The 108525-nt window shown below is 71.2% G+C and carries 116 protein-coding genes and 6 tRNA genes (2 of these 122 cut by a window edge); 68 read left to right on the top strand and 54 right to left on the bottom strand.

The window, feature by feature from the left end; genetic code table 11:
- The 22 genes from sat to HCU62_RS05510 form a co-directional block, all read left to right on the top strand.
- Positions 1 to 421: the final stretch of a sulfate adenylyltransferase gene (gene sat / locus HCU62_RS05615; protein WP_169755484.1), read on the top strand. Its footprint begins 845 nt before the window's first position; the window shows 421 of its 1266 coding nt (coding positions 846-1266); the start codon falls outside the window, past its left edge; the stop codon is at positions 419 to 421.
- Between the two features lie 186 nt (positions 422 to 607).
- Entirely contained in the window at positions 608 to 1054 is a 447-nt protein-coding gene (aprB, locus tag HCU62_RS05610) for an adenylyl-sulfate reductase subunit beta (protein WP_163299020.1), read from the top strand.
- Between the two features lie 45 nt (positions 1055 to 1099).
- A complete protein-coding gene (gene aprA, locus HCU62_RS05605) occupies positions 1100 to 3088 on the top strand; it encodes an adenylyl-sulfate reductase subunit alpha (protein ID WP_163299019.1) in 1989 nt (662 codons plus the stop codon).
- A gap of 241 nt (positions 3089 to 3329) precedes the next feature.
- Entirely contained in the window at positions 3330 to 4574 is a 1245-nt protein-coding gene (locus HCU62_RS05600) for a CoB--CoM heterodisulfide reductase iron-sulfur subunit A family protein (RefSeq protein WP_163299018.1), read from the top strand.
- Positions 4574 to 6868: an FAD-dependent oxidoreductase gene (locus HCU62_RS05595; protein ID WP_163299017.1), complete on the top strand. Its 2295-nt coding sequence runs from the start codon at positions 4574 to 4576 to the stop codon at positions 6866 to 6868. The genes HCU62_RS05600 and HCU62_RS05595 overlap by 1 nt, the downstream gene beginning before the upstream one ends.
- 12 nt (positions 6869 to 6880) lie before the next feature.
- Positions 6881 to 8080 (top strand): quinone-interacting membrane-bound oxidoreductase complex subunit QmoC, encoded by a 1200-nt coding sequence (gene qmoC / locus HCU62_RS05590; protein ID WP_163299016.1) that lies wholly within the window; start codon positions 6881 to 6883, stop codon positions 8078 to 8080.
- Positions 8081 to 8304: 224 nt separating this feature from the next.
- Positions 8305 to 8380 (top strand) — tRNA-Thr (locus HCU62_RS05585).
- 18 nt (positions 8381 to 8398) lie between these two features.
- Positions 8399 to 8483 (top strand) — tRNA-Tyr (locus HCU62_RS05580).
- 68 nt (positions 8484 to 8551) lie between these two features.
- Positions 8552 to 8628 (top strand) — tRNA-Gly (locus HCU62_RS05575).
- Between the two features lie 61 nt (positions 8629 to 8689).
- Positions 8690 to 8765, top strand: a tRNA-Thr gene (locus HCU62_RS05570).
- A 99-nt stretch (positions 8766 to 8864) separates the two neighbouring features.
- The gene (gene tuf, locus HCU62_RS05565) at positions 8865 to 10055 is read left to right on the top strand and encodes an elongation factor Tu (RefSeq protein WP_169755471.1); all 1191 of its coding nucleotides are present in this window, start codon (positions 8865 to 8867) and stop codon (positions 10053 to 10055) included.
- Between the two features lie 15 nt (positions 10056 to 10070).
- Positions 10071 to 10226: a 50S ribosomal protein L33 gene (rpmG, locus tag HCU62_RS05560; protein ID WP_163298477.1), complete on the top strand. Its 156-nt coding sequence runs from the start codon at positions 10071 to 10073 to the stop codon at positions 10224 to 10226.
- Positions 10227 to 10249: 23 nt separating this feature from the next.
- Positions 10250 to 10325 (top strand) — tRNA-Trp (locus HCU62_RS05555).
- Between the two features lie 44 nt (positions 10326 to 10369).
- Entirely contained in the window at positions 10370 to 10696 is a 327-nt protein-coding gene (gene secE / locus HCU62_RS05550; protein ID WP_163298476.1) for a preprotein translocase subunit SecE, read from the top strand.
- Between the two features lie 83 nt (positions 10697 to 10779).
- Positions 10780 to 11313, top strand: a complete 534-nt coding sequence (nusG, locus tag HCU62_RS05545; RefSeq protein WP_163298475.1) for a transcription termination/antitermination protein NusG — start codon at positions 10780 to 10782, stop codon at positions 11311 to 11313.
- A 60-nt stretch (positions 11314 to 11373) separates the two neighbouring features.
- Complete coding sequence (gene rplK, locus HCU62_RS05540; RefSeq protein ID WP_163298474.1) at positions 11374 to 11799, top strand: 50S ribosomal protein L11; 426 nt, start codon at positions 11374 to 11376, stop codon at positions 11797 to 11799.
- Between the two features lie 14 nt (positions 11800 to 11813).
- Complete coding sequence (rplA, locus tag HCU62_RS05535) at positions 11814 to 12518, top strand: 50S ribosomal protein L1 (protein WP_163298473.1); 705 nt, start codon at positions 11814 to 11816, stop codon at positions 12516 to 12518.
- Positions 12519 to 12889: 371 nt separating this feature from the next.
- The gene (gene rplJ, locus HCU62_RS05530) at positions 12890 to 13417 is read left to right on the top strand and encodes a 50S ribosomal protein L10 (protein ID WP_163298472.1); all 528 of its coding nucleotides are present in this window, start codon (positions 12890 to 12892) and stop codon (positions 13415 to 13417) included.
- 83 nt (positions 13418 to 13500) lie between these two features.
- On the top strand, positions 13501 to 13887 hold the full coding sequence (rplL, locus tag HCU62_RS05525) for a 50S ribosomal protein L7/L12 (RefSeq protein WP_163298471.1): 387 nt from the start codon (positions 13501 to 13503) through the stop codon (positions 13885 to 13887).
- 241 nt (positions 13888 to 14128) lie between these two features.
- Positions 14129 to 18217 (top strand): DNA-directed RNA polymerase subunit beta, encoded by a 4089-nt coding sequence (gene rpoB, locus HCU62_RS05520; RefSeq protein ID WP_163298470.1) that lies wholly within the window; start codon positions 14129 to 14131, stop codon positions 18215 to 18217.
- 62 nt (positions 18218 to 18279) lie between these two features.
- A complete protein-coding gene (gene rpoC / locus HCU62_RS05515) occupies positions 18280 to 22419 on the top strand; it encodes a DNA-directed RNA polymerase subunit beta' (protein ID WP_163298469.1) in 4140 nt (1379 codons plus the stop codon).
- 65 nt (positions 22420 to 22484) lie between these two features.
- Positions 22485 to 23180: a class I SAM-dependent methyltransferase gene (locus tag HCU62_RS05510; RefSeq protein ID WP_163298468.1), complete on the top strand. Its 696-nt coding sequence runs from the start codon at positions 22485 to 22487 to the stop codon at positions 23178 to 23180.
- Positions 23181 to 23271: 91 nt separating this feature from the next.
- On the opposite strand, the gene HCU62_RS05505 is transcribed toward HCU62_RS05510, so the two are convergent.
- Together HCU62_RS05505 and HCU62_RS05500 are read right to left on the bottom strand one after the other, a co-directional pair.
- Positions 23272 to 23526 (bottom strand): FmdB family zinc ribbon protein, encoded by a 255-nt coding sequence (locus HCU62_RS05505; protein ID WP_163298467.1) that lies wholly within the window; start codon positions 23524 to 23526, stop codon positions 23272 to 23274.
- Between the two features lie 246 nt (positions 23527 to 23772).
- Positions 23773 to 25302 (bottom strand): DUF3373 family protein, encoded by a 1530-nt coding sequence (locus HCU62_RS05500; protein ID WP_163298466.1) that lies wholly within the window; start codon positions 25300 to 25302, stop codon positions 23773 to 23775.
- A 203-nt stretch (positions 25303 to 25505) separates the two neighbouring features.
- Between HCU62_RS05500 and HCU62_RS05495 the strand changes: the two genes are divergently transcribed.
- Entirely contained in the window at positions 25506 to 25886 is a 381-nt protein-coding gene (locus HCU62_RS05495; RefSeq protein ID WP_169755483.1) for a molybdenum cofactor biosynthesis protein MoaE, read from the top strand.
- 15 nt (positions 25887 to 25901) lie between these two features.
- Here the strand turns inward: HCU62_RS05495 and HCU62_RS05490 are convergent, their stop codons facing one another.
- Positions 25902 to 26810, bottom strand: coding sequence for a S66 peptidase family protein (locus HCU62_RS05490; RefSeq protein WP_246325299.1), 909 nt, complete (start codon positions 26808 to 26810; stop codon positions 25902 to 25904).
- Positions 26811 to 26936: 126 nt separating this feature from the next.
- On the opposite strand from HCU62_RS05490, the gene HCU62_RS05485 reads away from it, so the two are divergent.
- Together HCU62_RS05485 and HCU62_RS12555 are read left to right on the top strand one after the other, a co-directional pair.
- Entirely contained in the window at positions 26937 to 27878 is a 942-nt protein-coding gene (locus HCU62_RS05485; RefSeq protein ID WP_163298591.1) for a DnaJ C-terminal domain-containing protein, read from the top strand.
- An 18-nt stretch (positions 27879 to 27896) separates the two neighbouring features.
- Entirely contained in the window at positions 27897 to 30341 is a 2445-nt protein-coding gene (locus HCU62_RS12555; protein WP_169755482.1) for a mechanosensitive ion channel family protein, read from the top strand.
- A gap of 652 nt (positions 30342 to 30993) precedes the next feature.
- Here the strand turns inward: HCU62_RS12555 and HCU62_RS05475 are convergent.
- Complete coding sequence (locus HCU62_RS05475; protein WP_163298589.1) at positions 30994 to 31488, bottom strand: hypothetical protein; 495 nt, start codon at positions 31486 to 31488, stop codon at positions 30994 to 30996.
- Positions 31485 to 31997 carry a signal peptidase I gene (gene lepB / locus HCU62_RS05470; RefSeq protein WP_163298588.1) on the bottom strand — a complete coding sequence of 171 codons (513 nt, stop codon included), beginning with the start codon at positions 31995 to 31997 and terminating at the stop codon, positions 31485 to 31487. The genes HCU62_RS05475 and lepB overlap by 4 nt, the downstream gene beginning before the upstream one ends.
- A gap of 66 nt (positions 31998 to 32063) precedes the next feature.
- Here lepB and HCU62_RS05465 point away from each other — a divergent pair, with 66 nt between their 5' ends.
- Positions 32064 to 32825, top strand: a complete 762-nt coding sequence (locus tag HCU62_RS05465) for a TatD family hydrolase (protein ID WP_163298587.1) — start codon at positions 32064 to 32066, stop codon at positions 32823 to 32825.
- Here HCU62_RS05465 and HCU62_RS05460 read toward each other — a convergent pair.
- The 3 genes from HCU62_RS05460 to HCU62_RS05450 form a co-directional block, all read right to left on the bottom strand.
- Positions 32804 to 33607: an MBL fold metallo-hydrolase gene (locus HCU62_RS05460; protein ID WP_374001938.1), complete on the bottom strand. Its 804-nt coding sequence runs from the start codon at positions 33605 to 33607 to the stop codon at positions 32804 to 32806. The two genes, HCU62_RS05465 and HCU62_RS05460, sit on opposite strands and share 22 nt — an antisense overlap.
- A 344-nt stretch (positions 33608 to 33951) precedes the next feature.
- A tRNA-Thr gene (locus HCU62_RS05455) sits at positions 33952 to 34026 on the bottom strand.
- Between the two features lie 55 nt (positions 34027 to 34081).
- On the bottom strand, positions 34082 to 34885 hold the full coding sequence (locus HCU62_RS05450; RefSeq protein ID WP_163298586.1) for a YkgJ family cysteine cluster protein: 804 nt from the start codon (positions 34883 to 34885) through the stop codon (positions 34082 to 34084).
- A 158-nt stretch (positions 34886 to 35043) separates the two neighbouring features.
- On the opposite strand from HCU62_RS05450, the gene HCU62_RS05445 reads away from it, so the two are divergent.
- Positions 35044 to 35907 (top strand): SDR family NAD(P)-dependent oxidoreductase, encoded by an 864-nt coding sequence (locus HCU62_RS05445; protein ID WP_309474792.1) that lies wholly within the window; start codon positions 35044 to 35046, stop codon positions 35905 to 35907.
- Here the strand turns inward: HCU62_RS05445 and HCU62_RS05440 are convergent.
- The 8 genes from HCU62_RS05440 to HCU62_RS05405 all read right to left on the bottom strand — a co-directional run bounded on the left by HCU62_RS05440 (position 35885) and on the right by HCU62_RS05405 (position 42707).
- Positions 35885 to 36994 carry a deoxyguanosinetriphosphate triphosphohydrolase gene (locus tag HCU62_RS05440; RefSeq protein WP_163298584.1) on the bottom strand — a complete coding sequence of 370 codons (1110 nt, stop codon included), beginning with the start codon at positions 36992 to 36994 and terminating at the stop codon, positions 35885 to 35887. The genes HCU62_RS05445 and HCU62_RS05440 overlap by 23 nt on opposite strands.
- Before the next feature lie 67 nt (positions 36995 to 37061).
- Positions 37062 to 38093, bottom strand: a complete 1032-nt coding sequence (locus HCU62_RS05435) for a CDP-alcohol phosphatidyltransferase family protein (protein ID WP_163298583.1) — start codon at positions 38091 to 38093, stop codon at positions 37062 to 37064.
- Positions 38090 to 38626: a hypothetical protein gene (locus HCU62_RS05430; protein WP_163298582.1), complete on the bottom strand. Its 537-nt coding sequence runs from the start codon at positions 38624 to 38626 to the stop codon at positions 38090 to 38092. The genes HCU62_RS05435 and HCU62_RS05430 overlap by 4 nt, the downstream gene beginning before the upstream one ends.
- The gene (locus HCU62_RS05425) at positions 38616 to 39035 is read right to left on the bottom strand and encodes a TraR/DksA family transcriptional regulator (protein ID WP_163298581.1); all 420 of its coding nucleotides are present in this window, start codon (positions 39033 to 39035) and stop codon (positions 38616 to 38618) included. Before HCU62_RS05425 ends, HCU62_RS05430 begins: the two co-directional genes overlap by 11 nt.
- A gap of 81 nt (positions 39036 to 39116) precedes the next feature.
- On the bottom strand, positions 39117 to 39917 hold the full coding sequence (locus tag HCU62_RS05420; protein ID WP_163298580.1) for a serine aminopeptidase domain-containing protein: 801 nt from the start codon (positions 39915 to 39917) through the stop codon (positions 39117 to 39119).
- Positions 39914 to 40345 (bottom strand): hypothetical protein, encoded by a 432-nt coding sequence (locus HCU62_RS05415; RefSeq protein ID WP_169755481.1) that lies wholly within the window; start codon positions 40343 to 40345, stop codon positions 39914 to 39916. The genes HCU62_RS05420 and HCU62_RS05415 overlap by 4 nt, the downstream gene beginning before the upstream one ends.
- A 6-nt stretch (positions 40346 to 40351) precedes the next feature.
- Entirely contained in the window at positions 40352 to 41644 is a 1293-nt protein-coding gene (locus HCU62_RS05410; protein WP_163299951.1) for an IMP cyclohydrolase, read from the bottom strand.
- A gap of 106 nt (positions 41645 to 41750) precedes the next feature.
- Entirely contained in the window at positions 41751 to 42707 is a 957-nt protein-coding gene (locus HCU62_RS05405) for a hypothetical protein (RefSeq protein WP_169755480.1), read from the bottom strand.
- A 142-nt stretch (positions 42708 to 42849) separates the two neighbouring features.
- On the opposite strand from HCU62_RS05405, the gene HCU62_RS05400 reads away from it, so the two are divergent.
- The 4 genes from HCU62_RS05400 to bamD all read left to right on the top strand — a co-directional run bounded on the left by HCU62_RS05400 (position 42850) and on the right by bamD (position 47130).
- Complete coding sequence (locus HCU62_RS05400) at positions 42850 to 44217, top strand: two-component system sensor histidine kinase NtrB (protein WP_163298618.1); 1368 nt, start codon at positions 42850 to 42852, stop codon at positions 44215 to 44217.
- Positions 44218 to 44231: 14 nt separating this feature from the next.
- Positions 44232 to 45608: a DNA repair protein RadA gene (gene radA / locus HCU62_RS05395; protein ID WP_163298617.1), complete on the top strand. Its 1377-nt coding sequence runs from the start codon at positions 44232 to 44234 to the stop codon at positions 45606 to 45608.
- A gap of 331 nt (positions 45609 to 45939) precedes the next feature.
- Positions 45940 to 46272, top strand: coding sequence for a thioredoxin (gene trxA, locus HCU62_RS05390; protein WP_163298616.1), 333 nt, complete (start codon positions 45940 to 45942; stop codon positions 46270 to 46272).
- Between the two features lie 126 nt (positions 46273 to 46398).
- Complete coding sequence (gene bamD / locus HCU62_RS05385) at positions 46399 to 47130, top strand: outer membrane protein assembly factor BamD (protein ID WP_163298615.1); 732 nt, start codon at positions 46399 to 46401, stop codon at positions 47128 to 47130.
- 158 nt (positions 47131 to 47288) lie between these two features.
- Here bamD and HCU62_RS05380 read toward each other — a convergent pair whose 3' ends face one another.
- The 15 genes from HCU62_RS05380 to HCU62_RS05310 all read right to left on the bottom strand — a co-directional run bounded on the left by HCU62_RS05380 (position 47289) and on the right by HCU62_RS05310 (position 62680).
- The gene (locus HCU62_RS05380; protein ID WP_169755479.1) at positions 47289 to 48245 is read right to left on the bottom strand and encodes an oligopeptide/dipeptide ABC transporter ATP-binding protein; all 957 of its coding nucleotides are present in this window, start codon (positions 48243 to 48245) and stop codon (positions 47289 to 47291) included.
- Between the two features lie 3 nt (positions 48246 to 48248).
- Positions 48249 to 48953 carry a P-loop NTPase family protein gene (locus HCU62_RS05375; RefSeq protein WP_163298611.1) on the bottom strand — a complete coding sequence of 235 codons (705 nt, stop codon included), beginning with the start codon at positions 48951 to 48953 and terminating at the stop codon, positions 48249 to 48251.
- A 110-nt stretch (positions 48954 to 49063) separates the two neighbouring features.
- Positions 49064 to 51148 (bottom strand): elongation factor G, encoded by a 2085-nt coding sequence (gene fusA / locus HCU62_RS05370; RefSeq protein WP_163298610.1) that lies wholly within the window; start codon positions 51146 to 51148, stop codon positions 49064 to 49066.
- 258 nt (positions 51149 to 51406) lie between these two features.
- Positions 51407 to 52315, bottom strand: coding sequence for a dihydroorotate dehydrogenase (locus HCU62_RS05365; protein WP_163298609.1), 909 nt, complete (start codon positions 52313 to 52315; stop codon positions 51407 to 51409).
- Positions 52312 to 53121, bottom strand: a complete 810-nt coding sequence (locus HCU62_RS05360) for a dihydroorotate dehydrogenase electron transfer subunit (RefSeq protein WP_309474795.1) — start codon at positions 53119 to 53121, stop codon at positions 52312 to 52314. The genes HCU62_RS05365 and HCU62_RS05360 overlap by 4 nt, the downstream gene beginning before the upstream one ends.
- Before the next feature lie 2 nt (positions 53122 to 53123).
- Positions 53124 to 54047 carry a UbiA-like polyprenyltransferase gene (locus HCU62_RS05355; RefSeq protein ID WP_169755478.1) on the bottom strand — a complete coding sequence of 308 codons (924 nt, stop codon included), beginning with the start codon at positions 54045 to 54047 and terminating at the stop codon, positions 53124 to 53126.
- A complete protein-coding gene (locus HCU62_RS05350) occupies positions 54044 to 54664 on the bottom strand; it encodes a UbiX family flavin prenyltransferase (RefSeq protein WP_163300042.1) in 621 nt (206 codons plus the stop codon). Before HCU62_RS05350 ends, HCU62_RS05355 begins: the two co-directional genes overlap by 4 nt.
- Before the next feature lie 18 nt (positions 54665 to 54682).
- The gene (locus HCU62_RS05345; RefSeq protein WP_169755477.1) at positions 54683 to 56044 is read right to left on the bottom strand and encodes a UbiD family decarboxylase; all 1362 of its coding nucleotides are present in this window, start codon (positions 56042 to 56044) and stop codon (positions 54683 to 54685) included.
- Positions 56045 to 56054: 10 nt separating this feature from the next.
- A complete protein-coding gene (gene rnhA / locus HCU62_RS05340) occupies positions 56055 to 56543 on the bottom strand; it encodes a ribonuclease HI (RefSeq protein ID WP_163299768.1) in 489 nt (162 codons plus the stop codon).
- Entirely contained in the window at positions 56540 to 57259 is a 720-nt protein-coding gene (locus HCU62_RS05335) for a ubiquinone/menaquinone biosynthesis methyltransferase (RefSeq protein WP_163299770.1), read from the bottom strand. Before HCU62_RS05335 ends, rnhA begins: the two co-directional genes overlap by 4 nt.
- Positions 57260 to 57262: 3 nt before the next feature.
- Positions 57263 to 58168, bottom strand: a complete 906-nt coding sequence (locus tag HCU62_RS05330) for an MqnA/MqnD/SBP family protein (RefSeq protein WP_169755476.1) — start codon at positions 58166 to 58168, stop codon at positions 57263 to 57265.
- Complete coding sequence (locus HCU62_RS05325) at positions 58165 to 59454, bottom strand: amidohydrolase family protein (protein ID WP_163299308.1); 1290 nt, start codon at positions 59452 to 59454, stop codon at positions 58165 to 58167. The genes HCU62_RS05330 and HCU62_RS05325 overlap by 4 nt, the downstream gene beginning before the upstream one ends.
- A 67-nt stretch (positions 59455 to 59521) precedes the next feature.
- Positions 59522 to 60580 carry a cyclic dehypoxanthinyl futalosine synthase gene (mqnC, locus tag HCU62_RS05320; RefSeq protein ID WP_163299313.1) on the bottom strand — a complete coding sequence of 353 codons (1059 nt, stop codon included), beginning with the start codon at positions 60578 to 60580 and terminating at the stop codon, positions 59522 to 59524.
- Positions 60580 to 61668 (bottom strand): aminofutalosine synthase MqnE, encoded by a 1089-nt coding sequence (gene mqnE / locus HCU62_RS05315; protein ID WP_163299309.1) that lies wholly within the window; start codon positions 61666 to 61668, stop codon positions 60580 to 60582. The genes mqnC and mqnE overlap by 1 nt, the downstream gene beginning before the upstream one ends.
- A gap of 103 nt (positions 61669 to 61771) precedes the next feature.
- The gene (locus HCU62_RS05310) at positions 61772 to 62680 is read right to left on the bottom strand and encodes a GGDEF domain-containing response regulator (protein WP_163299310.1); all 909 of its coding nucleotides are present in this window, start codon (positions 62678 to 62680) and stop codon (positions 61772 to 61774) included.
- 326 nt (positions 62681 to 63006) lie between these two features.
- Between HCU62_RS05310 and HCU62_RS05305 the strand changes: the two genes are divergently transcribed.
- A complete protein-coding gene (locus HCU62_RS05305; protein ID WP_163299311.1) occupies positions 63007 to 63228 on the top strand; it encodes an RND transporter in 222 nt (73 codons plus the stop codon).
- Between the two features lie 13 nt (positions 63229 to 63241).
- Here HCU62_RS05305 and HCU62_RS05300 read toward each other — a convergent pair whose 3' ends face one another.
- The 11 genes from HCU62_RS05300 to atpD all read right to left on the bottom strand — a co-directional run bounded on the left by HCU62_RS05300 (position 63242) and on the right by atpD (position 72205).
- Positions 63242 to 64159 (bottom strand): NAD-dependent epimerase/dehydratase family protein, encoded by a 918-nt coding sequence (locus HCU62_RS05300; RefSeq protein WP_163299312.1) that lies wholly within the window; start codon positions 64157 to 64159, stop codon positions 63242 to 63244.
- Positions 64156 to 65397, bottom strand: coding sequence for a mechanosensitive ion channel family protein (locus tag HCU62_RS05295; protein WP_169755475.1), 1242 nt, complete (start codon positions 65395 to 65397; stop codon positions 64156 to 64158). Before HCU62_RS05295 ends, HCU62_RS05300 begins: the two co-directional genes overlap by 4 nt.
- Positions 65398 to 65473: 76 nt before the next feature.
- Positions 65474 to 66376, bottom strand: a complete 903-nt coding sequence (locus HCU62_RS05290; protein ID WP_169755474.1) for a F0F1 ATP synthase subunit gamma — start codon at positions 66374 to 66376, stop codon at positions 65474 to 65476.
- Positions 66363 to 67937, bottom strand: coding sequence for an alternate F1F0 ATPase, F1 subunit alpha (locus HCU62_RS05285; RefSeq protein WP_425484840.1), 1575 nt, complete (start codon positions 67935 to 67937; stop codon positions 66363 to 66365). Before HCU62_RS05285 ends, HCU62_RS05290 begins: the two co-directional genes overlap by 14 nt.
- Positions 67934 to 68701: a F0F1 ATP synthase subunit B gene (gene atpF / locus HCU62_RS05280; RefSeq protein WP_163297765.1), complete on the bottom strand. Its 768-nt coding sequence runs from the start codon at positions 68699 to 68701 to the stop codon at positions 67934 to 67936. The genes HCU62_RS05285 and atpF overlap by 4 nt, the downstream gene beginning before the upstream one ends.
- A gap of 2 nt (positions 68702 to 68703) precedes the next feature.
- Positions 68704 to 68982 carry a F0F1 ATP synthase subunit C gene (locus HCU62_RS05275; protein ID WP_163297766.1) on the bottom strand — a complete coding sequence of 93 codons (279 nt, stop codon included), beginning with the start codon at positions 68980 to 68982 and terminating at the stop codon, positions 68704 to 68706.
- Between the two features lie 83 nt (positions 68983 to 69065).
- Positions 69066 to 69782 (bottom strand): F0F1 ATP synthase subunit A, encoded by a 717-nt coding sequence (locus tag HCU62_RS05270; protein ID WP_169755497.1) that lies wholly within the window; start codon positions 69780 to 69782, stop codon positions 69066 to 69068.
- Positions 69779 to 70078 (bottom strand): ATP synthase subunit I, encoded by a 300-nt coding sequence (locus tag HCU62_RS05265; RefSeq protein ID WP_163297768.1) that lies wholly within the window; start codon positions 70076 to 70078, stop codon positions 69779 to 69781. The genes HCU62_RS05270 and HCU62_RS05265 overlap by 4 nt, the downstream gene beginning before the upstream one ends.
- Entirely contained in the window at positions 70075 to 70386 is a 312-nt protein-coding gene (locus HCU62_RS05260; RefSeq protein WP_169755473.1) for an AtpZ/AtpI family protein, read from the bottom strand. The genes HCU62_RS05265 and HCU62_RS05260 overlap by 4 nt, the downstream gene beginning before the upstream one ends.
- Positions 70383 to 70790: a F0F1 ATP synthase subunit epsilon gene (locus HCU62_RS05255; protein ID WP_246325297.1), complete on the bottom strand. Its 408-nt coding sequence runs from the start codon at positions 70788 to 70790 to the stop codon at positions 70383 to 70385. Before HCU62_RS05255 ends, HCU62_RS05260 begins: the two co-directional genes overlap by 4 nt.
- Entirely contained in the window at positions 70787 to 72205 is a 1419-nt protein-coding gene (atpD, locus tag HCU62_RS05250; RefSeq protein WP_163297769.1) for a F0F1 ATP synthase subunit beta, read from the bottom strand. The genes HCU62_RS05255 and atpD overlap by 4 nt, the downstream gene beginning before the upstream one ends.
- A gap of 450 nt (positions 72206 to 72655) precedes the next feature.
- Here atpD and HCU62_RS05245 point away from each other — a divergent pair, with 450 nt between their 5' ends.
- Positions 72656 to 73813, top strand: a complete 1158-nt coding sequence (locus HCU62_RS05245; RefSeq protein WP_163297770.1) for an AAA family ATPase — start codon at positions 72656 to 72658, stop codon at positions 73811 to 73813.
- Between the two features lie 224 nt (positions 73814 to 74037).
- On the opposite strand, the gene HCU62_RS05240 is transcribed toward HCU62_RS05245, so the two are convergent.
- The 6 genes from HCU62_RS05240 to HCU62_RS05215 all read right to left on the bottom strand — a co-directional run bounded on the left by HCU62_RS05240 (position 74038) and on the right by HCU62_RS05215 (position 80535).
- Positions 74038 to 75198 (bottom strand): response regulator, encoded by a 1161-nt coding sequence (locus tag HCU62_RS05240; protein WP_163297771.1) that lies wholly within the window; start codon positions 75196 to 75198, stop codon positions 74038 to 74040.
- Positions 75195 to 76340 carry a sensor histidine kinase gene (locus tag HCU62_RS05235; protein ID WP_163297772.1) on the bottom strand — a complete coding sequence of 382 codons (1146 nt, stop codon included), beginning with the start codon at positions 76338 to 76340 and terminating at the stop codon, positions 75195 to 75197. Before HCU62_RS05235 ends, HCU62_RS05240 begins: the two co-directional genes overlap by 4 nt.
- Positions 76341 to 76510: 170 nt before the next feature.
- Positions 76511 to 77920 carry a glycosyltransferase family 2 protein gene (locus tag HCU62_RS05230; RefSeq protein ID WP_163297773.1) on the bottom strand — a complete coding sequence of 470 codons (1410 nt, stop codon included), beginning with the start codon at positions 77918 to 77920 and terminating at the stop codon, positions 76511 to 76513.
- Positions 77917 to 78969 (bottom strand): HEAT repeat domain-containing protein, encoded by a 1053-nt coding sequence (locus tag HCU62_RS05225; RefSeq protein ID WP_163297774.1) that lies wholly within the window; start codon positions 78967 to 78969, stop codon positions 77917 to 77919. The genes HCU62_RS05230 and HCU62_RS05225 overlap by 4 nt, the downstream gene beginning before the upstream one ends.
- Positions 78947 to 80137 (bottom strand): YaiO family outer membrane beta-barrel protein, encoded by a 1191-nt coding sequence (locus tag HCU62_RS05220; protein WP_163297775.1) that lies wholly within the window; start codon positions 80135 to 80137, stop codon positions 78947 to 78949. Before HCU62_RS05220 ends, HCU62_RS05225 begins: the two co-directional genes overlap by 23 nt.
- Positions 80134 to 80535, bottom strand: a complete 402-nt coding sequence (locus tag HCU62_RS05215; RefSeq protein WP_163297776.1) for a response regulator transcription factor — start codon at positions 80533 to 80535, stop codon at positions 80134 to 80136. Before HCU62_RS05215 ends, HCU62_RS05220 begins: the two co-directional genes overlap by 4 nt.
- Before the next feature lie 205 nt (positions 80536 to 80740).
- On the opposite strand from HCU62_RS05215, the gene HCU62_RS05210 reads away from it, so the two are divergent.
- Positions 80741 to 81106: a hypothetical protein gene (locus HCU62_RS05210; RefSeq protein ID WP_163297777.1), complete on the top strand. Its 366-nt coding sequence runs from the start codon at positions 80741 to 80743 to the stop codon at positions 81104 to 81106.
- A gap of 46 nt (positions 81107 to 81152) precedes the next feature.
- Positions 81153 to 81623, top strand: a complete 471-nt coding sequence (locus HCU62_RS05205; protein ID WP_163297778.1) for a hypothetical protein — start codon at positions 81153 to 81155, stop codon at positions 81621 to 81623.
- 6 nt (positions 81624 to 81629) lie between these two features.
- Here the strand turns inward: HCU62_RS05205 and glnE are convergent, their stop codons facing one another.
- From glnE to HCU62_RS05185, 4 genes are all read right to left on the bottom strand, one after another.
- Complete coding sequence (gene glnE / locus HCU62_RS05200) at positions 81630 to 84506, bottom strand: bifunctional [glutamate--ammonia ligase]-adenylyl-L-tyrosine phosphorylase/[glutamate--ammonia-ligase] adenylyltransferase (protein ID WP_163297779.1); 2877 nt, start codon at positions 84504 to 84506, stop codon at positions 81630 to 81632.
- 45 nt (positions 84507 to 84551) lie between these two features.
- On the bottom strand, positions 84552 to 84827 hold the full coding sequence (locus HCU62_RS05195; RefSeq protein ID WP_163297780.1) for a hypothetical protein: 276 nt from the start codon (positions 84825 to 84827) through the stop codon (positions 84552 to 84554).
- A gap of 74 nt (positions 84828 to 84901) precedes the next feature.
- Positions 84902 to 85474, bottom strand: a complete 573-nt coding sequence (locus HCU62_RS05190) for a nucleotidyl transferase family protein (RefSeq protein WP_163297781.1) — start codon at positions 85472 to 85474, stop codon at positions 84902 to 84904.
- Positions 85475 to 85478: 4 nt separating this feature from the next.
- Complete coding sequence (locus HCU62_RS05185) at positions 85479 to 86777, bottom strand: BPG-independent phosphoglycerate mutase family protein (RefSeq protein WP_163297782.1); 1299 nt, start codon at positions 86775 to 86777, stop codon at positions 85479 to 85481.
- Positions 86778 to 86883: 106 nt separating this feature from the next.
- Between HCU62_RS05185 and HCU62_RS05180 the strand changes: the two genes are divergently transcribed.
- Complete coding sequence (locus HCU62_RS05180) at positions 86884 to 87537, top strand: PHP-associated domain-containing protein (protein WP_163297783.1); 654 nt, start codon at positions 86884 to 86886, stop codon at positions 87535 to 87537.
- A gap of 4 nt (positions 87538 to 87541) precedes the next feature.
- On the opposite strand, the gene HCU62_RS05175 is transcribed toward HCU62_RS05180, so the two are convergent.
- Complete coding sequence (locus HCU62_RS05175; RefSeq protein ID WP_163297784.1) at positions 87542 to 87739, bottom strand: hypothetical protein; 198 nt, start codon at positions 87737 to 87739, stop codon at positions 87542 to 87544.
- A gap of 241 nt (positions 87740 to 87980) precedes the next feature.
- Here HCU62_RS05175 and waaF point away from each other — a divergent pair, with 241 nt between their 5' ends.
- The 12 genes from waaF to HCU62_RS05115 all read left to right on the top strand — a co-directional run bounded on the left by waaF (position 87981) and on the right by HCU62_RS05115 (position 98214).
- Positions 87981 to 89063, top strand: a complete 1083-nt coding sequence (waaF, locus tag HCU62_RS05170; RefSeq protein ID WP_163297785.1) for a lipopolysaccharide heptosyltransferase II — start codon at positions 87981 to 87983, stop codon at positions 89061 to 89063.
- Positions 89060 to 89641, top strand: coding sequence for a D-glycero-alpha-D-manno-heptose-1,7-bisphosphate 7-phosphatase (locus HCU62_RS05165; RefSeq protein WP_163297786.1), 582 nt, complete (start codon positions 89060 to 89062; stop codon positions 89639 to 89641). Before waaF ends, HCU62_RS05165 begins: the two co-directional genes overlap by 4 nt.
- A complete protein-coding gene (locus HCU62_RS05160) occupies positions 89617 to 90687 on the top strand; it encodes a glycosyltransferase family 9 protein (protein ID WP_163297787.1) in 1071 nt (356 codons plus the stop codon). The genes HCU62_RS05165 and HCU62_RS05160 overlap by 25 nt, the downstream gene beginning before the upstream one ends.
- Positions 90684 to 90884: a Trm112 family protein gene (locus HCU62_RS05155; protein ID WP_163297788.1), complete on the top strand. Its 201-nt coding sequence runs from the start codon at positions 90684 to 90686 to the stop codon at positions 90882 to 90884. The genes HCU62_RS05160 and HCU62_RS05155 overlap by 4 nt, the downstream gene beginning before the upstream one ends.
- On the top strand, positions 90874 to 91878 hold the full coding sequence (rfaE1, locus tag HCU62_RS05150) for a D-glycero-beta-D-manno-heptose-7-phosphate kinase (RefSeq protein ID WP_163297789.1): 1005 nt from the start codon (positions 90874 to 90876) through the stop codon (positions 91876 to 91878). Before HCU62_RS05155 ends, rfaE1 begins: the two co-directional genes overlap by 11 nt.
- Complete coding sequence (locus HCU62_RS11670; protein WP_163297790.1) at positions 91875 to 92411, top strand: DUF4416 family protein; 537 nt, start codon at positions 91875 to 91877, stop codon at positions 92409 to 92411. Before rfaE1 ends, HCU62_RS11670 begins: the two co-directional genes overlap by 4 nt.
- Positions 92412 to 92442: 31 nt before the next feature.
- Positions 92443 to 93312 (top strand): YicC/YloC family endoribonuclease, encoded by an 870-nt coding sequence (locus tag HCU62_RS05140; RefSeq protein ID WP_163297791.1) that lies wholly within the window; start codon positions 92443 to 92445, stop codon positions 93310 to 93312.
- A 136-nt stretch (positions 93313 to 93448) separates the two neighbouring features.
- Positions 93449 to 93730 carry a DUF370 domain-containing protein gene (locus HCU62_RS05135; RefSeq protein WP_163297792.1) on the top strand — a complete coding sequence of 94 codons (282 nt, stop codon included), beginning with the start codon at positions 93449 to 93451 and terminating at the stop codon, positions 93728 to 93730.
- Between the two features lie 28 nt (positions 93731 to 93758).
- On the top strand, positions 93759 to 94370 hold the full coding sequence (gene gmk / locus HCU62_RS05130; protein WP_163297793.1) for a guanylate kinase: 612 nt from the start codon (positions 93759 to 93761) through the stop codon (positions 94368 to 94370).
- A complete protein-coding gene (gene rlmB, locus HCU62_RS05125) occupies positions 94367 to 95161 on the top strand; it encodes a 23S rRNA (guanosine(2251)-2'-O)-methyltransferase RlmB (RefSeq protein ID WP_163297794.1) in 795 nt (264 codons plus the stop codon). The genes gmk and rlmB overlap by 4 nt, the downstream gene beginning before the upstream one ends.
- Positions 95158 to 96432, top strand: a complete 1275-nt coding sequence (locus tag HCU62_RS05120) for a glycosyltransferase N-terminal domain-containing protein (protein WP_169755472.1) — start codon at positions 95158 to 95160, stop codon at positions 96430 to 96432. The genes rlmB and HCU62_RS05120 overlap by 4 nt, the downstream gene beginning before the upstream one ends.
- 195 nt (positions 96433 to 96627) lie before the next feature.
- Entirely contained in the window at positions 96628 to 98214 is a 1587-nt protein-coding gene (locus HCU62_RS05115) for an ATP-binding response regulator (protein WP_163299579.1), read from the top strand.
- Here HCU62_RS05115 and HCU62_RS05110 read toward each other — a convergent pair.
- Complete coding sequence (locus tag HCU62_RS05110) at positions 98200 to 99030, bottom strand: type III pantothenate kinase (RefSeq protein ID WP_163299577.1); 831 nt, start codon at positions 99028 to 99030, stop codon at positions 98200 to 98202. The two genes, HCU62_RS05115 and HCU62_RS05110, sit on opposite strands and share 15 nt — an antisense overlap.
- A gap of 251 nt (positions 99031 to 99281) precedes the next feature.
- Between HCU62_RS05110 and rpsL the strand changes: the two genes are divergently transcribed.
- The 20 genes from rpsL to rplF all read left to right on the top strand — a co-directional run.
- The gene (gene rpsL / locus HCU62_RS05105; RefSeq protein WP_163299575.1) at positions 99282 to 99653 is read left to right on the top strand and encodes a 30S ribosomal protein S12; all 372 of its coding nucleotides are present in this window, start codon (positions 99282 to 99284) and stop codon (positions 99651 to 99653) included.
- 45 nt (positions 99654 to 99698) lie between these two features.
- Positions 99699 to 100169, top strand: coding sequence for a 30S ribosomal protein S7 (gene rpsG, locus HCU62_RS05100; RefSeq protein WP_163299573.1), 471 nt, complete (start codon positions 99699 to 99701; stop codon positions 100167 to 100169).
- Between the two features lie 123 nt (positions 100170 to 100292).
- Entirely contained in the window at positions 100293 to 101483 is a 1191-nt protein-coding gene (tuf, locus tag HCU62_RS05095; protein ID WP_169755471.1) for an elongation factor Tu, read from the top strand.
- Between the two features lie 54 nt (positions 101484 to 101537).
- Complete coding sequence (gene rpsJ, locus HCU62_RS05090; protein ID WP_163297520.1) at positions 101538 to 101846, top strand: 30S ribosomal protein S10; 309 nt, start codon at positions 101538 to 101540, stop codon at positions 101844 to 101846.
- Positions 101847 to 101864: 18 nt separating this feature from the next.
- A complete protein-coding gene (rplC, locus tag HCU62_RS05085; RefSeq protein ID WP_163297468.1) occupies positions 101865 to 102494 on the top strand; it encodes a 50S ribosomal protein L3 in 630 nt (209 codons plus the stop codon).
- Positions 102495 to 102511: 17 nt separating this feature from the next.
- Positions 102512 to 103135: a 50S ribosomal protein L4 gene (gene rplD / locus HCU62_RS05080; protein WP_163297469.1), complete on the top strand. Its 624-nt coding sequence runs from the start codon at positions 102512 to 102514 to the stop codon at positions 103133 to 103135.
- The gene (locus HCU62_RS05075; RefSeq protein ID WP_163297470.1) at positions 103132 to 103422 is read left to right on the top strand and encodes a 50S ribosomal protein L23; all 291 of its coding nucleotides are present in this window, start codon (positions 103132 to 103134) and stop codon (positions 103420 to 103422) included. The genes rplD and HCU62_RS05075 overlap by 4 nt, the downstream gene beginning before the upstream one ends.
- Before the next feature lie 11 nt (positions 103423 to 103433).
- A complete protein-coding gene (gene rplB / locus HCU62_RS05070) occupies positions 103434 to 104258 on the top strand; it encodes a 50S ribosomal protein L2 (protein ID WP_163297471.1) in 825 nt (274 codons plus the stop codon).
- Positions 104259 to 104273: 15 nt separating this feature from the next.
- A complete protein-coding gene (gene rpsS / locus HCU62_RS05065; protein WP_163297472.1) occupies positions 104274 to 104558 on the top strand; it encodes a 30S ribosomal protein S19 in 285 nt (94 codons plus the stop codon).
- A 9-nt stretch (positions 104559 to 104567) separates the two neighbouring features.
- On the top strand, positions 104568 to 104900 hold the full coding sequence (gene rplV, locus HCU62_RS05060) for a 50S ribosomal protein L22 (RefSeq protein WP_163297473.1): 333 nt from the start codon (positions 104568 to 104570) through the stop codon (positions 104898 to 104900).
- 17 nt (positions 104901 to 104917) lie between these two features.
- Positions 104918 to 105577: a 30S ribosomal protein S3 gene (gene rpsC / locus HCU62_RS05055; protein WP_163297474.1), complete on the top strand. Its 660-nt coding sequence runs from the start codon at positions 104918 to 104920 to the stop codon at positions 105575 to 105577.
- Positions 105578 to 105614: 37 nt separating this feature from the next.
- A complete protein-coding gene (gene rplP / locus HCU62_RS05050) occupies positions 105615 to 106031 on the top strand; it encodes a 50S ribosomal protein L16 (protein ID WP_163297475.1) in 417 nt (138 codons plus the stop codon).
- Positions 106028 to 106252 (top strand): 50S ribosomal protein L29, encoded by a 225-nt coding sequence (gene rpmC / locus HCU62_RS05045; protein ID WP_163297476.1) that lies wholly within the window; start codon positions 106028 to 106030, stop codon positions 106250 to 106252. Before rplP ends, rpmC begins: the two co-directional genes overlap by 4 nt.
- A complete protein-coding gene (gene rpsQ / locus HCU62_RS05040; RefSeq protein ID WP_163297477.1) occupies positions 106249 to 106509 on the top strand; it encodes a 30S ribosomal protein S17 in 261 nt (86 codons plus the stop codon). Before rpmC ends, rpsQ begins: the two co-directional genes overlap by 4 nt.
- Positions 106510 to 106537: 28 nt before the next feature.
- Positions 106538 to 106906 carry a 50S ribosomal protein L14 gene (rplN, locus tag HCU62_RS05035; RefSeq protein WP_163297478.1) on the top strand — a complete coding sequence of 123 codons (369 nt, stop codon included), beginning with the start codon at positions 106538 to 106540 and terminating at the stop codon, positions 106904 to 106906.
- Positions 106907 to 106918: 12 nt separating this feature from the next.
- Complete coding sequence (gene rplX / locus HCU62_RS05030; RefSeq protein WP_163297479.1) at positions 106919 to 107254, top strand: 50S ribosomal protein L24; 336 nt, start codon at positions 106919 to 106921, stop codon at positions 107252 to 107254.
- Between the two features lie 22 nt (positions 107255 to 107276).
- Positions 107277 to 107816 carry a 50S ribosomal protein L5 gene (rplE, locus tag HCU62_RS05025; RefSeq protein WP_163297480.1) on the top strand — a complete coding sequence of 180 codons (540 nt, stop codon included), beginning with the start codon at positions 107277 to 107279 and terminating at the stop codon, positions 107814 to 107816.
- Positions 107817 to 107834: 18 nt separating this feature from the next.
- A complete protein-coding gene (locus tag HCU62_RS05020; protein ID WP_163297481.1) occupies positions 107835 to 108020 on the top strand; it encodes a type Z 30S ribosomal protein S14 in 186 nt (61 codons plus the stop codon).
- Positions 108021 to 108042: 22 nt separating this feature from the next.
- Positions 108043 to 108438: a 30S ribosomal protein S8 gene (gene rpsH / locus HCU62_RS05015; RefSeq protein ID WP_163297482.1), complete on the top strand. Its 396-nt coding sequence runs from the start codon at positions 108043 to 108045 to the stop codon at positions 108436 to 108438.
- Positions 108439 to 108450: 12 nt separating this feature from the next.
- Positions 108451 to 108525, top strand: the start of a protein-coding gene (gene rplF / locus HCU62_RS05010; RefSeq protein ID WP_163297483.1) for a 50S ribosomal protein L6. 471 nt of this gene lie beyond the right edge of the window; only the first 75 of its 546 coding nucleotides appear in the window; it begins with the start codon at positions 108451 to 108453; its stop codon lies off the right edge, out of view.

The raw sequence follows: 108525 nt of genomic DNA, 5'->3' as shown, positions 1-108525 counted from the left end.
CGGCGGCCCGAAGGAGGCCTTGCTCCACGGCATCTTCCGCCAGAACTTCGGCTGCTCCCACCTCATCATCGGCCGTGACCACGCCGGCGTGGGCGACTTCTACGGCCTCTTCGAGGCTCAGGAGATCTACGACCGCCTGTGGCCGGGCGCCCTGGAGCTCCAGCCCTTGAAGATCGACTGGACCTTCTGGTGCTACAAGTGCGGCGGCATGGCCTCGCTCAAGACTTGCCCCCACGGCAAGGAAGACCGCTGCGTGGTGAGCGGCACCAAGTTCCGCCGCCTCATGAGCGAGGGCGGCGAGGTGCCCGCCGAATTCAGCCGCCCGGAGGTGCTGGAGATCCTGCGCGACTACTACGCCAACCTCACCGAGAAGGTGAAGATCAAGAAGGGGGCCTTCGAGGACATCCCGGCCGGCAAGTAGCACCCGACGTCGGGCGGCCGGCGCCATGCCGGCCGCCCGAAGGCCGTCCCCTCGGCTCCCTGGAAAGCATCCGGTTTCTGCGGCGGGGAAGGAGGTGGGACGGCAGGGCAACGATATTTAGGAAGAAGTAGAGGGCAACAAGAGCAGGGGAAACCCAACAACCCAAGCGACGTGAGGAGGTAACCAATGCCAAGCTTTGTCAACCCGGAAAAATGTGACGGTTGCAAAGGCGGGGAGAAGACAGCCTGCATGTACATCTGCCCCAACGACCTCATGGTGCTCAACCCCGACGCCATGAGGGCCTACAACCAGGAGCCGGACCAGTGCTGGGAGTGCTACTCCTGCGTGAAGATCTGCCCGCAGGGCGCCATCGAGGTCCGGCACTACGCCGACATCGCGCCCATGGGCGGCTACGTCCAGCCCATGCGGGGCACCGATTCCATCATGTGGACCGTGAAGTTCCGTAACGGCAACATGAAGCGGTTCAAGTTCCCCATCCGGACCACCCCCGAGGGCTCCATCAAGCCCTACGCCGGCAAGCCCTCTCCGGATGCGAGCGCCCTGGACAGCGAGCTGCTCTTCACCGAGGGTGACGGCGGCCGGGCCACCTGCAAGCCGTCCGACTTTGCGTAAACCGGGACACCGCGCCTGACTACGAGACAAGGAGGAATTCGAGATATGGCACTGCCCAACAAACCGAACTGGGAACTCCTGGCCGAGCCGGATCTGTCCAAGGTCCCCGTCGAGGAGCACGAGTACGACGCCATCATCGTGGGCGGCGGCATGGCCGCCTGCGGCGCCGCCTGGGAGATCGGCAAGTGGATGCCCGCCGGCTCCAAGGTGGCCCTCATCGACAAGGCCGCCCTCGAGCGCTCCGGCGCCGTGGCCCAGGGTCTTTCCGCCATCAACACCTACATCGGAGAGAACACCCCCGCCGACTACGTCCGCATGGTCCGCAACGACCTCATGGGCGTTGTCCGCGAGGACCTCATCTTCGACCTCGGCCGCCACGTGGACGACTCCGTGCACCACTTCGAGGAGTGGGGGCTGCCCATCTGGAAGCAGAAGGGCGACGAGGGCAAGAAGCTCACCGAGGGCGGCAAGCCCGTCCGCACCGGTAAGTGGCAGATCATGATCAACGGCGAGTCCTACAAGTGCATCGTCGCCGAGGCCGCCAAGGCCGCCCTCGAGGAGATGGGCTACGACCTCTTCGAGCGGGTCTTCATCGTGAAGCTGCTGCTCGACGCCAACAAGCCCAACACCATCGCCGGCGCGGTGGGCTTCAGCGTCCGCGAGAACAAGGTCCACGTCTTCAAGGCCAAGGCCATGATCGTCGCCTGCGGCGGCGCCGTGAACATCTTCCGGCCGCGGGCCACCGACGAGGGCAAGGGCCGGGCCTGGTACCCGGTCTGGAACGCCGGCTCCACCTACACCATGTGCATGCAGGTGGGCGCCGAGATGACCATGATGGAGAACCGCTTCACCCCGAGCCGGTTCAAGGACGGCTACGGGCCGGTGGGCGCCTGGTTCCTCCTCTTCAAGGCTACGGTGACCAACGGGCTCGGCGAGCACTACGTCAAGAGCGACAAGGCCAAGGCCGAGCTCGACAAGTACGCCCCCTACGGCCACGCCGCCGTGACCCCGACCTGTCTCCGCAACCACCTCATGCTCTTCGAGATGAAGGAAGGCCGCGGGCCCATCTACATGGACACCGCCGCCGCGCTCAACGCCTTCCTCGAGGAGAAGAAGGCCTCCGGCATGGACGAGAAGGCCCTCAAGCGCTACTGGAAGGAGCTCGAGAGCGAGGCCTGGGAGGACTTCCTTGACATGTCCGTGGGGCAGGCCGGTCTCTGGGCGGCCATGAACATCGAGCCCGAGAAGGTCGGCTCCGAGATCATGCCCACCGAGCCCTACATGCTCGGCTCCCACTCCGGCTGCTGCGGCATCTGGGTGAGCGGTCCCAATGAGGACTGGGTGCCCGACGACTACAAGTGGGGCTACAACCGGATGACCACGGTGAACGGGCTCTTCACCGCCGGTGACGGCGTCGGGGCCTCCGGGCACAAGTTCTCCTCCGGATCCCACGCCGAGGGCCGCATCGCCGCCAAGGCCATGGCCCGCTATATCCGTGACCACAAGGACTTCACCCCGACCCTCAAGGATTCCGCCGACGAGCTCAAGGCCGAGATCTACAAGCCGGTGGTCCACTACTACGCAAACTACCAGAAGACCACCGCCGAGATGGTCAACCCCAACTACATCAAGCCCCGCCACATGATGGAGCGGCTGATGAAGTACACCGACGAGTACGGCGGCGGCTGGTCCCCGTACTACATGACCAACGGCAAGCTGCTCGAGATCGCCATGCGGCATCTCCAGTGGCTGCGGGAAGACTCCGAGAAGATGGCCGCCGGCGGGCTCCACGAGCTGCTCCGGGCCTGGGAGAACCTCCACCGGATCTGGTGCGTGGAGGATCACCTCCGCCACATCCAGTTCCGCGAGGAGAGCCGCTACCCCGGCTTCTACTACCGCGGCGACCACAACACGGTCAGCGACGTGGACATGGACGAGGGTGGCTGGAAGTGCTTCGTGAACTCGAAGTACGATCCCAACACCGGCGAGTGGTCCACCTTCAAGAAGAAGCTGCACAAGATCATCCCGGACTAATCGCCGGGTAGATGGAGAGGTCGATCGGAAAGGCGACCCCTTTGTCGAAAAAATAAGATGTCCAGGCGCCGGATTCCCGGCGCCTGGACATTTTTGCAAATCCTGACGGGGACCGGCGCCTCCTCGGTGTTCGGCGGGCCTCCTGCCGGCGGCAGGCGGGCCGCGGACCACCGGCGGGCCGGCCGGCCCCCCGGAACACGGAACGTCGAACGTCATCTCGACGGAGGAAAAGGAGCGGCAGATGAGTGGAAGCGTACTGGTGATAGGTGGCGGGTTCAGCGGGCTCACGGCCGCGGTTGAGGCCGCCGAAATGGGACACGACGTCTACATCGTGGAGGGGCAGAGTTACCTCGGCGGGCGGGTCGCCCAGCTGAACAAGTACTTCCCCAAGCTGTGCCCCCCCACCTGTGGGCTCGAGATCAACTTCAAGCGGGTGAAGACCAGCCCGCGCATCACCTTCTACACCCTGGCCGAGGTGGAATCGGTCTCCGGGGGGCCCGGCAACTACGAGGTCCGGGTCCGGGTCAACCCCCGCTACACCACCCCGCAGTGCACGAGCTGCGAGGCGGGGGCCGCCGCGGCCACCACCGAGGTGCCCAACGAGTTCAACTTCGGCATGGACACCCGCAAGCCCATCTACATGCCGCACCCCATGGCCTTCCCCGCCCAGTGCGTGGTGGACCCGGCGGTGGCGGGCACCGAGGAGGGCGAGGCCATCAAGGCCGCCATGCCGGCCGGCCACGTGGACCTCGGCCAGCAGCCCGAGACGGTCACCCTGAACGTGGGGGCCATCGTCGTGGCCACCGGGTGGGCGCCCTACGACGCGGGCAAGATCGACAACCTCGGCTTCGGCCGCTGCACCAACGTGGTCACCAACATGATGGTGGAGCGGATGGCCTCTCCGGCGGGACCCACGGGCGGGAAGATCCTCCGCCCCTCCGACCAGGCGGAGCCCAAGTCGGTGGCCTTCGTCCAGTGCGCGGGCTCCCGGGACGAGAATCACCTCCCCTACTGTTCCTACATCTGTTGCATGGCCACCTTGAAGCAGGCCCTGTACCTCCGGGAGCAGTCCCCGGACACCGAGATCTACGTCTTCTACATCGATATCCGCGCCCCCGGCCGCAAGTACGAGAACTTCTACAAGCGGGTGAAGGAGGACGAGAAGATCCACTTCGTCAAGGGCAAGGTCGCGGAGGTCTCCGAGGACCCGGCCACCAAGGCGGTGAAGGTGGTGGCCGAAGACGCCGTCGGCGGCGGGAAGATCGAGCAGGAAGTGGACCTCGCCGTCCTGGCCACGGGCATGCAGCCCACGGGGGCCCTCAAGGCGATACCCGGGATCGAGTACGACCAGGACGGATTCGTGGTGCCCAAGGAGGGCATCATTCCCTGCGGATGCGCACTTCGGCCCATTGATGTCGTGAGCTCCGCGCAGAGCGCCACCGCTGCGGCCCTCAAGGCCGTTCAGACGTTGAGGAGGGCAGGCTGATGTCGAAGAAGATCGGACTCTACATATACACCGGCGACGGGATCGCCGACGCCGTGGACGTGGACAAGCTGGTGGAACTCGCCACCGGGGACCTCGGAGTCGCCGTGGCCAAGGCCCACCCCGACCTCTACGGGCCCGAGGGCGTGGCCATGGTCAAGCAGGACGTCGAGGGCGAGGGGGTCAACGCCGTGATCCTCGCGGGGGTTTCGCCCCGGATCGAGTTCAAGGAGTTCGACCTGCCCGGGGTGGCCCTCTGGCAGGTGGGGCTGCGCGAACTGGTGGCCTGGAGCCACAAGATCCCGGCCGACGCCGAAAACGCCGACGCCCTGAAGGAGCACGTCCAGGAACTGGCCGAGGACTACATTCGGATGGCCGTCAAGCGCATGGAGAAGGCCGAGATGCCCGAGCCCTACAAGCCGGAGACCCTGAGCGACCGGGTGCTGGTGATCGGCGGCGGTGTCACCGGTCTCACGGCGGCGCTCGAGGCCTCGGCGGCGGGCTACCCTGTCACCATCGTGGAGCGGGAGGGCCAGCTGGGCGGCTACGCGGCCAAGCTCCGCAAGCAGTTCCCCATGGGGCCGGATTATTCCGGCCTGGTGGACCCCGTGGTGGGGGATCTCATCGCCAGGGTGGAGGCCGACGACCGCATCGAGGTGAAGCTTTCGACCGAGGTCGCCCGCATCGCCAACGTCCCCGGCGACTACCGGGTGAGCTTCAAGGCGGCCGGCACCAAGAGCGAGTGGGACGCCCCGGTTCCCCTCACCGACGAGGAGAAGCTCGACGAGAACGGGAACGAGCTCTCCGCCGAGGACCAGAAGAAGGTCTACGATGCCAAGAACGAGGGGCGCAAGGACTACATGGAGGTGGATCCCAACGCCGAGCGCTTCGGCGCCGTGGTGGTGGCCTCCGGCTGGAAGCCCTACGTCCCCGGAGAGGGCGAGTACGCCCACCTCGCCTGGGGCAACGCCAAGGTGGTGACCAACCACCAGTTCGAGGAGATGGCCAAGGCCGGGCAGGTTCCCAAGTCCGTGGCCTTCATCCAGAGCCCGGGCGGTGCCGACGACGACGCCGACTTCCCCTACGCCTCCCACGTCACCAGCATGGTGGCCCTCAAGCAGGCCAAGTACGTCCGGGAGGATCACCCCGAGGACGGCAAGGCCTACGTCTTCTACCAGCACATGCGGACCCCGGGGAAGTACGAGTACTTCTATAAGGGGATCCAGGACGACCCGGGGATCTTCCTCACCAAGGGGGCGGTCACCCAGGTGGAGGACAACGGCTCCGGCCTCACCGTGAAGGTGGAAAAGACGCTGCTCGGCGAGGACATCGCCGTGGACGTGGACATGGTGGTGCTCTCCACGGGCATGGTGCCCACCACCCGTGACGAGGCGGTGGTGAACCTGGCCTACCGCCAGGGCCCGGCCTTCCGCGACCTCGACCTCTTCGGCGGCTACTGCGATTCGAACTTCATCTGCTTCCCCTACGAGACCCGCCGGACGGGCATCTACGCCGCGGGGGGGGTCCACCGTTCCATGACCATCGAGGAGGCCATGGAGGACGCGGCGGGGGCGGCGCTCAAGAGCGTCCAGTGCGTCAAGGCGGCGGAGGAGGGCCACGCGGTCCATCCCCGGACCTGGGACTTCGACTACCCCGACTTCTACTTCCAGCGCTGCACCCAGTGCAAGCGTTGCACCGAGGAGTGCCCCTTCGGCGCCCTGGACGACGACGAGAAGGGGACGCCGAAGCCCAATCCCACCCGGTGCCGCCGGTGCGGGACCTGCATGGGGGCCTGCCCGGAGCGCATCATCGGCTTCAAGGACTACAACATCGACCTCGTGGGCTCCATGATCAAGTCCATCGAGGTGCCGGACGACGACGAGGAGAAGCTGCGGTTCGTGGTCTTCGCCTGCGAGAACGACGCCTACCCGGCCATCGACATGGCGGCCCAGCGGGGGCACTCCTGGTCGCCGCTGGCCCGGGTCATCCCGGTCCGGTGCCTGGGCTCCGTGAACGTGTCCTGGATCAAGGACGCCATGTCCAGCGGCATGGACGGGGTCTTGCTGCTCGGCTGCAAGTTCGGCGACGATTACCAGTGTCACTTCGCCAAGGGCAGCGAGCTGGCCAACCGCCGGATGGAGAACGTGGCGGAGACCCTCAATTCCCTCGGAATGGAACCCGAGCGGGTGAAGTTGGCCCAGGTGGCCATCGACGAATACGACAAGGTGCCCGAGATCATCAACGAGTTCGTGGAAGAAGTGGTCGAGATGGGGCCGAACCCGTTCAAAGGCTGGTAGGAGGAACCGCAAATGGGAGAATACAAGAAAATCGAGCCGGACCTTTCCTTCGTCAAGGGGGTCATGGCCGCCGGCGGGGACACGGTCAACCGCTGTTACCAGTGCGCGACCTGTTCCGTGGTCTGCCCGCTCTCCACGGAGGAGAGCCCCTTCCCGCGCAAGGAGATGCTCTGGGCGCAGTGGGGGCTCGGGGACCGCATCGCCGGCGACCCGGACGTGTGGCTCTGCCACCAGTGCGCGGACTGCACGGCCTACTGCCCCCGCGGCGCCCGGCCGGGCGACGTCCTGGGCGCCATGCGTTCCAAGGCCATCCGGCACTATTCCACGCCGAAGTTCCTGGCCGATCTCCTCGGTAACCCCGGCGGAGTGGTGGCCGCGGTGGTGGCCGCCATGGTGGTGGTGCTGGTGGTGGCCGGGCTCTGGTCCCAGCACACCGGGCATGCCTTCCCCTTCCCCTTGAACGAGGAGGGGAAGGTGGAGTATTCGCAGTTCCTGAGCGTGCTGCCCATCGATGCCATGTTCCTCCCGCTGGTCTTCTTCGTCCTGGTGGTGAGCGCGAGGGGCGTTCTGAACTTCTGGTCGGATCTCAACGTGGGGGCCGGCATCCCCACCACCTACACCGGGACCTATCCCCGGCCGGGTTTCGGGGCGCTCATCGGCAGGTACCTCTGGCCCTCCATCGTGGAGATCTTCCGCCACGAGCGGTTCAAGAAGTGCGGGGTTACGGTGGACCGGGCCCGGGGCCATCTCTGGCTCCTGTGGTCCTTCCTGTTCCTCTTCATCGTGACCAACTACGACTTTGTCATGGAGGACTTCTTCCACGCGGCCCTGGGCTGGATCGGGCCGGTGACGCCGCTTCCGGTGCTTCACCCCGTGAAGCTCCTGGCCAACCTGGGGGCGGTGATGCTCATCGGCGGGGCCTGGATGGTGCTCCAGATGCGGAGCCGGCTGACCCGCGAAGGCGACCTCAAGAGCGCCAGCCAGGATTGGATCCTCATCTGGCTGATCCTCATGGTGGGGCTCACCGGCCTCGGCTCCGAGGTCCTTCGCTGGATGAACCTCGCGCCGGTGGCGTACCCGGTCTACGTCCTTCACCTCGGGTGCGTGGCGGTGCTCTTCCTCTCCTTGCCCTACACCAAGTTCGGGCATCTCCTCTACCGGACCACGGCCTACGTCCACCAGCGGTGGGCGGCCGACGTGAAGGGCGACTGAGCCGCAGCTGCCGGCACGGCACCGAAACGAACCACGGGGCGGCACTGGGCGACCGGTGCCGCCCCTTCTTGATGGCGTCGCAAAGAGCCGTGGGCTGCTGCGTTTCTTGCCGGCCGCCGCGGCGGCCGCCGGCGGGGTTGCCCCGGGCGCGGGTCCCGCGCCGGGAGCGGGCAGAAAGGGGTTGCTTTTTGGCCGGGCCAAGCTATTATATTCGGTCCAGCCGGGCTGGCGTAGCTCAACTGGTAGAGCAGCTGATTTGTAATCAGCAGGTTGCGGGTTCGAGTCCCATCGCCAGCTCCACGCGGGCACGACAAGAACGGAGAGGTTCCCGAGCGGCCAAAGGGGACAGACTGTAAATCTGTTGGCGACGCCTTCGGAGGTTCGAATCCTCCCCTCTCCACCACGAAAATGGACGGCAATGCGGCCGGAATCCTGGCAAGGCCAGGAGATGGCGGCATATGCATTTTTTGAGCGGGAATAGCTCAATTGGCCAGAGCATCAGCCTTCCAAGCTGAGGGTTGCGGGTTCGAGTCCCGTTTCCCGCTCCACCACGCCGCCGGCTCCCGGGGCGGGGGCGCGGGGCGTGGACGGCGAAGGTAACGAAGGGGCGCCCACGTAGCTCAGTCGGTAGAGCACTTCCTTGGTAAGGAAGAGGTCACCGGTTCAATCCCGGTCGTGGGCTCCATGTCATGGCAGGAACGGGTGAAGATCCACCCTGGACGCCCCGGCGGGCGGTGCGCCCGGCGCCGAGGGCCCAACACCATCGGAAAGGCGGGGTCAGACCATGAGCAAGAAGAAGTTCGAGCGTACGAAGCCGCACGTGAACGTGGGGACGATTGGTCACATTGACCATGGGAAGACGACGTTGACGTCGGCGATCACGGCGGTGCTGTCGAAGAAGGGGTGGGCGGATCACACGCCGTTTGAGGAGATTGACAAGGCGCCGGAGGAGCGGGAGCGCGGTATCACGATTGCGACGGCGCACGTGGAGTACGAGACGGAGAAGCGGCACTACGCGCACGTGGATTGTCCGGGTCACGCGGACTACATCAAGAACATGATCACGGGTGCGGCGCAGATGGACGGTGCGATTTTGGTGGTGGGCGCCGACGACGGTCCGATGCCGCAGACGCGGGAGCACATCTTGTTGGCGCGGCAGGTGGGAGTTCCTGCGATTGTGGTGTTTTTGAACAAGTGTGACATGGTGGACGATCCGGAGCTGATCGAGCTGGTGGAGTTGGAGCTTCGGGAGCTGTTGAGCAAGTATGAGTTTCCGGGCGACGACGTTCCGATCATCAAGGGGAGCGCGTTGGAGGCGCTGAACAATCCGGAGGACGAGGAGAAGACGAAGTGCATCTGGGAGTTGATGGATGCGCTGGACAATTTTATCCCGGAGCCCGAGCGTGACGTGGACAAGCCGTTTTTGATGCCCATTGAGGACGTTTTCAGCATCAGCGGTCGGGGGACGGTGGTGACGGGTCGAGTGGAGCGGGGTGTGATCCACGTGGGGGACGAGGTGGAGATAGTGGGTCTTCGTCCGACGCAGAAGACGACGTGCACGGGTCTCGAGATGTTTCGGAAGCTTTTGGACGAGGGTCGTGCGGGTGACAACATAGGTGTATTGCTTCGGGGTACGAAGCGTGACGAGGTGGAGCGTGGTCAGGTGGTGGCGAAGCCTGGGTCGATCACGCCGCACACGCGGTTCAAGGCGGAGGTTTACATTTTGAGCAAGGAGGAGGGTGGTCGTCACACGCCGTTTTTTGCGGGGTATCGTCCGCAGTTTTATTTTCGGACGACGGACGTGACGGGTGTGGTGACGCTTCCGGAGGGTGTGGAGATGGTGATGCCGGGGGACAACGTGGCGATGGAGGTTCAGCTGATTCAGCCGATCGCCATGGAGGAGGGTCTCCGATTTGCGATCCGCGAGGGCGGCCGCACGGTGGGCGCCGGCGTCGTCAGCGCCATCCTCGAGTAACAAGGAGGCAGGGACATGCGCGAGATCGTGAGCCTGGCGTGCACCGAGTGTAAGCGCCGGAACTACATGACCACGAAGAACCGGCGGACCACGCCGGACAAGCTGGAGCTCAAGAAGTACTGCCCCTTCGACCGGCGGCACACCCTGCACCGGGAGTCCAAGGGGAAGTAGCGGGGCGGACGAAGCAAAGGCGCAGGCCAGTAGCTCTAATGGTAGAGCACCGGACTCCAAATCCGGGTGTTGGGGGTTCGAGTCCCTCCTGGCCTGCCATCCTGCAGACCGGGACACCGTGACGGTGTCACCCGGAGGACGCCATGGGAACGAGGAAGAAGGGCGGAAAGGGCAAGCAGGGACGCGCCCGCAAGGGCCGGGCGGCCGTTTCGGACCGCCGGGGGGCGGCGCCCGCCGCGCCGGCCAAGGCCAAGACCGCGTCTCCCGCCAGGCCGGGTGTCGGCTGGGTGCAGGCCACTCTCACCTTTCTCCGGGAGGTCCGGGCGGAGTTCGAGAAGGTGACCTTCGCCACCCGGAAGGAGACGCTCGCCCTCACGGCGGCGGTCCTGGCCATCACCTTCTTCTTCACCGCCTACCTCGGGTTGACGGACCTGGTGCTCTCGTGGCTCATCACGAAGATACTCTACTGAGGCGGCCGCGGAATGCCTCCCGCCGCCGCGTGCCCGCCGGGGGCGTGGCGGCCCGTTCCGCGGGCTGGGGGTCCTAAGCAACCATGGCGCACAAGTGGTACATCGTCCATACCTACTCGGGGTTCGAGAACAAGGTCAAGGCGGCCCTCGAGGAGCGGATCAAGCAGCACGGCCTGGAGCAGCACTTCTCCCGGGTGGTGGTTCCCACCGAGAAGGTGGTGGAGATCGTCAAGGGGGAGCGGCGCACCTCGTCGCGGAAGGTCTTCCCGGGCTACATCCTGGTCAAGATGGAACTCAACAACGAGACGTGGCACCTGGTGCAGGACACGCCCAAGGTCACGGGGTTCATCGGGAGCCAGGAGAACCCGGTCTCCCTCCCGGACGAGGAGGCCGAGCGCATCATCCAGCAGATGGAGGAGCGGGCCCTCAAGCCCGTGCCCAAGTATGATTTCCAGAAGGGCGACCAGGTGACGGTGACGGAGGGCCCCTTCGCCAACTTTCACGGCGAGGTGGACGAGGTCAAGCCCGAGAAGGGGAAGGTCCGCGTCATGGTTTCCATCTTCGGCCGGGCCACGCCGGTGGAGCTGGAATTCGCCCACGTCCAGAAGGTGAGCTGACAACGGGCGGGACGTCGGGCGGCCGGCCGCCGGTGCGTCCCGCGCGCAAAGGAGAAAGAGATGGCCAAGAAGATCGCTGGATACATCAAGCTGCAGATCCCGGCGGGCCAGGCCAACCCGTCCCCCCCCGTGGGGCCCGCCCTGGGCCAGCACGGGGTGAACATCATGGAGTTCTGCAAGGCCTTCAACGCCAAGACCCAGGACCAGGCCGGCATGATCATCCCGGTCCTGATCACGGTCTACGCGGACCGGTCCTTCAGCTTCGTCCTGAAGACCCCGCCCGCCGCCATCCTTCTCAAGAAGGCCGCCAAGGTGGAGAAGGGCTCCGGCGTGCCCAATCGCGACAAGGTGGGCAAGGTGACCCGGGCCCAGGTGGAGGAGATCGCCCGGACCAAGATGCCGGACCTCACCGCCGCCGACATGGAGGCGGCCGTGAGGACCGTGGCCGGGACGGCCCGGAGCATGGGCATCGAGATCGTGGACTGAGAGGAGCTGTCGCCATGGCACGGCACGGAAAGAGGTATCGCAGCCTGAAGGAGAAGGTGGAGGCCGGGCGCCGCTACGGCCTCGACGAGGCCGTGGAGCTGGTCCTCGCCACCAAGAGCGCCAAGTTCGACGAGAGCGTGGATGCCGCCGTGGTCCTCGGGGTGGACCCGCGCAAGGCCGACCAGAACGTCCGCGGGGCGGTGGTCCTGCCCCATGGGACGGGCCGGCAGCAGCGGGTCCTGGTCTTCGCCAAGGGCGACAAGGCCCGGGAGGCCGAGGAGGCCGGCGCCGACTACGTGGGCGCCGAGGACCTGGTGGAGAAGATCCAGGGCGGCTGGCTCGACTTCGAGAAGGTGGTGGCCACTCCCGACATGATGGGCGTGGTGGGCCGGCTCGGGAAGATCCTCGGTCCCCGGGGCCTCATGCCCAACGCCAAGACCGGGACGGTGACCATGGACGTGGCCAAGGCCGTCCAGGACATCAAGGCCGGGAAGGTGGACTACCGGGTGGACAAGGCCGGGGTGGTGCACGCCCCGGTGGGGCGGGCCTCCTTCGACAAGGAGCGGATCCGGGCCAACCTCGTGGCCCTCATCGACGCCCTCCAGCGGGCGAAACCGTCCACCAGCAAGGGAACCTACATCAAGAGCGTCACCCTCTCCACCACCATGGGGCCGGGTGTGAAGGTCGATCCCACGGAGGTACGGAACCTCGCGGCCTGAGAAACGGGCCGGGGTGACCCGGCCGGCCCGGAAAGCGGCGGCGCCGCAACGGCCGCGGCGTCCCGGTCCTTTCGCCGGTGCGGCGTGGCCCATGCCCCGGCGTCCCCGCGCCGGGGGCCGGGTGATCGGCGGCCGTTTCTCCTTGGAGACGTCGTTCCGGGTGGACGAGCCCATCTTGAAGAAGGCGTATGACCCCCGGCCCGGAAGGGACGGGGCGGACATAGGGCGGGCGTGGGCCCGCCGGACATGTCAAAGACAGTAGGTACACCGGCGGTGTTTAATGAGGCCCGGGAGGGCCGACCTACCGAGACATGGTGTGACCTCTGCCTTTGGCGGTATCAACTGCCTATGGCGGAAGGGGGGAGATAGACTTGCCTGTATCCAGAGCGGAAAAGGAAAAGATCGTCGAGGAGTTGCACGAGCGTTTCTCGCGGGCGGCCGTCGTGGTGGCCACCCGGTTCACCGGCTTGAACGTGGCGGCCCTGACGGAGCTCAGGAAGAAGATCCGGGAGGCGGGCGCCGAGTACCGGGTGGTGAAGAACACCCTGCTCCGGCGGGCCGTCGAGGGGACGCCCGTGGCCGGGATGAGCGAGGAGTTCACCGGTCCCAACGCCGTGGCCATCGGCTACGACGACCCGGTGGCGGTGGCGAAGGTCCTGGCCGACTTCGCCAAGGACCACCCGGAACTCGAGGTGAAGGGCGGGATGCTCGCCGGCGCCCGCATCGACGCCGCCGGCGTCCAGGCCCTGGCGAAGCTGCCGAGCCGGGAGGTCCTCCTGGCCCAGCTGCTCTCCGTCATGGTGGCCGTTCCCACCGGCCTCGTCCAGGTGCTGGCCGCCGTGCCGCGGAAGCTGCTCTACGCGCTTCGGGCCCTGGAGGAACAGAAGAAGGCCGCCTGAGGCCCGTGCGGCCCGCGGCGCCACGATACGTTGAAACCTTTGCGCCCGGAGGGGTGCCCTAGAGATCAGGAGGACAGGAAACCATGGCCATCACCAAGGAAGACGTCATCGAATTCATTGCCAATATGTCGGTCCTCGAGCTCTCCGAGCTCGTCAAGGAGATGGAGGAGAAGTTCGGGGTGAGCGCCGCCGCGCCCGTGGCGGTGGCCGCCGCCGCTCCCGGCGCGGCGGCCGGCGGCGCCGAGCCCGCCGAGGAGAAGACGGAGTTCGACGCCATCCTGACCGAGGCGGGCGGGCAGAAGATCCAGGTCATCAAGGAGGTCCGCGCCCTGACCGGCCTCGGCCTGAAAGAGGCCAAGGAACTCGTCGAGAGTGCTCCCAAGCCCATCAAGGAAGGGGTCTCCAAGGAGGAGGCCGAGAAGATCAAGGAGCAGATCGAGAAGGTCGGCGGCAAGGTTGAGATCAAGTAAGACTCGGATCACCGGGTTTGAAGAACGGTTTTCGCCCTGCAGCCGTGGGTGGAAAGCGGGCGGGGGAGTTTGCCCTGGGGCGCTCCTCCGCCCGGCCTTTTCTCCCTCGGGGCGGCCGTAATCCCGGCATCGTCTCCCGGCCGGCGCCGGCCGGGGGCGGGCCCACATGCCGGCGGCCCCGCCAGCCCGGGGCCGCCTCCCACTGCAGCGTGTCCCGGCGGGACACCGAGGTGAACACTCGATGACGACAAAGACGCAGCGGATCAGGAAGAACTTCGGCCGGGTCAAGGGGACCGTCGGCGTCCCGAATCTGATCGATCTCCAGCGGGTCTCCTACGCCCAGTTCCTGCAGCGCGACGTGGCTCCCGAGGCCCGCGAAGACATCGGGATGCAGGCGGCCTTCAAGAGCGTGTTCCCCATCACCGACTTCACCGGGGCCTCTTCCCTGGAGTTCGTGGAGTACTCCATCGGGGAGCCCAAGTACACCGTGGAGGAATGCCTCTCCCGGGGCGCCACCTACGAGGCCCCGGTCAAGATCGTGGTCCGCCTGCTTTCCTACGACGTGGACAAGGAAAGCGGCGTCCAGAGCATCCGGGACATCAAGGAGCAGGAGATCTACTTCGGCACCGTGCCCCTCATGACCCGGACCGGCACCTTCATCATCAACGGCACCGAGCGGGTGGTGGTGAGCCAGCTCCAGCGCTCCCCCGGCGTCTTCTTCGCCCACGACAAGGGCAAGGTCCACGCCAGCGGCAAGCTCCTCTATTCGGCCCGCATCATCCCGGTCCGCGGTTCCTGGGTGGATCTCGAATTCGACCCCAAGGACATCCTCTACGTCCGGATCGACCGGCGCCGGAAGTTCCCGGTCACCACGCTGCTCAAGGCCCTGGGCTACGACGCCGAGGCCATCCTCCGCGAGTTCTACCACTGGGACGTCTTCCACCTGGACGGGAAGCTCCTCTACCGGAAGGTCCAGCCCGAGACCCTGCTCGGCCAGCGGACCTCCGTCGAGATCGCCCATCCCCGGACGGGCGACATCCTGCTGCGCAAGCATCGGAAGTTCACCAAGACCCTGCTGCGCCGGCTCGCCGAGGAGGGCATCGAGCGGGTGCCCGTGGTGGAGGAGGACGTCCTGGGCCGCATCGTGGCCCGCGACATCGTGGACACCGCCACCGGCGAGGTCCTCGTGGCGGCCAACACGGCGCTCACCCAGGAGGACCTGGAACTCCTCCGGGAGAAGGGCATCCGGGAGTTCGAGACCCTCTTCATCGACGGCGTCCGGGTCAGCGCCTCCATGCGGGAGACCCTCCTCCTGGACCGGGCGCAGAGCCAGGAGGAGGCCGTTCTCGAGATCTACCGGCGGCTCCGGCCGAGCAGCCCCATGACCCTCGAGGTGGCGGAGAAGTTCTTCCACTCCCTCTTCTTCAACCCCGACACCTACGACCTCTCCGAGGTGGGGCGCTACAAGATGAACGAGCGGCTGGGCCTCGACACCCCGCTCACCCAGCGGACGCTCCGGCCCGAGGACATCCTGGCGACCGTCAAGGAGTTGGTCCGGCTCAAGGACCAGCAGGGGCCCGTGGACGACATCGACCACCTCGGCAACCGCCGGGTCCGCTCGGTGGGGGAGCTCATCGAGAACCAGTACCGGATCGGCCTCGTGCGCATGGAGCGGGCCATCAAGGAGCGCATGACCCTCCAGGAGATCGAGACCCTGATGCCCAACGACCTGGTGAACCCGAAGCCGGTCAGCTCCGTGCTCAAGGAATTCTTCGGGGCCAGCCAGCTCTCCCAATTCATGGACCAGACGAACCCCATCTCGGAGGTCACCCACAAGCGGCGCTTGTCGGCCCTGGGGCCGGGCGGCCTTTCCCGCGAGCGGGCCGGCTTCGAGGTGCGGGACGTGCACCCCACCCACTACGGCCGCATCTGCCCCATCGAGACCCCGGAAGGGCCCAACATCGGGCTCATCGTCTCGCTGAGCACCTATGGCCGCATCAACCGCTACGGCTTCATCGAGACCCCATATCTCAAGGTGGTCGACCGGAAGGTCACCGGGGAGGTGGTCTACCTCACCGCCAGCGAGGAAGAGGGCCAGACCATCGCCCAGGCCACCACCGAGGTGGACAAGAAGGGGCGCATCGTGGCCGACCGGGTGGGGGCCCGCCGCCGTGGCGAGTTCGTCATCGTGCCCGCCGAGGAGATCACCTACATCGACGTCGCCCCCAACCAGATGGTGAGCGTCTCCGCCTCGCTCATCCCCTTCCTCGAGAACGACGACGCCAACCGCGCCCTCATGGGGTCCAACATGCAGCGGCAGGCGGTGCCGCTCCTGGTGAGCGAGGCCCCCCTGGTGGGCACCGGGATGGAGACCCACGTGGCCCGGGACTCCGGGGTGACGGTCATCGCCCGGCGCGACGGCTGGGTGGAGGACGTGGACGCCCGGCGCCTCGTGGTGGCCTACGACGAGGACGAGAAGCAGGGCCTCCCCGTGGAGGTGGACATCCACAAGCTGACCAAGTACCAGAAGTCCAACCAGACCACCACCCTCAACCAGCGGCCCCTGGTGAAGCCCGGCCAGCGGGTCCGGGCGGGCCAGGTCCTGGTGGACGGGCCGAGCACCGACCGGGGCGAGCTGGCCCTCGGCCGGAACGTGGTGGTGGCCTTCATGCCCTGGCGGGGCTACAACTTCGAGGACGCCATCGTGGTCAGCGAGCGGATCGCCCGCGACGACGTCTTCACCTCGGTCCACATCGAGGAGTTCGAGGTGGAGGCGCGGGACACCAAGCTCGGCAAGGAGGAGATCACCCGGGACATCCCCAACGTGGGGGAGGACGCCCTCAAGAACCTCGACGACAGCGGCATCGTCCGCATCGGGGCCGAGGTGAAGGCCGGCGACATCCTGGTGGGCAAGGTCACCCCGAAGGGTGAGACCCAGCTCTCCCCGGAGGAGAAGCTCCTCAGGGCCATCTTCGGCGAGAAGGCCGGCGACGTCCGGGACACCTCCCTCCGCGTCCCCCCGGGGATCGAGGGCGTGGTGGTGGACGCCAAGGTCTTCTCCCGCAAGGGGGTGGAGAAGGACACCCGCTCCAAGGCCATCGAGGACCTCGAGATCGCCCAGATCCTCAAGGACCAGGAGGACGAGATCACCGTCATCCGCCGCACCACCCTCAAGAAGCTCGAGTCCGTCCTGGTGGGGAAGAAGGCGGCGGTGGCCATCAAGGGGGCCAAGGGCCAGGTCCTCCTCGACAAGGGCACCAAGATCACCCGGGAGTTGCTCGAGAAGATCCCCGTCTACCGCCTCCGCGATCTCACCCTGGAAGGCAAGAAGAAGATCGAGCCCGCCGTCGGCGAGGCCCTGGCCTGGTACGAGGCCGAGGTGGCGCGCATCAAGAACTACTTCGAGGGCAAGATCGAGCGCCTCAAGAAGGGGGACGAGCTGCCGCCGGGGGTCATCAAGATGGTCAAGGTCTACGTGGCCATGAAGCGCAAGCTCTCGGTGGGCGACAAGATGGCCGGCCGCCACGGCAACAAGGGCGTCGTCTCGTGCATCGTGCCCATGGAGGACATGCCCTACTTCGCCGACGGAACCCCGGTGGACATCGTCTTGAACCCCCTGGGCGTGCCGTCCCGGATGAACGTGGGCCAGATCCTCGAGGTGCACCTCGGATGGGCCGCCAAGAACCTCGGCGCCCAGCTGGCCCAGCTGGCCCGGGAGCGCCGGGTGGCCGAGATCCGGGAAAAACTCTCCCGCATCTATTCCAAGGAGGAGGTCGAGGCCCTCATCGGGGGCAAGGACGACGATGGCGTCTGCGAGACGGCCCTGGAGCTGGAGGCCGGCATCCCGGTGGCCACCCCGGTCTTCGACGGGGCCCGGGAGGACGCCATCCGGCATCTCCTGGTGGAGGCGGGCCAGTCCGAGCTCGGCGAGGTCACCCTCTACGACGGCCAGACCGGGGAGCCCTTCGCCGAGCCCGTGACCGTGGGCGTCATGTACATGCTGAAGCTCCACCACCTGGTGGACGACAAGATCCACGCCCGGTCCACCGGGCCCTATTCCCTGGTGACCCAGCAGCCCCTGGGGGGCAAGGCCCAGTTCGGCGGCCAGCGGCTGGGCGAGATGGAGGTCTGGGCCATGGAGGCCTACGGGGCCGCCTACTCGCTGCAGGAGTTCCTCACCGTGAAGTCCGACGACGTGGTGGGCCGTTCCCGGATGTACGAGAAGATCGTCAAGGGGAACAACTTCCTCGAGGCCGGGCTGCCCGAGTCCTTCAACGTGCTGGTCAAGGAACTCCAGGGCCTGTGCCTGGACATCGAGCTGCTCGAGTAGGGCGGGGCCCGGGCCCGGCACCGCGCTCCTTTCCGTCAACCACGACAGGGGTGAAGACGACGATGGATGATCTGCTTTCCTTTTTCACGCGGCCCAAGGATCCCTTGAACTTCAAGGCGGTCCGGATCTCGCTGGTCTCCCCGGAGAAGATCCTCGAGCGGTCCCACGGCGAGGTGACCCAGCCCGAGACCATCAACTACCGCACCTTCAAGCCGGAGCGCGACGGCCTCTTCTGCGCCAAGATCTTCGGCCCCGTCAAGGACTACGAGTGCCTCTGCGGCAAGTACAAGCGCATGAAGCACCGCGGGGTCGTCTGCGAGAAGTGCGGCGTGGAGGTGGTCCAGTCCAAGGTGCGCCGGGAGCGGATGGGCCACATCAACCTGGCCGCCCCCGTGGCCCACATCTGGTTCCTGAAGAGCCTGCCGAGCCACATCGGGGCCCTCCTCGACCTGAGCCTCAAGGAACTCGAACGGATCCTCTACTTCGAGTCCCACGTGGTGCTCCGCTCCGAGGTGCCCGACGAGGTCCCCGTGGGCTCCCTCCTCACCGACGAGGAGTACTACGCCAAGCTCGAGGAGTTCGGCGGCCGGTTCGAGGCCGGGATGGGGGCCGAGGCCATCCGGGAGCTCCTCGCCAGCCTCGACCTCGACGCCCTGTCGAAGACGCTCCGGGCCGAGATGGCCAAGACCCGCTCCGAGGCCAAGCGGAAGAAGCTCGGCAAGCGCCTGCGCACCGTGGAGGCCTTCCGCGACTCCGGCAACCGGCCCGAGTGGATGATCCTGAACGTCATCCCGGTGCTGCCCCCGGATCTCAGGCCCCTGGTGCCCCTGGACGGCGGCCGGTTCGCCACCTCCGACTTGAACGACCTCTACCGGCGGGTCATCAACCGGAACAACCGCCTCAAGAAGCTCAAGGAGCTCGACGCCCCCGAGATCATCATCCGCAACGAGAAGCGGATGCTGCAGGAGGCGGTGGACGTCCTCTTCGACAACGGCCGCCGCGGGCGGGTGGTCACGGGGCCCAACAAGCGTCCCCTGAAGTCCCTCTCCGACATGCTCAAGGGCAAGCAGGGCCGCTTCCGGCAGAACCTCCTCGGCAAGCGCGTGGACTACTCCGGCCGCTCCGTCATCGTGGTGGGCCCGGAACTTCGGCTCCACCAGTGCGGGCTCCCGAAGCGCATGGCCATCGAGCTCTTCAAGCCCTTCATCTACAACCGGCTCGAGGCGGAAGGCCTGGTCAGCACCATCAAGAGCGCCAAGAAGCTCGTGGAGAAGGAGGTCCCCGAGGTCTGGGACGCCCTGGACCACGTGGTCCGCGAGTACCCGGTGATGCTGAACCGGGCCCCCACCCTGCACCGGCTCGGCATCCAGGCCTTCGAGCCGGTGCTCATCGAGGGCAAGGCCATCCAGCTCCACCCCCTGGTCTGCGCGGCCTACAACGCCGACTTCGACGGGGACCAGATGGCGGTCCACGTGCCGCTGTCGGTGGAGGCCCAGACCGAGGCCCGGGCCCTCATGATGTCCACCAACAACGTGCTTTCTCCCGCCCACGGCGAGCCCATCATCATGGCGAGCCAGGACATCGTGCTCGGGATCTACTACATGACCCGGGAGCGGCCCCTGGCCAAGGGCGAGGGGAAGGCCTTCCGGTCCGTGGAGGAGGTCATCCATGCCTGGGAGGCCGGCGCTGTCCACCTCCAGGCCCGGATCACCGCCCGGGTCCGGGGCGAGCGGGTGGAGACCACCGTGGGGCGGGTGCTCCTTTCCACCTTCCTGCCCGAGGAGGTCCCCTTCGCCGAGGTCAACAAGGTGATGCGGAAGAAGGACCTCGCCCGGCTCATCGACCGAAGCTACCGCCTGGCCGGGGCCAAGAAGACCGTCATCTTGGCCGACCGACTCAAGGACACCGGGTACCGATTCGCCACCCGGGCGGGGGTCTCCATCGGGATCAACCACATGGCCATCCCGGTGAACAAGGAGGAGATCCTCGAAAAGGCCCAGGCCGAGGTGGCGGAGGTCCAGCGCCAGTACGCCGAGGGGCTCATCACCGACGGCGAGCGTTACAACAAGATGGTGGACATCTGGACCCGGGCCACGGACCGGGTGGCCAAGGAGATGATGGACGAGATCTCCGTGGACTACTACCGGACCCCGGAGGGCGAGGTGAAGGCCACGCCGAGCTTCAACCCCATCTTCATCATGGCCGACTCCGGGGCCCGGGGCAGCAAGGACCAGATCCGCCAGCTGGCCGGCATGCGGGGCCTCATGGCCAAGCCTTCCGGCGAGATCATCGAGACCCCCATCCAGGCCAACTTCCGCGAAGGGCTGAGCGTGCTGGAGTACTTCATCTCCACCCACGGCGCCCGCAAGGGCCTGGCCGACACCGCCCTCAAGACGGCCAACTCGGGCTACCTCACCCGCCGCCTGGTGGACGTCTCCCAGGACTCCACCATCGTGGAGGAGGACTGCGGCACCATCGACGGCATCGAGATGGAACACCTCATGGAGGGCGGCGAGATCATCCAGCACGTGGGCGAGCGCATCCTCGGCCGCGTGGCCCTCATGGACATCGTGGACCCGGTGACCGGCGAGGTCCTGGTGCCGGCCAACGAGGAGATCGACGAGGCCGGCGTCCGCCGGATCGAGGAGGCTGGGATCTCCAAGGTCGAGATCCGCTCCGTCCTCACCTGTCGGACCCGGTACGGGGTCTGCGCTAAGTGCTACGGGCGCGACCTCTCCCGCGGCCGCCTGGTGGCCCGGGGCGAGGCCGTGGGCATCATCGCCGCCGAGTCCATCGGCGAGCCGGGGACCCAGCTCACCATGAGGACCTTCCACATCGGCGGCACCGCCAGCGGCAAGGTGGAGAAGGCCGAGATCCGGGCCCGCGGCAAGGGGACCATCCAGTTCGTGAACCTGAACGCCGTCCGGAACCCGGCGGGCCGCCTGGTGGTCCTCAACCGCAACGGCGAGGTCGTCATCGTGGCCGCCGACGGCCGGGAACGGGAGCGCTTCCCCGTGATCTACGGCGCGGAACTCCTGGTGGAGGAGGGCCAGGAGGTGGACACCGGCGAGCTCCTCGCCCACTGGGATCCCTTCACCATCCCCATCCTCACCGAGGTGGCGGGCGAGGTGAAGTTCGGCGACCTCATCGAGGGCGTCACCATGCAGGAGAAGGTGGACCCCGTCACCGGCAAGGCGAGCCGCGTGGTGGTCCAGCACCGCGGGACGGAGTACCGGCCGCGGATCTCCATCAAGGACGAGCGGGGCCGCACCGCCAAGCTCCCCTCCGGCAAGGGCGACGCCCGCTACCTCCTCCCCGTGGGGGCGATCCTTGCGGTCAACGAGGGCGACCGGGTGGAGGCGGGCCAGGCCCTGGCGCGGATCCCCCGCGAGACCACCAAGACCAAGGACATCACCGGCGGTCTCCCCCGGGTGGCGGAGCTCTTCGAGGTCCGCAAGCCCAAGGAGTACGCCATCATCACCGAGATCGACGGCGTGGTCTCCTTCGGCAAGGACTTGAAGGGCAAGCGCCGGGTCATCGTGACCCCGGAGATCGGCGAGCCCAAGGAGTACCTCGTCCCCCGGGGCAAGCACATCAACGTCCACGAGGGCGACTACGTGCGGGCCGGCGAGGCCCTCATGGACGGGGTCATCAACCCCCACGACCTCCTTCGGGTGAAGGGGATCAAGGCCCTGGCCCGCTACCTCGTCAACGAGATCCAGGAGGTCTACCGCCTCCAGGGCGTCAAGATCAACGACAAGCACATCGAGGTCATCGTGCGGCAGATGCTCCGCAAGGTCCGCATCACCGGCGTGGGCGACAGCACCTTCATGCTGGGCGAGCAGGTGGAGATCTTCCGGTTCGAGGAAGAGAACGAGCGGATCCTGGCCGAGGGCGGCCGGCCGGCCACGGCCGAGCCCATGCTCCTCGGCATCACCCGGGCCTCCCTCACCACCGACAGCTTCATCTCGGCGGCCTCCTTCCAGGAGACCACCAAGGTGCTCACCGACGCCGCCGTCGAGGGCAAGGTGGACCACCTCCGGGGCCTCAAGGAGAACGTCATCATGGGGCGGCTCATCCCCGCGGGTACCGGCCGGACGTACTACGACCTCCAGGAGCGGCGGCGGCAACAGGCGGCCGAGGCCCTCGAGGCCCCGCCGGCGCCCGCCGAGGAGTCCGCCCCCGCGGCGGCCGAGGCCTGAGGCGGAAAGAAGCGGCCGGGGGCGGTCCGCCGCCCCGCCCCCGGGCCAAGGAGACGAACGATCCCATGAAGCCCGTCACCGAGGTGCCCGAGGCGGTCCGCCCCGTCCACCGGCGCCTCGCCAAGAAGTACCGCCTCGGGTTCGAGACGGTGACCGTGGGCGGAAAGACCCTGGAGGTCCTCGGGGTGGCGGACCTGGAGCCCCTCATCGGGGGGCGGGACGTCTTCGCCAACCCCCGGGAGTTCCCCTTCTGGGTGAAGATCTGGGAGGCCTCGGTGGTGCTGGCCGACTTCCTGGCGGCGCTGCCGCCTGACCCGGGCCGGCGCCTCCTGGAACTCGGGGCGGGGCTCGGGGTCACGGGGCTGGCCGGGGCGGCCTTCGGCCACCGGGTGACCCTCACGGACTACCAGGAGGAGATCCTGGACTTCGGCCGGGTCTCCGCCGCGGTGAACGGGTGCGCGGACCGCGCGGCCTTCGAGGTGGTGGACTGGCTCGCCCCCCGGGACCTGGGCCGTTTCGACGTCCTCCTGGGCTCGGAGGTGCTCTTCAACGAGCAGTTCTTCGAGCCGCTCCTCGGGGTCTTCCGCCGCTACCTCGCCCCGGGCGGGGTCGTCTACCTGGCCCACGACGCGCGGCGGCGGAGCCTCGGCCAGTTCCTGCCCCTCTGCGAGCGCGACTACCGCATCGGCATGAAGCGCCGGAGGCTGCGCACCGAGGACGAGACCCTCGATGTGCTGTTGACCCGGCTGGAACCCAGGTAGGCTGCTCGTTCGTCCCCCCGGGGGGCACCTCTCCACGGTACGGCGCCCGCGCCGCCCGCCTTCACGACCCTTCCGCCGTACCGCGGCGCCGTTACTTCTTGTGGCCCGGGAGCTCCACGCTGGTACAGCTGCCGCCGCCGCAGCGCCGGTGCTGGACGGTGGGTCCGGGCCTTCCGGCCCCGGGCCGCCGCCCTTCCCCCACGGCGACGTTGGCCGCGCTCATGAGCTTTCCCACGTCGGGGCTCTGGCAGATGGGGCAGCGGGCCGCCTCCATCTCGTCGCGGTTCATGAGGAGCAGCTCGAACTCGTGGCCGCAGCTCCGGCAGGTGAATTCGTAGAGGGGCATGGTGTCTCTCTCCTTGTCTCAAGGCCCGATGGCGCCGCCGGAGGCCGCCTACCGGCGCGCCTCGTCCCCCGGCATTCCCGAGCCGTGCGCCCGGCACTTCGCCGGGCCGTCCAACGACCCGACCCCCGGCGGGGCCGCCAAGGTTCGGGCGGCGCCCCGCCTTCTAAAACAGAAAGGGGAGGAAGGGTCAAGCCCCTTCCTCCCCTCGGGATGTTCCGCCGTTTGCCGGCGAACCGGCAGGGTGGCCTAGAAGTTCACCTCGAAGGTGAAGTAGGCGTTGTCCATGCGGTCAACCGGCGCGAACATCTGGGCGTACAGCGGGTTCTGGAGGTTGGGGCTGTCCGTGTCCACGGGGAGACCCATCCAGCTGCCGCTGCCGGTGTACTTGATCCAGTAGTACTGGTAGCCGAGGCGGACGAAGGCCTTCCCGTACTTGGAGAGCGGGGTGTCCGGGATGTCCCAGATCCAGTAGACCTCGGCCACGTCGCCGCGGGTCGCCGTCTTGGAGAGGTAGAGGTCGTCGGCGGCCGGGGTGAAGTTGATCCAGTACTTGGAGCCGTGGTTGTACTCGAGGCCGAGCTTGCTGTTCAGGGCCTCCACGGGAATGCGCAGGCCCACGAACACGGCCCAGCCCCAGTGGTCCTGGTTGTTGCCGGGCACGGAGAGGAAGCCGGGCTGGGGCGCATGGCTCGGCAGGTGGTTGTCGGTGCGGCTGAGGCCGCCGCTCACGAAGTAGTCGATCCCCATGAGGTTGTGCATGAAGACGCCCGAGACGTGGTAGATGTTCCCCACCTGGTAGCCCATGCCGCTCGAGTCGAAGCTCGGGTTGGCATAGAGGATGTACCCGTTCGAGGGATCCACCACCGTGTAGGAGACGTAGCTCGGCAGGTCCTCGGCGCGGAAGGCCTGGATGTTCGCGAACATCTCGGCGTCCGGGTCGTTGATCACGTCCCAGCTCAGGCCGTAGAGGAGGGCGTCGTTGAAGTTGTTGGAGGCGCCGAAGGTATCGAGCCCGGTGAAGCCCGCCTCGGTGCCGCGGCCGTAGCAGAACCGGACCTTGCCGGGCCAGGGGGCGCTGTAGGCGTAGCCCAGGGTGGCGCCGTCGAAGGTCCAGTCGACGCCCAGAGCCACCGGGGTGGCGTAGCGCCGGTCATAGTTGTACTTGAGCTGCATGGGCGGGCCGTCCACGGTGGGCCGGCGGCCGACGGACACCCACATGGGGAGGCCGAAGATGTTGGTCCAGTTGGCGTAGGCCATCTCCACCCGCAACGTGTTGTCGTTGGGGCGGCGGGAGATGTTCGGGTCGTAGGTGAAGGCGTTCATCCCGAAGACCGGGCCGGCGGTGACGGCGGAGGATTCCTCGCCCCAGATCTTGTACATGGTGAACCGCGCCTTCAGGGTGATGTTCTCGGTGGCGTGGGCCTTGAGGTTGAGGCGCAGGCGGTTGGTGAAGAGGGAGTCGTTCCGGACCTTGCCGTAGTTCAGCGGGCCGGTGCCGGGGGTGGTGATGGGGGACATGGCACCGCCGAGAGAGCCATAGACGGTGCCGTCGAAGGGGTTGTACTGGTAGAAGCGGACCACGTGGGCCCGGGTGGAGTCGGCCCGGAAGCGGAAGTCGCCCGAGATGTCGAGGCGGCTCGCGCTATCCGTCGCCAGGCTTTCCACCTGCTCCTCCAGGTCGCTCAGCCGTTCCTCGAGCTGGGCGTTGGAGGCGGCGAAGGCCGTGGACGAAAGGACGAAGCCGAATGCCAGGAGTCCCAACCACAATTTCTTCATCGCACTCTCTCCTTTGAAAAAAGTTGATGATGAATTATGAATCCCCTAACCCTAGCCGAACTGGTTTTTCATAGTACGGTTCCGGCCTGGTGTCAATACGTCCGGGGGGGGCGCGGGCGCCTGGGAGGGCCGGTGCGGCGCGGATTTTCGGGAAGCGGGGCACCCGGATCCCCGGGATCGTCCGCGGTGAGGAGGGACTCGACATGAAAGGATCCGGATATTTTGACATTTCCGCCTTCTTGCGGCGTCTGAAGGACCGTCCGGACCTCCACCGGGCCGGGATGGTCCTGGTCCACAACGGGGTGGTCCGGGGGACGAGCCGGGACGGGACCCCGGTCTCGGCCGTGGAGATCCGGGTGGACCGGGCCCGGCTGGCGGAGATCCTGGCCGAGACCCGGGCGCTTCCGGGCATCGTGGCCGCCGAGGCCGAGATCCGGGAGGGGACGCTCCGGGTGGGGGAGGACGTCATGCTCCTCGGGGTGGCCGGCGACGTCCGGGAGCGCGTGATCGCGGCCCTGGCCCGGGCCCTCGATCGGATCAAGGCCGAGGTGACGCGGAAGCGGGAGATCCCGGCCGGGGAGTGATCGGCCGCCCGGCGGCTAGGCCGGTGCCAGCGTCCCGGCGGTGCCGTCCACCCGGTAGGGGGCGCCGAGGAGGAGCGGGGCGTTGGCCGGCCCGTGGCCGGCGGGAAGGTCCGTGACCACGGGGATCTCGAGGTCCGAGAGCCGGTCGGCCAGGAGCCGGCGGAGGAGGTCCGGCGGGGCCCCGGTCTCCGTGAGCCGCCCCACCGCCACCCCGGCCGCGGCGGCGAGGCACCCGGCCTGGCGCAGGTGGGTGAGCATCCGGTCGAGCCGGTAGGGAGGCTCCCCCCGGTCCTCGATGAAGAGGATCGCCCCCGTCCAGGGCGGCTCGAAGGGGGTGCCCACCAGGTGGCAGAGGCAGGCGAGGTTGCCGCCCACGAGGGGCCCCTCGGCCGTTCCGGGGGCGAGGGGCCGGCCGGAGAGGGCCGGGAGACGCCCCGCCCGGAGGAATTCGGCCAGGGCCGCCCGCGAGGGGGCGTCGGTCCGGTCGAGGGTGGCCACGAGCGGCGCGTGGAGGGCCGGCCGGCCGTTTCGGACCAGGGCCGCGTGGAGGAAGGTCACGTCGCTGAAGCCCGCCACCAGGGGCATCCGGCCGGGGAGCGCGGCCCAGTCCACCAGGGGGAGCCACCGGCCGCACCCGTAGCCGCCCCGGAGGCACCAGACGAGGTCCGCCTCCGGGTGCCGGCAGAGGGCCTCGAAGGTCCGGGCCCGGTCCGCGTCGGTGCCGGCGAGGTAGGGGAAGGGGGCGGGATCGCCCCCCCCGGGGCCGGGGTCGAGGACGCGGAGACCCATCTGCTCGAGGACGCGGAGGCCCGCCGCCGCCTTCGCCCGGTCCACCGGGCCCGAGGGGGCGAAGGGCGCCGCCGCGCGGAGCGGAAACCCGCGGGGCGCGGGATCTGGGCGGCTTGACTTTGGCGGGGGGCTCATTAATTTTGGAGACGAAGGCGCGGGGTTTCGGAGGGCGAGGCGCCCTTCGGGTGCCTTTCGCCTCCCGCCAGCATAGCCAACCGCCGCCACCGGCTCAAGGCCGGTTTTTTTCCGAGAGACCGCCCCATGGCCCAGAAGGACTACTACCAGATACTCGGGGTGTCGCGGACCGCCGGCCCGGAGGAGATCAAGAAGGCCTACCGGCGCCTCGCCCTCAAGTACCACCCCGACCGGAACAAGGGCGACAAGGCCGCCGAGGAGCGGTTCAAGGAGGTCAACGAGGCCTACGCCGTCCTGAGCGACCCGGAAAGGCGCCGGCAGTACGACAGCTTCGGTTCCGCCGAGTTCCACCGCCACTATACCCGCGACGACATCTTCCGCAACTTCGACTTCTCCGACGTCTTCCAGGACCTCGGCTTCGGCGGCGACGTCTTCGGGCGGGTCATGTACGGCGGCCGCCGTGCGGGCGGCGTCTCCTTCGACGAGATCTTCAGCCAGCTCTTCCGCACCGGTGCCGGGGGCGCGGCGGCCGGGGCGGGGGCGGCCCGATCCCCCAGGGGCCAGGACGTGGTGCTGGACCTCGTGCTCACCCCGGGCGAACTTCTCTCCGGGGGGGAGAAGGTGCTCTCCATCCAGGTGGGCGGCCGCCCGGAGCGGCTCTCGGTGCGCATCCCCCGGGGTACCGCCCCGGGCCGCAGGCTCCGCATCCCCGGCAAGGGCGCCCCCGGCCCCGGCGGCCGGGGCGACCTCTACCTCCGGATCGGGGTCGCGGGGGACGGCCGCTTCCGGGTGGACGGGGCCGACGTGGAGATCGACCAGGTGCTCCCCTTCAGCCGGGTCTGCACCGGGACGGACATCGAGGTCCCCACGGTGGACGGCGGGAAGGTCCGGCTCAGGGTCCCGGCGGGGACCCAGTGCGGGCAGCGGCTGCGCCTCCGGGGGAAAGGGCTTCCGCGGAGCGGCGGCGGCCGGGGCGACCAGTTCGTCCGCATCCTGGTGGAGGTCCCCAAGCATCTCACCCGGGCCCAGCGGGAGCTCCTGGATCGCCTGGCCGCCGAGGGTCTCTGATTGCGTCCCTTCCTCCCGATGCCGCTTCGGTCATGGCTCGGCCGGGTGTGCCTCCTCGGCGTGCTGCTCGCCGGGGCCGCCGCCCCCCCGGCCTTCGCCGCTGAACCGACCCGGGGTCCGGGGCCCGGGGTCCCGGCCTTCCCGGGGCTCGACCAGGTGGTCCCGGCGGCCACCGAGGCCCGGGCCGAGGCCGCGAAGGCGAAGGCCGAGATCCTCCGGCTCCACGATCTCCGCGACCTCGAACGGCAGCTCGACGAGCTGAAGGCCCGCTACGACCTCCTGGAGAAGGGCCTGGCGGAGCAGGGAGACCCGGCCGGCTGGAGCGTGGACCGCCTGCTCGACTTCCAGGGACGCCTCGAGGCCTTCACCCGCGACGCCCGCCGCGTCCTGGACCAGGTCTCCGACCGGCTGGCCGAGCTCGAGGCGATCCGGCGGGCGTGGAGCGACCGGGGCCGGTACTTCCGCGACTGGGAGGCCCACCTCCGCGGGTCGGGGCTTCGTCCGCCGCCCGGGGTCTTCCCGGGGGTGCGGCGGGCGGTGGCCGGCGTCTTGGCGGACGTCCGGCGCGCCGCCGTGCCCCTGGTGGATCTCCAGACCCGGGTGAGCACCGTGCTCGAGGCGGCCCGGGCCCGGGCCGGGCAGCTGGACGCGGTCATCACGGCCCTCCGGCGCCAGACCTTCCGCAAGAACGCCCCCTCCCTCTTCGGGGCCAAGTATTGGCGGCAGTTCACCCCGGAACTCCGGGAACGCGCCCTCCAGGGCCTCGTGGCGGCGGCCCGGGTGGATCTCCACTTCCTCGAGCGCCAGGGCTGGATGATCGGGGTCCAGGTGCTGGTCCTCCTGGCCCTGGGCCTCTTCATCCGCCGCCACCGGGACGCCGCCGGGGCCCCGGAGTGGGGCTTCGTGCTGGACCGGCCGTGGAGCACGGCGTTCTTCCTGACGCTTGCGGCCTTCTCCATCTTCTACCAGAATCCGCCGGCCTTCTGGCGGCTCGCCGTCTGGTTCGCCGGGGTGGCATCGGGCATCGGGCTCGTCTTCGGCCTGGTCCGTAACCCGTACAAGCGGGCGGGCCTCGTCTTCCTCGCCGGGGTGCTGCTCTTCTCGGTGGCCCTCCAGATCGTCTCGCTGCCGCTGCCCCTCTACCGGCTCTACCTGGTGGCGGTGAGCCTGGCCGGGGTGCCGTTCTTCCTGGTCCTTGCTCGGAACAACGACCGTTTCCACGGCGGCGGCCCCACGGGGTACGCCCGCTTGCTCCGGGCCGGGGCGCTGCTGCTCGGCTCGGCGCTGGCGGCCCAGTGCGCCGGGTGGAGCGTACTCGGCGCGCGGCTGGTGGAGGCCACGGCGAAGTCCGTCTTTCTCTGCGTCTTCACCGCCATGCTCATCCGGATCGGCAGGGGCGGAATCGGCTTCCTGACGGGGCGGATCCTGGCGGCCCGGCCCGGGGTCACCCACCGCATCCGCCAGGGCCTCGAGGCCCGCCTTCGCCAGGCCTTCACCGCCGTGGTCTCGGTGGTGGCCTTCCTCTACTTCCTCCAGGTCTGGGGCCTCTACGAATCGCCCGCCAAGGCCTGGGCAGCGGTCATGGGGCTCGGCGTCTCCTACGGGGGCTTTTCCCTCGACCTCCGGGCCGTGCTCGCGGCGGTGCTCGCCCTCTACCTCGCCTTCCTCGGTTCCTGGGGGGCCCAGGCCTTCCTCGAGGCGGAGGTCTTCCCCCGCCGTCGGCTCGACCGCGGCGTGCGGGATTCCATCAGGCGGCTCCTCCACTACGCCCTGGTGATCGTGGGCTTCGTGATGGCCCTCGGGTTCCTCGGCGTCGAGATGCAGCACTTCGTGGTGCTGGCCGGCGCCCTCGGCATCGGGATCGGCTTCGGGCTCCAGAACGTGGTGAACAACTTCGTCAGCGGGCTCATCCTGCTCTTCGAGCGGCCCATCAAGGTGGGGGACACCATCGTGCAGAACGGGGAATGGGCGGTGGTGAGACGGATCGGCATGCGCTCCACCGTGGTGGAGACCTACGACCAGTCGGAGATCATCATCCCCAACTCGCAGCTGGTCTCGGAGACGGTGGTCAACTGGACACTCTCCACCAGCCGGGCCCGGGTCACGCTCCCGGTGGGGGTGGCCTACGGGAGCGACACCGACGAGGTGATGCGCATCCTGCTCGAGGCGGCGGCGCAGCATCCCGCGGTGCTGCCGGAGCCCAAGCCGTACGTGGTCTTCCGGGGGTTCGGGGAGAGCTCTCTGGATTTCGAGCTCCGGTGCTGGATCGGGGACGCCAACCGGCGGGTGGAGACCCGGAGCGACCTCGGCCTGTTCGTGGACAGGCGGTTCCGGGAGGAGGGGGTGGTGGTGCCCTTCCCGCAGCGGGACCTCCACCTGGTCTCGGTGGCCCCGGAGGCGGGGTGGAGCCTTCGCGGGGAGCGGAACGACGAAACCGGCCCTCCGGTCCCGGTGAAACCATAAGCCTTTTTCCAAGGTGGGTGCCGCTCCGGTCGCTCAGGGAATCCCGACGGGGGGCTTCCTCACCGCTCCGGAATCTGGCGCCCTGGTCGAAAAGTGATTCTGGTTCTGCCGGGGCCGGAGTGCCGGTCTTTATTTTCTCATCGGCGCGGGGGGCGGAGGGCTTTAATCCGCGAGGGTATCGCGGCCGTCCCCCGTTCCGGGGGCGCGGGCCCGCCGTCGCCTGAAGCGGCGGGCGTTACTTTTTCTTTGCGTGCCCAAAGTAACCAAAAGAGAGGGCAGCCCACTGTGGCGCCCCGTCCGCCCGCCAAGGCGGGGCGGGGTCCCCTCGGCGTCTCGGCGGGGCCGGGCGCGACGAAAAACCCGCCCCGCTTCGCGGGGCTCGGACAATTCGTCGTGCTCTTTCCGGCCCCGCCATCGACGCCCTCGGCACCACAGAGGGCGGGGGCGGCGATGGCCCGGGGGCAATCCATTTCTCCGGGGGCTGGAGCGGTGAGTTTTCTGATTAAGACAAGGCGCAAGGATGGCCAAGCCAAAGAACCGAATGCAAGGCGCGGGGATGTCGAGGAACGAGGCGTACTTTCGGTGCGCCGCAACGACGAGCGCATCCGAAGCCCGCGCTTTTTTTGCGACGCCATCAATCTTTCGCCGCCCGTCACCGCTCCAGCACCTCCACCGCCCGGCATCGTTGGAAGCGCCACCCGTCGTCGGCCTCCACCAGGTCGCAGACGCCCTCCCGGGCGTCGTATTCCGGCCGCCCGCCGCCGGGGTCGAGGACGAGGACCGCGCTGAAGTCGGCCCGGGCCCGTCCCGGCTCCGGGAAGGCGACCCGGAGGTCCCGGAACCGCAGGGAGACCGTGCGCCAGCGGGCGCGTTCCCGCGCCGCCAGGGCGGCGAGCTCCCGGGGGGCGAACTCGGTGAAGGGGACGTCTTCTCCGGCTTCGAGGCGGAAGGGGTCGGTGAAGAGGTCGGCCAGGAGCCGGCACTTGTTCGCCCCGGCGAGGGCCGGTTCCCCGGCGTCCTTCTGGACGTAGCGGGCGAGGAGCTCAAATCGGTGGCGCACCCGGCGTTCGTCCGTCGGGTACCAGAGGGCGGCGGCCGCGGCGACGGCCGCAGCGGCGAGGCCGAGAACCAGGCGGCGCCGGCTCACCACAGGGGCCCCCCGACGATCCGCTCCGCGGGGGCCTGGCCGAAGACGTGGGCCTCCATGGGGCCGGATCGGTTGTCGCCCACCAGGTAGTAGTGGCCGGGCCGGACCCGGCGGGGCGGGAGATTCCAGCTTCCCCGGAAGCGGACGTAGGGTTCCGGGAGGGGGCGGCCGTTCACCAGGAGCCGGCCTTCGCGGAAGGCCACGGTCTCGCCCGGGAGGGCCACCACCCGCTTGAGCAGGAGGACGCGGCGGCCCGCCAGGCGTACCGCCACCACGTCGCCCCGCTGCGGGGGCGAGCGGCGGTAGCGGAGGAGGCAGACGAGGTTGAAGCCGCCGTCGCGGTAGGTGGGTTCCATGCTGCGGCCGTGGATCCGGACGGGCAGGAGGACGTGGCCGAAGACCAGCCAGGCGCCGCCGGCCACCAGGACCATGCGGAGGAGGGCCCGCCGCCGGAGCGGCGGGAAGAGCCATCGCTTGGCGAGATCGGCCGCGCGCATCGTCTCCAGCATAGGCCCGGGCCGGCGCCTTTTCCACCCCCGGCCCGGCGGGGGACGGTGTAAGATGGCGCAGGCGCCATGGAGATCGTCGACACCCATGCCCACCTGGCGGATGCCGCCTTCGACCCGGACCGGGCGGCCGTCCTGGACCGCGCCCGGGCCGCCGGGGTCCGGGCGGTGATCGCCGTGGGCGAGACCCTGGCCGACGCCGAGCGGAACCTCGCGCTGGCGGAGCGCCACCCCGTCCTTCGCCCGGCCGCCGGCCTCTACCCGGGCCGGGCCGATGCGGCCGCCGCCGAGGCCCTGGCGGCCTTCATCCGGCGCCGGCGGGACCGGCTCGTCGCCATCGGCGAGGTCGGCCTCGACTTCCGCCTGGCGGCGGACACGCCGGCCCGGGAGCTCCAGCGCCGGGTCTTCGCGGCCTTCATCGACCTCGCCCTGGAGCTCGACCTCCCGCTCAACGTCCATTCCCGGTCGGCGGGCCGCCATGCCGTGGCCATGCTGCTCGAGCGGGGGGCGCGGCGGGTCCAGCTCCATGCCTTCGACGGCAAGGCGGCCTCGGCCCTTCCCGCCGTGGAGGCCGGCTATTTCTTCTCCATCCCCCCGTCGGTGGTCCGATCCCGCCAGAAGCAGAAGCTCGTCCGGCGCCTGCCGCTGTCGGCCCTGCTGGTCGAGACGGACAGCCCCGTCCTGGGGCCCCGGCAGGGGGAGCGCAACGAGCCCGCCAACGCCGCGCTGGTGGTGGCGGCCGTGGCGGAGATCAAGGCAGTGGCCCCGGAGGCGGTGGCCGAGGCGGTCCTGGACAATACCCGGCGGCTCTATGGGCCGGGGGTGGCCTGAGCCGCCGGGGCGGGGAGGCGCAGGGTCTCCCCGTGGCGGAGGACCACGAAGGCCCCCGGCGGGAGCCCGGCGGCGGCCCGGGCCCGGGCGAGGCGTCGCGGGGGCTCGTCCAGGGGCTCGTCGGTCAGGATGAAGGTGCCCCAGTGGATGGCCACGGACCGGCGGGCGCCCACGTCGAGGTGGATGCGGAGGGCCTCCTCCGGGGTCACGTGGTAGGGGGCCATGAACCACCGGGGCTCGTAGGCCCCGATGGGGATGGCGGCGAGGTCGAAGGGCCCGAGGCGGCGGCCGATCTCGCGGAAGAGGGCGGGGTCGTAACCCGTGTCGCCGGCGAAGTAGAACCGCAGGCCCGGGGCCTCCACCACCCAGCCCGCCCAGAGGGTCCGGTTCCGGCCGAGGAGGGCCCGCTTGCTCCAGTGTTTGGCGGGGACGGCGGTGACGCGGAGGCCGTCCAGCGTGGCGGCCTCCCACCAGTCCAGCTCCACCACCCGGCGCGCCCCGAGGTCCCGGAGCCACGGGCCGAGGCCCAGGGGTACGAAGAAGACCGTGGCTCCGCCGCCGGGGCGCCGGAGGAGGGCCTGGATGGTGGGGCGGTCGAGGGAGTCGTAGTGGTCGTGGGAGATCAGGACCCCGTGGATGGGCGGCAGATCCGCCAACGGGACCCCCGGGGGGACCACCCGGCGGGGGCCGGCCCAGCCCACCGGAGAGGCCCGCCCGGAGAAGTGGGGATCGGTGAGGAGGTTCCGGCCCGCCACCTGGAGGAGCACCGTGGCGTGGCCGATCCATGTGACGGAGGGGGCGTCCCCCGGGGCCCGGAGCCGGGACGGGTCGGCGTGGACCCGGGGGAAACGGTAGGCCTCCGGGCCGGGGATGGACTTCCAGAGGCGCCCCCAGCGCCAGCGGAGGAAGTCGAGGACGCCCTTGCCGGCGTCTTCGCCGGGGTTGCGGAAGCGGCCTCCCTCCCGGATCGGCCGGCTCCAGTCCGCCGGGGGATCGGGCCCCGCGGCCGCCGCGGGGCCCGCCCACAGGGCGGCGGCCAGGAGCAGGAGGGACAGGGCGCGGCGGCCCGGGGCGGTCTCCCGGCGCGAAAAAGGGCCATGGCGGCGGCCATGGCCCGAGTCTCCACTGGAGCCGGCATTCGGATTTGAACCGAAGACCTGCTGATTACGAATCAGCTGCTCTACCACTGAGCTATGCCGGCCGGGCAGCCCGAAAATAGCAAAGGGGGCAGGGGGTGTCAATCGCGCCGCCCGGCCTCAGGCCTCCACCTCCCGGGCCTCGGCCACCTGGCCGCGGAGCCGGAGGAGCCCCTCGCCGAAGAGGGTGGTCTTCAGCCAGTCCATGGCGAGGTGGAGGGCGGCCACGTCGTCTTCCCGGACGGCCGCGAGCCGGTCGCCGGGGACGTCGTAGATCCGGAGGAAGGCGCTCTCCTCCACGAACCGCCGGAAGGCGTCGACGTTGTAGCTGCCGAGGAAGAACATCTGGAGCGTCTTGTCCGGGATGTTGGTGAAGGGGCCGAGGGACTTCCGGCGGAGGATGAGTTCCACCCAGCCGGTGTTGACCTCGTCGTAGGCGGCAAGGCCCTGGTCCTCCCGCCACTGGGCCACGGTCCATTCCTGGGCCTCGTCGTGGCCGAGGCAGTGGCCTTCCTTGACCAGGGCGAAGAAGCGCTCGTTGCCCGCGGCGTCGTGGTTGTGGAAGATGCCGGCCCCGATGGGGTAGTATCGGCAGGTGGAGGGCCGGTCGTCGTAGATCTTGCAGCCCTCGTCCCCCAGGAACGGGCAGGTCTTGTGCTCGTCGTCCAGCATCTTGAGCACCGGGATGGGCAGCTCCGTGTTCTCGATATGCCCCGGCACGGTGTAGATGGCCAGGAACTCGTCGGAGGGGAGCTCCAGCCGCCGCTTGAGCCGGATGACGTCGTAGGGGGTGAGCATGATGCCCGCGTCGCGGCAACACCGGGTGAAACAGGGCATGCCCTTGCGGCAGGCGAAGGTGAAGGTGCTGTCCAGGTCGAGCCGGACGGGTACGAGGACTTGCGGTCTGTCTTTCGGGGCGTACATGATGGGGTGACCTCACGATCCGGCGGCGCGGCGCCGGGCGGGGGATGAATGGATGCGGCGGCCGGGGCGGGGTGCCGCCGGCCCGACGCTGTCTGAAAACTAATATAATCCCGGAGCCCTCGCAAACCCGGAGGGCGGGTCGAAAGGAGGCGGAGACGGTGCTCGACGGCAAGGTGGCCCTGGTGGCCGGGGCGATTCGGGGCATCGGCAGGGCCGTGGCGGTGGAGCTGGCCCGGCACGGGGTCCGGTGTGTCCTCCCCTACTACGACTGGCTGGACGAACTCGACGACCTGCACCGCGCCATGCGGGCGGCGGGGCCCGACTACCTCGCCCTGCCCGCGGATCTCCGGGAAGAAGACGAGGCGGCCCGGGTGGTCGAGGCGGCGGTGGAGCGCTTCGGCCGGCTCGACATCCTGGTCAACAACGTCGAGCGGGGCGGCTGGCCCGTGGTGCACGGGCCCTACGTTCCCGAGCAGTGGGACCTCGAGATCCGGACCACGGTGACGGCCAAGTGGGCCCTCTTCCGGGCCTGTCTCCCCCATCTCAAGCGCCGGGAGGGCGCCGCCGTGGTGAACCTCTCGTCCATCGCCGGCCTCGTGGGCCGCGCCGGCCCCGCGGGGCTGGTCTTCAACGACGGCTACGCCCTGGCCAACCGGGCGATCCGCACCCTCACCGAGACCTGGGCCCGGGAAGGGGCGCCGGAGGTCCGGGTGAACGAGCTCATGCTGGGTTTCGTGGAGACCCGCCACGGTCCGGGGACCCGGGGCTGGGGGCTTCTGGCCGAGGCGGACCGCGAGGCCCTCCTGGCCCACACGCTGCTCGGCCGGACCGGCCGGGTGGAGGAGGTGGCCCGCATGGTCCGGTTCCTCGTGGCCGAGGCCACCTTTGTCACGGGGGCCGTGATCCGGATGGACGGGGGCTATCTCCTCGGGGGCGAGCCCGCCCGCCCCTGGCCCCGGGGGGTGGTGGCGCCCGGCGAGCCCACCTTCGGCGGCGGGGTCAGACCAGGGGGGAAGGAATGAAGATCTTCTCGTAGAGGTTCTGGGCGTAGCGGTCGGTCATCCCGGCCAGGAAGTCGCAGACCCGCCGCTCGTAGGGCTCCGATTCCGAAAGCTCGTCCATGTCGCCCTCGAAGAGCCGCCGGTTTTCGCGGCGGAAGGCCTCCGGGTGGTCCAGGAAGTACTCGAAGAGGTCCCGGAGGATCTTCCGGGCCTTCTCGAACTCGCCGTGGACCCGGGCCGCCCGGTAGACGTTGTCGTAGAGGAACTTCCGGAGTTCCAGCATGGCCTCGTACATCTCGGGGCTGACCCCGAGGTGCATCTCGCCGTCCTCGACCCGGGTGTTTTCGATGACGTCGCGGATCATGGTGGTGATCCGGGCGCTGTGGCCCTCTCCCAGGAGGTCCGTGAGGTGGCCGGGGACGTCGCCCGCCGAGATGACGCCGCTGCGGATGGCGTCGTCGAGGTCGTGACTGAGGTAGGCGATGACGTCGGCGAGGCGCATGACCCGGCCTTCCTGGGTGGCGGCCCATTCCTCCAGGTTTTGCGGGATGATCTCCCCGAACCCCTTGGAGTGTTTCAGGATGCCGTCCCGGACCTCGTAGGTGAGGTTGAGGCCCCGGCCCTCGTTCTCGAGGAGGTCCACCACCCGGAGGCTCTGCTGGCAGTGGGAAAACCCGCCGGGGACGATCTCGTTGAGCACGGTCTCCCCGGCGTGCCCGAAGGGGGTGTGGCCGAGGTCGTGTCCCATGGCGATGGCCTCGGTGAGGTCCTCGTTGAGCCGGAGGGCCCGGGCGATGGTGCGGGCGATCTCCGAGACCTCCAGGGTGTGGGTGAGCCGGGTCCGGTAGTGGTCCCCCATGGGGGAGAGGAAGACCTGGGTCTTGTGCTTGAGGCGGCGGAAGGCCTTGGAATAGACGATGCGGTCCCGGTCGCGCTGGAAGGCGGTCCGGATGGGGCACGGCGCCACCGGCCGGCGGCGGCCCCGGGTGGCGCTGCTGAGGCAGGCCTGGGGGCAGAGGACCTGGCGCTCGCGCGCCTCGATCTCTTCTCGGATGGTGGCGGGCGCCGGGGACGTTTCGGCCGGCGCCGGGGCGGCTCGACGCAACATGTCGAACCTTATAGTGAAGATCGGCACCCGCCGCAAGGGCCATGTGGCCCCGGGGCCGCCGCGGGGATCAGATCCCCCGGCGCAGCAGGCGCCGGTGGTGCCAGAAGTCGTAGAGGGCGTAGGAGAAGCTCCCCGCCCCGGCGAAGGCCAGGTAGAGGGTGGCCGCGTCCTCCACCGGCATCCAGGCGAGCCCCGCGGCCAGGGCCGCCAGGGCCGCCGGGGCCAGCAGCCGGATCTTGATCCACGACAGATCCCCGGCGCCTTGCTGGAGGGCCCAGATGTCCAGGGCCTGCGCGGCGAACTCCACGCACACGATGGACAGGACGAGGCCCGTGGCCCCCGGTGCCAGCGGCAGGAGCCCGAGGGCCACCAGGGGGAGCGACAGGGTGGCGAGGAGCGAAAGGAGCCCCGGGAGCCCGGCGCGCCGGAGCGGCGGGAGGGCCCGCCGGACGTAGCCGGCGGCCGAGACCAGGGTGATGGCGAGGATCACCCCACCGTAGATCACCACCGAGGTCCGGGCGTCCCAGGCCAGGCGGATGGCCAGGGCCAGGGCCACGAAGCCCATGCCGATCCAGGCCCGGCGGGGGAAGGCACCGGTCCGGACCCGCCGGGCGAGCCCGGCCGCGGCGGCCAGGACCAGGGCCGCCGCGAGGAGGGTGGCGGGGACGGCCCGCTCCGGGAAGGTGGCGGTGATGAGGATGACCCCGGCCCCGGTCATCTGGACCGTGGTCTTCACCTTGGCCAGTTCCGTGACGTTCAGGGGGGTCTCGGCGTTGGAGCCGAAGCGGCGGAGCTCCGTCACCAGGAACTCCCGAAGCAGGATGGGCCAGAGGATCCAGAGGGGCAGGATGCGAAGGTCCACCAGCGGGAGGAAGATCACGGCCACGAAGATCTTGTCGGCGATGGGGTCCAGGAGTTTCCCGAGGGAGGTGACGCCCTGCCGGCGCGCCATCACGCCGTCCACGTAGTCGGTCACCCCGAGGAGGGTGGCCGCCGCGAGGGCCGCCATCCGCTCCCATGTGCCCCCGTAGACCAGGAAGAAGGGGAGCGGGAGGAGCAGGATCCGGAGCAGGGTGAGGTGATTGGCGGTGAATCTCATGGGCTGGGGTCGGACGCCTTCCACGCCGCCTCGAAGGCGGCCAGCAGCTCCCGCCGGGCGGCCGCAAGGGACTCGAGGCGCCGCACGTGGAGACGGTACTCCGCCGGGGGGGCGATTTCAACGTGGAGGCGGAGCGGGTCGCAGAAGTACCAGGTACACCGGAAGGGCCGGGCGGCCCGGGGGAGCCGGCATCCCCGGGGGCCGAGGAAGTCGCACGGGTCCCGGGGGTCCCCCTCGAGGCGGTAGCCGGGGGGGGTGAGCCCCATGGCGGCGAAGGCGACCAGGTCGTCGCGCTCCGGGATCCCGTGGCGCCGATTGCAGCAGACGCTGCCGCAGTAGGGGCAGACCTCGGCGGTGAGGGCCTGGATGGGGCGGTCCACCGCCTCGAAGGCGGCCAGGAGGCGCCGGCCCAGCCGGCGCAGCCCGGCGGCCTCCCCGGCGGCGAAGAAGGCCTCGATGCGCCGCCGGGCGGCGAGGAAGGCGCCGGGGTCGGGGAGATCTGGGCCCGGCCATCCGGGCGGCTCAGCCGGCATCCTCACCCTCCCCTCCTTCGGCCTCGGCGGCCTTGGCCCGGCACCCGGCGCACCGGGGTTCCCACGGCCGGTCCCGGAGGTCGTCCGCCTCGATCCGCCGCCCGCAGTCGGTGCAGCGGCCGAAGGTGCCGGCCTCGATGCGGTGGAGCGCCGCGGTGATCTCCTCCAGGCGGGCCTTCCGAGCCTCGAAGATGCCGAGCAGGGATCCGCCCCCCGGGGCCACGTCGTGGATGTCGTCCAGGGTCGCGGCCGCCCGGATCCGGTCGTGGAACTCGGCCCGGGCGTTTTGGAGGAGGTCCGCCCGGATCTCCTCCCACAGGGCCTCCCTGCGGGCGACCAGGTCGCGGCGGAGCCTGTCGAGTTCGGCCTCGGGGATCTCGGCGGAAACGGGGGGGCGGTCACCGGGCATGGGTGCCTCCTTGCCACCTCCAGGGGACCCCTTCATTATCGGGGGTCGTTCCCCGGGTTGCAATGGAGAACTTCCGGGGCCTCAGCGGCGCCGGCGCCGCGGCCGGCGGCCGAGGAGGTGGTTCAGGAACTCGAGGATGAGGGCGTGGTAGGCCTCCCCCAGGCGCCGGGCGATGTCGAGGCGGCCCTGCCCGGGGATGATCTGGAACCGGGAGGACTTGGACCGGCTCTCCGACACCACCCACTCCAGCCCGCCGGGGGAGACCACCGGGTCGCGCTGGCTGTGGATGAAGAGCACGGGCTTGGTGAAGCCGCGCATGAGGGCGGGGTTGTCGAAGGGGTCCGAGCCGGGGGCGGGGGCCCACTCCGCCGGGAGCCCGAGGGCGGCGAAGAGGTCGGTGCTGTCCCGGAAGCCGCTCTCCATCACCAGGGCGAGGAGGTCGGCCTCGTGGCGGACCGCCGCGGCCAGCGCCGCCGATGCCCCCAGCGACTGGCCCATGGCCACCACCGGGCCGGGCCGGCCCCGGTCGGCCTTCCAGCCGAGGAGGGCTTGGAGGCCGGCCGAGGCGTCTTCGGGGAGGGTGTCCAGGGACGGCGTGCCGCCGCTGGCCCCGCTGCCGCGCCAGTCCATGGCCGCGAAGGTGAGGCCGAGGGGGGCGAAGCCCTCGGCCAGGGCCAGGAGGTCGCCCGCGGCGAGGCCTTCCCCGGGGTAGAAGAGGATGTGGGGCTCGGCCGGGTCCCCGGGCCAGACCCGGGCGGCCAGGGCCGTTCCGTCCGCCGCCGCGAACCGGAGCAGCTCCCCGCCCTCGGGCGCCTCCGGCGGAAGACCCGACACGCCGGGCCGCAGGCGCGCCAGCAGCTCCGGGCGGTCCAGGGGGCTCACGACCGCCCCCACCGGCGCCGCTCTTCGAAATCGCGGATGTCGTTTCTGACCACGCCCACGGGAAAGTCCGGGTGGGCGACGTAGGCCAGGGAGTGGGCCTTGAAACGGGCCACGATCTCGGCCACGGCGGCGTCCTTCTCCCCCGCGTCGAGGAAGGTGCGTTCCTTGAGGGCCTCGTAGACCACGGCGCCGCCCCGGTGGGCAGTGTAGTCCGCGTAGGTCACGCCGGGAACCGCCGCCCGTTCGAAGATCTCGGGTGTCACGGGGATCTCGGCCCGGAAGCGGACGCGGACGAACCAGCGGTCGCCGGCCGCCACCCGGGACTCGTCCACCACCTCCAGGGTGAGGCCGTTGGGGAGGGGAAGGCGGTCGATCAGCCGGGGCCGCGGGGGGGCCGGGGTGTCGCCGGCGGGCTGGGTCTCGGGCATGGCCGATCAGTGCTTGAAGGCCCGCTGGCCGGTGAAGACCATGGCCACCGGCGGGTCGGCCTCGTTGCAGGCCTCGATGGCCTCCCAGTCGCGCAGGGAGCCGCCGGGGTGGACCACGGCGGAGATCCCCTGGCGGATGCCCACGTCCACGCCGTCGCGGAAGGGGAAGAAGGCGTCGGAGACCATGACGGAACCCGGCAGCCCGCCCCGGTCGGCCTGGACCTGGCGGTCGATCTCGTCCTTCTCCTCACGGGGGCGCTCGCCCTTGGCGACCTTGAGCTCCAGCTCCTTGTAGGGGATGCCGAGGCGGTCGTGGCAGAGGCGGTCGGCGTACTTGGTGTAGGCCTTGTAGACGGCGATCTCGGCGACGCCCACCCGGTCCTGCTCGCCGGTGCCGATGCCCACGGTGGCGCCGTCCTTCACGTAGAGGACGGAGTTCGAGGTGACGCCCTGTTCCACGGCCCAGCCGAAGAGGATGTCGGCGTATTCCCGCTCGTCCGGCAGGCGCCGGATCCGGTAGGTCTTGCCCTGGTACTCGCACTCGGCGGGCTTGAGATCCTCGCGGGTGCGGACGCGGTTGACGGGCGACTGCTGCACGATGATCCCGCCGTCGATGAGGCTCTTGAAGTCCACGAACCGCCGGTCCCAGTACTCCGCCAGCCGCTCGATCCGGCGGATCTGGACGATGCGGAGATTCTTGCGCCGGGCGAGGATCTCCACCGCCCCGTCTTCGTAGGCGGGGGCCGCCACCACCTCCACGTAGAGCTCGTCGATGGCCTCGGCGGTGGCCTTGTCCACCGGCCGGTTCAGGGCGACGCACCCGCCGAAGGCGGCGATGCGGTCGGCCCGGAAGGCCCGGGTGAAGGCCGATTCGATGGTGTCGCCGTAGGCCACGCCGCAGGGGTTGTTGTGCTTGACGATGACCGCGGCGGGCCGGTCCATGAGGAACTTCAGGACGTTCAGGGAGTTGTCGATGTCGGTGAGGTTGATCTTGCCGGGGTGCTTGCCGGCCTGGAGCATGTCGGCCTCGGAGATGGCGCTCACCAGGCCGTTGCCGGGCGTGATGTAGGCACAGTCGCCGAGGACCAAGTTCCCGTTGACCAGCTCGTAGAGCGCGGCCTCCTGGTCGGGGTTTTCCCCGTAGCGGACGCCCCGCTCCTGGACCTCCCCGGTGGTCTCGTCGCGGATCTTCCAGGTCCGCTTCCGGTAGACCAGGGTCTGGTCGCCGAAGGTGATGCGCATCTCCTCCGGGAACTGGTCGCCCAGGATGGTCCGGTACATCTGCTTGAGATCGCTCATGGGGTGGGTCCTCCTCGGTTCCTCGGCAGGTGGGGCGCCGGGCCGCCGCCGGCGGCGGGCCCCCGGCGTCCGATTGCCGGACTATAGCCCGCGCCCGGCGGCCCCGTCAACGGAACGAGACCACCGTCACCCGGTCCATCAGGGCGAAGGCGAGAGCCCAGAGGGGCGGTTGGAGGGCGGCCGCCGCGGCCGCCGCCCAGCCGGGGAGGCGGCGCCGGGGGGGCGGGAGCCCCTCTACGGGGGGCAGCAGGCCGAGGGCCGAAAGGAGCCTGGCCGCCGCCTCGCACTCCAGGGCGAAGGGGAGAAATCCCAGGAAGCCGGGGAGCGGCATCTCGAAGAGCCTTACGTCCAGGACCCGGGGCAGGGGGACGTGGTAGACCCACTTGGCCCCGGCCCAGTAGTTCCAGAACTCCCAGAGGAGCCCGCAGAAGAGGCCGGCGGCCAGCAGGGCGGCGACCCGGCCGCCCCGGCCCGCGGCCAGGCAGCGGACGAGGCCCGGGCCGCCGAGGGCGTCCACGGCCGCGTCGAGGACGAGGAAGGGCCCGACCCACACCAGGGGGTAGGCCCATCGGGGCTGGATGAGGGGCAGCGCGGCGGCGGCGACTCCCGCCAGGCCGGCGGCGAGGCGGCGCCGGGGCGTCCAGGCGAAGCGGGGGACCGCCAGGCGCCGGAAGGGGCGAAGGGTCTCGAACCAGCCGGCGGTCACCAGGACGGCCGGCAGCACCGTGGCGAAGGAGAGGACGTAGCCCGCCCAGCGGACCGGGCGGGCGGCCACGAGGCCCACGTAGCGCCAGTTGCCGAGGACCAGGTTGTAGGCCTCGAAAACGAGCCAGAAGGAGACGGACCAGAAGGCCAGGGCCGCCAGGCCCGCCGGGGTGGCCGTGGCCGGGGAGGCGCCCCGCCGGGCCTTGACCAGGCCGTCGGCCAGGGCGACGTAGGGCCACCAGACCAGGAGGTAGAAGAAATCCCGGGCCGGCCGGAGGCCGGCGGCCAGCGCCGCCTCCGCGAGGACGAGGACCATGGCCGCGGCCAGGGCGTAGCGGGGGATGGGCTGCCGTCTCATGCGCACTTGCGGCGCCCGGGGCCGCCGGGCGCCTGCCCCATTGTAGCCGAAAGGGCCCGGGGTGGTAATTCCCCGTCCCCCGGGGCATAGTAGTGTCCACGGGCGGCCGGTCCCGGCGGGGGCGGCCGCCCAGGAGGCGTGCATGGCCCAGCGGGAGCCCGGGGGACGTTTCTGGGAGCGGGAGGCCCTCTCCGGGCCCCTGGCGGTCCTCTTCGTCCTCATCCTGGTGTTCTTCTCGGCGGTGATGGTGGCCGTGGCCGTGGCCACCTACCGCATGTCCCTGGAGGGGTCGCTGAATTTTCTCCGCTCCCGGGCGGTGGGGATCGCCGTGAACCTCGAGCTGGCCTTGGAGCGCTCGGGCCTCCGGCGCGACTTCTTCCCGGACCTCGTGCGGTCCGAGGGGGCGGAGGACCTGGCCTTCCTCGCCCTCTACGACCGGGGCGGCCGCGTGGTGCTCCATTCCAACCCCAACCTGATCGGGCGCCGGGTGGTGGACCCGGGCCTGGTGACCGCCTTCGAACACCAGCAGCCCGTCACCCACCAGGAACGGCTGGGCACCGGGGAAGAGGTCTTCGTGCTGGACTTTCCCCTGCGGCTCCAGGGCCGGGCCGCCGGGCCGCCCCCGCCGCCCGGCGGGGCGCCCCTCTACTGCCTCCGGGTGGTGCTCCACCCGGCCCCCGCCCGGGCCATCGTCCGCCGCGCCACGGTCCAGGTGGCGGTGATCGGCCTCTCCCTGGTGGTCTTGTGGGTGCTCGGGTCCTTCTTCCTCTGGGCCTGGCGGCGGAACCTCCGGCTCCAGGGGCGGCTCCGGGAGCAGGAACGCCTGGCGGCCCTGGGCCGGATGGCCGCTGTCCTCGCCCACGAGATCCGGAATCCCTTGAGCACCATCAAGGGCTTCGCCCAGTACCACATGGAGGCCGGGGCCGAGGGAGGGCTCCGGGACGACCTCGGCCTCATCGTGGCCGAGGCCCGGCGCCTCGAGCGCCTCACCACCAACCTCCTCACCTACGCCCGCCCCGCCCGGCCGCAGCCCGCCGCGTGCGACATCGAGACCTGCTGCCGGGAGCTCCGGCGGGGGTTCGAGGGTGCCGGGGACGGCGAACGGCTCCAGGTGGAGTGCGGGGCGGGGCGCGTGGTGGTGGACCGCGAGATGCTCCAGCAGGTGGTGTGGAACCTGACGCGGAACGCCCTGGAGGCGGTGGAGGGCATGGAGGACGGCCGGGTCTGGGTCCGTTTCCGGCGCCGGGAGGGGGAGCTCGAGGTGGAGGTGGAGGACTCCGGGCCGGGACTGGCCCCCGAGGTCAAGGAGCGGCTCTTCGAGCCCTTCGTGACCACCAAGGCCAGGGGGAGCGGGCTGGGGCTCGCCATCGTGCGCCGGCTCACGGAGGCCATGGGCGGGGAGATCCGGGTGGAGGACCGGCCCGGGGGCGGCGCCCGGTTCCGGGTCCGGATCCCGGCGGCCGGGCCCGGGGAGGACGACGAGGAGGTCGGGCCGGCGTTCTTGGTGTAAGCTGGGAAGGATCCATGCGAACCGTGTACGTCTGCCAATCCTGCGGTCACACCTCCCCGAAGTGGCTCGGGCGTTGCCCCGGGTGCGAGGCGTGGCACTCCTTCGCGGAGGAGCGCGCGGAGCGGCCCGGCCGCGGGCGCTCCGCCGGCCCCGGGCCCCGGGCCGCCCCGCGGCCCCTGGCCGAGGTGGCCGCCTCCCGGGAGGGGCGGCTTGCCACCGGCATGGCCGAGATGGACCGCGTCCTCGGCGGCGGGCTCGTGGACGGGGCCCTGGTGTTGCTCGGGGGCGAGCCGGGGATCGGCAAATCCACCCTGCTCCTCCAGGTCCTCCGGAACCTCGCCGGGGCGGGCCGAACGGTCCTCTACGTGAGCGGGGAGGAGTCCGCCGCCCAGATCCGGCTCCGGGCGGAGCGGCTGGGGGAGATCCCGCCGGGGCTCTGGGTCGTGGCCGAGACCGATCTCGCCGCCGTGGAGGCGGCCGTCCGCGAGATGGGGCCCGCGGTCCTCGCCGTGGATTCCATCCAGACCGTGGCCGTCCCGGAGCTCGGGGCGGCGCCCGGGAGCGTCTCCCAGGTCCGGGAGGGCGCGGCCCGGCTCCTCCAGCTCGGCAAGGGCCTCGGGCTCCCGGTCTTCATCGTGGGGCACGTCACCAAGGACGGGGCCATCGCCGGGCCCCGGGTCCTGGAGCACCTGGTGGACACGGTGCTCTACTTCGAGGGAGACCGGAGCCATGCCTTCCGGCTGCTGCGGACGGTCAAGAACCGCTACGGGCCCACCCACGAGGTGGGGGTCTTCGAGATGGGCCCCGAGGGGCTCCGGGAGGTGCCGAATCCCTCGTCGGCCTTCATGGGGCGGCGGTCCGCGGCCGCGCCGGGCACGGTGGTGATCCCCTGCCTCGAGGGGAGCCGGCCCATCCTGGTGGAGGTCCAGGCCCTGGTGACGCCCTCGTACCTCGCCATGCCGCGGCGGACCGCCACCGGCGTGGACGGCAACCGCCTGGCCCTGCTGCTCGCCGTGATGGAGAAGCGCCTGGGCTTCCGGTTCCACGACCGGGACGTCTTCGTGAACGTGGCGGGGGGCCTTCGGATCACCGAGCCGGGGGCGGACCTCGGGGTGGCCGCGGCCCTGATCTCCAGCTACCGGGACCGGCCGCTGCCGCGCGGCCTCACGGTGCTGGGGGAGGTGGGGCTCACCGGCGAGATCCGGCCGGTGGCCCGGGCGGGGCTGCGGCTGGCGGAGGCGGCCCGCCTCGGGTTCCGGCGCTGCCTCATGCCGCCCCGCGCCGGGGCGGAAGCCGATCTCCCGGCGGGGATGGAGGTGGTGGCGGTGGACCGGCTGGAGGCGGCCCTGGACCTGCTCCTGGAGGACCCACGCCGGTCCGCCGTTTCTTGACGGCGGCGCGAGAATGGGCGGGTTGCCGCGTTGTTTCGGATCCCCCGTCGTTGCGGCGCATCCAGGCACGCCGCGTCCTTCGATCCCCTCGCACCTTGTCCTGGGCGACTTCTGCGCGCCATCCACTCGGAGAGACCTTTTTGTGATGGGCACGGCCATCTTTCTTGACAGCGGGGGGTTCCTGGCCTAAACTTTCCCGGCGCATCGACCAATTACCTCCGGGAGATCCGCGTCGGAAGGTGGGTGGCCCCCAGGGGCCGAGGGTGTCGTTTCCTCCTAGAGCCCATCGTCCGCCGCGCCCCGGATTCCCGGGGGCAGGGAAGGAGGAGACATGGCTGGAGACAAAGTCACCCACGTGACCGACGCCGATTTCGATACCCAGGTCTTGCAGTCCCCCACGCCCGTGCTCGTGGACTTCTGGGCCGCCTGGTGCGGTCCGTGCCGGGCCATCGCCCCCGTCATCGACGAGCTGGCGGAGGACTACGACGGCAGGGTGAAGGTGGCCAAGATGAACGTGGACGAGAACCCCTCGACCCCGGGCCGCTACGGAATCCGGGCCATCCCGACCCTCATCCTCTTCAAGGGCGGCCAGGTGGTGGAGCAGATCACCGGCGCCGTGGGCAAGGCCGCCATCGAGTCGGCCATCCAGAAGGCCCTGGGCTGAGGCCCCTCGGCCCCACGCCGGGTCCAGCTCACGGGCGGGCGCCCGCCGTCGGCGAGACGGCGGGCGCCCGCGTTTCGGCCTGCGGGGGGCGGGGCGGCCCGGTCCCCCGGCAGGCGGGAGGACGGTATGGACGTGGACCGAATCGGCCGCCTGGATCGGGTCCCGCGGCGGGCCGGGGCCCTCGCCGCCGTGGCCGCGGCGGTGCTGGTGTTGGCCGCCGGGTGCGGGGGCGCGGCCCCGGAGCGGAAGGTGGGGATCCGGGGCGAGGACGCCCAGCTCGTGGAGGCGGCCGATCTGGCCCGGCAGGCCATGGCCGTCTACCGGAAGGGGCAGTTCATCCAGGCCGAGGAACTCTTCCAGAAGCTCAAGGACCGGTTTCCCTTCACTCCCTATGCCTCGCTGGCGGAGCTCCGGCTGGCGGACTGCCGCTTCTACCAGGGCGGGCGCTACGAGGAGGCCATCACCCAGTACGAGGAGTTCGAGAAGCTCCACCCCGCCAACGAGGCGATCCCCTACGTGGTCTTCCAGATCGGGACCTCCTACTACCGGCTCATGGAGGCCCCGGACCGGGACCAGACCGCCACCCGGAAGATGATCGAGACCTACGAGCGGCTCCTCAAGCGCTTCCCGGACAGCCCCTACACCCTGGAGGCGCGGCGTCGCATCGCCGCCGGCCGGGAGCGCCTGGCCGAGCACGAACTCGTGGTGGCGCGCTGGTACCTCCGGGTGGGCAAGCGGGCCCAGGCCCGGTTCCGGCTCGAGGGGATCCTCCGGGACTACCCCGAGACCCGCACCGCCGCGACGGCCCGGCGCCTGATGGCGGGGCTGGTGGAGGCGGGAGACCCCGGCCCGTCCTAGCGCCTCTTCCGGCAGGCGCCCGGGGACCTCTCTCCCGGCGGGCGCCCTCGGCCGGGGCTCAACGCCTGTCCGCCCCCGTCTCGTCCCCCCTCCGGGGCGTGATGTCTTCGCCGGTGACGGCGTCGTACATCTCGAAGGTCCGTTGGTTCTCCCCCGGCCTACCAGAGGTGACACCGGACGGTGACCCCGGGGCCGGGGCGTCGGGCGGCGGGCTCGACCCGTCGGCAGACGTCCATGACCTCCGGGCACCGATCGTGGAAGGGGCATCCGGCGGGGACGGCCTCGAGCGGCGGCACCGTGCCCGGGATGGCCGGCAGGCGCCGGGTCCCCTCGGCGACGCCGTAGGGGACGGAGGCCAGGAGGCCCCGGGTGTAGGGGTGGCGTGGATGGGCGAAGAGGGCCTCCACCGGTGCCTCCTCGACGATGCGCCCCGCGTACATGATGAGCACCCGGTGGGCCACCTGGGCCACCACCCCCAGGTTGTGGGTGACGAGCAGGAGGCCGAGGCCCCGCTCTCGCTGGAGGCGGGCCAGGAGGTCGAGGATCTGGGCCTGGACGGTCACGTCCAGGGCGGTGGTGGGCTCGTCGGCGATGAGGAGGTCCGGGGCGCAGGCCAGGGCCATGGCGATCATGGCCCGCTGGCGGAGGCCGCCGGAGAGCTGGTGGGGATAGGCGTCGATGCGGCTCGCCGGTTCGGGCACCCCCACCTGCTCCAGGAGCTCCAGGGCCGCCCGGCGCGCCTCCGACGGCGGCGTTCCGAGGTGCACCTCGAGGACCTCGGCGATCTGGCGGCCCACGGTGAAGACCGGGTTCAGGGCGGTCATGGGTTCCTGGAAGACCATGGCGATCCGGCGGCCGCGGAGGCGCCGCATCTCCTCGGGGGGCAGGGTGGTCAGCTCCCGGCCGTCGAAGCGGATGGAACCGCCGGCGATCTCCAGGGGGGGGGAAGGCAGCAGCCGGAGCACCGCCAGGGCGGTGAGGGTCTTCCCGCAGCCGGACTCGCCCACGAGGCAGACGCTCTCGCCCCGGTCCACCGAAAGATCGAGGCCCCGCACCGCCGGCACGGGGCCCCTTTCCGTCTGCAGCCGGACGTGGAGGCCGTGGACGGCCAGCACGGCTCAGCCCTTCTTGTTCTTGATGAGCAGGGTATTGGGGTCGAGGACGATCCCGCCCTCCGCGGCGGCGCCCTCTGGCATCTTGGCGGCCTGGACCTCCACCTCCGGGCCCTTCGGGGTGAGCTGGAGGATCACCTCGAAGAAGTCCGCCACGTCGGCCAGGGGGGCGGCCAGGGCGGCCTCCCCGGGCTTGGCCGAGCGGTGGGCCCTGGCCGAGAACCAGGCGCGGAGTCCCTGCTCCCGGACGAAGATCTTCATCTCCGACAGGGGTTCCCGGACGGCCTCGTCGAAGGGGAGCCCGTCCACCAGGAGGACCTGGGGCTCGAAGAGACCCTGGGCCGTGAGGTCCGTCACCCGTTCCTCGAGTTTCGGCACGCTGAAGCCGTCCACGTTGAAGGTCATGATGAAGCGGTGGGGCAGGATGGATTCCCAGAGCTCCTCGGCCTGGGGCAGCTCGTACTGGTCGCGGATGTGGCGGAAGACCTCGTCGTACCAGAGGCAGACCTTCTTGACCGGCTGGTCGAGGCTGACGTGCAGCACGTCCTCGCCGCGGAGCAGGTGGTCGAGGGCGAGCTGAACCAGGAGGGCGGTCTTTCCGACCCCCGCCCGGGCCACCACCGCACCGAAGCCCCCCTCGGAGAGGACGTGGCCGGTCTCCCGGCCCATGAGCCGGAGGGGGTTTCGCAGGATCAGGTCTTTCTTCAGCATGATGAGGGACCTTTCTCTCAGGTAGACGACCTTTCGGCCCCGCCAGCCGGGGGGCCGGGGCCGGGATCGCGCGGGCTCGATGCCGCCGGTGTGCACGGGCCGCCCCCCGATCAGGCGGCGGCCTTCTTCTTTTCCGCCGCCTTCTTGATGAGCTCCTCGGCGATGTTCTTCGGTACCTGGCGATAGGTGGCGAATTCCATGGTGAACTGCGCCTTCCCCTGGGTGGCGGAGCGCAGGTCGGTGGAATAGCCGAACATCTCCGCCAGCGGCACCTCCGCCTCGATGACGCACATCTCGCCTTCGTCCTGGGTGCCGAGGATCATGCCCCGGCGCTGGTTGAGGGAGCCCATGACCGCCCCCTGGTACTCGGCCGGGGTCTCCACCGCCACCTTCATGATGGGTTCCAGGATGACGGGGTTGGCCTTGGCGTAGCCCTCCTTGAAGGCACCGCGGGCCGCGGCCTGGAAGGCCATGTCGGAGGAGTCCACGCTGTGGGCCTGGCCGTCGTTGATGACCACCTTGATCCCGGTGACCGGGACGCCGAGGAGGGTGCCCTTCTCCATGGCGCTGCGGAAGCCCTTCTCGCAGGAGCCGATGAACTCGGTGGGGATGGCCCCGCCGGTGATCTGGTTCTCGAAGACGAATTCCTCGTCGGCCACGGGCTCCATCCAGCCCGCCACGCGGCCGTACTGGCCGGCGCCGCCCGTCTGCTTCTTGTGGGTGTAGTTGAACTCGGCGCGGCGGGTGATGGTCTCGCGGTAGGCCACCTGGGGTTTGCCGGTGATGACCTCGGCATTGTACTCGCGGCGCATGCGCTCGATGTAGACCTCGAGGTGGAGCTCGCCCATTCCGGAGATGATGGTGTCGCCGGTCTCGTGGTTCACGTAGGTCCGGAAGGTGGGGTCCTCCTTGGTGAAGCGGGAGAGGGCCTTGGACATGTTGTCCTGGGCCTTGTTGTCCGCCGGCTTGATGGCCAGGGAGATCACCGGCTCGGGGACGTGCATGGAGGTCATGCTGTAGTGGACGTCCGGCGATGTGAAGGTGTCGCCCGAGGCGCAGTCGATGCCGAAGAGGGCGCCGATGTAGCCGGCGGGGATGGACTCGATGTCTTCCATCTGGTTCGAGTGCATGCGGACCACCCGGCCCACCTTCACCTTCCGCCCGGTCCGGGAATTCATGATGGTGTCGCCCTTGGCCAGGGTCCCCTGATAGACGCGGATGTAGGTGAGCTGCCCGTAGCGGCCCTCCTCCAGCTTGAAGGCCAGGGCCACCAGGGGTTTCCCGGGGTCGCTCTCCAGGGTCACGGGGGCCTCGTCCCGGTCCATGTCGAGGGCCACGTTCTCCACCTCGGAGGGGGCGGGGAGATAGTAGGTCACCGCGTCGAGGAGGGGTTGGACCCCCTTGTTCTTGTAGGCGGAGCCCATGAAGACGGGGGTGAGCTCTCGGGTGAGGGTCCCCCGGCGGATCGCCGCGCGCAGGAGGTCCTCCGGGACCTCGCCCTCCAGGGCGGCCTCCATGAGTTCGTCGGAGAACATGGAGGCGGCGTCGATGAGGGCCTCGCGCCGGGACTCGGCCTCGGCCCGGAGGTGGTCCGGGATCTCCTCGATGCGGACGTTTTCGCCGTTTTCGCCGTCGAAGTACACGGCCTTCATGGTGACGAGGTCCACGACGCCCTGGAGGTCGGCCTCGAGCCCGATGGGGACCTGCATGGCCACGGCGTTGTGGCCGAGCTTTTCGCGGAGCTGGTCCACGACCTTCATGGGGTTGGCGCCGCTCCGGTCGCACTTGTTGACGAAGGCGATGCAGGGGACCTTGTACCGGGCCATCTGCCGGTCCACGGTGATGGACTGGGACTGGACCCCGCCCACGGAGCAGAGCACCAGGATGCCGCCGTCGAGGACCCGGAGCGCCCGCTCCACTTCGATGGTGAAGTCCACGTGCCCCGGGGTGTCGATGATGTTGATCTCGTGGTCGTTCCAGTCGCAGTAGGTGGCGGCGGACGTGATGGTGATGCCGCGCTCCTTCTCGAGCTCCATGAAGTCCATGGTGGCGCCGACGCCGTCCTTGCCCTTGACGTCGTGGATGGCGTGGATGCGCCGGGTGTAGTAGAGGATGCGCTCGGTGAGGGTGGTCTTCCCCGCGTCGATGTGGGCGCTGATGCCGATGTTCCTGACCTTGTTCGGATCCTTCTTCATGTCACTGTACCTCGTCGTGGAATGCCCGGGCCCGCCGGCCGGCCGCCGGGACGCCGAGACCCTGCCGGCGCCGCCGGGAACGGGATCCCGCGTCGGCGCCGCCGGTTCCCGCGACGCTTGGCTGGCCGGGGTTCGACTCCTGGGAGGGTGGGCCGGGCGTGCTGCTCCTCAAATGGAAAAGAATACGAATAAATAAAGGCTCTGCCGCGAAAAGTCAAGGGCCGGCGGCCCGGCGGCGGTCGCCGGGCCGCAGCCGCCTCAGGGACAGCGGAGATCGGCGGGGGCGGACAGGCCGCGGGCCGCCAAGTAGTCGCGGATGCCGCGGATCACCTCCACGGCGGTGCCGGGGCGGACGAGGGTGGCGGTCCCCACCTGGACCGCGGCGGCCCCGGCCACCAGGAATTCCAGGGCGTCCCGGGCCGAGGCGATGCCCCCGATGCCGATCACCGGGATGCCCACGGCCCGCGAGACCTGCCAGACCATGCGGAGCGCCACGGGTTTCACCGCCGGGCCGGAGAGCCCCCCGAAGACCGTGGACAGCGCCGGGCGCCGCGCCTCGAGGTCCACGGCCATGCCGAGGAGGGTGTTGATGAGGGAGACGGCGTCGGCCCCGGCGGCCTCCACCGCCCGGGCGATCTCGGTGACATCCGTGACGTTGGGGGAGAGCTTCACGATCACCGGCAGCCGGGTGACCCGCCGCACGGCCCGGGTCACGGCGGCGGCGGCGGCCGGGTCGGTGCCGAAGGCGGCGCCGCCGGCCTTGACGTTGGGGCACGAGATGTTGACCTCCACGGCGTCCACGCCCCCGGCGCCGTCGAGCCGCTCGGCGAGGGCGGCGTAGTCCTCGGGCCGGGAGCCGAGGATGTTCACGATGACCCGGGCCCGGAACCGACGCAGCCGGGGCAGCTTCTCGTCCAGGAAGGCCTGGAGCCCCACGTTTTCGAGGCCGATGGCGTTCAAGAGCCCGCAGGGCGTCTCCACGGTCCTCGGCGGGGGGTTGCCGGGCATGGGCTCGAGGGAGATGCCCTTGGCCACGATGCCCCCCACGGCGTCGAGATCGACGAGGTCGGCGAGCTCCGCCCCGTAGCCGCAGGTCCCGGAGGCGAGGAGGACGGGGTTTTCGAGGCGGAGGGGGCCGATCTCCACGGCGAGGTTCGGGGTCTTCATGGCGGCGGCGCCTCCCACGAGACGGCCTCGGCGTCGAAGACGGGGCCCTCACGGCAGACGTGGTGGTAGCCCTCCCCGGAAGGGCGGGGCACGGCGCAGCCCAGGCAGAGGCCCACGCCGCAGGCCATCCGGGTCTCGAGGGAGACCTGGAGCGGCAGCCGTTTTGCCGCGGCGGCCTCCCGGACGGCCCGGAGCATGGGCCAGGGACCGCAGGCGAAGAGCGCCGGGCCGTCCCCGCCGGCCGCCTCCTCCAGCAGGCCCTCGAGGATCCCCGTGACGAGCCCCTTCTCGCCGAGGCTTCCGTCCTCTGTGGCCACGAGGAGGCGGTGGCCCGCGGCCTCGAACCGGTCGAGGCCGGGGAGTTCCGCCGCGGTCCTGGCCCCGAGGACCACGGCGTGCCCATGCCCGGCCGGCAGCCGTTCGGCCAGGAAGAGGAGCGGGGCGATCCCCATGCCGCCGCCCACCAGCACCGCCGGGCCGGCGCCCGGGGTGAAGCCCCGGCCCAGGGGGCCGAGCACCCGGACGAGGTCCCCGGGCCGGCGGGCGGCCAGGAGCGCGGTCCCACGGCCCACCACCCGGTAGAGGAAGACCACCCGGCCGCCGTCCGCCACCCGGTGGATGGAGAGGGGACGGCGGAGGAGCGGGTCCCGGGCGTCGGCCGCGGCCGGGGCGAGCATGCAGAACTGCCCGGGCCGGGCGGCCGCCGCGACCCCGGGGGCCTCCACCGTCAGCTCGTGGATCCCGGGGGCCACGGGCCGGTGGTCGAGGACCGGGGCGTCGAGATCGAACCGCGCGGGCGCCGCCACCGTCATCCTCCCAGGGCGAGGTCCAGGGCCGTGGCCGCGAAGAGGACCAGGCTGATGGCCCCGTTGGCGGTGAAGAAGGCCATGTCCATCCGGGAGAGGTCGTCCGGCCGGACCACGCTGTGCTGGAGGATCATGAGGGCCGCGGTCACGGCGAGGCCGGCGGCATAGATCCACCCGAGGCCCGCCAGCCGCCCCACGGCGATGAAGGCCGCCAGGGCCACGACGTGGAAGGCCCGCGCCAACCGGAAGGCCGCCGGGACGCCCAGCCGGGCGGGTATGGAGTGGAGCCCGGCCGCCCGGTCGAAGGCCACGTCGAGGCAGGCGTAGAGGATGTCGAAACCGGCCACCCAGAAGAGGACCCCGGCGGCGAGGACCAGGGGCGTGAGGGAGACGGCGCCCCGGACGGCGATCCAGCCGGCGGCCGGGGCGATCCCCAGGGCCAGCCCGAGAAAGAGGTGGCACAGCGCGGTGAAGCGCTTGGTGTACGAATAGAGGAGGATGACCGCCAGCACCGGGGGCGAGAGGGCCAGCGCCAGGGGGTTGAGCCGCCAGGCGGCCACGAAGAAGAGGGCGGCGGAGGCCGCGATGAGCCCCCAGGTCTCGGCGGGCCGGACCTCCCCCCGGGGCAGGGCCCGGTCCCGGGTCCGGGGGTTTCTGGCGTCGAAGGGGAGGTCCACCAGCCGGTTGAAGGCCATGGCGCAGGTCCGTGCCCCCACCATGGCGGCGAGGATCCAGGCGGCGGTGGCCGCGTCCGGCGGCCCCCCGGCGGCGAGGAAGGCCCCGAGGTAGGCGAAGGGGAGCGCAAAGAGCGTGTGCTCGAACTTGATCATGTCGAGCAGCACGCGGAGCTTGTAGAATGGCCCCCGGGCCGCCCGGGGGGCGGGGCCGGGGTCTCGGGGGGAGGTGTCGGGGGCCGGTGGCTTCATCTCGGGTCGGCGTCGTCGGGCTCCGCCCCGTTCCAGTGCCGGAGGCCGGGGACGGGGATGCCCAGGAAGGCGGCGAGCCGCCGCGCGAACTGGTCCACAAGGTCGTCGAGGTCCGCCGGCCGGAGGTAGAAGGCCGGCATGGCCGGCCAGATGACGGCGCCCGCCTCGGCGGCCGCCAGCATATTTCGCAGGTGGACCCGGTTCAAGGGGGCCTCCCTGGGGACGAGCACCAGGGGCCGCCGTTCCTTGAGCATGCAGTCCGCCGCCCGGTGGACGAGGTTCCGGGAGAGCCCGTTGGCCACCGCCGCCAGGGTCCCCATGGTGCAGGGGAGGATCACCATCCCCCGCCAGGGGGTGGAGCCGCTGGCGGGGGGGGCGGCGAGGTCCCCGGCGGAATGGACGGCCGCCGCGAGGCGGGCGAGGTCCTCCGGCCGCCGCCCCGTCTCGATCTCGAGGACGCGGGCCCCCGCCTCGGAGACCACGAGGTGGACCTCGACCTCCGCCGCTTCCAGGATCTCGAGGAACCGAACGGCGTAGGGGGCGCCGCTGGCCCCGGTGACGGCGACGAGGAGAGGGGCGGCGGGCGCGCTTCCTGGGGGGGATTCGTGGACGGACATCGGCGGTCTCCAGCGGCGTTACCGGCCGGCGAGCTCCAGGCGCCGGCAGAGGGCGGCGGCCCGGCGGGCGGCGGCCGGGTCGGGGCGCATGGGCCGGGCGGCGCCCCGGGTGGCGTCCAGGCCCAGCCTGCCCCCATAGTGGGGGAGGGAAGGGGCGGGGTCAAGGTCGGGGTCCGGGACGACGAGGTCCCGCTCCGGGTCGAGGTCCGCCCCGAGGCGCCAGAGGACCTGGGAGGGATCCCGGAGGTCCACCTCCTCGTCGAAGGCGGCGATGAGCTTGAAGCCGCCGAGGAAGGGGGCGGAGAAGAGGGACCGGAGGACGTCCCGGCCATGGCCGCGGGCCACCCGGACCAGGGCGATGTGGCCGAAGAGGCCCTCCTCGGGCAGGTGGACGTCGAGGAGGCCGGGGTACCGGCGCCGCCACCAGGGGAGGAAGAGCCGCTCCGTGGCCCGGACGAACCAGCGGTCTTCCTGGGGGGGCGGCCCCACCTGGGTGGCGGGGAGGACGGCCCGATCCCGGCGGGTCACGGCCGTGACCCGGATCACCGGGGCGGAGACCGCCGGGGCGTAGCGGCCGGTGTGGTTGCCCGCGGGCCCCACCGGGCGCCGCTCGCCGGGCTGGATCCGGCCCTCCACCACGATCTCGGCCCCGGCGGGCACGGCGACGTCCACCGTCCGGCCCGGCACCACGGCCACCGGCGCGCCCTGGAGGAAGCCCGCCAGGGAGAGCTCGTCCAGGCCGGGCGGGAGCGGGACCGTGGCGGCGTAGGTGAGGGCCGTGGCGGGGCCGAGGGCCACGGCCACGTCCAGGGGGCGGCCCCCGGCCTCGGCGGCCCGGACGTGGGCGGCGGCCCCGGAGGCGGGGTGGCACCCGAGGCCCGCCGTCCGGGCGTCGAAGACCTGGACCCGGTACATCCCGGCGTTCACCTCGCCGGTCTCGGGGTGGCGGGTGAGGACCACGGGTAGGGTGAGGAAGGGGCCGCCGTCCCCGGGCCAGGCCAGGGGGACGGGGAGCTCCCCGAGGTCCGCCGCCCGGCCGTCCCGGACCACCTCCCGGCAGGGGGCCGCCGCCTCGTCCACCTCCGTCACCAGCGACCGGCGGGCCGCCGGGTCGAGGTCGAGGAACCGGAGGAAGCGGTCCCCGAGGTCTCCCAGGTCCGAAACACCCAGGGCGGCCGCCATGCGCCGGGCGGTCCCGAAGAGATTGGTGGCCACGGGGATGTCGAAGTCCCCCGGGCGCTCGAAGAGCAGGGCGGGCCCGCCGGCCGCGGCCACCCGCCGGGTGACCTCCCCGATCTCGAGACGGGGGGAGACCCGGTCCGGGATCCGCACCAATTCGCCCTCCACTTCGAGGGCCGACAGGAAGTCCCGGAGTTCCACGCCGCCGCCCTCAGGCCGGGCCGAGGGGATCCTCGGCGAGGCGCCCCGCCCGGCCGTCGGCGATGGCCTGCCGCGCCAGGGTGTCGGCCCGCTCGTTGTCGGCATGGCCCCGGTGGCCGCGGACCCAGCGCCATTCCACCCGGTGGCGCCGGCAGAGGGCGTCCAGCCGTTCCCACAGGTCCCGGTTCTTGACCGGGTGCCCGGCGGCGGTCCGCCAGCCGCGGCGCTTCCAGGCCGGCAGCCACTGGGTGATGCCCTGGCGGAGATACTGAGAATCGGTGGTGATCACCACGGTGCAGGGGCGCTTCAGGGCCTCCAGGGCCCGGATGGCGGCCAGCATCTCCATCCGGTTGTTGGTGGTGCGGGCCGACCAGCCGGCCAGTTCCTTCTCCGCCGCGCCGGAACGCAGGATGGCGGCGAAGCCCCCGGGGCCGGGGTTCCCGGAGCAGGCCCCGTCCGTGAAGACCCGGACGACGTCGCCGCCCGCGGGCCGATTCACCGGCCCTCCTTCCAGGCCGTGGTCAGGGTGACCACCCCCAGGGTGAGGGGGCGGCAGCGGACGTCCCGGAAGCCCGCCGCCTCCATGAGGGCGGCGAGTTCCGCGGGCGACGCGAAGGCCTCGATGGAATCGGCCAGGTAGCGGTAGGCCTCGGCGTCGCCGGAGATCGCCCCCGCCACGGCCGGCAGCACGCGGTGGAGGTAGAAGCGGTAGAGGGGGGCGAAGGCGGGGTTTTCGGGCCGGGAGAACTCCAGGATGACCGCCTTGCCGCCGGGGACGAGCACCCGGTGCATCTCGGCCAGGCCCCGGCGCAGGTCGGCGAGGTTGCGGACCCCGAAGGCCACCGTGACCGCCGCGACGCTGGCGTCGGCCAGCGGCAGCCGCTCCCCGTCGCCGCAGGCCGGGTGGATCCGCGCCCCTTCCGGCCGTCGCCGCATCCGGGCCGTCCCCTCACGCAGCATGTCCAGGCAGAAGTCCACCGCCGCCACCGGGCCGGCCCCGGCCCGGACGATGGCGGCCGAGAGGGGGAGGGTCCCGGCGCAGAGGTCCAGGACCGGCCCGGGCGGGGCGCCGGCCGCCTCCAGGGCCGCCGCGCGCCGCCACCGCCGGTCGATGCCCAGGCTGAGGAGGGTGTTCAGGAGGTCGTAGCGGCCGGTGACGGCGGCGAACTTGCGACGGACGAAGGAGCGCTTTTCGGGGCCGGCGGGGACGTCCACGGGTCAGGAGGCGAGGGACCGGACGGCCGGCGGGGCCTCGGCGGCATCGTCCCCCGGCAGCGGGAGGAGTTCGAGGGCGGGGACCTCGGGGAGGGCGCCCAGGGCGTGGAGCCGCCGGAAGAAGTGACGGAGCCCGCGGCGCTTGGCCGCGTCGAGGTCCAGCTCGATGCCCCGGAGGTAGTCGAGGCAGGCCTCCGGGCTCATGGGGATGCGGGGCGCCACGGCCCGGCTGATGCGGCCGAGGGCGGCCCGCCCCGCCCTGAGACAGCTCCGGAGCCTCCGGTAGAGGGCCCGGACGGCCTCCGGGTCGCGCCGCCAGGCCTCCTTCCGGACCGCCCACACGGCGAAGACGAACGGGAGCCCCGTCCGGCGTCGCCAGATGTCGGCCAGGTCCAGGCGGATCCATGGATCCGGGTCGGCGGCGAGCCGCAGGGCCTCGTCGCCGATGGCCAGGTAGGCCCCCATGCTCGGATCCCGGAGGTGGGGCGGGGGCAGTTCCCCGGTGACGTAGCGCGGGCGGAGGCCGAGGATGTCCTCGAGCAGGATCCGGAGCAGGTGCACCGAGGTGGCGGAATGGGGTGTCAGGCGGATGGTCCGGCCGTCGAGTTCCTCCACGGGGACGCGGCTGTAGAGGATGACGCTGCCCACCGGCCCCGTGGCGCTGATGCCGAGGTCCGGGAAGATGGCGGTCCTGGCGTGGAGTTGGGCGTAGGCGAAGGCCGAGACCAGCCCCACGTCCAGCCGGCCCTCGGCCAGGAGGCGGTTGAGGCGGGTGGGCGGGGCCTCCGTCACCTCGAAGCGGGGGTCTTCGCCCATCTCCTTCCAGGGGAGGTAGATGGGGGCGGTGTTGATGAAGTTCACCATGCCGACCCGGAGCCGGGGGCGGCGCGGCGCGGGCGTCGTCTTCACGGGGTGTCCTCGATCCAGTAGCAGACCGCCTTGTCCTGGGCGGACGCATGGATCACGAATTCTAACACATCCGAGGGCCGGCCGGGAGCCGGGCCGACGGCCAGGAAGGCGGCGACCCGACCCCGGCTCAGGGTGCCGAGCTCGCGCTGGAGGGCGAGCGCCCGGGCGCCGCCTCGGGTGGCGGCCTCGATGACCGCCCCCGGCGGAAGGCCCGGCGCCAGGCGGGCGAGGCTGGCCATCTCGGCGAAGACCGAGAGGTTGTCGTTGCTGGCCAGGCTGTCGGTGCCGAGCGCCAGGGGGACGCCGGCCGCGTGGAGGCGCTCGGCCGGGGGCGGGCCCACCCCGAGAAAGACGTTGCTTCTCGGGCAGAGGCAGGCGGCGGCGCCGCTTTCGGCCAAGAGCGCCTCGTCGCCGGGTTCCAGGTGGACGCAGTGGATGCACAGGGTCCCGGGGTCCAGGAGGCCCAGGCGGTGGAGCGCCGCCACGGGCGAGCACCCCGCCGGGCGAAACCCCGGGGGAATGTGGCCGCGCTCCTCGAGGAATTCCCTTATGGGACCGGTCCCGTCGCGGAGGAAGGCCACCTCCTCCGGCGATTCCGCCACGTGGACGGCGAAGGGGAGGCCGTGGTCGCGGTCCCATGCCTTGATGGCCCGGAGGAGGTCCGGGGCCACCGAGTAGGGGGCGTGGGCCGACAGCGCCACCCGGAACTTGCCGCCCGGAGGGTCGGGAGTCTCGGCATGAAGCTCCCCTGGATCCTGGCTGTCGCCCCCGGGGGCGATCACCTCCCGGAAGAAGACGCCGTGGAGCGGCCAGGCCTCCGGGTCCTTGGCGGCCAGGCGGGGGACGAGGGGGGTGTTGCCCACGTCGCCCACGGCGAGGACGCCGTTGATGGCCATGTCCAGGGCGGCCTCCTCGGCGGCGGGTTCCCATTCCGCCGGGTCGGCCTGCTCCCGGGCCGCCACCAGGGCCCGGACCCAGGCGGCGAAGCTCCCGGCCGGCGCGAGCCGCCCCCGGAGGGCGGAGAGCTCGAGGTGGCAGTGGGCGTTGACCATGGCGGGCATGAAGACCACGTCGCCGTGGTCGTGGGTCTCGGCGTGGTAGCGGGTGCGAAGCTCCCGGGCCGGGCCCACGTCCACGATCCGCCCGCCGAAGGTGGCCACGGCGCCGCCCTCCAGGGGCGGGGAGGCCACGGGGACCACCCAGCGGGCCAGGTGGAGGCGCAGGGCCTCGGGCTCGGCCGCCTCCGCCGCGCCGCCGGGGCGGTATCGGTTCGGGACGGGTTTCACGGGGCCGGGCGCCGGGCGGACCCGGCGGCGATGCAGGACGGGTGGCAGGGCATGCCGGGGGGCGGGGCTAGCGGCCGACCGGCCGGTAGTCCATGGTCCGCTGCCGCGGGGTGAAGCCGGCCTCCCGGATGAGGCGGCGGATCTCGTCTTCCGCCAGGCGGTGGCTGACGCCGGCGGCCGCCACGACGTTTTCCTCGATCATGGTGCTGCCGAAGTCGTTGGCGCCGAAGAAGAGGGCGATCTGGGCCACCTTCGGGCCCTGGGTCACCCAGGAGGCCTGGATGTTGGCGAAGTTGTCGAGCACCAGGCGCGAGACCGCCAGGGTCCGGAGGTAGTCGTGCCCGGTGGCCGGGGGGAGGTCCTTCAGGGCGGTGTTGCCGGGCTGGAACGGCCAGCAGATGAAGGCGGTGAAGCCCCCGGTCCGGTCCTGGAGGTCCCGGAGCCGGAGGAGGTGCTCGATCCGCTCCGCCGGGGTCTCCACGTGGCCGAACATCATGGTGGCCGTGGTCCGGAGCCCCAGCCCGTGGGCCGTCTCCATCACCGCGAGCCACTGGTCCGCCGTGGCCTTTCGCGGCGAGATCTCGCGCCGCACCCGGTCCACCAGGATCTCGGCCCCGCCGCCGGGGATGGACTTGAGGCCGGCGGCCACGAGCCGCCGGAGGACCTCCTCCACCGTGAGGCCGCTGCGGTCCGCGAAGTAGACGATCTCCGGCGGCGAGAAGGCGTGGCAGTGGACCCCGAACCAGCCGTTGATGTAGTCCAGCATCTCCTCGTAGAACTCCAGGGGGAGGTCCGGGTTGAGCCCGCCCTGGAGGAGGACCTGGGTGCCGCCGAGCTTCAGGGTCTCCTCGACCTTTCGGCCCAGCTCCTCCCGGGAGAGGACGTAGGCCTCGGGGTGGCCCGGCGGCCGGAAGTAGGCGCAGAACCGGCAGCCCGAGACGCAGACGTTGGTGTAGTTGATGTTCCGGTCGATGACGTAGGTCACCACGGGCTCGGGGTGGCGCTGGCGGCGGACCTCGTCGGCCAGCTGCCCGAGGAGCAGGAGGTCCGCCTCCTCGAGGAGGACCAGGGCCTCTTCGCCCGAGAGGCGCTTTCCGGCCCGGACCTTTTCCACCAGGGTATCCATCACGCCACCCGCTCGTAGAGGGTGTCCCGCTCCACCGGTTCCCGGCCGGCGGCCCGGATGAGGCGCTCCATCTCGGTGCGGGCCATGGCCTGCTCGGTCTCCGCGCCGGCCATGTGGGTGATCCGCTCCTCGAGGACCGTGCCGTCGAGGTCGTCGGCGCCGAAGGAGAGGGCGATCTGGGCCACCTTGGGCCCGAGCATCACCCAGTAGGCCTTGATGTGGGGGATGTTGTCCAGGACGAGGCGCGCCACGGCGATGTTGCGCAGGTCCTCCACGCCCCCCGTCCGGGAGAGGTCGGCGAGGTCGGTGTTCTTCGGGTGGAAGGCCAGGGGGATGAAGCACAGGAAGCCGCCGGTCTCGTCCTGGGCCTCGCGGAGGGCGAGGAGGTGCTCGATGCGCTCGCGGACGGTCTCGATGTGGCCGTAGAGCATGGTGGCGTTGCTCTTGAGGCCCAGCCGGTGGGCCGCCTTGGCCACGGCGATCCAGTCTTTTCCGGGGAGCTTGTCCGGGCAGAGCCGCTCGCGGACCCGGGGGCTGAAGACCTCGGCCCCGCCGCCGGGGATGGAGCCGAGCCCGGCCGCCTTGAGGTCTTCGAGGACCGCCTCGATGGATTTCCCGGCGAGGTCCGCCATGTGGGCGATCTCCACGCAGGTGAAGGCCTGGATGTGGACCCCGGGGCGTTCGGCCTTCACGGTCCGGAGCAGGTCGAGGTAGTAATCGTAGGGGAGGTCCGGGTGGCAGCCGCCCACGATGTGGATCTCTCGGACCGGCTCGTCCCTGCGTTCCCGGACCTTGGCCGCGATCTCGTCGAGGTCCATCTGGTAGGCCGCCGGGTCGTCCTTGGGCTTCCCGAAGGCGCAGAAGCGGCAGAGGTTGACGCAGACGTTGGAGTAGTTGATGTGCTGGTTGTAGATGTAGTAGGCGGCGTCGCCGTTCAGCCGCTCGCGGACGATGTTGGCGAGAAAGCCCAAGAGCGGCAGGTGCGGCGTGGCGTAGAGCCGCTCGGCATCGCCGGCGTCGAGCCGGGCGCCCGCCTGGACCTTTTCATAGATGCCGAAGAGATCGGCCTTTTTGAGTGCCTGCAGCATGTGCGCCCGGGGCCCGCTTCCTTCCCCCGGCCGTCGGTTCCGGCCGGCTTCCGGGCTCATGGGTAACAGAGAAGGGGGACGGCCGCAACCGGCGCAGGGCGCATCAGGGGGCGTTCTTGGCCTTCTTGTGTCGGTACATGAGTTCGTCGGCCCGGGCCAGCATCTCGGTGATGGTGCAGTCGTCCTCCATGGTGCAGGCCGCCCGCCCGATGCTGACGGAGAGCCGCCGGTCGGCCTCGACCCCGGCGTTGTAGGCCTCGATGGCCTTCAGGATCCTCTTCTCCAGGGCCTTGCCGGCGTCTTTCCCCGAGACCTGGGCGAGGACGGCGAACTCGTCGCCGCCGACCCGGGCCACCACGTCCGGCTCGCGCACCACCTTCCGGAGGAGGGTGCCGAGGGCGGCCAGCGCCTGGTCCCCCGCCTCGTGGCCCATCCGGTCGTTGATGGCCTTCAGGTTGTCCATGTCCACGAAGAGGAGTTCGAGCACCGCCCCCGCCCGCCGCGCCGTCTTGAAGACCTGGGCCGCCAGGGTGAAGAAGCCCCGGCGGTTGTTGCAGCCCGTGAGCTCGTCGGTGAGGGTGAGGGACCTGAGCTCCATGCGGAGCCGGTAGCGTTCCCGGGCGTAGCGGAGCGAGCGGACGATGAGGGCCGGGTCGGCCTGGCCCTTGAAGAGGTAGTCCTCGGCGCCGCGGCGGACCGCCTCCAGGGCGAGCTGCTCGTCTTCCACCGCCGAGATGATCACCACGGGGGTGTCCGCCGCCCGGGCCTGGACCCGGTCGAGGACCTCGAGGCCCCGGCCGTCGGGGAGGTTGAGGTCCAGGAGGACTATGTCGCAGCCCATGCGGTCGAGGTAGCCTTCGGCCTTGCGCAGGGTGTCCACGTGGTGCACGTCGAACTCGTGGGTGGCCTTCGCCGCCAGGATCTCCTGGATGAGGGCGGCGTCGGTGGGGTTGTCCTCCACGAGGAGGATGCACACCGGCTCGGGCGGGTTCGGGTCGCCTTGGGGGTTCATCTCTTTGTCCCCTTGGATTTTTCCCGGCGGGGCGGCAAGATCCCCGCCATGATCCATGCTAGGATACCATGAGCAGGCGGCGCGGGGAATCTCCCGGATCCGTGGCGGCGTTGCGACGCATTGGGGCGTGTTGTCTGGAACTCGAGGCCGTGGGCGAAGCATGATCCTCACATGGCGGCCCCGCCGCCCTTCGGGCGCCCGATGACGGGCCATCTGCCCGAGTTGGCAACTCTATACGCAACGTTGCCGCCTTGCACCTGGCTCGTCCTTGAACGCCCACGGATCCAGGCATCTTGCAAGACGCGGCGCCGCCGGGAGGTGCCTCCATGTGGCGATGGCTCGACGACGTCCCGTTTTCCTTGCTGGCCGCGGTGGCGGTGTTCATGGCGCTGGCGCCCTTTCACCCCGAGCCGCACCTCTGGCAGAAGCTGAAGATGCTCTTTTCCGGGACGCTCCGGCGGCCGCTGGACGTCTTCGACCTCTTCTGGCACGCCCTGCCCTTGGTGCTGCTGGGAATCAAGGCGGCCCGGGCTCTTGGCCGGGGCTGAAGCAGCGGTCTCATCAGCGGTAGTGGCGCCGGATCTCCGAGGCGTAACGCATCCCCACGGCGTGGGCGTTGCGGCGGAGCCACTCGTCGAAGCGCGTGGGGCAGCGGGGCGGCTCGCGTGAGACGAGGAGGCCCTCCTTGAGGCCCGTGAGCTCGTCCGGGGTGAGGACCACGTCGCCCAGAAGCCACCCGGCCGCCCGGGCCACGGCCAGCACCACCCGGTCCGGGAGGTGAAGGATGGGGGTCCGGAGCCCGAGGACCTCCCGGATCCGCCGGACGAGGCCCTCGTAGGTGAAGGTCTCCGGGCCGGCGGCGTCCACGGTGCAGTCACGGGTGTCTCGGCCCAGCTCCACCATGAGGGCGGCGAGGTCGTCCACGTGGACCGGCTGGATGCCGTAGGCGCCGTCCCCCGCCACCCCGAAGACGGGCAGCCGCCGAAGGAGGTAGGCGATGTTGTTGATGAGGATGTCGCCCGGCCCGAAGAGCACCGTGGGGCGGACCACGGCATGGGAGACGCCGAGCCCGGCCAGGTCCGCCTCGAGCTCCGCCTTTCCGCGGTAGTAGGGGAGGTCCGGGTCCGTCTCCGGGTTGGCGATGCTCACGTGGACGATCCGCTCCACCCCGGCCTCCAGGGCGGCCCGGAAGAGGGCCCGGGTGTTGCGGACGGCGGCCGCGAAGGTGGCCGATCCCCGCTCGAACCGGATCCAGTAGGTGTTGTAGAGGACGCGGGTGCCGGCCAGCGAGGCGGCCATGGCCGCCGGGTCGTCGAACCGGTATGGGTGGACGGCCACGCGGCCGCCGAAGGGGTCCGGCCGGTCCGGGTGCCCGGTGAGGGTGTGGACCTCGTGGCCCGCCTCGAGCAGCCGGCGGGCCAGGAACCGGCCCGTGAAGCCGAAGGCCCCGGTGACGGTATGCCGCTCGGCGCGCGTCACGGCCGAGGTGCCCCGCCCCCGGCGACGACCGGCCAGGCGGCCAGGTCGTGACCCGAGGGCTTTTGGAAGACCCGCAGGCCGAACTCCGGCAGCGCCGCCAGCAGGTGGTCGAAGATGTCGGACTGGATGGCCTCGTAGGCCGCCCACGCCGTGGTGTCGGTGAAGGCGTAGACCTGGAGTGGGAGTCCCTCCGGGGTCGGGGCGAGCTGGCGCACGAGGAGGGTCATGTCCTGCCGGATGCGGGGGTGGTGGCGGAGGTAGGCCTCCACGTAGGCACGGAAGGTGCCGAGGTTGGTCATCCGGCGGCCGTTGACCGGGACGGAGGCGTCCACGCCGCGGGCCGCGTTGTAGGTCGCCAGTTCCGCCTCCTTCCGGGCGATGTAGTCCGCCAGGATCTGGATCCGGCGCAGGCGTTCCAGGAGGTCCGGGTCGCAGAACCGGACGCTGGTCTGGTCCAGGTAGAGGGCCCGGGCGATGCGCCGGCCGCCGGCCTCCTGCATGCCCCGCCAGTTCCGGAAGGATTCCTCGATGAGCTTGTAGGTGGGGATGGTGGTGATGGTCTTGTCCCAGTTCTGGACCTTCACGGTGTGGAGGGCCATCTCCACCACGTCGCCGTCGGCGTGGTACTTGGGCATCTCGATCCAATCCCCCACCCGGACCATGTCGTTGGAGGCGATCTCGAGGCTGGCCACCAGGGAGAGGATGGTGTCTCGGAAGACGAAGAGCAGGACGGCGGTGAGCGCACCCACCCCGCTCAGGAAGACCCACGGGGAGCGCCCGAGGAGGAGGGAGACCGTGCAAACGCCGCCCACCACCCACAGGAAGATCTTGAGGACCTGGATGTAGCCCTTCACGGGCCGGCGCTGCGAGACGGGGTAGGTCCGGTAGATGTCGTCGGCGGCGGACAGGAGCCGCTCGAGGAGGACCAGCAGCACCAGGAAGGCATAGGCGCCGAGGACCCGGTCCGCCGGTTCCTGGACGGCGGGGAAGCGGTGGCGCCCCAGGTGGAGGACGAGGGCCGGGGCGATCCAGGCCAGCGGTTCGAAGACCCTGCGGGCGGCGAGGGCGTCGTCCCAGGTGGTCCGGGTGCGGCGGACCGCGGCGTGGAGGGGGCGGAGCAGAAACCGGCGGGTGGCGGCGAAGGCGGCGGCCGCGGCGGCGACGAGACCCGCGGCGGCGATCCAGTCCCGGGCGTAGGCCTCGTCGAGGAGTGCTGTCAGTTGGGGGACCAGTTCCATGGGCGTCGGGCCTCGGCTCCGTCTCCGGATCTCTAGCACGGCTTCGGGCCGGTGCCAAGGCCGGGGGCGCGGGGGGTCACCCGGCTCTGCTCCCCGAGAGGGCCTCGTAGCCCGCCACCACGTCGAGGAGCTCCCCGGTGATGGCCTCCTGCCGCTCGCGGTTGTACCGGGTGCGGAGTTCCTGGAGCCGGTCGGAGATGTTGCGTTCCGCGGCCTGCATGGCGAGCATCCGCGCCCCGTGTTCCCCGGCCAGGGATTCGGCGGTGGTTCGGAAGAGCACCGCGAAGAGGTATTCCCGCACCAGTGCCGGGAAGAGGCGTGCGGGCGACAGGGAGAAGGCGGGGCGGGAGCGCGAGGGCCAGGGGCGCCCGGCCAGGTGGGCGAACCGGTCGGGGTCCACCGGGAGGAGGCGGGTCCGGCGGGGCCGGGGCAGGGGATGGCCGGCCGGGCGGGCGTTGTGGAAGAGGAGGACGGTGAGGTCCGGGTCCGCCGCCATCCAGGCGTCGATTTCGAGGAGGAGGTCCTGGACGGTCCCGGTGATGGCCTCCGCCGAGGCGGGGAGCGATCGGGTCTTCTCCGGCTCGAGGCCCAGGGCGGCCAGGTGTCCTCCCGCCCGGTAGCCCACGGCCATGAGGCGGAGCCCGGCGCCCCCGGCGGCCGGCCGGAGGTGCTCGGCGGCGAAGAGGGCGACGTCCTCGTTGAAGCGGCCGCAGAGGCCGTGGTCCGAGCCGAAGACCACGGCACCGAGGCGTCCTCCGCCGGGGCGGCGGCGTCGGTCCGCCGGGGCGGCGGGCCGGAGGCCCGCTCCCAGCACGGCCTGGAGGCCGAGTTCCACCGTCCGCTGGTATTCCGCCAGGGCCTCCGCCGCCCGCTCGTACTGCCGGATGCTCGCCCCCGAAAGCGCCTTCATGGTCCGGACCACCGACTGGAGGTCGGTCACGGTGGCGATGGTCCGCTCCAGGGCGTCAAGGGCGGGCATCCGGCTCCTCCATGGCCCCGGCGTCGGCCGGGGGCGCCCACGGGGCCAGCGCCGCCCGGATCACCGCCGCCATCCGGTCGAGGTCGTCGGGCGCCAGGGGCGCCCCGGCCTCGATCCGGGCGCAGGTCTCGGGGAGCTCCCGGGCCACCGCCTCCCGCGCCAGTTCCTCCGCCCGGGCCATGTCGTCCAGGGGCACCGCGTCGAAGAGGCCCCGGGCGGCGGCCAGGAGCGCGGCGAGCTGGAGGGCGGGGGGGAGGGGACGGTACTGGTCCTGCTTGAGGACCTCCCGCACCCGCCGCCCGCGCTCCAGGGCCTGCCGGGTGGCGTCGTCGAGCCGGGTGCCGAAGCGGGCGAAGGTCTCGAGCTCCTCGAACTGGGCGTAGGCGAGGCGCAGCTCCCCCGTGACGGCCCGGTAGGCCGGCAGCTGGGCCTTGCCTCCCACCCGGGAGACGGAGCGCCCCACGTCCACCGCCGGCAGCAGCCCCTTCTGGAAGTGGTCCGGCGAGAGGTAGACCTGGCCGTCGGTGATGGAGATGAGGTTGGTGGGGATGTAGGCGGAGAGGTTGCCCGCCTCGGTCTCGGCGATGGGGAGGGCGGTGAGGGAGCCGCCCCCGAGGTCCTCGCGGAGGCGGGTGGCGCGTTCGAGGAGCCGGGAGTGGATGTAGAAGATGTCGCCGGGGAAGGCCTCGCGGCCGGGCGGCCGGCGCAGCAGCAGGCTCAGCTCCCGGTAGGCCTGGGCGTGGTGGGTGAGGTCGTCGTAGACCACGAGGACGTCGCGGCCCCGTTCCACGAAGTACTCCGCCATGGTGGTGGCGGCATAGGGCGTGATGAACTGGAGCCCGGCCGGGTCGTCGCCGGAGGCCACCACCACGATGCACCGGTCGAGGGCCCCGTGGCGGCGGAGGTCTTCCACCACCCGCGCCACGGCGGCGGTGCGCTGCCCCACGGCGCAGTAGACGCCGATGACGTCGTCGGGGCGCTGGTTCAGGATGGCCTCCAGGGCGAGGGTGGTCTTCCCGGTCTGGCGGTCGCCGAGGATCAGCTCCCGCTGCCCGCGGCCGATGGGGACCATGGCGTCCACCACCTTGAGGCCGGTGGCCAGGGGGACGCTGACCGGGGCGCGGTCCATGATGGCCGGGGCCTGCCGTTCCACCGGCCAGCGGTCCTCGGCGGCGACGGGGCCCTTGCCGTCCAGGGGGCGGCCCGTGGCGTCGAGGACTCGGCCGAGGAGGCCGAGCCCCACCGGGGTGTCCACCACGCGGCCCGTCCGACGCACCGGCGAGCCGGCCGCCAGGGAGGGATGGTCGCCCAGGAGGATGACGCCGACCTCCCCGGGGTCCAGGTTGAAGGCGATGCCCAGGACGCCGCCGTTCATCCGGAGGAGTTCCTGGGAGCGGACCCCGGCCACCCCGCCGACCCGGGCGACGCCGTTTCCGACGTCGAGGACTCGGCCGAACTCCCGGGCCTCGAGGCGCGGCGGCGCCGAGTCGGCCAGGGCGTCGAAGGCCGCCGCGGTTTGGGCCAGTGCCTCGTCGAGCAGGGCCACGGCCGTGCCTCTCAGCCCGGCGTCCCGGTCGGCTCCGGGGCCGACAGGGCCGCCTCGAGCCGCTCATCGAGCCCCTGGAGGTGGTCGGCGGCGTTCCACTCCACGGTGACCTCGGGGGTTCGGAGGGCGAGGCCGGCCACGAGGTCCGGCGCCTCGGTGAAGCGGATCCGCCGGGGGCCGGTGATCTCCTGGACGGCGGCGGCGATCCGGTCGCGGAGGCCGGCGGGGAGGGGGGCGGCGGAGGCGACCTCGACCTCTCCCGCGTCGCCCTCCGCCAGCCGCCGCCGGTCTTCGTCGCCGAGGGCGGCGAGCCGTTCCAGGAAGGCCTCGGCGATCCGTTCCTCCACGGGGGGGCCGCCCAGGTCGCGGAGCACCGTCCCCGCCGCCGCAAGGGCCATCCGGGCCAACTCGCGCCGGACCCGGGCGAGGAAGTCCGCCCGTTCCCGCTCCACGTCGCGCCGCCAGCGGCGGCGCAGTTCCTCCACCTCGGCCCGGGCCTCTCGGAGGAGATCCTTCCGGAGGGCCTCGGCGGCCGTCCGGGCCTCGGCCAGGAGGGCCTCTCGCTGGGCCTCGATCTCCCGGACCTTTTCCTGGTAGGCCGCGGCCTCGCGCCGGGCGGCGGCCTCGCGCCGCTCGGCGGCCGCGATCCGCTCGGCGATGCCGCGTTCCCGCCGGTCCATGGCCCGGATCACGGGCCCGTAGAGGAACCGCTTGAGCAGGAAGACCAGGACCAGGAAGTTCACGGCCTGGGCCACGGCCGTGGGCCAGTGGATCTCCACGGCTAGCCTCCGGCCCGGGAGAGGAAGTAGTCCCAGAAGGGGTTGGCGAAGATGAGGATCATGGCCACCACGAAGCAGTAGATGGCGGTGGATTCCACCATGGCCAGCCCCACGAAGAGGGTCCGGGTGATGGTGTTGGCCTCGTCCGGCTGCTGGGCGATGGCGCCGAGGGCCTGGGCCACGGCGCGGCCCTCGCCCAGGGCCGGGCCGATGGACCCCACGGCGATGGTGAGGCCGGAGACGGCGATGGAGACGGCGGCGACGAGTCCGAGGTTGTCCATGGGGCGATGTGTCCTCCTTCTGCGTGATGGCCGCGGGGCTTCCGCACCGCGGCGGCATGCGTCTTTGTGCGTCCCGCCGGCGCTTATCCGCCTTGGGACGGGCGCGGGGCGGGCGCTTCCCCCTCCTTCGCCACCGTCCGGCGGTGGGCCGTGGCGGCGGAGGCGATGTAGACCATGGCGAGCACGGCGAAGATGTAGGCCTGGATGAGCCCGGTGAGCAGGCCGAGAAGCTGCATCAAGACGGGGAAGAAGAACGGGGCCACCCCGAGCAGGATGGCCCCGATGACCACCCCGCTCATGATGTTCCCGTAGAGGCGGACCGCCAGCGCCAGGGTCCGCGACAGCTCCCCGATGACGTTGAAGGGGAGCATGAACGGCGTGGGCTTGAGGTACTGGGCGAGGTAGGCCCACAGGCCCTGGCGGGCCACGCCGAAGACCGGGACGGCCACGAAGACCGCCATCGCCAGGGCCGCCGTGGTGGACAGCGACCCCGTGGGCGGGTGGAACCCCGGGACCACGGCCAGGAGGTTCGAGACGGCGATGAAGAGGAAGAGCGTCCCCACGAAGGGGAGGTAGTCGCCCGGGTCCTGCCGGGTCACCTGGCGGATCTGGTCCCGCATTCCCGTCACCACGACCTCCAGGAGGTTTTGCCAGCGGCCCATCTCCGGCCCGTGGGAGAGCCGGCGGGTCACCAGCCAGGAGCCCACCACGAGGAATACCATCACCACCCATGTGAAGAAGACGGTGGCGTTGACCGGCACCCCGTGGAGGTACCAGAGGACGACTTGGTCCGGGTTCATCTGCACGGCGGTGCGGCCTCCCTTTCCCGCCCGGGGCCGAGGCGCCGGGCCATGGCGATCCTCGCCGCCACGAAGCCCGCCAGGCAGGCGGCGAGCCGGTCCCATCGCCCGCCGGAGACGGCGGCGAAGCCCGCCACGGCCAACCCGAGGCGGAGCGCGTAGCTGGCCGCGGCGAGGAGCCCCGGCCGGCGGGCCCCCGGAAGCCGGCGGAGGGTGAGCCAGAGGCCGCCGAAGAAGGCGGCCCCGATCAGGGCGCCGGCGGCGGCGGAGAGGGCGAGCGGTGCCGGGCCGGTCATCGGGTCTCGTCCTCCGCATCCTCGGGCCGGGTGTGTTCCCGGACCCAGTACCAGGCGTTCAGGCAGCCGACCCCCACACCGATGAAGAGGAGGGTGAGGGTCCAGGAGAAGTCCGCCGGCCAGTGCCGGTCCAGCCAGACGCCCAGGGCGGTGAAGGCCACCGCGGGGACCGCCACGGACCAGCCGATCACCCCGAACATGCCGAGCCCGAACCAGATGCCGCGGCGCCCCTGGGCCCGGGCCCGGAGCTTGCGTCCCGCCTTGCGGTGCACCTCGCGCCCCAGCCGCTCGCCCCGGTCCGGTTTCACAGGCGCCGCCCCAGGTCCATGAAGCGGCGGACGACCCCGGTCTCGAGGCGGGCGAGGGCCCCCCGGGCCGCCCGTTCCCGTTCGTCCAACCGGCGAAGGCGCCGTTCCACCGCCGCCCGGAGCCCGGCGAGGTCCGGGCCGGCCACGGCGTTCCGGGTGGAGACCCGCACCTCGCGGCCGCACTTGACCAGGATGCCCTCGTCCACGGCCACGAAACGTTCCGCCGTGTCCTCCCCGCCGGGGACGTAGGCCAGGATGCCGGGCACCAGGGCGGAGACGAAGTCCACGTGGCGGGGCAGGAGGCAGAAGGCGCCACCGGCGCCCTCGGCCACCACCTTTCGGACGCCCCGGTCGAGGAGCACTCCCGTGGGGAGGAGCAGCAGGAGGCGCATCTCGGCGTTCATGCCGCCCGGCTCCCGCGGGCTGTCTCCGCCTCGGTGACGGGGCCGATCATGTAGAGGGCCTTCTCCGGCACGTCCGCGAACTCGTCGGCCAGGATGCGCTCGCACCCTTCGAGGGTGTCCTCCAGGGCCACCAGCCGTCCCTTGAGCCCCGTGAAGTGCTCGGTGGTGAAGAAGGGCTGGGTGAGGAAGCGTTCCAGGCGCCGGGCCCGGTTGACGGTGCGCCGGTCCTCCTCCGACAGCTCCTCGATCCCCAGCATGGCGATGATGTCCTTGAGGTCCTCGTAGTCGGCCAGGGTCTTTCGGACCGCCTGGGCCACCCGGTGGTGCCGGGCGCCCACCACCGCGGGGGTGAGCATCTTGGAGCCGGAGGCCAGGGGGTCCACCGCCGGGTAGAAGCCCTGGCTGGCGCGCTTGCGTGACAGGACCACCGAGGTCCCGAGGTGGGCGAAGGTATGGGTGGCGGCTGGGTCGGTGAAGTCGTCCGCGGGCACGTAGACCGCCTGCACCGAGGTGATGGAGCCCTCCCGGGTGTTGGAGATCCGTTCCTCGAGCTCGGCCAGCTCCGAGGCGAGGGTGGGCTGGTAGCCCACCCGGGAGGGGATCCGTCCCATGAGCCCCGAGACCTCGGCTCCCGCCTGGATGAACCGGAAGATGTTGTCCACGAGGAGGAGCACGTCGCGCCGGCCCGTGTCTCGGAAGTGCTCGGCGATGGTGAGGGCGGCGTGGCCCACCCGGAACCGGGCCCCCGGCGGCTCGTTCATCTGGCCGAAGACCAGGACGGCGTTCTGGAGGACCCCGGCCCCGGCCATCTCCCGGTGGAGTTCCTCGGCCTCCCGGGAGCGCTCCCCGATGCCGCAGAAGAGGCTGACGCCCTCGTAGCGGGCAAGGGTGTTCTGGATGAGCTCCGTGATGACCACGGTCTTGCCGACGCCGGCCCCGCCGAAGAGCCCGGCCTTTCCGCCCCGTTCCAGCGGGGCCAGCAGGTCGATGACCTTGATGCCCGTCTCGAAGATCCGGGTTCCTGTGGCCTGGCGTTCCAGGGGGACGGGGGGCTGGTGGATGGAGCGGCGGGGCACGGCATCCAGGGGCGGGCCGCCGTCCACCGGGTCGCCGAAGACGTTGAGCATCCGCCCGAGGAGGGCCTCGCCCACCGGGACGGTGAGGGGCCCGCCGGTGTCGCGGACGGCATCTCCCCGGGCGAGGCCCCGGGTGGGGGTGAGGGCGATGCACCGGGCCCGATCGGGGCTGAGGTGCGTGGCCACCTCGAGCACGATGCGGCCGTCTTCCCCGGCGCGGAGGGCCTGGTTCATGGGGGGGACGCCCCCGGGGAAGCGGACGTCCACCACGCTGCCGCGGACGGCGGCCACGCGACCTTCGGCGGCGGTGCCCCGGGGGGGCTGGACGTCTGTGGCCATGGCGCGGTCGGCCTCTCCCTTTCCGGCCCGGCACCGCGGCCGCCCGGAGAGGGCGGGTCGGGCCGGGTCCTGTTGCGAAGCGCCTGGATCCGTGGCGGCTTCGAGATGCATCGGGCCGAGTTGCCAGGAACTCGAGACCCTGGGCAGGGTATGAGCCTTTCGGCGTCCTTTTCCCCCGCCCTTCGGGGCGTCCGATGACGGGCCGCCTGCGGCGTTGGCAACTCGTCGATATACCTCAAAGTATCATCGACATCGTCACCGCCTTGCGCTGGCCCGTTCTCGAGCGCCCACGGATCCAGGGAAAGCATAGCACAGGCGGCGCCCGGAATGGAGGGGGGCGCGCCGTGCGGCTTGACGCCGCGGCCGGGGCGGGCGTAGAATCCGTGCAGGTGTTATTGGACTACCATAATGTAAACTCCATAATACCGGGTGTCCCCGGCCCGGCGCGACATGCCCGTAGAGAAGAATCCCTTCCAGCTCCAGGAGATCCCCCCGGACGCCCCCTTCTGCGACCGGGAGCGGGAACTGGCGGAGCTTCTCGCCTATGCCCGGGCGGGGGGGAACGTGGTGGTCTATTCCCCCCGGCGCTACGGGAAGACCTCGCTGGTGAAGCGGGTCCAGGACCGGCTCCGGGTCGATGGGGCGGTCACGGTCTTCGTGGATTTCTTCGGGGTGACCTCCGTGGACGACGTGGCCGCCCGGCTGGCCAAGGCGGTCTTCCGGGTGACCCACGGGCGGGAGCCGCTCTGGCGGACGGCCCTCCGGGTGATGCGCTCCTTCCGCCCGGTCCTCAAGCCCGACGCCGGCGGCGGCTTCACCCTCACGGTGGAGCCCGCCGGGACCGGGGCCACGGGGCTCGAGCTCCTCGAGGGGACGATGGAATCCCTGGGCGCCTTCGTCCGGGAGGGCGGGGCCCCCGTGCAGGTCACCCTGGACGAGTTCCAGGAGATCGTCACCCTCCGGGGGGCGCTCTCGGTGGAGGCGGCGCTCCGGCGGCACATCCAGGGACACCGGGCCTCGTACTTCTTCGTGGGGAGCCGCCGGCGGGTGCTCCTCGGGATCTTCAACGAGCGCCAGCGGCCCTTCTTCCGGGCCGCCATCAACTACCCCCTGGGCCCGCTGCCGCCGGAGGACCTGGCCCGTTACCTGGTCGAGCGTTTCGCCGCGGGCGGGCGCACCTGCCCGCCGGAGGTGGCCCGGCGCCTGGTGGAGCTGGCGGCCGGGCATCCCTACTATGCCCAGAAGCTGGCCTTCCTGCTCCACACGGGCGGCGGCCGGATCTGCCTGAAGGCCCTCGACGGTGCCCTCGAGCGGCTCGTCCGCTCCGAGGCGCCGGTCTTCGAGGCGGTCCTCCAGGGGATCTCGCCCCACCAGCGGCGGCTCCTCCGGGCCCTCGCCTTCGAACCCTCGGCGGCCCCGCTGGGCGCGGGGTTCATCCAGCGCCACGGCCTGGGCTCGGTGGGGGGTGTCCAGCATTCCCTCCGGCGGCTTGAGGAGCTGGACCTGGTGGAGCGGCCGGCCCCCGGGGCCCCCTGGCGGGTGGTGGACCCGGTGCTCGGCCTCTGGCTGCGGCGGCAGGAGGAGGACCGGCTGCCGGGGCCGGCGTGAGGCGGCGATGAAGGGAGGCAACGGCGGGAGACGGACCGACCCGGAGGGGCCTGCGTGCCCGGTGTGCGGGGGGCCTGCGGTGCTCCGCGGCCGCTGAGCGGCCGCGCGCCTGGTGTGCACGGTGTGCACGCGGGAGACGCCGGCCCGGGAGTGCCGGGAGGCCGTCGAGGCCTGGAAGGAGCGGATGGCCGCCCGGGCGGCGGAAACCGGGGATCCCTGACGGGTCAGGACAGCATGTTGGTGATGACCGGCAGGAGATTCCGCAGCTTGATCTTCATGAGGGCCTGGTTGCCGTCGGGCTTCAGGACGGCCATGAGGTGGAACCGGACCTCGGCCCCGGGGGCGGAACCGCACATGAGGAGCACGCCCCCCGGGGTGGTGTAGGCCGCGGTCTCGCAGGTCTCGAAGCCGATCCGGCCGCAGGCGTCGTCGGTGGACCGGAAGACGTCGTTCAGGGTGGCGCCGATGAGGCCGAGGTCCAGGTGCTTGTCGAAGGTGTGGCCCACCAGGAGCTCCCCGGTGAAGCTCAGGATGGCCGAGGCCACGTACCCCTTCACGGTGCGCAGCTCCTCGAGGAGCGACTCGAAGCCCTCCGCCAGCGCGGCCCGGCGGGCCTGCCGGGGATCGCCGGCCGCCTCCGGCGGCTCGTCCGGCTCCGGTGCCTCCATCTCCACTTCCACCTCCATCTCGGCCTGGCCCTCGTCCACGTCGGGGCCCCGCTCGTCGCGGATCCGGAAGCCCTCCATGAGGAGGTGGGTGAGGGGGACTTCGATGTTCTTCTTCTTCTTCCGGCACCCGCTGAAGATCTTGATGGCGGGTTCGTACCACGAGATGATCTCGTAGGCCGCCTCCTCCCCGGTGAGCCCCCCGGTCTCCGCGTCGAGGATCTCGCCGTCCCGGAAGTACATGAAACCGAAGCGCCCCTTGTGCTCGATCTTGAGGGTGTAGGTCTTCTTCTCCATCTCCACCAGCTGGAGGAAGGTGTCGATGGTGATGCCCTTGATGTGGCCCTTCTTCTCGGCGCTCTTGAGGGCGTCGAAGATGCGGTGGGTGAGGACGTCGAAGTCCAGGGGCTTTTCGAGGTAGCGGTCGTAGCCGAGTTCCTCGATCTGGCGCTCGATCTCGTGGGTGCCGTAGGCGGTCATGACGATGACGGGTACCTCGGGGTGGTTCCGGCTCATGTAGGCCAGCAGCCGCAGCCCTCCCATCTTCGGCATCTTGAGGTCCGTCACCACGAGGTCCACCGGCTTGTGGCTCAGGGTGTAGACCGCCTCCTGGCCGTCCCGGGCGGTGATGACCCGGAACTGGTCCGAGTAGGCCTGGAGGCCTTCCTGGAGGGTGAGGAGGAGGGATTCCTCGTCGTCGACGATGAGGACGTGCTTCATGACGTGCTCCGGTGGTGTTCGGCGGCCGGCCGCCCGGGGGCGTCGGGCTCCCCGGCCGCCGGCAGCGTGAGGGTCACCCGCGTGCCCGCGTCTTCGGTGCTCTCGATGCGGATCTCGCTGTCCATCCGGGCCAGCATCTTCTGGGCGATGACGAGCCCGAGCCCGGTGCCGTGGGCCTTGGTGGTGTAGAAGGGCTTGAAGACGTTGGGGAGTTCCTTCTCGGGGATGCCCCGGCCGTTGTCCTCCACGGTCACCTCGACGAACCGGTCCCGCCGCCGGGCGGAGAGCCGGATGCGGGGCCGGGGCCGGTCTTCCAGGGCGTCGGCGGCGTTGGTGAGGACGTTGAGGAGCACCTGGTGGAGGGCCCGTGGATCGGTGTGGACGCGGAGGTCCTCCGCCGCTTCCCAGGTGATCTCGATGCCCTTCTGGCCGAAGTCGTCCCGGACGAGGGCCAGGAAGTCGTCCATCAGGGCGCCGAGGGCCACGGGCGCCAGCTTCGGCCTTTCGAAGGCGCTGAAGTTCTTGAGCGACTTGAGGAGGTATTCCAGCCGGGTGATCTCGCCGAGGACCCGGTGCACGTACCGGGCGATGTCGCCCCGGGAGAAGGTGGCGAGGTTGTTCCGGAGGACGGTCATGGCCATCTTGATGGAATTTATGGGGTTTCCGATCTCGTGCCGGATGCCGGAGAAGATGTAGCCGATGTTGTCCATGGTGTTCACGGCCTGGGCGATGGCCTCGAGCCGGGCCTTTTCCGTGATGTCCCGGACGAAGACGCAGAGCGTCTCCTCGGCGATCCGGTAGATGGTGTAGCCCAGCAGCCGGTCCCCGATCCGGAGGCTCTGGGGGGTCCCCTCCAGGCGGGCCGCGGCCTGGCCGAGGTCCTCCGCCCCGGGCAGGAGCAGGCGGCAGAGGGCCTCGAAGTCCTTCGGGGCCTCGAGGTCCTGGAAGAGGAGGGCGGAGGAGGGATTGACGAAGAGGAGGTGCCGCCGGCCGAGGTCCAGGATGAGGACCCCGATGTCGAGGTTCTCGAGGATCTCGTTGTAGAAGCAGCGGCCGGTGCACGGGTCGCCCGGCCCGTCCCGCGCCGGGGCGGCGGGCCGGGTGCCGCCGGAGAGGAGGGCCATGCCTGGATCTTCCGCCATCTTCACCTCTTCGGCCCGGGCCGCCGGGTTCCGCGGCGGTATCCCGGGGCCGGGAGACTGGGTCTCGGGGGTTCCCCGTGTTCTCATCGGCATTTCGCCCCGAAGGTTGATGGCGCCGCCAAGACGGCCGGCTGCCGCGGTGCTTCGCGCCGCTTCCCCGCGGGGGGCCTTCATGACGCCCGGTTCCAGGAGGCCATGCGCGTCTCCGATCCCCACCGGGCCCGCATCCGAAGCATGCCGGCGAGGATCCCCCACAGCCGCCAGAAGGCCGTCAGCTGCCGGTAGCCGAGGTTTTCCGCCACGGCGGCGAGCGCCAGGATCAGGGTGTCGCGGGTCCGGGGGTAGACTCGGAAGGCGAACACGTCCATGAAGATGGCCGCGAGGGAGAGCAGGACGCCGAGCCCCACGGCCACGGCCAGGAAGGCCAGGAAGGCCTCGTGGGAGAGGAGGCCGAGGGCCCAGGCGAGGCCGACGAGGACGTAGCCCGCCACCTCCACCAGGGGGCCCAGCCATTCGAACACCGCGAAGAAGGGATAGGCCAGGAGACCCACGGCGCCGGCCCGGGGGTTGAGGAAGAGCCCGGAGTTCATGACGAGGCTCTCCCAGAGGCCGCGCTGCCACCGGACGCGCTGGCGGAAGAGGACCGCCGCCGTCTCCGGCACCTCCGTCCAGCAGATGGGATCCGGGACGTAGGCGATGCGGTAGGGGCGGCCGCGGCTCCGGCACCACCGGTGCAGGCGGACCACGAGTTCCATGTCCTCCCCCACGGTGTCCGTCCGGTAGCCCCCGGCGGCGATCACGGTGTCCTTCCGGAAGAGGCCGAAGGCGCCGGAGATGACGAGCAAGGCGTTCAGGGGGGCCCAGCCGAGCCGCCCGAAGAGGAAGGCCCGGAGGTATTCCACCACCTGGAAGAGGGCCAGGAGGTTCCGCGGGAGCCCGGCCTTCACCAGGAAGCCGCCCTGCACCGCGCACCCGTTGGCCACCCGGATGGTGCCCCCGCAGGCCACGGTGTCCGGGTCTTCCATGAAGGGACGGGCCACCTGGAGGAGGCTCTTGCGGTCCAGGATGGAGTCGGCGTCCACGGTGCAGACCAGGGGGTGGCGGGCGGCGTTGAGCCCCGCGTTCAGGGCGTCGGACTTGCCCCCGTTGGCCTTGTCCACCACCCGGAGGTTGGGGTGGCGGGTGGACCGCCAGAGGCCCCGGACGGGGCGGGTGGCGAGGCGCACGCGGTAGGCCTCGGGGAAGGGGACCAGGTCGAAGGCCTCGACGAGGGACTGGAGGGTGGCGTCGGTGGACCCGTCGTTGATCACCACCACCTCGAAGGCCGGGTAGTCCAGCTGGAGCAGGGATCGCACCGTGGCCGCCACGGTGGCGGCCTCGTTGTGGGCCGGGACGAGGAGACTCACCGGCGGCGCGAACTCCGGGGCCACTTGGGTGGCGAGGTCGTAGTCCCGGTCCTGGATGTGGCGGGCGAGGGTGAAGAGCGCCACCAGGTTCAAGGCGATGTAGCTTCCGTTCAGGCAGAGGAAGTAGGCGACGAAGAACCCCTGGAGGGCGGTGAGGAGATCCGCGGTGTTCATGCCGCTCCTTCCGCCGCGACCTGGCCGAGGATGTCCCGGGCGAAGGGATCCGGGTGGCGGCGCCGGATCGCCTCGAGCCGCGCCCGGTCCACGAAGGGCATGGCCGCCAGGGCCTGGGCCGCCCGGTAGCGGACCCACCACTCCCGGTCGGAGAGCAGGGCCTCGAGCCGGGGGACGTCCGCCTCGGTCCCGAGTCGGCCGAGGGCGACCGCGGCCCGGACCCGGACCTCCCAGGCGGGGTGCTCCAGGTGGCGGCGGACCAGGTCGAGGTCTTCCGGTGTCTTCAGGAGCCGGAGGCAGGCGGCGAGGACCGCGGGGTTCCGGGTGGTGCGGGCGATGGGGCGCGCCGCCCCGGCGGCCACGGACGGGTCGGCGGCCTCGAGGTACCGGAGCAGCCGCAGCCGCCCCCGCCAGGAGGCCGACTCCAGGGCCCCGGCCAGGGGGCGGGAGACGACCCCCGGGCCGGCCGCGCGGAGGAGGGCGAGGCCGCGGAAGGGATACCAGTCGTCCCGCTCCACCAGGAGCGGCACCAGGATCTCCACGGCGCGCTCGGCGTCCATGTGGATCAGGGCCCGGGCCGCCGTGAGGGCGAGGATGGCGTGGCGGTGGCCGAGGAGCCGGGCCACCTCGTCCCAGTCGTCCAACGACCGCATGCGGCCGAGGGCGGTGGTGGCGAGCAGCCGGTCCCGGAGGCGCCGGCTCCGGAAGAGGGCCCGGGCCCGGTCCGGGGCGCCCACCTCGCGGGCCAGGCGGACGAGGCGGTCCCGGGCAGCCCCCCGGACGGACGCGTGCATCCGGGTCCAGAGCCGCAGGACCGGCCTGGCCTCGCCCGCGGCCAGGGGCGGCGGGCGGTCCGGGATGCCGTAGAGGGCCTTGAGCAGGACGGGACGCCACCGGTCCTCCACGATCCGCCGGCGCCGCGCCCGGATGCCCCGGCGCCAGTGCAGGACGAGGATCTGGACGAGGAGGGCCCCGGAGAGGACGAAGGCCAGGAGGCCGGCCGCCTCCGCCATGAGGACGAGGTGGTCAGAACCGAACGAGGAGCCCAAGGCCCGCCTCCCTTCGGTCGTAGAAGTCGTCCTGGTGGTGGATGCCGGCCGACCACCAGAGGCCCCACCGGGCCGTCACCCAGTGCCGGCCGGAGAGGATGAGGGCCCAGACGTGGGACTCGAGGAGGTTGTCCGGGCCGATGTTCTCGACCTCTTCCCCGACCGCCCAGGTCAGGCCCACGAGGCTGCGCCCGTCGGCGCCGTAGGACCGGTCCAGCCGGGCCCTTTGACCCACGGCCGTGCCGCCGCCCGCGAGCCGGGTGGCGGTGAGGGTGTAGGCGGCGTGCCAGGCGCCGGCGTAGCGTTCGAGGGTGAAGGCGCCGCGGAGGTCGCGGGAGGTGTCGTACTCGGTGCGCCGTACCCGGGCGGAGACCACCCAGCCGCCGCCCGGCCGCGCCTCCAGTCCCCCCTCCGCGGCCCACTTGCACAGGACCCGGTGGGTGGGGCTGGCCCGGAGATCCAGCACGAGCTCCAGCCGGGGGGCGATGGGGAAGGCCCCCCCGACGGCCACTTCCCGGTCGGTCCGGCCGTAGCGCCGGGTCTGGCGGATCTGGCCGTGGAATCGGTCCCCGGCCGCGAGGCCGTCGAGCCGGAGCCCGAACTCGGTCCAGTCGTCGTAGCCGTTGTCCAGGGCGCTCACCCGGGCCCCGGCCGCCAGTTGCCACCGGGGCCGGTCGCCGGGCCCCGGCGGCCAGTCCTCCTCCGGGAAGCGCGTCCTGGCCTCGGCCAGGAGGCGATCGGCCGCCCGGTGCGCCGCCGGCGTGTCCACGCGGCGGAGGGCGAGGATCTCGAGGCGCCGGACCTCGGCGTAGTCCGGGGCCAGCTCCCTGGCCCTGGCGAGGACATCGGCGGCGGCCCGGGGCCGCCCGGCCCAGAGGAGGGTCCGCCCCTTTTCCAGGAGAAAGTCCGCGTTCGCCGGCTCGGACCGGAGGAGGCGATCGTATTGCTCGAGGGCCGCCCCGTGGTGCCCCTGCCAGGCGAGGACCCGGGCCAGGAGGAAACGGCTGTCGTCGTCGTCGGGATGCCCGGCCAGCCAGCGCTCGAGGGCGTGGCGGGCCGCGGCGAGATCCCCGGCGGCCGCCGCCCGCCGGGCCGCCTCCGGGGGGGCCCCGAGGGCGGGGGCCGCGGCCAGGAGGACGGCCAGGAGGAGGGCCCCGGCGGCCTTCATACCGGTTCCTCTTGCTGCCGCCGCCGCGATCGCACGGCCCGGCGCACCCTGGCCAGGAGCTCCTCCGGCCGAAAGGGCTTGAGGACGTAGTCGTCGGCCCCGAGGTCCAGGGCCCGGACCACGTCGGCCTCGGCGGTCCGGGCCGAGAGCACCACAACGGGGACCCGGCGCCACCCGGGGGTCCGGCGGATCTCGGAGAGGAGCTGGAAGCCGTCCATGTAGGGCAGCATGAGGTCCAGGAGCACGAAGGCGGGCGGCCCGGCCAGCCGGGCCGTGGCCTCGAGGGCGGCCCGGCTGTCCGGGGCATGGACGATCTCGTAGCCCTCCCGCGAGAAGATGTATCCCACGAGAAAGGCGAACTGTTCGTCGTCTTCGACGATGAGGGCCTTCGGTTTCATGGCGCGGTTTCTGCAAGCCCAGCGGCGGCCGGCCGCGGTACCCGCCCGGCGCTCATGCAATATCCGGGCACCGGCGGGGCACCGCCCGGGGCGCGGGGGGGCGCCGGGACGCCGGGGGTCCGGCGGGAATTTGACGGACCGGCGGAAGTGCGTCAAGTTTTGGATGGTCCCGGCGGCGCCGGGATCCGGACGGAGGTGATAGGAGATGCGACGAGTGACGGTGGCGAACCTGGGCCCCGGCCGGGGGCTCCGCGTGGCGGCGGCGGCGCTTCTCGTCCTGGCGGCCCTGGCGCTGGCCGCCTGCCCCGGGGCCCGGACCCGGGCCGACATCCTGGGCCGGGCGGAGGGCCTCGCCACCACCACCGAGTTGACCCGGGCGCTGGGCCCGCCGGATTTCCGCAGCGGTACCGGCGGGCTCGAGACCTGGGTCTACCGGGCATCGGACGGGGTGGTGGCGTTCTTCGTCTCCGGGGGCCGCGTCGAGCGGTCCGCGGCGGGGGTACTGCCGGACGTCTCCCGGGGGCATTACCCCCGGTCGGCGGCCGCCGGGCCGCTTCCCTTCCCCCGGTGAGGCGGGAGGGCACCGGCGGAGCGTCACGGGCAAGGAGGTGCCAGCCATGGAGATTCGGATCGTGTTGCGGATCGGGGTGCTCCTGGTCGCCCTGGCGGCGGTCTTCGGGTGCCGCCGGGCCCCGGCGGCCTTTCTCCCGCCGCCCCCGCTCATCGTCGAGCCCGCACCCGCCGGGGAGGGGCCGCCCCCCTGGGCCCCGGCGCACGGCCGCCGGGCCCGGTACCGCTACCGGTACTACCCGGACGTCCAGGTCTACTTCGACGTGGACCGACGGATCTACTTCTTCCTGGACGCCGGTGCCTGGCGTGCCGCCCCCGCGCCGCCCCCCGGGCTGCACTTCGACCTCTCCGGCTACGTGGAACTGGGGATGGACACCGACCTGCCCTACCGGTTCCACGGCGACGTCCGGGCGGCCTACCCGCCCGGGCACTGGAAGAAGGCCCACGGGCACGAGCTCAAGGAGAAGTCCAAGGGGAAGGGCCACGGCCACGGCCACGGGCGCGGCCACTGGAAGTAGCGGGGCCTAGCCCGGGGGGAGGTGTCGCCTCCAGGCGCGGCGGACGCCTTCCCGGAGGCGCCCGAACCGCTCCGCCGGGACGCGGGCCGGCCGCGCCTCGAGGTGGCACCGGTGCACGGCCTCCCGGTACTCGAGGTAGGCCTGCCGGAGGCGCCGGGCCTCGTCCCCGGGCAGGATCCCCGCGCCGGCCAGGGCATCTATGAACCGGATGGTGCTGGTCCACTCGAGGATCTTCGGGTGGCGGTGCGCCTCGAGCAGCACCAGGTACTGGACCAGGAACTCGATGTCCAGGATGCCCCCGGGGTCGAACTTGGGATCGAAGCCCTCGCCGCCCTCCGGGGCGTGGGCCGCGACGAGGCGGTCCCGCATCCCGCGGATCTCGCGGGCGAGTCGCACCGGGTCGCGGGGCCGGGCCAGCACCTGCGCCCGGATCTCCACGAACCGGCGGGCGAGGGCCTCCGGCCCCGCCACCACCCGGGCCCGGACCAGAGCCTGGTGCTCCCACGTCCAGGCCTGTTCCCGCTGGTAGGCCGCGAAGGCGTCCACGTGGCTGACGAGGAGGCCGGCCTCCCCGCTGGGCCTGAGCCGCATGTCCACGGGGTAGAGCCGGCCCGCCGGGGTATGGGTGGCGAGGATGTGGATCACCCGCTGGCCGAGGCGGGCGAAGAAGACCGGGACGTCCACGGGGCGGGGCCCGCCGGTGGCGGCACCGGGGCGGCCGTCGTGGAGGAAGACGAGGTCCAGGTCGGACCCGTAGCCCATCTCGACGCCGCCGAACTTCCCGTAGGCCGCCACGGCGAAGCAGGGCGGCTCTCCTTCGGCCGAGTCGCAGGGCGGGCGCCCGTGCTTGGCCTCCAGGTGGTCCCAGGCCATGCGGACCACCTCGGCCAGGATCACCTCCGCCAGTTCGGTGAGTCGGCGGCTGGTCTCCACGAGGGGCTGGGTCCCGGCCAGGTCCGCCGCCGCCACGCGCAGGAGGTTGGCCTGCTTGAAGCGGCGGAGTTCGTCCATCCGGCCCTCGAGGTCGTCGGGATCCAGGCGTCCGAGCCGGGCGCGGAGTTCCGCCTCGAGGGCGCCCCGGTCCGGGGGGGTCATGAGGGCGGCCGGGTCCAGCAGCTCGTCCAGGACGGCCGGGTGGCGGGCCAGGTGGTCGGCCACCCAGGGGCTGGCCTCGCAGAGGCGCACCAGGTGGTCCAGGGCGCCGGGATTCTCCGCCAGCAGGGCGAAGTAGGCGGTCCGGCGCCCGATGGCCTCGACGACGGCGAGGGTCCGGAGGGCGGCCTGGAGGGGCCGCTTCGTCCGGGCGGCGCGCTCGAGGAGGCGCGGGACCAGCCGGTCGAGCCGCCGCCGCCCCTCGGGGCTGAGCAGGCGGAGCGACGGGGCCTTCCGGAGACCGTCCAGGGCGGCCAGGAGCCGGTCCGGGTCGGTGTAGCCGGCCTCGGCCAGCACCGACCGGGCCCGGCCGGAGGCGGCGCCCGCCTGCCAGACGTCGGCCATGTCCCGGCCGGCAGCGTCGCCGGCCGGGGCCCTCGGCCCGGGTTCCAGGAGCCCCCGGAAGGCGGCGTCGATCTCCTCCCGGACGCGGGAGAGGTCGGCGGCGAAGGCCGTCCACCCCGGGTAGCCCATGGCCCGGGCGAGGCGCCGGCGGTCCTCCGGGTCGGTGGGGAGCCGGTGGGTCTGGCGATCGGCGTATTCCTGGAGCCGGTGTTCCACCCGCCGCAGGAACCGGTAGCCCGCCGCCAGGCGGTCCGCGACCTCCGCGGGGAGGAAGCCGTGTCCGGCCAGGACGGGTAGCACCTCGAGGAGGCGGCGGCGGCGGAGCTCCGGGATCCGACCCCCGTGGACGAGTTGGAAGACCTGGCCGATGAACTCCACCTCGCGGATGCCGCCGGGCCCCAGCTTGATGTCGTCCTCGAGGCCCTTGCGGCGGATTTCCGCCCGGATGAGGGCCTTCATCTCCCGGAGGGACTCGAAGACCCCGAAGTCCAGGTACCGGCGGTAGACGAAGGGCCGGAGCCGATCGAGGAGCCGCGTCCCGGCGTCCAGGTCGCCGGCCACCGGCCGGGCCTTGATCCAGGCGTAGCGCTCCCATTCCCGCCCGACGCCTTCGTAGTAGGTCTCCATGGCGTCGAAGCCCATGACCAGGGGGCCGCTCTCCCCGTAGGGCCGCAGCCGGGTGTCCACCCGGAAGACGAAGCCGTCGGCCGTAACGGCCCCGATGGCCTTGATGAGGCGGCGGGCGAGGCGTTCGAAGAACTCGTGGTGGGTGAGGGGGGCCGGCCCGCCGGTGACCTCGCCCTCCTCCGGGTAGGCGAAGACGAGGTCGATGTCGGAGGAGAAGTTGAGTTCCCCGGCGCCGAGCTTCCCCATGCCGAGGATCACCAGGTCCATGGGGGCGCCGCCGGGGCCGGTGGGACTTCCCGACCGGGCGCGCTCCCAGGCCGAGAGCCGGCTGTAGGCCGCCTCGAGGGCCGCCTCGGCCAGGGCCGTGAGCTCTCCCGTGGTCTCTTCGAGGTCCGCCCACCCGGCGATGTCCCGCCAGGCGATGCGGACCATCTCCCGGCGGCGGACCCGGCGGAGCGCGGCGGCGAGGGCGGCCTCGTCCCCGGCCTCCGCCGCCCGCCGGACGCGGCGGTGGATGTCACCCGGCGCCGCCGGGTTCAGGAGGTCCCCGGTGCGCAGGAGGTCCGCCAGGAGGTCGGGATCGCGCTCGCAGGCCCCGGCCACGAACTCGCTGGCGTCCCATACCGCCTCCATGGCATGGGGAAAGGGAGGAGACGCCGGGAGGTCGAGACCGTGCCCGGCCGCCCGTTCCGCAAACCGGGCCAGGCGGTGCCGGACGGCCTCCGGGGCCCGGCGGCTCCCCTCGGCCCGCCCGGTCATGGCCGTGTCCGGGGCCGGGCGGGATTGGGCGGGGGTGGCGCCGGGTCAGACACCTTCCGATTGCCGGGTGGAGGGGCGTTCCTTGATGTCGCGGACCAGCTGGCCGACCTGGAGCCCGAGGGAGACGCATTCCTTGCCCAGCATGCAGGCGTCGGCCTCCTCGGGTTCGAGGTAGGTGTCGAGGCGCTTGCCGTCCTTTTCGAGGTGGACCACCCAGGCCTTCTTGGACTCGTCGTATTCCACGTCCACGTCGATCTGGCACGCGCCGATGTCCGGATAGATCTGGCTGATCTTCTCGCAGAGGGCCTTCTTGTCCAGCATGTGATGCCTCCTTCTCCAGGGGGGCTCGGGTCCGTGCGCCGCCCGCCCGGATCGGGCGGCGCCTCTTGTCTCGACTATAGGGTCGGGGCGGAGTGGGTGTCAACGCCGCCGCGGAGGCGTTCCGGGATGCCGAGGGCCTTCATGACCCGGGCGGCGGCGGGCGGCACCAGGGGTTCCCAGTCGCCCCCTTCCCGGATGAGTGCCCGGACCCGGGAGGCCGAGAGCCCCTTCCGGGCCGGCGGCCGCCGCCAGAGGACCTCGGCCCGGAGGCCCCGGTCCTGGAAGAGGCGGAGTTTTCGTTCCCCCCACGCGTCGTAGATGGTCAGGAAGAAGACGGCGTCCAGCGGGACGTAGGCGGCCCATCGCTCGGGGAAGTTGACGGGGAAGGGGACGATGGAGAAGGCGGCCGGGTCCAGGCCCTCGTCCAGGAGCACGGCCTGGAGGATCCGGTGGCGCTCATAGTAGGTCAAGGGGTTGGCCGCCGGGTCGCTCCGGGCCGGGTCGGCGGGGTCGCGGCGCGTGGACCAGGGATCGGGGTTGGTGATGCCCACCACCAGGTGGTCGCACCGGTCTCGGCCCGCCAGGAGATAGGCGAGGTGGTCGTTGTGAAAGACCTGGAAGCGGCCGTGGATCACGCCGGTGGTCATGGGCTCACGTCCTCCAGGGTTCCCGGTCTCCGGGCCAGTAGGGCTGGTCCTCCGGGGTGTCCATGAGGCCCCGGAGCTTGGCGCGGTCGAGGTGGTCGAGGATCATGGGCATGAGGTCCCGGCCGGCCAGGCGCCCGAGGACGCCGGCGGCGCAGGCGACCTCGTCGAAGCGGCGGACGTCGTCCCGCCGCACCCCCCCGCCGTGGAAGACGACCGGCACCGGTTCGCCGGAATGGACCAGGGGTCCCATGCTCGGGGTGGAATGGTCCGCGGTGACCACCAGGAGCAGGGAGGGGTCCTCGATGACGGCCGATTCCCCCAGCCCCCGGTCCAGGGTCTCGATGATCCGGACCTTCTCTTCCGGGGTCTTGGTGTGGGCCGCCTGGTCCGGGGCCTTGGTGTGGACGTGGACGAAGTCGTGGCCGGCGGCCTCGGCGGCCATGCGCAGGCGGCGGGCCAGGTCCGCCCCGGGGTCGCCGCCGTCCGGGTCTTCCCGGAAGTCGAGCCCCAGGAAGGCGGCGATTCCCTTGTAGAGCAGGCCCGAGCCGATGGAGAGCCCCCTGAGGCCCCACCGGCGCCGAAAGCCGGGGGCGGTGCCCGCCCGGCCCGGCCGCTGGGTGACCAGGGTATTGAGCGGCGGCCGTCCGTCGGCCGTCCGCATCCGGTTGACGCGGTGCGCCGGGAGGCGATCCAGGGCGCGGCGGAGGTAGGCCTCCACGGCCGCCGCCGACCGGCGGGCGGCCTCGGGTTCCGGCGCGCCGGCCCAGGGGCGGACCCGCAGCATGGGGGCGCCCCGGGTCATGGGGTCCGAGTCGGTGAACCAGGGGACCGCGCCGCCCTGGATCCGGAGGATGCCGAAGGGACCGCGGACGGGGTGGAAGGCGAGGCGGAGGCCGTGGGTCTCCAGGGGGCCCAGGTGGGCGGCCAGGGCCTCCGCTTCGCCGGGGGCGGCGCCGGGGAGCTCCGGGCCGAGGCGGAGGAGGCCGTCCGCCGCCTCCACGTGGTCGAGACGGGCGAGGACGGCCACGTCTCCGGTCTCCAGCGGGAGGCCCGCCCCAAGGGCCTCGAGGGCCCCCCGCCCCGGAAAATGCGCCGGCTCGTAGCCGAAGAGGGCGAAGTGGGCGTTCTCGCTGGGGAGGGGGACCCCGGGCCGGTCCGCGTGGAGGAGCCCGCAGGCCCCCGCCGCGGCCAGGCGGTCGAGGTGGGGGGTGGCCGCCGCCTGGAGTGGCGTCCGGTGGCCCAGCGACGGAACGGCCCGGTCGCCGATGCCGTCGAGTATGACCAGGAGGCAGCGTTCCGGCATCTCTTCAGGGGCCCGCCGGGCGTGGATCGCCCCGGCCGATGGAGCGCGGCGGGTCCATCGGATGTTCCGATTTGCAGGACGGGCGGATCGGCGCCAAGGTGGGGATATGTTCCGTTTCGACCTTCACGTCCACACCGAGCATTCGCCCTGCAGCCGTCTCGAGACGCGGGAGATCCTCCGAAACGCCCGCCGGATGGGGCTCGACGGGGTCTGCATCACCGACCACGACACCATGGCCGCCCGCCGGGAGGTCGTGGAGGGACTCCAGGACGACGGCCTCTGCGTGGTGATCGGCATGGAGTATACTACCCCGGAGGGGGATTTCCTCCTCTTCGGGCCCTTCGAGGACCTGCCGCCCGGGCTGCCGGCCCAGGCCCTCCTGCGCCTCGTCGCCCAGGTGGACGGCGCGGCCGTGGCGGCCCATCCCTTCCGGCGCGGGCGCGGGGTGGCCGAGGCCCTGGTCCGGGGCGGCCTCTGCCGGGTGGTGGAGGGGCGGAACGGTCGCAACACCCCGGAGGAGGACGCCGCGGTCCGGCCCTGGGCCGAGGCCTACGGCGTGGGGCTTGCCGGCGGCAGCGACGCCCACGCCCTCCACGAACTCGGCCGGGTGGTGACGGGCTTCCACCAGCCGGTCCGGAACCGGGACGATCTCGTGGCGCAGCTGAACCGGGGGCGCTTCCTGCCCCTCGTCCTCCACCGGCCCGTCGTCTTTCCGGCGGGTCCCGCACCCCGGCCGGTGCATTCCAACCTTAATATATAGGGGGTCAACAGCCCCTGGCCCGGAGGAGATCCTCCACGAGCCGGTTGTGGACCTCGTCCAGGGTGAGCCCGGTCTCGTGGACGGTCATCCAGGCGCACCGGCGGAAGGCCCGGTAGAGGTCCTTGCGGATGCGGATGGAGAGGAGCTCCGTCTCCTCGTCCGGCGCGGCGGAGGGGCGCCGCTCCCCGTCGTCGTGGTGCATGGCCGTTTCTCCCGGTGTGTCGTCTCCGAGCGATCCATGGCACCATACCGGGTGCGGAACCCGGCCGCCAGGCCCGCCGTCTTTGACGAACCCCGCCGTCTCTGATAAAGAGGGGCCGTTTCCTCCCGCGGGGGAACCCGGGGGCGGCGGCGCCGCGGAAGGCTGCGGGCTGCCGCGGGGCCGGCGTCCGGAGATCGGCGCCGGGCCGTTTCCGTTTCGGATCTGCGATAGAGTAGCCACCATGAAGACCCTCCCTCCCGACGGCGCCCCGCGCATCCTCGTCCGCGCCGCCAACTGGATCGGCGACGCGGTGATGTCCACCCCCGCCCTGGAGGCCCTCCGCGGCCGCTTTCCGGGCAGCCCGGTCACCGTGCTGGGGCGGCCGTGGGTGCTGCCGGTCTTCTCCGCCCATCCCTCGGTGACAGGGGTCCTGCCCCTGGACGTCCGCGGCGGGGCCCGGGGGGTGGTCGACCGGTTCCGGGCGGCGGCGGCCCTCCGGGACCGGGCCTTCGACCTGGCCGTGATCCTGCCCAACTCCCTGGATTCGGCCCTCGTCCCCTGGCTCGCCCGTATCCCCGAGCGGGTGGGATACGCCGCGGACGGCCGCTCCGGGCTGCTCACCCGGGCCGTCCCGGTGCCCGCCGAGAAGACCCTGCGGCACGAGATCTACCACTACCTGGACCTCGTGGCGGCCCTGGGGGGCGACGGCGACGGCGCTCCGGTCCGGGCGGCCCCCGGGGGGGACGCCCCGTGTCTTTCCCTCCGCGTCCCCCCGGAGGGCGAGGCCGGGGCCGACCGCCTGCTGGCTGCACGGGGGGTGCCGCCGTCGGCGCCGCTCATCGGCTTCAACCCGGGGGCCGCGTACGGCCCCGCCAAGTGCTGGCCCGTGGAACGGTTCGCCGAGCTCGGCCGGCGGCTCCTGGCGGAGACCGGCGCCCACCTCCTGGTCTTCGGGACGGCGCGGGAACGCCCCCAGGCGGAGGCGATCTGCGGGGCCGTCGGCCCCCGGGCCCACGACCTGGCCGGGGCCACCTCGCTGGCGGAGGCCATGGCCCTGGTGGGGCGGCTGCGGCTGTTCGTCACCAACGATTCCGGCCTGATGCACGTGGGGGCGGCCCTGGACGTGCCGCTGGTGGCGATCTTCGGCTCCACCAACCCGGTGACCACCGGGCCCTGGTCCATCCGCAGCACGGTGATCCGGCACGAGCTGCCGTGTTCCCCGTGCCTGCGCCGTTCCTGCCCGGGGGGCTTCGAGTGCATGAAGGGCATCGGCGTCGACGAGGTGCTGGCGGCCTGCCGGCGCCGGCTGGAGCGGGACGCGTGAGCCGCGCCGCCGTCTTCCTGGACCGCGACGGGACCCTCGTCGAGGACGTCCACTACCTCCGGCGCATGGAGGACCTCCGGCTCCTCCCCGGCGCCGCGGGGGCCGTGCGCCGCCTGAACCGGGCGGGATGGCCCGTGGTGGTGGTGACCAACCAGTCCGGGGTGGCGCGCGGCTACTTCGCCGAGACCTTCGTGGAGGAGGTCCATCGGGAGCTGGACCGGCGGCTGGCCGCCGAGGGGGCCCGGGTGGACCGGTGGTACTACTGCCCCCACCACCCGGAGGCGGGGGAGGGGCCCTATCATCGTGCCTGCCGCTGCCGGAAGCCGGCCCCCGGCATGGTGGAGCGGGCCGCGGCGGAGCTCGGCCTCGACCCCGCCCGGTCCTTCGTGGTGGGGGACGGCGGCGTGGACCTGGACCTGGCCGCCGCCGTGGGGGCCCGGGCGGTGCTGGTCCGGACCGGCCAAGGACGCCAGACCGAGCGGCGGCTGGCGGAAGGCGGGGGGCTGGCCGGGGTGCACGTGGCCGAGGACCTGGCGGCGGCGGCGGAGTGGATATGCGGATTCTCATCGTCAAGCTGAGCGCCCTCGGGGACGTGGTCCAGGCGCTGCCGGTCCTGGCGGCGCTGCGCCGCGCCTTTCCCGCCGCCGCCGTGGACTGGGTGGTGGGAGAGGCCGCGGCGGGACTCCTCGATGGGCACCCGATGCTCGACCGCGTGATCGTCTACCCCCGCCGGCGGTGGGGCGGGGCGGTGCGGCGGCCGGGCCGCTGGCCCGGGCTCGCCGGGGAGCTGCGGGCCTTTCTCCGCCGGCTCCGGGCCGCCCGGTACGACGTGGTTCTCGAACTCCAGGGGCTCCTCAAGAGCGGGTTGGTGGCCGCCGCCACCCGGAGCCCCCGCAAGGTGGGATTCGCGGGCGGGCGCGAGGGCAGTTCCCTCTTCCTCACCGAGCGCCTGCCGCCCTACGACCCGGACGAGCACGCCGTGCTGCGCTACCTGCGCCTGGCCCGGCACCTCGGGGCGCCCGGCGGGCCGCCGGAGTTTCCCCTCAACGCCGGGCCCGCGGCGGAGCGGGAGGCCCTGGACCTTCTGGCCGCCGGCGGGTACCATTCGCCTCGTCACCTGGTCCTGGTGCCCGGTACGGTGTGGCCCACCAAGCGCTGGACTCCTTCGGGATTCGCCCGGGTGGCCGAGTTCGCCGCCCGGGAGCGGGGCCTGCTCCCGGTGGTGGTGGGGGGCGCCGGGGACCGGGGCCTGGCCCGGGCCATCCGGGACGAGGCCCGTGTGGACGTGGCCGACCTCACCGGCCGCACCACCCTGCCCCAGCTGGCGGCCCTCTTCCGGCGGGCCCGGGCGGTGGTGAGCACCGACACCGGGCCCATGCACCTGGCGGCCGCCGCCGGGGCACCGGTGGTGGCGCTCTTCGGCCCCACGGCCCCGTGGCGGACGGGGCCCTTCGGGGAGGGACACGTGGTCGTCCGGCGAGGGCTCGCCTGCAGCCCATGTTTCCGGCGCCGCTGCGCAGATCCCCGGTGCATGGAGGAAATCGGGGCGGCGGAGGTCTGCGCCGCCGTGGACCGTGTATTGGCCGCCGGGGCGGCGGCCCCGGGAGAAGGAGGAATCCGATGACACCCCTCGGCATCAGCGAGGAACTGCTCGAGATCCTGGCGTGCCCCGCCTGCAAGGGGCCCGTGGTCCCGTCGGAGGCGGACTCCGCCCTGGTGTGCCGCCGGTGCCGGCTCGCCTACGAGGTCCGGGACGGGATCCCCGTGATGCTGGTGGAGGAGGCGAGGCCCCTGGAGGGCGAGGCGGGAGATGACGCCTGAAGTGGACCTCGGGGCCCTGGCAGAGGCCGTCCCCCGCTTTCGGGACCTCCGGCTCCTGGTGGTGGGGGACCTCATGCTGGACCAGTTCGTCTGGGGGGAGACCTCCCGCATCTCCCCCGAGGCCCCGGTCCCCGTGGTGGAGGTCCAGCAGGAGACCTTCCTCCTCGGCGGGGCGGCCAACGTGGCCCACAATCTCCGGGCACTCGGCGCGGGGGTGCTCCTGGCCGGGGTGGTGGGCCGGGACGGAACCGGCCGGCGGCTCCGGGAGCTGGCCGAGGCGGAGGGGATCGACGTCCGGGGGGTGGTGGCGGACGGCCGGGGTACGACCCTGAAGACCCGGGTCCTGGCCCGGGGCCAGCAGGTGGTGCGCGTGGACCGGGAGAGCCGGAAGCCACCCGATCCCCGGGCCGCCGCCGGCCTCGAGGCCTTTGTCTCGGCCGCTGCGGGCGAGGTGGACGCCGTCGTGGTCTCGGACTACGCCAAGGGCGTGGTCACGGCGGCGGTGATGGCGGCCCTCGGGGCGGCGTGCCGGGCGGCGGCCGTCCCGCTGCTGGTGGACCCGAAGCCCGCCAACGCGGACCTCTACCTCGGGGTGGACATCGTCACGCCCAACCGGCGCGAGACGGAGGCCCTCTCCGGCGTCTCCCTCGCCGGGCCCGGGAGGGTCGAAGAAGCGGGCCGCCGAATCCACCGGCGGCTCGACACCCGGGCCGTGCTCATGACCCTGGGCGGAGAGGGCATGGCGCTCTGGGAGCCGGAGGCCGGGCTCTTCACCATCCCCACCATGGCCCGGGAGGTCTACGACGTCACCGGCGCCGGCGACACGGTGGTGGCCGCCCTGGCCCTGGCCCTGGCCGACGGGCGCAGCTTCCGCGAGGGCGCGGTGCTGGCCAACGCGGCGGCCGGCGTGGTGGTGGGCAAGGTGGGCACCGCCACCGTGTCCCCGGCGGAACTGGCCTCGGTGCTCGCCGGCGGCGTCCGGGAGGGGGCGTGAGCATCCTCGGCCAGCCGCCTCCCGCCAAGCCCGTGGCGGGGCTCCTCTTCCGGGACCCCGGGTGGGTGGAGCGGGTGCGGCGCGCCCTGGGGGAGCACCTGGGGGCCGCGGATCTCGCCGGCAAGCCGTTCCCCTTCGACTGCACAGATTACTACGAGGGCGAGTTCGGCCCGGGGCTCTCCCGGGCCTTCGTCGGTTTCGAGCGCCTGGTCCCCCAGGACTACCTCAAGGACTTCAAGCTGCTCTGCCATGCCCTCGAGCGGCGCTGGAGCGAGGACGGTCGCCGCCGGGTCAACATCGACCCCGGCCTCTTGACCGCCGAGCGCCTGGTGGTGGCCACGGGGAAGAACTACAGCCACCGGGTCTACCTCGGAGAGGGGGTTTTCGCCGACCTTCAACTGGTCTATTATCAGGGGTCGTTCCAGCCCCTGCCCTGGACCTACGCGGACTACAAGCGGCCCGACGTGGTCGCCTTCTGGAACCGGGCGCGGTCGGGCTACCTCGGGGCGCTCGGCCGGGCCCGTCGCCGGTGAGACCGCTCCCTGGAGGAAGATGCCCAGAAGCATGACGACATACGCCCGGGCCCGGTCCGAGGGCGCGGCCGTCGAGGTCGACATGGAGCTTCGCTCGGTCAACGGGCGCTACTGCGACGTGCAGGTGCGCCTTCCGCGGTGGCTCCTCCCCTTCGAGGACCGGGTACGGAAGCGCGTGCAGGCGGCGCTCGGGCGGGGCCGGGTGGATGTCACCGTCCAGGTGGGCGGGGCGGCCCTGGCCGGCCCCGAGTTCGTGCCCAACACGGGGCTCGTCCAGGCCTACCTCCGGGCCGCCGGGGCCCTGGCCGAGGAGTGTGGCCTGGCCGGCGGGCTGGAGCTGCGGGACGTGCTCGGCATCCTGAAGGACGCCGTGGAGGCCAGGGAGGCCGAGCCCGACGCCGAGGCCGCCTGGCCCGTGGTGGCAGAGGCCCTCGAGCGCTTGCTGGCGGAGGCCCAGGAGGCGGCCCGGCGGGAGGGCGAGGCCCTCAAGGCCGATCTCGACCTCCGGCTGGACCGGGTGGAGGCGTGGCTGGAGGCCATCGACCGGCGGCGGCGGGACCACCTCCGGGCGGCCCAGGAGGCCCTCCGGGAACGGGTGGAGCGGCACCTGGCCGAAACACGCCTGGACCCGGCCCGGATCGCCCAGGAGGCGGCTTTCCTGGCCGACCGGCTCGACATCACGGAAGAGGTGGTCCGCGCCCGGAGCCATCTGGCGCAGTTCCGGGAGCTGCTCGCCTCCGACGAACCGGTGGGTCGCCGGCTCGACTTTCTCCTCCAGGAGCTCTTCCGGGAGGTGAACACCATGGCGTCGAAGTCCGCCGACGCGGAGATCAGCCGCCTGGTGGTGGACATCAAGGGCGAGCAGGAGAAGATGCGCGAGCAGGTCCAGAACCTGGTCTGATCGGCGTCCCGGTGTTTCAGGTTCCCGGGGGGTGTTTCGACCCCGGGTGGTTTGAGGGGTGCCCGCCCGGGCCGGTGGTGGCCGCGCCCGGGCGGGTGGGGGTAAAGATATGAAACCGAGAAAGGAGTCTCGATCCATGGAATGCAGGTGCAAGCTACTCAATATCGGCTTCGGCAACTCCGTGGTGGCCGACCGGATCGTCGCCATCGTGAACCCCTCCTCGGCGCCCATGAAGCGCCTTCGCGAGGAGGCCAAGCAGAACAGCCGCCTCATCGACGCCACCCAGGGCCGCCGGACCCGTTCCATCATCGTCACGGACAGCAACCACGTGGTGCTGTCGGCCATCCAGGCGGAGACCATCGCCCAGCGGCTCACCTCCGACCTCTTTTCCAAGGCGGAGGAGAAGGATCCCCGTTGAGGCCCGCCCCTGGCCGGGAGTGGAGGCAATGGAGGGGGACCTCTTCGTGATCTCGGCGCCGTCCGGCGCCGGGAAGACCACCCTGTGCCGGCGGCTCCTCGCCGAGGTCGCCGGCCTCGACTTTTCCGTCTCCCACACCACCCGGCCGCCGCGGCCGGGCGAGGTCGACGGCCGCGATTACCACTTCGTGGACCGGGAGGTCTTCGAGGCCATGCGGGCCCGGGGGGACTTCCTCGAGTGGGCCGAGGTCCACGGGAACCTCTACGGGACCTCCCGCCAGGCCGTTTCCGCGGCCTTGGCGGCCGGCCGTGACGTCCTGCTCGACATCGACGTCCAGGGCGCCCGGGAGATCCGCCGGGTGTTTCCCGGCGCGTGCTACGTCTTCATCCTGCCGCCGTCCCTGGAGGCCCTGGAGGCCCGGCTCCGCGGCCGGGGCAGCGAGGACGAGGCGGCCGCGGCCCTTCGCCTCGCCAACGCCCGCCGGGAGCTCCACGCCGCCTCGGAGTACGATTACGTGGTGGTGAACGACGAACTCGACGCCGCCTGCGAGGGCCTCCGGGCCATCGTCACGGCCCGCCGCCTGCGGTCGGCCCGGGTGCTGGCCGCCCCCGGGCTCCGGGCGGCCCTGGGCCTGGGGTGAAGGGACGCCGCGCCGGCCGGGGCGGTTCCGGGCGATCCGGGACGGCCCCGGTGCTCGTCTGGGGGCGCCATCCCGTCCGGGAGTGCCTCCGGGCCAGGCCCGGGGCGGCCGTTCGGCTCCTGGTGGTGCCGTCCTTCGGGCGCCGCCGGGACCAGGCCGCGCTTCTCGCCCTGGCGGAGCGGACCGGATGCCCGGTGGAGCATGCGGAACCGACGCAGGCGGGGGTCCCGCCGGGGGCGGTCCACCAGGGCGTGGCCCTCGAGGTGCGGCCCTTCTGGTGGCGGGGCCTCGAGGAGCTGCCGGCTCTGTGGGGCGCCGCCCGGCCGCTGGTCGTGGTCTGCGACCAGGTCACGGACCCGGGCAATCTCGGGGCGCTCATCCGTTCGGCCGCCGGCCTCGGGGCCCAGGCCGTCCTCCTGCCCCGGCGGCGCAACGTCCCGGTCACCGGGCACGTCTTCAAGGCCTCGGCCGGGGCCGTGGCCCACGTGGCCCTGGTGGAGGTGGACAACGTGGCGCGCACCCTCGAGGTCCTCAAGGAGATGGGGCTCTGGGTGGCGGGGCTGGACCCGGCCGGGCCGGCCGCGGTATGGGCCGTCGACCTGGTGCGGCCCCTGGCCCTCGTGGTGGGGTCCGAGGGCCGGGGCCTCCGTGTCCTGGTCCGCCGGGCCTGCGATCTCCTCCTCGCCGTGCCGCAGGCAGGGGGGACCGCGTCCCTGAACGTGGCCGTGGCCCTCGGCGCGGCCCTCTACGAAGTCCGGCGGCAGTGGGCCGCTGCGGGGGGCGGGCCGTGAGCGGGCTCCTGTCGGCCTACCGGTGGGCGAGCCGGGCGGCCTACCTCCCGGCCGCGCCACTGCTCCGGGCCCGGGCCGGCCGCACTCCACGGGGCTTCCTGGCGGGGCGGCTGGGTCTCGAGGCCGGGGAACCGCTTCGCCCCGACCTCTGGATTCACGCGGTCTCCGTGGGGGAGGTGGCGGTGGCCGAGGCGGTGGTGGCGGCCCTGGACCGGCGCGGCGGCGGCCTCGACATCGTGGTTTCCTGCGGGACGCCCGCGGGCTGGGACCGCGCGCGGGACCGCCTCGGCGGGCGGTGCCGGGTGGTGGGCTACCCCCTCGACTTTCCGCAGGTGGTGGCCCGGGCCCTCCGCCGCCTTCGCCCCAGGGTCTACGCGGCGGTGGAGGCGGAGCTTTGGCCGAATCTCTTGCTCTCGGTCCGCCGCTCCGGGGCACGGACCGTGCTGCTCAACGGCCGGATCTCCGCCCGATCCTACCCGGCGTACCGCCGGATCCGTTCCTTGACGCGGCCCCTGCTCCAGGGATTTGATCGGGTCTGCGCCATCTCCGGCCGGCACGCGGAACGCCTTCAGGCCCTCGGGGCCCCGCCGGACCGGGTCGTGGTCACCGGCAACGCCAAGTTCGAGGGTCTCCTCGACCGCCCGGATCCAGGTGCGGCCGCCGCCGTCCGTTCCCGGCTCGGGGTGGAAGGGGCGGTGCCGGTCTGGGTGGCGGGGAGCCTCCGCAAGGGGGAGGAGGGGCCCGCGCTGGACGCCTTTTGCCGGCTCCGCGGCCGGTGGCCCGGCCTCGTCCTCTGTCTCGTCCCGCGGCACCTGGAGCGCGTGGGGCGCTGCCACCGGGCGGCGCGCCGCCGCGGCCTCGAGGCCGTGGACTGGTCCCGCCTGCCGGGGAAGACGGCGCCCGTGGTGGTGGTGGACGAGATCGGGCCCCTCTTCGACCTCTACGGCACGGCCCGGGTGGCCTTCGTCGGGGGGTCCCTGGCGCCCAAGGGCGGCCAGAACCTCATGGAGCCGGCGGCCTGGGGGTGCCCGGTCGTCTACGGGCCCCACACGGAGAACTTCGAGGACGCCCGGGCGGCCCTGGATGCCGCCGGGGGCGGGATGGAGGTGCGGGACGCCGGGACCCTGGCGGCGGCGGTGGACCGCCTGCTGGCGGACCCCGGCCGACGCGACGAGATGGGGCGGCGGGCCCGGGCCGCCCTGGAAGGCTTGGCCGCCGGCGCGGCCGAGCGCCAGGCCGACGTCCTTCTCCGGGCCCTGGGTCCGGCCTGATTCACCGCCTTGCCGTGAAATCTCCCCGGAAGGGTGCCGCCCTCGGCGGCCTGGGGTAATATTGTGGGATATGGCGCCGTCTCCGGCCGCCGGCATGCCGCGGGCGGCGCACGGGCCGTGGCACCCCCGCCGCCGGCGCTTGAGGGCCGGGGCGCGGCCGGTTAAGCTTGACGACCAGGTGGGGAAGGAGCGGGCATGGCCGGAACGGACGTCGACAGCCACCGGGAGGCCTACTTCCGGGCCCTGGTGGAGGCCATGGAAGACTTGGCCTACGTGTGCGGCCGGGATTTCGCCATCGAGTACATGAATCCGGCCATGGAGCGTTACCTCGGGCGGTCCGCCCTCGGGGAGCCCTGCCACAGGGCCTTTTTTCAATCCGACGTCCCCTGTGCCTGGTGCCGGCACGGCGAGGTGCTCGGCGGGCGGACGGTCCGGCACGAGATCACCTGCCCGCGCGACGGCCGGGTCTACGCCGTCACCTGCACGCCGGTTCGGGCGGGTGTCCGGCTTTCCAGCCTGAACATCCTCCACGACATCACCTCGCTTCGGCACACCCAGGCGGAGTTGGAAAAGACCAACGCCCAGCTGCTCCAGGCCCAGAAGATGGAGGCCATGGGGACCCTGGCCGGCGGCATCGCCCACGACTTCAACAATCTCCTCGCCGGGGTCCTCGGCGCCGCCTCCGTCTTGAAGACGCTGATCCCGGAAGAGGGCGAGGCTCAACGCTACCTCTCCTTCATCGAGACCGCCGGGGAACGGGGCGCCGACCTCTGCCGTCGCCTCCTCACCTTCTCCCGCCGCGGCCGGGGCGAGGCCCGGGCCGTGGACCTCAACCGGTGCGTGGACAACGTGGTGTCGCTCCTGTCCGAGACGGTGGACCGGGGCATCGAGCTGGAGGTCGCTTGCGAGCCCGGCCTGGCCCCGGTCTTCGGGGATCCCGCCCTGGTGGAGCAGGTGCTCATGAATCTCGCCATCAACGCGGTCCAGGCCATGGGGGGCACCAGTTGCGGCAAGGCCGGGGGGCGGCTCGCCCTCGAGACCTTCTCCGTGGAGCCGGGGACCCGGCTGCCGGACGGGACACGGGTGGGGGCCGACGAGGCATACGTGGCCGTGCGGGTGACCGACACCGGCTGCGGCATGCCGGAAGGCATCCGTTCCCGGATCTTCGACCCCTTCTTCACCACCAAGGAGCCGGGGAAGGGGACCGGGCTCGGCCTGGCGGTGGTCTACGGCGTGGTGCAGGACCATGGGGGGCAGGTGGAGGTGGAGAGCCGGCCGGGGGAGGGCTCCTCCTTCACGGTCTATCTCCCGCGGGCCGACCACGAGGCGGCGCCCGCGGCCAAGACCGCGCCGCGGCCGGGTGGCTCGCCCAAGGGCGTGGGCACCATCCTGGTGGTGGACGACGAGCCCATGCTCCTGGAACTCTTGGCCGACGTCCTCGGGCGGGCGGGTTACGAGGTCCTCACGGCTGGAGACGGCGTCGAGGCGTTGAGGGTCTACGAGGCGGCCGGGGGCGGGGTGGACCTCGTGGTGCTGGACGTCATGATGCCCGGGATGAACGGGCTGGAGGTCTTCCGGCGGCTGCGGGAGATGGACCCGAAGGTCCAGGTCCTCTTCGCCAGCGGGTACGCCCAGGATTCCCAGATGCGCCGGGCCCTGGACGAGGGCGCCTGCGGTTTCATCGCCAAGCCCTTCTCCGTGGTGGAACTCGGCGTCAAGGTCCGCCGGGCCCTCAAGGGACGGCGGGGCCGCGCCCGTTCGCGCCGCTCAGGCGCCTCTTGAGGCTGCCGCCTCGAAGTCCGCGTCGCCGGTCAGCCGGCCGTAGATCACGGCGAGGCCCAGCAGCGTGAGGTGGGGAATCACCCGCTCGATCCGAGGGCAGAGCGGGGCCATCACTTCGGCGAGGCCGCCGGTGGCCACCACCCGGGGACGGGCCTCGAACTCCTCTTCCAGCTTCTGGATGATCCCGGCCGTCAGCCCCGCGAATCCGTAGCCCATCCCCGCCTGCAGGGCGCTGGCGGTGTCTTGGGCCAGGGCGATCGCCGGGACCTTGGTCACGTCCACCTTGGGCAGGCGCGCGGTGCGCCGGAAGAGGCCCTCCGCGGCGGAGAGGACCCCGGGGGCGATGGCCCCGCCGAGGTATTCCCCCCGGGGAGAGACACAATCGAAGGTGGTGGCGGTGCCGTAGTCCACCACGATGAGGGCGTCGCCAAAGATCTGGTAGGCCGCCACCGCGTTGACGAGGCGGTCGGCGCCGACCTCGTGGGGACGGCGGTACCGGATGGGCATCCCCACCGGTGTCTCGGCGTCGACCGCCAGGGCCTCCCGGCCGAGGTGGCGGCGGGCGAAGTCTTCCCAGGCCCGGCGGACCGGCGGAACCACGCAGGCCAGGATGAGGGCGGCCCCGGCGCCGAACCCGTGCCCGGCGAGACGGAAGAGCGGCACGAGGCCGGCGGCCAGGGCGTCGGCCGTGTCGTCCTGCCGGGTCGGCAGCCGCCACCGGGCGAGGAGCCGCCCTGCCTCGAAGAGCCCTATCACGGTGTGGGTGTTGCCCACGTCCACCGCGAGTAGCCTGTCCGGCGGGGTCACCTTTTCCATGGGGCCAGGTTACCGCGCCGCGGGCGGGCAGGGAAGATGTCCCCTCTCGGGACGCGGCATCCGGAAGGGCCCGCTCCCCGGCGAATGCCGGTGGGCAGGGGGTTGACAAGGAAAGGGGAACCCTGTATTACATGCAGGCTTTGTTTTTGGCGCGCCTCGTTTTGTCCCTTCGTGGGGGCCAAACGGGGGTGGTGCCGTCTTGCATCGAGCCGGGAGGGGCCTTCCCGCCGGCCCCAGGAGAGGAGTGACGGATGCCGACCATCAACCAACTGGTCCGCAAGGGCCGCAGACAGGTCAAGAAGAAGAACAAGGCGCCGGCCCTGGATGCCTGTCCACAGCGCCGGGGCGTGTGCACCCGCGTCTATACCACCACGCCGAAGAAGCCCAACTCGGCCCTTCGGAAGGTGGCTCGTGTCCGTTTGACCAACGGGGTGGAGGTGACGTCCTATATCCCCGGCATCGGGCACAATCTCCAGGAGCACTCGGTGGTGCTCATCCGCGGCGGCCGCGTCAAGGACCTGCCCGGTGTCCGCTACCATATCATCCGCGGCACCCTCGACGCGCTGGGGGTGGCGGATCGCAAGAAGGCCAGGTCCAAGTACGGCACGAAGCGGCCGAAGTAGTCCGTCCGCCGCCGGAGCGGCGCAACCGGAACGGGTAGGGAAGCGATGCCCAGAAGAAGAGAAGTTCCAAAGCGGATCGTCCCGCCGGACCCGAAGTTCAACAGCGTCCTGGTGGCGAAGTTCATCAACGGGCTCATGCGCCGGGGCAAGAAGAGCCTGGCGCGCCGGATCTTCTACGACGCCATGGAACTCGTCGAGCGGCGGGCCAAGGAGGATCCCCTGAAGGTCTTCAACCAGGCCATGGAGAACGTAAAGCCCGCGGTGGAAGTCCGGTCGCGCCGGGTGGGCGGTGCCACCTACCAGGTGCCCGTGGAGGTGCGGCCGAACCGGCGCCAGGCCCTCGCCATCCGCTGGCTGGTGGGTTTCGCCCAGAAGCGGGGGGAGAAGACCATGTCGCAGCGCCTGGCCGCCGAGATCCTGGAGGCCTACCAGAAACGGGGCGCCGCGTTCAAGAAGAAGGAAGACACGCACCGGATGGCCGAGGCCAACAAGGCCTTCGCCCATTACCGCTGGTAGCGGCGGCCCGCGGACCGGGGCGCGCCCGGCCGAAGCCGGGCGCCGAGGTCGGGTACGCGTCGGCTGCATCTCACAACTTTTCGCCCAGGGGAGGATCCCCGGCAGACAGGGGAGGACAGAACCATGAGCAAGAAGAAGTTCGAGCGTACGAAGCCGCACGTGAACGTGGGGACGATTGGTCACATTGACCATGGGAAGACGACGTTGACGTCGGCGATCACGGCGGTGCTGTCGAAGAAGGGGTGGGCGGATCACACGCCGTTTGAGGAGATTGACAAGGCGCCGGAGGAGCGGGAGCGCGGTATCACGATTGCGACGGCGCACGTGGAGTACGAGACGGAGAAGCGGCACTACGCGCACGTGGATTGTCCGGGTCACGCGGACTACATCAAGAACATGATCACGGGTGCGGCGCAGATGGACGGTGCGATTTTGGTGGTGGGCGCCGACGACGGTCCGATGCCGCAGACGCGGGAGCACATCTTGTTGGCGCGGCAGGTGGGAGTTCCTGCGATTGTGGTGTTTTTGAACAAGTGTGACATGGTGGACGATCCGGAGCTGATCGAGCTGGTGGAGTTGGAGCTTCGGGAGCTGTTGAGCAAGTATGAGTTTCCGGGCGACGACGTTCCGATCATCAAGGGGAGCGCGTTGGAGGCGCTGAACAATCCGGAGGACGAGGAGAAGACGAAGTGCATCTGGGAGTTGATGGATGCGCTGGACAATTTTATCCCGGAGCCCGAGCGTGACGTGGACAAGCCGTTTTTGATGCCCATTGAGGACGTTTTCAGCATCAGCGGTCGGGGGACGGTGGTGACGGGTCGAGTGGAGCGGGGTGTGATCCACGTGGGGGACGAGGTGGAGATAGTGGGTCTTCGTCCGACGCAGAAGACGACGTGCACGGGTCTCGAGATGTTTCGGAAGCTTTTGGACGAGGGTCGTGCGGGTGACAACATAGGTGTATTGCTTCGGGGTACGAAGCGTGACGAGGTGGAGCGTGGTCAGGTGGTGGCGAAGCCTGGGTCGATCACGCCGCACACGCGGTTCAAGGCGGAGGTTTACATTTTGAGCAAGGAGGAGGGGGGGCGGCACACGCCGTTTTTTGCGGGGTATCGTCCGCAGTTTTATTTTCGGACGACGGACGTGACGGGTGTGGTGACGCTTCCGGAGGGTGTGGAGATGGTGATGCCGGGGGACAACGTGGCGATGGAGGTGCAGTTGATTCAGCCGATCGCCATGGAGGAGGGTCTCCGATTTGCGATCCGCGAGGGCGGCCGCACGGTGGGCGCCGGCGTCGTCAGCGCCATCCTCGAGTAACAAGGAGGGGCGGCGCGCCCCGACGAGCCACGAGAGAGGCATCGAACGATGATGATCCCCACGCAGCGCATCCGCATCCGCCTCAAGGCGTACGATCACAAGCAGCTGGACCAGTCCGTGGGCGAGATCGTGGATACCGCGAAGCGGACGGGGGCCCGGGTCGCGGGCCCCATTCCCCTGCCCACGGCCATCAGCCGCTACACGGTGTTGCGCTCTCCCCACGTGGACAAGAAGTCCAGGGAGCAGTTCGAGGTCCGGACGCACAAGCGGCTCGTGGACATCCTCGAGCCCACCCAGCAGACCATCGACGCCCTGATGAAGCTCGAGTTGTCCGCCGGTGTGGACGTGGAGATCAAGCTGTAGGGTGAAAAGGACGGATCCATGGCTGGTCTGAAAGGCATGATGGGGCGGAAACTCGGCATGACCCGCGTCTTCGCGGAAGACGGCCGTGCCGTCCCGGTCACCGTGATCGAGGTCGGCCCGTGCACGGTGCTCCAGAAGAAGACCGAGGCCCGGGAAGGCTACAATGCCCTCCAGCTCGGTTTCGGGCGGCGCTCCAAGCGGCGCCTGACCCGGCCCGTGGCGGGGCACCTGAAGAAGGCCGGCGTCGAAGAGGCCTTCGCCTTCATCCGGGAGGTCCGGGTGGACGATCCGGGCGCCTTCGAGGTGGGCCAGGTGTTGACGCTGGCGGACCTCGACCTCCGCGAGCTGGTGGATGTCACCGGCCAGAGCAAGGGCCGCGGCTATGCCGGCGTGGTGCGGCGCTGGGGTTTCCACCGCGGGCCCATGGGGCACGGATCGAAGCATCACCGGGCCATCGGGTCGGCCGGGATGAGCGCCACGCCCTCCAGGGTCCTCAAGGGGAAACGCATGCCGGGCCGCCTGGGCGGGGATCGCCGCACGGTGCGCAACCTCCTCGTGGTGGACACGCGGCCCGAGGAGAATCTCCTCTTGGTCCGCGGCAGCGTTCCGGGCGCCGTCAACCAGCTGGTCACCGTGAAATGCAAGTAAAAGGAGATCCACCGGTTATGGCCACCCTGGCGGTTTACGATGCGGACCGGAACAAGGTCGGAGAGCTGGAAGTGAGCGACGACGTCTTCGGCGTGGTCGTCAAGGAGGGGGTCCTCCACGAGGTGGTCCAGTGGCAGCGTGCCAAGCGGCGGGCCGGCACCGCCTCCACCAAGGGCCGGGGCGAGGTCAGTGGCGGCGGCCGAAAGCCCTGGCGGCAGAAAGGCACCGGCCGGGCCCGTGCGGGGAGCGTGCGTTCTCCCCTGTGGCGCCACGGGGGCGTGGTCTTCGGCCCGAAGCCCCGTGATTACGGCTACGCGCTGCCCAAGAAGGTCCGGCGCCTGGCCCTGCGCATGGCCCTCAGCGACAAGCTCCGGTCCGACCGGATCACGGTGCTCCGGGGATTCGGCCTCGAGCGGATCAAGACGAAGGACATGGCGGCGTTGCTTCGCCGTTTCGAGGTGGAGAAGGCGGTCATCGTCATCGACGGCCGGGACGAGGTCGTGGAACTGTCGGCCCGGAACCTTCCCAACGTGAAGGTGCTCCCCCAGGACGGGCTCAACGTCTACGACCTGCTCAGGTACGAGCACGTGATCCTGCACGAGCCGGCGGTGGCGCGGATCCAGGAGAGGTTGCAGCCATGAGCGGCCACCACGACATACTCAAGGCCCCGCTGATCACCGAGAAGTCCACGCTCCTCAAGGAGACCTCGGAGCAGGTGGTCTTCCGGGTGGATCGGCGCGCCAACAAGATCCAGGTCAGGCAGGCGGTGGAGGCCCTGTTCAATGTGAAGGTGCAGTCCGTCCGGATGGTCAACGTCAAGGGGAAGCCCAAGCGGATGGGCCGGCACTTCGGCCGGCGCTCCGCCACCAAGAAGGCCATCGTCCGCCTTCGGCCCGGCGACCGCATCGACTTCTTCGAAGGCGTGTAGAGGAGCGACCGATGCCCGTCAGAAAGTACAAGCCGGTATCCCCGGGCCGACGTGACATGACCGTCCTGGTGGATCCCGATCTCACCCGGAAGGAACCGGAGCGGTCCCTGGTCCGCCCCCTCAAGCGGTCCGGCGGCCGGAACGTCTACGGCCGGGTCACCGCCCGGCGCCGGGGCGGGGGGCACAAGCGCAAGTACCGCGTCATCGACTTCCGGCGCGACAAGCTGGATGTGCCCGCCAAGGTGGCCGCCATCGAGTACGATCCCAACCGGTCGTCTCGAATCGCCCTGCTCCATTACGCGGACGGGGAGAAGCGCTACATCCTCGCCCCCCACGGGCTCAAGGTGGGCGATGCCGTGGTCTCCGGCGAGGCCGTGGACGTCAAGCCCGGCAACTCCATGCCGCTCCGGAGTATGCCGCTCGGCACCCTGGTCCACAACGTGGAACTCCGGCCGGGCAAGGGCGGCCAGATCGTCCGCGGGGCCGGCACCTCCGCCCAGGTGATGGCCAAGGAGGGGCGCTACGTGCAGTTGCGCCTTCCCAGCGGCGAGGTCCGCATGTTCCTCGACACCTGCCGCGCCACGGTGGGGCAGGTGGGCAACCTCGACCACGAGAACGTCTCCCTGGGCAAGGCGGGACGCTCGCGGTGGCTTGGCCGCCGGCCCAGGGTCCGCGGCGTGGCCATGAACCCCGTGGACCATCCCATGGGCGGCGGCGAGGGGCGGTCCTCCGGCGGGCGCCATCCCTGCAGCCCGTGGGGCATGCCGACCAAGGGGTACCGGACCCGGAAGAAGAAGCCCAGCGACCGCTTCATTGTGCGGCGCCGCCGGAAGTAAGCGGAGGACACCAGCGTGCCTAGATCAGTCAAGAAAGGACCCTTCGTCGACGCCCACCTCCTGGAGAAGGTGCAGAGGGCCCGCGAGACCAAGGACCGGCGGGTCATCAAGACGTGGTCCCGGCGTTCCACCATCCTGCCCGAGATGGTGGGCATGACCTTCGCGGTGCACAACGGGCGCAAGTTCATCCCGGTCTTCGTGACCGAGAACATGGTCGGTCACAAGCTCGGGGAGTTTTCGCCCACCCGGACTTTCTACGGCCATGCCGCCGGGAAGAAGTCCAAGGTGGGACGGAAGTAGGGAGCGACCATGGAAGCCAAGGCAGTGGCTCGATATCTCAGGGTGTCCCCCCGGAAGGCCCGGTTGGTGGCCGACACGGTCCGCGGCAAGCCGGTCTCCGAGGCCATCTACACCTTGTCTTTCACGCCCCGGAAGGCCGCGCGGCTCATCAAGAAGGTCCTCGAGTCCGCCGTGGCCAACGCCGACCAGAATCCGAGCATCGACGTGGATACCCTCTACGTGAAGCAGATTCTCGTGGACCAGGGTCCGCAGCTCAAGCGCTGGCGGCCCCGGGCCATGGGCCGGGCGTATGGGATCCGCCATCGCCTGTCCCACATCACCGTGGTTCTCGACGAAGCCTAAGGGCGCAGGAGGGGGTTTTGGGACAGAAAGTCAATCCCGTGGGGCTGAGACTCAAGGTCATCCGGACCTGGGATTCCCGCTGGTTCGCTGAGAAGGGGGTTGCCGACCTCGTGTACGAGGATCACCTGGTCCGGACCTACGTGAAGGAGAAGGTGGCCCACGCGGGGATCTCCAAGATCGAGATCGAGCGGGCGGCGCAGCGGCTGCGCCTCAAGATCCACACGGCCCGGCCCGGGATCGTGATCGGCAAGAAGGGGGTCGAGATCGAGGCCCTCAAGAAGGGCGTGGAGAAGCTGGTGAAGCGGCCGGTGGCCATCGACATCGTCGAGGTCCGGCGGCCCGAGGTGGACGCCCAGCTGGTGGCCGAGAACGTGGCGGGGCAGCTGGTGCGGCGGATCGCCTTCCGCCGGGCCATGAAGCGGGCCGTCTCCATGGCCCTGAAGTTCGGCGCACAGGGGGTTCGGATCGCCTGCGCCGGCCGGCTCGGCGGCGCCGAGATGTCCCGGCGCGAGTGGTACCGGGAGGGACGGGTCCCGCTCCATACCCTGCGGGCCGACATCGACTACGGGTTCGCCGAGGCCAAGACCACCTACGGCGTCATCGGGGTGAAGGTCTGGATCTTCAAGGGCGAGGTCCTGCCGGAGAAGGAGGCGGAGGCGGCGGCGCTCGGGATCTAGTTCCTCCCGCCCGACGCCTTGATGCTGCGAGGCACCCATGCTGAGTCCAAAAAAGGTCAAGTACCGCAAGCAACAGAAGGGGCGCGTCCGGGGTGTGGCCCATCGTGGCAACACCCTGGCCTTCGGCGACTACGGTCTCAAGGCCCTCGGGCGCGGGCGGATCACCGCCCGGCAGATCGAGGCCGCCCGTATCGCCATCACCCGCCACGTGCGGCGCGGCGGCAAGATCTGGATCCGCTTCTTCCCCGACAAGCCCGTCTCCAAGAAGCCGGCGGAGACCCGCATGGGCAAGGGGAAGGGCAGCGTCGAGGAGTGGGTGGCGGTGGTCAAGCCCGGGCGCATCCTCTACGAGATGGAAGGCGTCTCCGAGGACCTGGCCAGGGAGGCCCTGCGGCTGGCCCAGCAGAAATTGCCCATCCCCACGAAGATCGTGGCCAGGAGTGAACAGCTATGACCAGCGCGAAGGAACTTCGGGAGCTGAGCCTCGAGGAACTCGCCGCCCGAGAGGCCGAATTGCGGCAGGAGCTCTTCAATCTCCGGTTTCAGACCGCGACGCACCAGCTCGAGAATCCCATGCGGATCCGGTCCGTGCGCCGGACCATCGCCAGGGTGAAGACCATCCTGCAGGAGAGGCGCCGCGGCGTGTCGGCCGGTGGGCCCGGGAGTGAGGCATGAACAGCGAGAAGGGACAGAGGCGGACGCTCGTCGGGGTGGTGACGAGCGACAAGATGGACAAGGGCGTGGTCGTGCTGGTCCGGCGCCGGTTCCGGCATCCCATCTACGGCAAATACGTCTTGCGGCACAAGAAGTACATGGCCCACGATCCCGCCAACGACTGCCGCAGCGGTGACACCGTCATGATCGAGGAACACCGCCCCGTCAGCCGGCGCAAGCGTTGGCGGGTCAAACAGATTCTGGAGCGCGCCGTCTGATCCGGCGCGCGGCGAGGGGAAGCTCGGCATGATCCAGCAGGAATCCATGCTCAACGTGGCGGACAACTCCGGGGCCAAGCGGGTGCTCTGCATCCGCGTGCTCGGGGGGACCGGCCGGCGTTATGCCCGGATCGGCGACGTCATCGTGGTGTCCGTCAAGGAGGCGCTGCCCAATTCCAAGGTGAAGAAGGGCGACGTGGCCAAGGCGGTGATCGTCCGGACGCGGAAGGAGATCCAGCGGGGTGACGGCTCCTCCATCCGCTTCGACGAGAACGCCGCCGTCCTCATCAACCAGTACGGAGAGCCCGTCGGGACCCGGATCTTCGGACCGGTGGCCCGGGAGCTCAGGGCCAAGCGCTACATGAAGATCATCTCGTTGGCGCCCGAGGTCCTCTGACAGGTGCAGCCGATGAAACGGGTCAAGACATACCTCAGGAAGAACGACCGCGTGATGGTCATCGCGGGCAAGGACAAGGGAAAGGCCGGGCGGATCCTCTCCATCCTGACCAAGAAGGGCCGCGCCACCGTGGAGGGGGTCAACATCATCAAGCGGCACACCCGTCCCGGTCCCGGCTCCCAGGGGGGCATCATCGAGAAGGAAGGTCCCGTCCACCTGTCGAACCTCATGCTCATCTGCGACAAGTGCACGGATCCCGTGCGCATCCGGTGGAAGGTCCTGGAGAACGGGGAGAAGGTCCGGGTGTGCAAGAAGTGCGGCGAGGTCATTGCAACCGAAGCCAAGTAGCTTTGGTGGAGGCTCCCAGGATATGACGCTGCTGGAAGAGAGATACAAGAACGAGGTGGCCGGCCAGCTCATGGCGAAGTACGGCTACAAGAACCCGCTGGAGGTGCCTCGGCTCGAGAAGGTGGTCCTGAACATGGGCCTCGGGGAGGCCATCCAGAACCCCAAGGTCCTGGACTCGGCCGTGGAGGAGATGGCCCAGATCGCCGGCCAGCGGCCGGTCATCACCCGGGCCAAGAAGTCCATCGCCGCCTTCAAGGTGCGGGAAGGCATGCCCATCGGATGCCGGGTGACGCTCCGGCGGCGCCGGATGTACGATTTCCTCGCCCGCCTCATGACCATAGCGCTGCCGCGGGTTCGGGATTTCCGCGGCGTCTCCCCCCGGGCCTTCGACGGGCGGGGCAACTACACCCTCGGGATCCGGGAGCACATCATCTTTCCCGAGGTCGACTACGATTCCATCGACAAGGTCAAGGGGATGAACGTGACCATCGTCACCACCGCGGAGACCGACGACGAGGCCAGGGACCTTTTGGCCGGCCTCGGGATGCCGTTTCGCAAGTAGGACGCACTGGAGGATTTCGTGGCTCGCAAGGCGCTCATCAACAAGGCGAAGAGAGAACCGAAGTTCCGGGTCCGGAAACACAACCGGTGCCCGGTGTGCGGGCGGCCCCGTGCCTTTATCCGGAAGTTCGGCCTGTGCCGGATCTGTTTTCGCACCATGGCCTCGCGCGGGCTCATCCCCGGCGTGACCAAGGCCAGCTGGTAAACCAGGACCAGGAGAGACGCGCATGTCAATGACGGACCCCATTGCGGACATGCTCACCCGCATCCGGAACGCCGCGGGCAGCCGGCACGATCGGGTCGACATCCCCGCTTCCGGCACCAAGATCGAGCTGGCGCGCCTGATGAAGGAACTCGGCTATATCGCCAACTACAAGGTCATCAAGGACAACAAGCAGGGCGTCCTGCGTGTCTATCTCAAGTACGCCGGGGGTCGGAGCGTCATCCACGGCCTCAAGCGGCTCAGCACGCCCGGCCGCCGCCTCTATTGCGGCAAGGACGAGCTGCCGCGGATCAACCACGGGCTCGGTGTCGCCATCGTCTCGACCTCCAAGGGGATGTTGACGGATGCCCAGGCCCGGCGGGAAGGGGTCGGCGGCGAGGTGATGTGCGCCATCTGGTAGGAGTGAGGAGCCATGTCGCGTATCGGTAAGATGCCCATCCCGGTGCCGTCCGGGGTCAAGGTCACCATCGAGGGACGGCGGATCACG

Source organism: Dissulfurirhabdus thermomarina, assembly GCF_012979235.1.
Lineage (GTDB): Bacteria > Desulfobacterota > Dissulfuribacteria > Dissulfuribacterales > Dissulfurirhabdaceae > Dissulfurirhabdus > Dissulfurirhabdus thermomarina.
This window is presented reverse-complemented; position numbering and strand designations above follow the sequence as displayed.

Bases quoted from the DNA above. Each gene is read 5' to 3' on its own strand.
- aprB (WP_163299020.1), top strand. From the start codon at position 608: ATGCCAAGCTTTGTCAACCCGGAAAAATGTGACGGTTGCAAAGGCGGG.
- aprA (WP_163299019.1), top strand. From the start codon at position 1,100: ATGGCACTGCCCAACAAACCGAACTGGGAACTCCTGGCCGAGCCGGAT.
- HCU62_RS05600 (WP_163299018.1), top strand. From the start codon at position 3,330: ATGAGTGGAAGCGTACTGGTGATAGGTGGCGGGTTCAGCGGGCTCACG.
- HCU62_RS05595 (WP_163299017.1), top strand. From the start codon at position 4,574: ATGTCGAAGAAGATCGGACTCTACATATACACCGGCGACGGGATCGCC.
- qmoC (WP_163299016.1), top strand. From the start codon at position 6,881: ATGGGAGAATACAAGAAAATCGAGCCGGACCTTTCCTTCGTCAAGGGG.
- tuf (WP_169755471.1), top strand. From the start codon at position 8,865: ATGAGCAAGAAGAAGTTCGAGCGTACGAAGCCGCACGTGAACGTGGGG.
- rpmG (WP_163298477.1), top strand. From the start codon at position 10,071: ATGCGCGAGATCGTGAGCCTGGCGTGCACCGAGTGTAAGCGCCGGAAC.
- secE (WP_163298476.1), top strand. From the start codon at position 10,370: ATGGGAACGAGGAAGAAGGGCGGAAAGGGCAAGCAGGGACGCGCCCGC.
- nusG (WP_163298475.1), top strand. From the start codon at position 10,780: ATGGCGCACAAGTGGTACATCGTCCATACCTACTCGGGGTTCGAGAAC.
- rplK (WP_163298474.1), top strand. From the start codon at position 11,374: ATGGCCAAGAAGATCGCTGGATACATCAAGCTGCAGATCCCGGCGGGC.
- rplA (WP_163298473.1), top strand. From the start codon at position 11,814: ATGGCACGGCACGGAAAGAGGTATCGCAGCCTGAAGGAGAAGGTGGAG.
- rplL (WP_163298471.1), top strand. From the start codon at position 13,501: ATGGCCATCACCAAGGAAGACGTCATCGAATTCATTGCCAATATGTCG.
- rpoB (WP_163298470.1), top strand. From the start codon at position 14,129: ATGACGACAAAGACGCAGCGGATCAGGAAGAACTTCGGCCGGGTCAAG.
- rpoC (WP_163298469.1), top strand. From the start codon at position 18,280: ATGGATGATCTGCTTTCCTTTTTCACGCGGCCCAAGGATCCCTTGAAC.
- HCU62_RS05510 (WP_163298468.1), top strand. From the start codon at position 22,485: ATGAAGCCCGTCACCGAGGTGCCCGAGGCGGTCCGCCCCGTCCACCGG.
- HCU62_RS05505 (WP_163298467.1), bottom strand. From the start codon at position 23,526: ATGCCCCTCTACGAATTCACCTGCCGGAGCTGCGGCCACGAGTTCGAG.
- HCU62_RS05500 (WP_163298466.1), bottom strand. From the start codon at position 25,302: ATGAAGAAATTGTGGTTGGGACTCCTGGCATTCGGCTTCGTCCTTTCG.
- HCU62_RS05495 (WP_169755483.1), top strand. From the start codon at position 25,506: ATGAAAGGATCCGGATATTTTGACATTTCCGCCTTCTTGCGGCGTCTG.
- HCU62_RS05490 (WP_246325299.1), bottom strand. From the start codon at position 26,810: ATGAGCCCCCCGCCAAAGTCAAGCCGCCCAGATCCCGCGCCCCGCGGG.
- HCU62_RS05485 (WP_163298591.1), top strand. From the start codon at position 26,937: ATGGCCCAGAAGGACTACTACCAGATACTCGGGGTGTCGCGGACCGCC.
- HCU62_RS12555 (WP_169755482.1), top strand. From the start codon at position 27,897: ATGCCGCTTCGGTCATGGCTCGGCCGGGTGTGCCTCCTCGGCGTGCTG.
- lepB (WP_163298588.1), bottom strand. From the start codon at position 31,997: ATGCTGGAGACGATGCGCGCGGCCGATCTCGCCAAGCGATGGCTCTTC.
- HCU62_RS05465 (WP_163298587.1), top strand. From the start codon at position 32,064: ATGGAGATCGTCGACACCCATGCCCACCTGGCGGATGCCGCCTTCGAC.
- HCU62_RS05450 (WP_163298586.1), bottom strand. From the start codon at position 34,885: ATGTACGCCCCGAAAGACAGACCGCAAGTCCTCGTACCCGTCCGGCTC.
- HCU62_RS05440 (WP_163298584.1), bottom strand. From the start codon at position 36,994: ATGTTGCGTCGAGCCGCCCCGGCGCCGGCCGAAACGTCCCCGGCGCCC.
- HCU62_RS05435 (WP_163298583.1), bottom strand. From the start codon at position 38,093: ATGAGATTCACCGCCAATCACCTCACCCTGCTCCGGATCCTGCTCCTC.
- HCU62_RS05430 (WP_163298582.1), bottom strand. From the start codon at position 38,626: ATGCCGGCTGAGCCGCCCGGATGGCCGGGCCCAGATCTCCCCGACCCC.
- HCU62_RS05425 (WP_163298581.1), bottom strand. From the start codon at position 39,035: ATGCCCGGTGACCGCCCCCCCGTTTCCGCCGAGATCCCCGAGGCCGAA.
- HCU62_RS05415 (WP_169755481.1), bottom strand. From the start codon at position 40,345: ATGCCCGAGACCCAGCCCGCCGGCGACACCCCGGCCCCCCCGCGGCCC.
- HCU62_RS05410 (WP_163299951.1), bottom strand. From the start codon at position 41,644: ATGAGCGATCTCAAGCAGATGTACCGGACCATCCTGGGCGACCAGTTC.
- HCU62_RS05405 (WP_169755480.1), bottom strand. From the start codon at position 42,707: ATGAGACGGCAGCCCATCCCCCGCTACGCCCTGGCCGCGGCCATGGTC.
- HCU62_RS05400 (WP_163298618.1), top strand. From the start codon at position 42,850: ATGGCCCAGCGGGAGCCCGGGGGACGTTTCTGGGAGCGGGAGGCCCTC.
- radA (WP_163298617.1), top strand. From the start codon at position 44,232: ATGCGAACCGTGTACGTCTGCCAATCCTGCGGTCACACCTCCCCGAAG.
- trxA (WP_163298616.1), top strand. From the start codon at position 45,940: ATGGCTGGAGACAAAGTCACCCACGTGACCGACGCCGATTTCGATACC.
- bamD (WP_163298615.1), top strand. From the start codon at position 46,399: ATGGACGTGGACCGAATCGGCCGCCTGGATCGGGTCCCGCGGCGGGCC.
- HCU62_RS05375 (WP_163298611.1), bottom strand. From the start codon at position 48,953: ATGCTGAAGAAAGACCTGATCCTGCGAAACCCCCTCCGGCTCATGGGC.
- fusA (WP_163298610.1), bottom strand. From the start codon at position 51,148: ATGAAGAAGGATCCGAACAAGGTCAGGAACATCGGCATCAGCGCCCAC.
- HCU62_RS05365 (WP_163298609.1), bottom strand. From the start codon at position 52,315: ATGAAGACCCCGAACCTCGCCGTGGAGATCGGCCCCCTCCGCCTCGAA.
- HCU62_RS05355 (WP_169755478.1), bottom strand. From the start codon at position 54,047: ATGAAGCCACCGGCCCCCGACACCTCCCCCCGAGACCCCGGCCCCGCC.
- HCU62_RS05350 (WP_163300042.1), bottom strand. From the start codon at position 54,664: ATGTCCGTCCACGAATCCCCCCCAGGAAGCGCGCCCGCCGCCCCTCTC.
- mqnC (WP_163299313.1), bottom strand. From the start codon at position 60,580: ATGGATACCCTGGTGGAAAAGGTCCGGGCCGGAAAGCGCCTCTCGGGC.
- mqnE (WP_163299309.1), bottom strand. From the start codon at position 61,668: ATGCTGCAGGCACTCAAAAAGGCCGATCTCTTCGGCATCTATGAAAAG.
- HCU62_RS05310 (WP_163299310.1), bottom strand. From the start codon at position 62,680: ATGAACCCCCAAGGCGACCCGAACCCGCCCGAGCCGGTGTGCATCCTC.
- HCU62_RS05305 (WP_163299311.1), top strand. From the start codon at position 63,007: ATGTGGCGATGGCTCGACGACGTCCCGTTTTCCTTGCTGGCCGCGGTG.
- HCU62_RS05295 (WP_169755475.1), bottom strand. From the start codon at position 65,397: ATGGAACTGGTCCCCCAACTGACAGCACTCCTCGACGAGGCCTACGCC.
- HCU62_RS05290 (WP_169755474.1), bottom strand. From the start codon at position 66,376: ATGCCCGCCCTTGACGCCCTGGAGCGGACCATCGCCACCGTGACCGAC.
- HCU62_RS05275 (WP_163297766.1), bottom strand. From the start codon at position 68,982: ATGGACAACCTCGGACTCGTCGCCGCCGTCTCCATCGCCGTCTCCGGC.
- HCU62_RS05270 (WP_169755497.1), bottom strand. From the start codon at position 69,782: ATGAACCCGGACCAAGTCGTCCTCTGGTACCTCCACGGGGTGCCGGTC.
- HCU62_RS05265 (WP_163297768.1), bottom strand. From the start codon at position 70,078: ATGACCGGCCCGGCACCGCTCGCCCTCTCCGCCGCCGCCGGCGCCCTG.
- HCU62_RS05255 (WP_246325297.1), bottom strand. From the start codon at position 70,790: ATGAACGCCGAGATGCGCCTCCTGCTGCTCCTCCCCACGGGAGTGCTC.
- atpD (WP_163297769.1), bottom strand. From the start codon at position 72,205: ATGGCCACAGACGTCCAGCCCCCCCGGGGCACCGCCGCCGAAGGTCGC.
- HCU62_RS05245 (WP_163297770.1), top strand. From the start codon at position 72,656: ATGCCCGTAGAGAAGAATCCCTTCCAGCTCCAGGAGATCCCCCCGGAC.
- HCU62_RS05240 (WP_163297771.1), bottom strand. From the start codon at position 75,198: ATGAAGCACGTCCTCATCGTCGACGACGAGGAATCCCTCCTCCTCACC.
- HCU62_RS05235 (WP_163297772.1), bottom strand. From the start codon at position 76,340: ATGGCGGAAGATCCAGGCATGGCCCTCCTCTCCGGCGGCACCCGGCCC.
- HCU62_RS05230 (WP_163297773.1), bottom strand. From the start codon at position 77,920: ATGAACACCGCGGATCTCCTCACCGCCCTCCAGGGGTTCTTCGTCGCC.
- HCU62_RS05220 (WP_163297775.1), bottom strand. From the start codon at position 80,137: ATGAAGGCCGCCGGGGCCCTCCTCCTGGCCGTCCTCCTGGCCGCGGCC.
- HCU62_RS05215 (WP_163297776.1), bottom strand. From the start codon at position 80,535: ATGAAACCGAAGGCCCTCATCGTCGAAGACGACGAACAGTTCGCCTTT.
- HCU62_RS05210 (WP_163297777.1), top strand. From the start codon at position 80,741: ATGCGACGAGTGACGGTGGCGAACCTGGGCCCCGGCCGGGGGCTCCGC.
- HCU62_RS05205 (WP_163297778.1), top strand. From the start codon at position 81,153: ATGGAGATTCGGATCGTGTTGCGGATCGGGGTGCTCCTGGTCGCCCTG.
- glnE (WP_163297779.1), bottom strand. From the start codon at position 84,506: ATGACCGGGCGGGCCGAGGGGAGCCGCCGGGCCCCGGAGGCCGTCCGG.
- HCU62_RS05195 (WP_163297780.1), bottom strand. From the start codon at position 84,827: ATGCTGGACAAGAAGGCCCTCTGCGAGAAGATCAGCCAGATCTATCCG.
- HCU62_RS05190 (WP_163297781.1), bottom strand. From the start codon at position 85,474: ATGACCACCGGCGTGATCCACGGCCGCTTCCAGGTCTTTCACAACGAC.
- HCU62_RS05185 (WP_163297782.1), bottom strand. From the start codon at position 86,777: ATGCCGGAACGCTGCCTCCTGGTCATACTCGACGGCATCGGCGACCGG.
- HCU62_RS05180 (WP_163297783.1), top strand. From the start codon at position 86,884: ATGTTCCGTTTCGACCTTCACGTCCACACCGAGCATTCGCCCTGCAGC.
- HCU62_RS05175 (WP_163297784.1), bottom strand. From the start codon at position 87,739: ATGCACCACGACGACGGGGAGCGGCGCCCCTCCGCCGCGCCGGACGAG.
- waaF (WP_163297785.1), top strand. From the start codon at position 87,981: ATGAAGACCCTCCCTCCCGACGGCGCCCCGCGCATCCTCGTCCGCGCC.
- HCU62_RS05160 (WP_163297787.1), top strand. From the start codon at position 89,617: ATGCGGATTCTCATCGTCAAGCTGAGCGCCCTCGGGGACGTGGTCCAG.
- HCU62_RS05155 (WP_163297788.1), top strand. From the start codon at position 90,684: ATGACACCCCTCGGCATCAGCGAGGAACTGCTCGAGATCCTGGCGTGC.
- rfaE1 (WP_163297789.1), top strand. From the start codon at position 90,874: ATGACGCCTGAAGTGGACCTCGGGGCCCTGGCAGAGGCCGTCCCCCGC.
- HCU62_RS05140 (WP_163297791.1), top strand. From the start codon at position 92,443: ATGACGACATACGCCCGGGCCCGGTCCGAGGGCGCGGCCGTCGAGGTC.
- HCU62_RS05135 (WP_163297792.1), top strand. From the start codon at position 93,449: ATGGAATGCAGGTGCAAGCTACTCAATATCGGCTTCGGCAACTCCGTG.
- gmk (WP_163297793.1), top strand. From the start codon at position 93,759: ATGGAGGGGGACCTCTTCGTGATCTCGGCGCCGTCCGGCGCCGGGAAG.
- HCU62_RS05115 (WP_163299579.1), top strand. From the start codon at position 96,628: ATGGCCGGAACGGACGTCGACAGCCACCGGGAGGCCTACTTCCGGGCC.
- HCU62_RS05110 (WP_163299577.1), bottom strand. From the start codon at position 99,030: ATGGAAAAGGTGACCCCGCCGGACAGGCTACTCGCGGTGGACGTGGGC.
- rpsL (WP_163299575.1), top strand. From the start codon at position 99,282: ATGCCGACCATCAACCAACTGGTCCGCAAGGGCCGCAGACAGGTCAAG.
- rpsG (WP_163299573.1), top strand. From the start codon at position 99,699: ATGCCCAGAAGAAGAGAAGTTCCAAAGCGGATCGTCCCGCCGGACCCG.
- tuf (WP_169755471.1), top strand. From the start codon at position 100,293: ATGAGCAAGAAGAAGTTCGAGCGTACGAAGCCGCACGTGAACGTGGGG.
- rplC (WP_163297468.1), top strand. From the start codon at position 101,865: ATGGCTGGTCTGAAAGGCATGATGGGGCGGAAACTCGGCATGACCCGC.
- rplD (WP_163297469.1), top strand. From the start codon at position 102,512: ATGGCCACCCTGGCGGTTTACGATGCGGACCGGAACAAGGTCGGAGAG.
- HCU62_RS05075 (WP_163297470.1), top strand. From the start codon at position 103,132: ATGAGCGGCCACCACGACATACTCAAGGCCCCGCTGATCACCGAGAAG.
- rplB (WP_163297471.1), top strand. From the start codon at position 103,434: ATGCCCGTCAGAAAGTACAAGCCGGTATCCCCGGGCCGACGTGACATG.
- rplV (WP_163297473.1), top strand. From the start codon at position 104,568: ATGGAAGCCAAGGCAGTGGCTCGATATCTCAGGGTGTCCCCCCGGAAG.
- rplP (WP_163297475.1), top strand. From the start codon at position 105,615: ATGCTGAGTCCAAAAAAGGTCAAGTACCGCAAGCAACAGAAGGGGCGC.
- rpmC (WP_163297476.1), top strand. From the start codon at position 106,028: ATGACCAGCGCGAAGGAACTTCGGGAGCTGAGCCTCGAGGAACTCGCC.
- rpsQ (WP_163297477.1), top strand. From the start codon at position 106,249: ATGAACAGCGAGAAGGGACAGAGGCGGACGCTCGTCGGGGTGGTGACG.
- rplN (WP_163297478.1), top strand. From the start codon at position 106,538: ATGATCCAGCAGGAATCCATGCTCAACGTGGCGGACAACTCCGGGGCC.
- rplX (WP_163297479.1), top strand. From the start codon at position 106,919: ATGAAACGGGTCAAGACATACCTCAGGAAGAACGACCGCGTGATGGTC.
- rplE (WP_163297480.1), top strand. From the start codon at position 107,277: ATGACGCTGCTGGAAGAGAGATACAAGAACGAGGTGGCCGGCCAGCTC.
- rpsH (WP_163297482.1), top strand. From the start codon at position 108,043: ATGTCAATGACGGACCCCATTGCGGACATGCTCACCCGCATCCGGAAC.